The sequence below is a fragment of the Pseudomonas sp. ADAK2 TE3594 genome (genome assembly GCF_053628675.1).
The window spans coordinates 944,977-1,060,319 of the sequence record NZ_JBRJGV010000001.1; the positions used below are offsets into that span (position 1 = coordinate 944,977).

A 115,343-nucleotide genomic window follows, 5' to 3' on the forward strand; every position below is an offset into this window, starting at 1 on the left:
GCCCAGGATGGCAGCAGCAGCCACAACCTGTTCGGCATCAAGGCCAGCAGTAACTGGAAGGGCGATTCGGCGCGTGCGATCACCAGCGAATTCAGAAATGGCGAGATGGTCAAGGAGACGGCCGAGTTCCGTTCCTATGCCTCTTACAAAGACAGCTTCCATGACCTTGTGACGCTGCTGCAAAGCAATAATCGCTATCAAGATGTGCTGAAGTCGGCCGATAACCCAGAACAGTTTGTACGAGAGTTGCAAAAAGCCGGGTATGCAACCGACCCGGATTACGCAAGCAAGATCTCGCAGATAGCCAAGCAGATGACGAGTTACCAAAACTACGCTGCGGCGGGCGCTTCCACCACGCCTCTATAGGCACAAGGCATAAGGTCTGAACCATGAGTTTGCTCAATATCGGGATGTCGGGTCTGGCCGCTGGCCAATCCTCGTTGATGACTACCGGCAATAACATTGCCAACGCCGACACCGCCGGTTACTCACGCCAGCAAACCGTGCAGGGCACCAAGGCCTCGAATCAGTTCGGCAAAGTCTTTATCGGTACCGGCACGACCCTCGCCGATGTACGTCGGGTGTACAACAGCTACATTGATGCGCAGCTGCAGACCACTACGTCGCTCAATAGCGACTCGGCTGCCTACGCCGGGCAGATCAGCCCGATCGATAAGTTGCTCTCGGACAGCGGCACAGGGCTCAATGGTGCCCTGACCAAGTTCTTCGCCTCTGTACAGAACGTCAACGCCAAGCCGGGCGACGATGCTTCCCGTCAACTGCTGCTCAGCGATGCGCAGGCCCTGAGCAACCGGTTCAACTCGGTCTCCAGCCAGTTGACGCAGCAGAACGCGAACATCAACGGCAACCTGGCTGACATGGCCGATCAGATCAACAAGCTGGCGACCACCGTAGCCCAGTTGAACCAGAAGATCTCCGAAGTTTCCAACGCCGGTGGCCAGCCCAACGACCTGCTCGATGCGCGCAATGAGACCGTACGCCAGTTGTCCACCCTCACCGGTGCGCAAGTGATGGAACGTGACAATAGCCTCGACATTTACCTGGGCAGCGGTCAGCCGCTGGTGATGGGCAACACTGCCAGCAAGCTGGAAGTGGTGACGAGCAAAACCGACCCGTCGCGTTCGGCCATTCAGCTCAATCGCGGTTCGAGCACCATCGACATCACCTCGGTGATGACCGGTGGCGAGATGGGCGGCTTGCTGCGTTATCGCAGCACCGTGCTGGACCCGGCCATGAACGAGCTGGGTCGTGTGGCGCTGGTCGTCGCCGATCAGATGAACTCCATCCAGGCCCAAGGCATCGACAAGAACGGTGACTTCGGTTCGAACCTGTTCAACAGCATCAACAGTGCCGCGCAAATGGCCCAGCGCAGTATCGCCACGGTTGGCAACAGCGCAGGCTCGGGCAACTTCGATGTGACTATCGAGGACAGCGGCAAGCTGACCATCAACGATTACAAGGTCACCTTCACCAGCGCCACTAACTACACCGTGCAGCGTCTGCCTGAAGGCACCGCCATGGGCGCGTTCAGCACGCTGACCACGCCGCCGCCAGTGATCGACGGTTTCTCCATGACGCTCACTGGCGGCACCGCAGCCGCTGGCGACACCTTCAAGATCACCCCGACCCGCAACGCGGCGACCAACATCAAGACCGAGATGACCGACTCCAAGCGTCTGGCCATCGCGGCACCGTTGGGCGCGGCCATCGCGCCCGGTGTCAGCGGTACGTTGACCATTCCGGCCAGCGGTCAACCGACCCTGACCACACAGTTCGATATCTATGACTCGGCTACCACTCTGGCCATTCAGAACGGCCTGAAGACTTCGACTCCGGTCAAAATCGTGTTCGGCACGGCCGGTGGTACGACCCAGACATACCAAATGCTCGATGCCCAAGGTAACGCGCTCAGCAGCGGCACTATCGTGCCGGGCCAGAACAATACGCTGAGCCTGACCATTCCTCTGGTCGACGCCGGCGGCGCCGCGATCAATGATCCGGGGCCGCCAGTCGTACAGCGTACTGTATCGTTTGACATGACCATCGCGGGCTCGCCGGGTACCTCGACGGCGATCAACGTGACGCTCAGTCAGCCGGGTACTCTGGACAACCGCAATGGCACCAAACTGGCTGGCTTGCAAACCCAGCAGACCGTGGATACCGGTTCGGCCAGTAAAGGCATTTCCCTGACCGACGCCTACGGCAAACTGGTTGAGGGCGTAGGCGCCAAGGCCGCCCAGGGCAAGCTCGACAGTGCTGCCACCGAAGCGATCCTGGCCAACGCCAAGAGCGCTCGCGATTCGCTGTCGGGTGTCGACCTCGATGAGGAAACCGGCAACCTGGTCAAGTATCAGCAGTACTACACCGCTTCTTCGCAGATCATCAAGGCTGCGCAGGAAATCTTCAACACACTGATCAGCAGTCTTTAAGGAGTCGTAGCCCATGCGCATTTCTACAGCCCAGTTTTACGAGTCCTCTGCCGCCAACTATCAGAAGAACTTCTCCAACGTGGTCAAAAGCAGCGAAGAGGCCAGCAGCCTCGTTCGCGTCAACACCGCTGCCGATGATCCGGTCGGTGCTTCGCGCTTGCTGCAATTGGGTCAACAGGCTTCGATGCTCGATCAATACGAAGCCAACGCCACCACCATCAAGGCGACGCTGGGCGCCACCGAAGCGGTGATGACCAGCATCAATAACGTGCTGCAGCGCGCCAGGGAACTGGCCGTCGGTGCCGGCAACGCCAGTTACACCGATGCCGACCGCCAGGCCAACGCATCGGAGCTGGGGCAGATCGAAGAACAGTTGCAGAGCCTGATGAACACCAAGGACGAGAACGGCAAGTACATCTTCGCCGGCTCCAAGGGCGACACCGTGCCGTTCACCCGCAACGACGATGGCACCTACAGCTACAACGGTGACCAGGTGACGCTTGACCTGGCGATCGGCGACAACATGTCGATGGCCACCAACAGCACCGGTTGGGAGGTGTTCCAGCAAGCGATCAACACCAGCCGCAGCGAGGTCACCCGGACTGCGCCGGTCGTGGATGATGGCCGTGTCGTCCTGTCCAATGGTCAGGTGTCGTCGAGCCTGACCTACAACAGCAAATTCCGTTCGGGTGAGCCGTACACCGTTGACTTCATCAGCGGCACCCAGTTGAAAATCACCGATTCGGGTGGCAGCGACGTGACCGCCGAAGCCAGTCAGGGCGGTGCGTTCAATCCGGCCACCGCCGCTGGCCAGACCGTGTCGTTCCGCGGTGTTGATCTGACCCTGAACATCAATCTGGCAGCCGGTGACACCGCCGCTGCCGTGCTGCCGGGCCATAGCTTTACCCTGGCGGCCAAGCCTGACACCTTTACGGCGACTCGCAGCCCGGGCAACCCGACACCGACTCAGGTGACTGGCAGCAGCATCACCAACCCGGTGGCTTACCACGCCAGTTTCCCGACCGGTTCGGCGGTGATGAAGTTCACCAGCGCCACCGCTTTCGACTTGTATGCGGCACCGTTGACGGCCAACAGCAAAATAGTCTCTTCCGGCACTGTAGCGGCCGGCGTTGCGACCGCCTCGGGCGTGAGTTTCAACCTGTCCGGTGCACCGGCGGCAGGCGACCAGTTCAGCGTGGCGGTCAACACTCACGAAACCCAGAACATTCTGGACACCGTGAGCCAACTGAAAACGGCGCTGAACACGCCAACCAATGGCAATCCAATCCTGACCCAGAAGCTGCAAGCCTCCCTTGCTTCGGGCATCGGCAACCTGGCGAGCGGCAACGATCAGTTGTCCAGTGCGCTGAGTTCGGTGGGCGGTCGCGGTTCTGCCCTGGATACCCAGAGCGATACCAATCAGAGCCTGGTCCTGGCCAACACCCAGACCCAGTCGGCGATCCGCGATTCCGATCCGGCCGAAGTGATGACTCGCCTGACCTTGCAACAAACCATGTTGCAAGCGTCGCAACTGGCCTTCAGCAAGATTGCTCAACTGGGCTTGTTCAACAAGATCTAAGCCTGTGTCTGTCGAGCTGCCAACCGTCTTTTCCTAAGCGGTTACGACGCCTCTGCCTGAAAGGGCAGAGGCTCGCCGCTCGAGAGTTTCGTCGTGAATCAACACCCTCTAGTCAGTATCGTCATCCCCGCCTTCAACCCGCGCTTCTTCAGCCAGGCGCTGGAAAGTTCGCTCGCTCAAACCTATGAGAACGTCGAAATCGTCATTTGTGATGATTCGTCGTCCGACGAGATTCGCGACATCGTCGAGTCGTTTGCTGACCCAGTGCACACCGTTCGTTACCTGCGTAACCCCAAGCGTCTCGGCCTGCAAAAGAACCTGCTGCGCTGCGTCGAAGCAGCTCAAGGCGAGTTCATCAAAGTGCTTTGCGATGACGACCGTCTGTTCGCGCCGAGTATTGCCCTGCAAGCCCAGGTGCTGATCGATCATCCCGAGGCTACTCTCGTTTGCGCCCTGCGGATGATGAGCGATGCCAACAACTTCATCTTGCCTCCACGGATCGATAACTGCCGTTTTTCGCCCATCGATTCGTTGCTCAAGGGCGATGACATGTTGGCGATTTTCGAGAGCACGCCGAAGAATTTCATCGGCAACTTCAGCTCGACGCTGATGCGCCGTGCCGATGTGCTCGAGCTGTTGCCTGCGCTGATTCAGGAAGATTGCGGCTTTGTCGCGATGCTTGATTTCGCTTTGTTCGTTTGCCTGTTGCGTCGCGGTAACCTGGCGGCGTTGAACACCGTGCTGAGTACCGAGCGTCAGTACCCGGAGCGCCTGAGCAAAACCCTGGAAATGACTCGGGCCGCCGTGCAGGAATGGGAATGGCTGGCGCAAATGCTGACAGCACGCGGTGGCGAGTCGGCACCGGCCTCGGGCTGGGTGCGCAGCGTTGATTTGAGCAAGGCCTCTGAAGAACCGCGCCAGTGGGAAGAGTTGTGCGTTGTGCGCGTGCTGGGTAACCGCAACACCGTGGTCAATGGTCGAGTGGGCGGCAATAGCGACAGCTATGCCGATTTCTACCGCGAGTGGCTGGCGGTTCGCACATTCAACCCGGCGGAAGCGCGCCATATGCCGGAACGTATCAGCCGCTGGGCTGTGCGTCCGAACCTGGTGCCGATCATCATCGACACCGAATCTGACAGCGCCGGTCTAAAAGCCACACTGGCCAGCATCGGCACTCAACTGTACGCACCGCAAGCGGTGATCGTGCTGTCCAACGCCGATTGCGATGCCGACGATAAAGTGCTGCAGTTGCCGCTTGAGTCGAACTGGTCGCAACAACTCAATGCCGTGGTGCCGCAACTGGAAGGCGCGCATTGGTTCTATCTGCTGCGGGCGGGTGACACGTTGCGCGAGTCGGCGCTGCTGGTGCTGGCCGAGCGCATCGCCGGCACGCCGGGCATGCTGTGTGCCTATAGCGATGAAGGCGCGCTGGTCGAGGGTGAGTCCCTCGACCCGGTGTTCAAACCTGACTTCAACCTCGACCTCATGCGTTCCTACCCCTACGTCGGGCGAACACTGGCGTTCGAGCGGCAGCGCTTTTTGGCAGTGGGCGGTTTCGATCCGGCTCACGGCGAACTGGCTCCGCACGATTTGCTCTGGCGTCTGGTGGAGGAGGCCGGGTTGCACACCATCGAGCACATTGCCGAGATTCAGGTGGAGTCGACTCAGACCTTTCCCGACTGGATGTCGTTGCCTGAGGTGATCGAGGGCAGTGAGGCGTTGGTCAGTGCTCACCTGACACGCATCGGTCTGGAACACCGAATTCGCCATGAAGAGTTGTCGCTGCTCAATCGTATCGATTACCTGCACGGCCACCGACCTTTGGTCTCGATCATCATTGCGGCAGGCACGTCGCTGGCCGCGTTGCAGCGCTGCACCGAAAGTCTGATCGAAAATACCACCTACACCGAATACGAAATCCTGATTGTCGATGAAGGTCGCGGCGATTCGGCGATGGCCGACTGGCTGAGTGCGATGGCCCAGTTGGGCGCGGCGATGCTGCGGGTGCTGCGTTATGACGAGCGTTCCGGTGAAGCGGCCATCGTCAACTTCGCAGCCAGTCACGCCCGTGGCGAATATCTGTTGACGCTCAGCCCGCGCAGCGTGATTTGCGCGGGCGACTGGCTCGCCGAACTGCTCAATCACGCCCAGCGCCCGGAAGTCGGCGTGGTGGGTGCGCGGCTGCTGGGCTCCAATGGCGCGATCGTCTCCGCCGGTCTGATTCTGGGGCTGGCCGGGCCTGCCACTTCGCCGTTTCTCGGCGAGCATGCCAGTGCCCGGGGTTACATGCAGCGTCTGCAAGTAGCGCAGAACTGGAGTGCTGTCAGCAGTGATTGCCTGATGGTACGCAAAGAGGTATTCGACAGCCTGGGTCAATTGGATGAGGCTCAGTTCAACCTGGGCCTTGGTGGTGTTGATCTGTGCCTCAAGGCGGATAAAAACGGCTACCTGATTGTCTGGACGCCTTTTGCAACCGTGATGATGGGTGATGACGCGTCGCCCGCAACGTCGCAGGCCGATGTGCAGGCGCAGGTGCTTGAACACGAAACCTTCTACAAAAAGTGGCTGCCGAAAATCTCCCGTGATCCGGCCTACAATCCGGCGCTGACGCTCGGCGTGGCGAGCTTCAGTCTGGAGCCTTCGCTGCGTAATAACTGGAATCCGTTCTGCCATCGCGACCTGCCGCTGATTCTCGGGTTGCCGGTCAACGAGTCGGCGATTGGGCATTACCGTGTGACTGCACCTCTGGCAGAGCTTGAGGCGGCGGGACGAGTCATTGCACGCGTGGCCTACGAGTCGCCGTCGACCGTGGAAATCGAGCGTCTGTCGCCCGACACCATTATCTTGCAAGGTCGCTATAGCGACGGCTCGGCGGCAGACATTCTGCGCATGAAGAAGTACTCCAGTGCCCTGCGGATTTTCGAGCTGGACGACTACATTGTCAGCACGCCAAAAAAGAACAGCCACGCCCGCAACAAGCCAGTCAACACCGAACAGATGTTGCGTGATGGCATCGCCCTGTGCGATCGCGTGGTGGTGACGACGCAGGCGCTGGCCGATGTGTTGTCGAGCATGCACAGTGAAATTCGCGTGGTGCCCAACATGCTGCCGCCCGCTCCATGGGCGACCTTGACCAGTCAGCGCCGCACCTCGAAAAAACCACGGGTTGGCTGGGGTGGCGGTACCAGTCATACCGGCGATCTGGAGATCATTGCCGAGGTGGTCCGTGAGCTGGCCAATGAGGTGGAGTGGGTATTCTTCGGTATGTGTCCGGACGCCTTGCGTCCTTACATCCATGAATTCCATGGCACCATCGATTTGCAGAGTTATCCGTACAAACTGGCTAGCCTGAACCTCGATCTGGCGCTGGCGCCGTTGGAGTTCCACATCTTCAACGACTGCAAAAGCAACTTGCGGTTACTGGAATATGGCGCGTGCGGTTATCCGGTGATTTGCACTGATACCCGTGCTTATGACGGTTTCTTGCCGTGCACCAAAGTTTTGAGCAACAGCACTGAGGAGTGGTTGCAGGCGATCCGCATGCACCTGGCTGATCCGGATGCCAGCTATCGCATGGGGGATGAATTGCGGGAAGCGGTGCATCGGGATTTCATGTTGCGTGGGGATAATCTTCAGCATTGGTTGTGGGGGTGGTTGCCGGACTGATTTTTTTTAGTCTGTGTACATATCCGTTTCTGCGGTCACGGCTTCTATTGGTTTCGCTTTACAGCGAGTCACTTTCGAAAAGCGCGAAAGTAACCAAAGCGCTTTTGCCCCTGTCGTTCGGTGCCTCGCCCAGGCTCGGCATGCCCTCGCTCCGGTCCTGCTCCGTGGGCCCGCCGCCATCGGCCATCCATGGCCGGGGGCGGCTAACCCGGCATCCATGCCGGGTTGCCCACTGCGCAGAACCTCCACTCGGCCTCTCGAGGGGGCGGTGCATCAAGATCAAAAGCTGCAGGCGAGCTAACGCTCGACCTATTGAGTGGTGAGGGGCGGGTGTACACCGCCCTATTTGTAGGAGCGAGGCTTGCCCGCGAAGGCGGCCTGACAGCCGACCAATCTCTTGCAGATGCACATCATCCCCTGTGGGAGCGGGCTTGCTCGCGAAGCTGTTGATCTTGCCGTTGCTTTGGCTTTGGCTTTTGATCTTGATCTGCCGCCCCTTTCCCAGAGGCCGAACGCAGGCATTGCGTAGGGGGCACCGCGGCAAGGATGCCGCGGTAGCCGCCCCCGGCCATGGATGGCCGATGGCGGCGGGCCCCCGGAGCAATGCCGGAGTGAGGGTATGCCGAGCCCAAGCGAGGCACCGAATGGCGGGGCAAAAGCGCTTTGGTTACTTTCGCGCTTTTCGAAAGTGACTCGCTGTAAAAGCGAAACCGCCAGCCGACGCTACCGCAGAAACGGATATGTAAACAATCAAAGACCCCAGTCGACTATCAGGCCGCCTTCGCGGGCAAGCCTCGCTCCTACAAAGGCGGGCGATAACCGCCAGCGGCCGTGACCGCAGAAACGGATATGTAAACGATCAAAGAGCCCGGTCGGCTATGGCCGCCTTCGCAGGCAAGCCAGCTCCCACAGGGATGATGTACATCTGCAAGAGACTGGTCGACTATCAGACCGCCTTCGCGGGCAAGCCTCGCTCCTACAAGGGCGGGCGATAACCGCCAGCCGCCGTTACCCAAAAAACGGATATGTACATAAATCCAAAGTCCACCTCCCGCCCCTAAAAACCACAACCCCCCCATCAGTCGCCCACCCCAGACAATTGGCTCACTTCCTGCAAGTCCCCCATATATCGCCATAAAACCTTCACCCCAAAGGCGTGAAGGCCCCAGTGGCTGCGGGTAAATGATGTGCATCTGACGGTTCGCCGACCCTTGCGGGGGTGGCCAAACCGCACGAAGAGCAAGAGGACAGCGATGAAGGCAGTAATTCTGGCAGGTGGTCTCGGTACGCGGATCAGCGAAGAGTCGCACCTCAAGCCCAAGCCAATGATCGAAATCGGCGGCAAGCCAATTCTTTGGCACATCATGAAACAGTACTCGGCCCACGGGATTCATGACTTCGTGATCTGCCTTGGCTACAAGGGCTACGCAATCAAGGATTTCTTCGCCAACTACTTCCTGCACACCTCCGACGTCACCTTCGACATGTGCAACAACCGCATGGACGTTCACCAGAACTACAGCGAACCATGGCGCGTGACCCTGATCGACACCGGTGAAGACACCATGACCGGTGGCCGTCTGCGCCGTGCCGCGCGTTATCTGGAAGGTGAACAGGCGTTTTGCTTCACCTACGGCGACGGCGTCTCGGACCTCAATATTGGCGCTCTCGTGGACTTCCACCTGGCCCACGGCAAGCTGGCTACTGTGACCGCCGTGCAGCCGCCAGGCCGTTATGGCGCTCTGGAGCGCGACGGTGACAGCGTTAAAGGATTCATTGAGAAGCCACGCGGTGACGGCGGCTGGATCAATGGTGGTTTCTTTGTGCTGTCGCCAAAAGTGCTGCCGTACATTGGCGACGATCAAACTTCCTGGGAAGCCGAGCCGCTGGCCGCGCTGGCCAGCGAACAGCAGTTGCAAGCTTTCCAACACGATGGTTTCTGGCATCCGATGGACACCCTGCGCGACAAAAACCACCTTGAGCAGTTGTGGCTGAGCGGGGAGGCCCCATGGAAACAATGGGATTGAGCCAGGAGTTCTGGCGCGGCAAGCGCGTTCTGCTGACCGGCCACACCGGTTTCAAGGGCAGTTGGCTGACGTTGTGGCTGCAAAGCCTGGGTGCCGAGGTCAGCGGTTTTTCGCTTGACCCATCGACCGAGCCGAGTCTGTTCGAACTGGCGCGGGTGGCCGAAGGCATCAACGATCAGCGCGGCGACTTGCGTGATCTGGGCGCCTTGCTGGAACTGATCGCCGAGGTGCAGCCGGAAATCGTCCTGCACCTGGCGGCCCAACCGCTGGTGCGCGAAGGCTATCGCGACCCGCTGGGGACTTACTCCAGCAACGTCATGGGCACCCTCAATCTGCTCGAAGCGATCCGCCAGGTCGGCGGCGTGCGCGCCTGCGTGCTGGTGACCACCGATAAGGTTTATGCGAACAAGGAATGGCTGTGGCCATATCGCGAGGACGAAGCCCTCGGCGGCCATGATCCTTACAGCAGCAGCAAGGCGTGCTGTGAATTGTTGGCGCAATCTTATGCAGCATCGTTTTTCCCGGCTGACAAGTACGCCGAGCACGGTCTGGCGTTGGCCACCGCGCGTGCAGGCAACGTGTTGGGCGGTGGAGATTTTGCACCGGAACGTTTGATTCCTGACGTGCTCAAGGCCTGGTCCGCAGACGAGCCCGTGACCCTGCGCTACCCGCAAGCCGTGCGCCCGTGGCAGCACGCTCTTGAGCCTTTGGCGGGGTATCTGCAACTGGCCGCCGGCCTTTACGAGCAAGGCCCGGAGTTTGCCGGCGCGTGGAACTTCGGCCCGGGCGAAGCGGACATGTGCAGTGTCGGCGAAGTGGTCGAGCTGCTCGCCAGCCGCTGGCCACAAGCGCGCGGCTTGCGCATCGAATCGAGTGATTTGCATGAGGCCGGTCTGTTGCGTCTGGACAGCAGCCGCGCCCGTCAACTGTTGGCCTGGCAACCGCGCTGGTCGTTGCAGCAATGCCTGACCCAAACCCTCGATTGGCACCTGGCGTGGCAGAACGGCGATGACATGCGCGCTATCACCCTGGGCCAGTTGAACCTGTACCGAGGCGCGCTGTGAGCGAATTTCTGTTGAAAGCCTTGCCGCTGGCCGGTTTGTTCAGCGTGCAGCACAAACGCGTCGAAGATGATCGCGGGCACTTCTCGCGGCTGTTTTGCGAAGGCAGCCTGAGCGCCTTCGGCCAGCCGTTTCATATTCGCCAGATCAACCATTCCTGCACCCGCGAACGCGGCAGTGTGCGCGGTTTGCATTACCAGAACGCCAATGCGCCGGAAGCCAAGTTGATCACCTGCCTGCGTGGTGAAGTCTGGGACGTAGCGGTGGATTTGCGGCCCGGCTCCGAGACATTCCTGCACTGGCACGCCGAACACCTGCGGGCCGGCGATGGTCGCAGCCTGCTGATCCCGGCCGGGTTCGCCCACGGCTTCCAGACCCTTACCGATGATGCTGAATTGCTCTACCTGCACAGCGCCAATTACACGCCTGCGCACGAGGGCGGTTTGAGCGTCAACGATCCACGGTTGGCCATCGCCTGGCCGTTGCCTGTCAATAATCTGTCGGCGCGGGATTCCAGCCATCCCTTGCTCGATGAACATTTCGCTGGAGTGCGTGTATGAATTGCCGTGGTTGCGGTACTCCTCTGGCTTTGCCGCTGATCGACCTGGGCACCTCGCCGCCGTCCAACGCTTACGTGCGCGCCGATCAACTTGAGCAAGCCGAACAATGGGTGCCATTGAAAGTTGCGGTGTGTCAACAGTGCTGGCTGGTGCAAACCGAGGATTACACCAGTGCCGACAGCCTGTTCGATGCCGAGTATGCGTATTTCAGTTCGTTCTCCAGCACTTGGCTGGCCCACGCCGAGCGCTATGTGGCGCAGATGGTCGAGCGCTTTGGCCTGACCGCTGAAAGCCGCGTGGTGGAAGTCGCCGCCAATGACGGTTACCTCTTGCAGTACGTGGCCGGGCGCGGCATCCCTTGCCTGGGCGTCGAACCGACCCGCAGCACCGCGCAAGCGGCGCGGGAAAAAGGCCTGGAGATTAGCGAACTGTTCTTCGGCCGTGATACCGCTGCGCAGCTGAACAGCGAAGGCTGGGCCGCCGACCTGATGGCCGCCAACAACGTGTTGGCCCACGTGCCGGACATCAATGATTTCCTCGGTGGTTTCGCCACTTTGCTCAAGCCGACCGGTGTGGCGACGTTCGAGTTTCCGCAACTGCTGACGCTGATGGCGGGGCAGCAGTTCGATACGCTGTATCACGAGCATTATTCCTACCTGTCCCTGACCGCCGTGCAGGCCTTGTGCGAGCGCAATGGGCTGGAGGTGTTCGATGTCAGTCAGCTGTCGACCCATGGCGGTTCGCTGCGGGTGTTCGTCCAGCGTATCGATGGCGAACGACGCGAAGTGCAGTCAGCGGTTCAGCAGCAGTTGCAGGCCGAACTTGCAGCGGGGGTGAAAACGCCCGAGTACTACGCGACCCTGGCGCCCGCCGCCGAACGCATCAAGCACCAACTGCTGCGCTTTCTGTTGCAGGCCAAGGCCGACGGCAAGCGTGTGGTCGGTTATGGCGCCGCGGCCAAGGGCAACACCTTGCTCAACTACGCCGGGGTCAAGCCGGACTTGTTGGCCTGGGTTGCCGATGCCAATCCGCACAAACAGGGCAAGTACCTGCCGGGCAGCCGCATTCCAATTGTTTCGCCGGCGCAGATCGATCTGGAGAAACCCGATTACATCCTGGTGCTGCCATGGAATCTGTTGCACGAAGTCAGTCAGCAACTGGCCCAGGTGCGTCAGTGGGACGGCCGCTTCGTGATCGCCGTGCCTGAGTTGACCGTCCTGTGAAAGTGCTCGTGACCGGTGCCACCGGGTTCGTCGGCCGACACTTGGTCGAAGCCTTGCTCGCCCGTGGCTGTGAAGTCCGGGCCGTGGCGCGTAACGCCGAGGCCGCTGCGAGTTTGCCGTGGATCAATGCCGTGGAGTTCATCGCGGCGGATATTCACGCCGACGATCTGAACATTCCGGCGTTGACCGATGGCATCGACGCCCTGGCGCATCTGGCGTGGCCGGGGTTGCCGAACTATCAGGCGCTGTTCCATTTCGAGCATAACTTGATGGCCGATTACCGGTTCATCAAGGGCGCGGTCGAGGCGGGCGTGTCGCAAGTGCTGATCACTGGCACCTGTTTCGAATACGGCCTGCAGAGTGGGCCGCTCAGCGAGCAGACCGAGACGCGGCCGAGTAATCCTTACGGGTTGGCGAAGAACACGCTGCGGCTGTTCCTCGAAAATCTGCAGCGGCTTCAACCGTTCACCCTGCAATGGGCGCGACTGTTTTACTTGCACGGCGAGGGGCAAAACCCGAACAGTCTGCTCGCAGCGCTGGACCGGGCAATTGATGCCGGTGACGAGTGCTTCAACATGTCCGCCGGCGAACAGCTGCGCGATTACCTGGCGATTGAAACGGCGGCCGGTTACCTCGCTGCGATCCTGCAACAGCGTGAGTTCGACGGCGTGATCAATTGCTGCAGCGGCCAGCCGATATCGGTCAGAGCGCTGGTCGAACAACGGCTGCGTGAACGCGGCGCGTCGATCGATTTGAACCTGGGTCATTACCCATACGCGATCCACGAGCCGATGGCGTTCTGGGGCGTGGCGGACCGCTTGCAACAGCTACTGGGAGCAGAGCATGAAGCATGAGTTGTATCGGGTCGCCGACCTGCCGGTGTTGCAGAACCGTACCTTTGCCGACGCGCAATCGGCGAAAGCTTCTGCCTGCGCCGACATGGTGCTGGTGCAGGACGAGCAGAGCGGGTTGATCTTCAACCAGGCCTTCGATGCCAACAAGCTCAGCTACGACGCCGATTATCAGAACGAGCAGGCTCATTCCGGCCAGTTCCAGAAGCACCTGAGCGATGTCGAAGGGATTATTGCCCGTCACTTCAAGGGGCAGGAACTGATCGAGGTCGGCTGTGGCAAAGGCTACTTTCTTGAACTCCTGAAAGGCCTGGGCTACGCCATCACCGGTATCGACCCGGCCTACGAAGGCGACAGCGCCGATGTGATCAAGGCGCCGTTCACTCGCGGTCTGGGTCTGTCGGCGGACGCTATCGTGCTGCGTCACGTGCTGGAGCATATCCAGGACCCGGTGAATTTTCTCGCCGAGATGGCCGATGCCAATCAGGGCGGGCAGATCTACATCGAAGTGCCGTGCTTCGACTGGATCCTGGAGCATCGTGCCTGGTTCGACCTGTTCTACGAGCACGTCAATTATTTCCGCCTCGATGACCTGCGCCGGATGTTCGGCAAGGTGCATGAGGCCGGTCACCTGTTCGGTGGCCAATACCTGTACATCGTCGCCGACCTTGCGACATTGCGTCTGACGCCGGAGCAACCGGTGCCGCGCCTCGAGCTGCCTGAAGGTTTCACCAGCAGCCTTGAGCACGCGGTGCAGATTATTCAGGCCGCACCCGAGCAAGGTTCGGCGATCTGGGGCGCGTCGTCCAAAGGCGTGATTTATTCGCTGTTCCTGCAACGAGCGGGTGTGGCGGTGGATCGCGTGGTGGATATCAACCCGGCCAAACAGGGCCGATATCTGCCCCTGAGCGGCGCGCGGGTGTCCTCGCCGCAAGAGGCCATGGACGCGCTGCCCGAAGGCGCCAACCTGTTTGTGATGAACTCCAATTACCTCGAAGAAATCAAGCGGATGACCGGTGGACGCTACGTCTACCACGCCGTCGACAGCGCTTCGTTCCAGTGACTATTGAGATTCCAGAAATGACCGACAACACTATCAATAAAGCCTTCGAAGCCGAATGCCAAGCAGAAATCGCAGCCCAGGGCGACGACCAGAAACTCACCGGCCTGGCCCAGGATTTTTTCAACCAGTCGGCCAAGCACAAGTACAGCTACCACTTCTCGTGGATGGGCCGTCCGATCATCCAGTTGCCACAAGACATGATGGCGATGCAGGAAATCATCTGGCAGGTCAAACCCGACCTGGTGATCGAATGCGGCATCGCCCACGGCGGTTCGATCATCTACTACGCCTCGTTGCTGGAGCTGCAAGGCCACGGTGAAGTGCTGGGCATCGACCTCGACATTCGCCCGCACAACCGCGAAGCCATCGAAAGCCACCCGATGAGCAAGCGCATCAAAATGATTGAAGGTTCGAGCATCGACGCGGCCATCGCCGAGCAAGTGCGTGCTGCGGCCGAAGGCAAGAAAGTCATTCTGGTACTCGACTCCAACCATACCCACGACCACGTGCTGGAAGAGCTGCGCCTGTACGCGCCACTGGTTTCGGTTGGCAGCTACTGCGTGGTCATGGACACCGTGGTTGAAGACATGCCAGCCGACTTCTTCCCTGATCGTCCATGGGGCCCGGGCGACAACCCGAAGACCGCCGTGTGGAAATACCTGGAAGAAAACGCTGACTTCGAAATCGACCGTCAGTTGCAGAACAAGCTGCTGATCACCGTGGCGCCGGACGGTTATCTGCGTCGCGTTCGTTAATTACTATTGAATGTAGGTTCTCGGCGTCTGGCCGGTTGTGGGGATAGAAATATGCGCGTTCAAAACACTGCTCGAAACGATGTGGCACCGCTGAATGAACGGTTGACGGTGGTGGTGATCTCCCACAACCGCAATGCCTATCTGCGGCGTACCTTGCAGTATTACAGCAGCTATCCCTGCACGATTCTGGTTCTGGATTCTTCGCTGAAGAGCGACGAGGACATTACCCGTGATTACCCGATGGTCGATTACCGGCACCTGCCGCAATTCACCTACACCGGGTTGCAGGAAAAACTCGCCTATGGCGTGAATCAGGTGACCACGCCGTACATGGTGCTGGCGGCCGATGACGATTTCCTGCTGCACGATGCGGTCACCGAGTCGCTGGAGTTTCTGGAAGACAACGCCGACTACGGCATGTGCCACGGCTACGGAATCATGTACCTGGCCCGCGCCACGGAAGTGAATTACTTCCGTCGCGATCGCAAGGGGCCGGAAGATTACTGCTCGGATCAGGCCGAGGATCGCCTGATGCAATTCATGGGGCACTTCCTGCCGCCGTTCTACGCGGTCAGCCGCACAGCGTTGCTGCAAGACTGGCACAACGCGCTGCTGCCGGGCACCAGCTTCGAGTGGCAGGAAATCGGGCATGCCTATTACATGCTTGCACGCGCCAAGGCGCGGATCTTGCCGATCCCGTTCGCCGTGCGGGAAATCCCCTACGGTGCCTCGGAGCACAACACCAACGTCCTGACGGTGTTGACGCTCAAGGACGCGAAAACCGTTGCCGACCGCGAGCACTTTGCCGAGTTTCTGGCCTCGTTGCCCACCGGTATGAGCCACAAGACGCTGGCCGAGGGCAAGCAGGTTGCACTGGACAGTTTCGCCACCATGGCCGACTGCCTGAATAACATGCGTTCGCTGAAGGGGACGCTGATTTTCACCTCGGCCTGGCTGGAGGCCGGCAAAGAGCCGGTGCGTACGTTTAATACCGAGCAGTTTGTCGAAATGCCGTTCTACAACCAGCCGGTGTTCGATCTGCTGACCGAATTCGAATTCCTTCTGCACACCATGCCCGCCGGTAAATTGCAGTTGCAGGAACTGGAAGGCATTTTGCTCAAGCAGCATGAACTGATGCGCGTTCATCCCAACGACAACGAGCGCACCCTGCGTAGCCGATTGTGGGAAGCCCTGAGCCTCTATGCGTTCAACCGCACCGTCATTGCACGTCTGACCGCGTCGTTGAAAGGCACCGAAGACGAGGAAGAAGGCCTCAAGCTGCAAGCCTGGGCCGAACGCCTGGCGTCGGTGCCGGCACAGGACGAACAGTCACTGTTCCAGAACATGCCGTCCGGGCGCCTGCTGAACTGGTTGGACGCGCGCAGCCCTGATGCGAAACAACTCAAGTCGATTGCGGCGCACTTGGCCAAACACAACGGCGGTCCGCAATTCGGCATCATGTTGCTGGACCTGGACGCCGACATGGTCAAGTTGCAGAGCACCTTTGACAGCCTGGTCAGTGGCCATTGCAAGGCGTTCAAACTGGTGGTGTTCACCACCGGCGATTTGCCGGCAACCACTTCGCCGCGTGACACCGTGCATTTTGTCAAAGTGACCGCGACCAATTACGTCGAACGCATCAACCAGAGTGTCGCCCAGTCTACCGCCGACTGGCTGGTGCTGGCCGAGGCCGGTGATCAGTTCACCGCCAGCGGCCTGCTGCGCGCCAGCCTCGAGTTGATGGGCGCTGAAGGTGTGCGCGCCGTGGCCATGGACGAAATCCAGCGTCAGGAAAACGGTTCCCTGAACGATGTGTTCCGTCCGGGCGTCAATCTCGACCTGCTGCAAACCGTACCGTCGCTGATGGCCCGGCACTGGTTGATTCAGCGTGATGTTCTGGCTGACGCCGGTGGCTACTCGACTGAATACGCATCTGCACTGGAATTCGACTTGCTGCTGCGCCTGATCGAAGACGGCGGGCTGGGTGGCCTGGCGCATCTGGCCGAGCCGCTGCTGATCTGCAACGCTCCATCCGCCGAGGAAAATCCTCACGAACGCCAGACCTTGACCCGTCACCTCCGGGAGCGCGGTTATCGCGGTCAGGTCAGCTCCGAGCTGCCGCAAACCTGGCAGATCGACTACCAGCACGCCGAGCGGCCGAAGGTGTCGATCATCCTGCACAGCCAGGACAATTTAGAGTCGCTGCAAAGCGCCTTGGTCAGCGTGTTGCAACGCACCCGTTATCAGCAGCACGAAATTCTGATTGCCGATAACCACAGCCAATCCGAAGAACTGGCGACCTGGTTGGCCAGCCTGGAAGGCAAGGGCGATCGCCTGCGCGTCTTGCGCTCCGGCAAGCGCCTGAGCACCTCGGCGCTGCATAACTTTGCCGTGCGCGAAGCCAAGGGGGCCTATGTGGTGCTGATGTCGGCCGACGCCGTCGTGGTCAACTCCAACTGGCTCGATAGTTTGCTCAATCAGGCCCAGCGTCCGGAAGTCGGGATTGTTGGCGCCAAGCTGATGGACATTCGTGGCGTCACCACGCAGGCCGGCCTGGTGCTGGGCTTGAACGGCGTGATGGGCTCGGTGTTTATCGATGAGCGCAAAGATGCCAAAGGCTACATGCACGGTCACCAGGTCGAGCAGAACTACTCGGCGGTGTCCGGGGCTTGCATGATGGTGCGCAAGGACCTTTATGAAGCGGTCGGCGGTCTGGACGAAGAGCACTTCGACGAAGCTTTCGGCGATATCGATCTGTGCCTGAAAGCCGCCGATGCCGGCTACCTGATTGTCTGGTGCCCTCAGGCGCAGCTGCTGCACCCGGGCCTGTTGCCTGACGCGCCGCAGACCGCCGCGGCCCTGCAAGACAAGTGGCAAGCGCGCTTCGCACACGATTCGGCCTACAACCAGAACCTGGCCTTGACCGGCAAGGGCTTTACTCTCAGCGAACCGACCAGCGTGAACTGGGCGCAGTTGCTCGCATAAGCCTGGCTGACAGGTAAAAGGACTCAAGGCATGTTCAACGGTAAATCGATTTTCATCTCCGGCGGCACCGGTTCGTTCGGGCGCAATTTCATCCGCCGGCTGCTGGAGCAATACCAGCCCAAGCGCGTGGTGGTGTTTTCCCGCGATGAGCTCAAGCAGTACGAGATGCAGCAGACGTTCAACGCGCCGTGCATGCGTTACTTCATCGGTGATGTGCGTGATGCCGACCGTTTGCGTCAGGCCATGCGCGGTATCGATTACGTGGTGCATGCCGCGGCCCTGAAACAAGTGCCGGCGGCGGAATACAACCCCACTGAATGCATTCGAACCAACGTCAACGGTGCGGAAAACATCATCGCCGCTGCCATCGACAACGGCGTGAAAAAAGTCGTCGCGCTGTCTACCGACAAGGCCGCCAGCCCGATCAACCTGTACGGCGCGACCAAGCTGCTGTCGGACAAACTGTTCGTGGCCGCCAACAACATTGCCGGTGAACAGCAGACCCGCTTTGCCGTGGTGCGCTACGGCAACGTCGCTGGCTCGCGGGGTTCGGTGGTGCCGTTCTTCAGCAAACTGATTGCCGAGGGCGCCAAAGAGCTGCCGATCACCGATGAGCGCATGACGCGTTTCTGGATCACCCTCGATCACGGTGTGAAGTTTGTGCTCGACAGCTTCGCCCGCATGCACGGCGGTGAAGTGTTTGTGCCGAAGATCCCGTCGATTCGCATCGTTGATCTGGCGCAGGGGATGGCTGGACATTTGCCGCACAAAAACGTCGGCATTCGTCCGGGTGAAAAACTCCATGAACTGATGGTGCCGCTGGACGACGCGCGCATGACCCTGGAGTTCGATGATCACTACACCATTCAGCCGTCGATTCGCTTCACCAGCGTCGACGTGGATTTTGCCGTCGACAAACTGGGCGAGCAGGGCCGGCCGGTGAGCGAAGATTTCGAGTACCGCTCCGACACCAACCCGCACTTCCTGTCGGTCGGCCAGATCGCTGACCTGCACGCGGAGCTGTCGGCATGATTCCCTACGGTCGGCAAAGCCTCGATCAGGAAGACATCGATGCGGTGGTTGCCGTGTTGCAGTCTGACTGGCTGACGCAAGGGCCGACCATCGAGCGTTTCGAACAGGCCATGGCCGAACGTTGCCAGGCCGATTTTGCGGTGGCGGTGTGCAATGCCACGGCGGCGCTGCACATTGCCTGTCTGGCGGCGGGACTCGGGCCAGGCGATCGGTTGTGGACCACGCCGAACACTTTTCTGGCCTCGGCCAACTGCGGTCGCTACTGCGGCGCCGAGGTCGATTTTGTCGACATTGATCCGCTGACCTGGAACCTCGACGCCTGCACTTTGGCGTCGAAGCTTGAGATCGCCGAGCGCGATGGCAAGCTGCCGAAAGTGTTGGTGGCGGTGGCGTTCTCCGGGCAGAGCTGCGATATGCGCATGATCGCCGAACTGGCCGAGCGCTATGGTTTTACGGTGATCGAGGACGCTTCCCACGCGGTTGGGGCGTCTTATGCCGGGCGTCCGGTAGGGTGTGGCGATTTCGCGGCGATGACGGTGTTCAGTTTCCACCCGGTGAAGATCATCACCAGCGCCGAAGGCGGCATGGTCCTGACCAACCGCCCGGAACTGGCCGAGCGCTTGCAGCGCCTGCGCAGCCACGGCATGACCCGTGACCCCGCGCAGATGACCGAGCCCAGCCACGGCCCCTGGTACTACCAGCAAGTGGAACTGGGCTTCAATTACCGCATCACCGACCTGCAAGCGGCCCTCGGTCTGTCGCAGCTGAACAAGCTCGATGGCTTCATCGAGCGTCGTCGCGAGTTGGCGGTGCGTTATGAGCGGTTGCTGGCGTACTTGCCGCTGACCTTGCCCAGTGCGCAGCCCGAGGCCGAATCGGCTTGGCATTTGTACGTGGTGCGCTTGCAGACCGACCGAATCAACCTCAGCCATCGACAGGTGTTCGAAGGCTTGCGAGCGGCCGGGGTGGGTGTGAACCTGCACTATATTCCGCTGCACTTGCAGCCGTACTATCGCGACCTGGGTTTTGCCGAGGGGGATTTCCCCCAGGCCGAACGTTATTACGCCGAGGCCATCAGCCTGCCGCTGTTTCCTCTGCTGAGCGATGAACAACAGGATTATGTGGTCGAGCAATTGCGACGACTGATTCTTGATGAGTAGTGACTTGAGGAGTAGTGACTCTTGAGCTGTGTTGCGATCATTCCGGCCCGCGGTGGCAGCAAGCGAATCCCGCGCAAGAACCTCAAGCCGTTCGACGGCGTGCCGATGATCGTCCGTTCGATTCGCACGGCGCTGGCGTCGAACCTGTTCGACCAGGTGATCGTCAGCACCGACGATGAAGAGATCGCCGAGGTCGCGCGGACCAATGGGGCTCAAGTGCCGTTCATGCGGCCTGCGGCGCTTGCCGACGATTTCACTGGGACCGCAGCAGTGATCGTGCATGCCTTGAAGCAATTGCCGCCGTTCGACTATGCCTGCTGCGTCTACGCGACGGCGCCGTTGTTGCAGGCGCGTTATCTGTATCAGGGGCATGAGTTGCTGGTGCAGCATCCGGACAAGTCTTTCGCGTTTTCAGTCGCCGGTTTTGGCTTCCCGGTACAACGGGCCCTGACCCTCGACGAGCAGGGCGCCTTGACCTCGCTCTACCCGGAATTTCGCGAGACCCGTTCCCAGGACTTGCCCGAAGCTTTTCAAGATGCCGGCCAGTTCTACTGGGGACGCAGCGAGGCCTGGTTGCGTGGCGATGTGCTGTTCTCGCCGGCGAGCCTGCCGGTGATCCTGCCGCGGCATCTGGTGCAGGACATCGACACGCTTGAGGACTGGAAACGCGCCGAATACCTCTACGCCGCCTTGAAGGCCGGGGGAGAGCTCCAATGAGGGTGCTGATCCGCGCTGACGCGTCGCCGACCATAGGCAGTGGTCATATTGCCCGCTGCCTGACCCTGGCCAGGGTTTTGCGCAAGCAGGGCACGCATGTTGCCTTCGCGTGTCGTCAGTTGCCGGGGCATCGGCTGGACAGTCTGCAGGCTGAGGATTTCGAGACTTTCGCGCTGCCGGAGCGCTATCCCGATGAAGACCCACTGCAGGCCATCGAGTCGATGCTGCCGTGGCAGGCGGACATTGCAGCGCTGGGGCAAGCATTGGAAAGTCATCCAGCCTTCGACTGGATCATCGTTGATCACTATGGCCTCGATCACCATTGGCAGACCGCCGCGCGCCGTTGGGCTCCACGAATCGCTGCGGTGGACGACTTGGCCACTCGGCAATACAGCGTCGATCTGCTGCTCAATCAAAATCTGTCGGGCATACCAGAGGCTTATGTCTCGCTGCTGACGCCCGATTGCCAGACCCTGCTCGGCCCACGATTTGCCCTGCTGCGCGATGAGTTCTGTTGCCCGGCGATCGAGATCAAACCTCGGGCCAGGCGAGTGCTGGTGAACTTCGGCGGTTTCGATGCGGCCATGCAGACCCACCACGCGATGTTGGCGCTGGCGGATTTCCATGAGCTGGAAGTCGATTTCGTGGCGGGTGCCGACAACCCGGCCTGGGAGCAGATGCAGAGTCTGGTGGACTATCGCCCGAACTGGCGCCTGCACAGTTTTGTCAGCGATTTCTACCAGCTGATGACCGAGGCCGACCTGTTTATCGGTGCCGGTGGCGGTACCAGTTGGGAGCGGGCGGCCATGGGGCTGCCGACGATCTGCATTGCGGTCTCGAATAATCAGCAGGCCAACGGCGAGGTGATGGCGACCTCGGGTGCTCATGTGTTCCTGGGCAACCGCGAGCAGGTCAGCGTCGAGCAGTTGCGCCAGGCCATCGGTTTTGTCGTGGGTAATCAGGGGATTCGTCAAAGTCTGGCCGAACGTTCGCGGCAGTTGGTCGATGGCCGTGGGGCGCAGCGGGTGGCGGCAGCGCTGGCGGGGGCGGTGTTGCAGGTTCGTCGGGCCACTCAGGACGATGCGCAATTGTTGTTCGAGGGGCGCAATGCCGAGGCGGTACGGCGCTGGTCGCTGGACACGCACGTCATCGACTGGCAGCGGCATCAGGCCTGGCTGGCCGCGAGCCTGAGCAATCCGCGGCGGCTGCTGTTGATCGCCGAGGCGGATGATGGCCCGGTCGGTGTGCTGCGTTATGACCTCGACGATGCTCGTGCCGAAGTCTCGATTTATCTGTTCGAAGGCCGATTCGGCCTGGGCTGGGGCAGGGCGCTGCTGGCGCGGGGTGAAGCCTTCGTCACCGCTCATTGGCCTGTGCTGGAAGTCATCTCCGCTCAGGTGCTGCCGGCCAATTCAGCGTCGCTGAAGGTTTTCCGCGAGGCAGGTTTCACTCAGAGTGCTTGCGCGTTCACGCGCGTATTGAAGGATCCAAAACAATGACCAGTTTCAAGATCGGCAACCGCTCGATCGGTGCCGATGCGCCGCCGTTCATCATTGCCGAGATGAGCGGCAACCATAATCAGTCGCTGGACGTCGCGCTGCAAATCGTCGAAGCCGCGGCCAAGGCCGGCGCGCACGCCTTGAAGCTGCAAACCTATACCGCCGAGACCATGACCCTGGATCTGTCCGAAGGCGAGTTCTTCATCAAGGACCCCAACAGTCTGTGGGCCGGTTCTTCGCTGTACACGCTGTACGAGAAGGCCCACACGCCGTGGGAATGGCACGCGCCGATTTTCGCCCGGGCCAAAGAGCTGGGCATGCTGGCGTTCTCCACACCGTTCGATGACACCGCGGTGGACTTCCTCGAAAGCCTGGACGTGCCGGCCTACAAAATCGCCAGTTTCGAGAACACCGATCTGCCGTTGATCCGGCGGGTCGCTGCCACCGGCAAGCCGCTGATCATCTCCACCGGCATGGCCAGCATCGCGGAGCTCGATGAAACCGTGCGCGCCGCCCGTGAGGCCGGTTGCAAGGATCTGGTGTTGCTCAAGTGCACTAGCACGTACCCGGCGACACCGGCAAACAGCAACGTGCGCACCATCCCTCATCTGCGGGAGTTGTTTGGCTGTGAAGTCGGTTTGTCCGATCATTCGATGGGGGTCGGCGTGTCAGTCGCTGCAGTAGCACTGGGGGCAACGGTGGTGGAAAAACATTTCACCCTCGACCGTGCTGCCGGTGGGGTGGACGCCAGTTTTTCCCTGGAACCTGCTGAACTCGCCAGCCTGGTGATCGAAACCGAGCGTGCCTGGCAGGCCATGGGCCAGGTGCATTACGGCGTGACCGAGGCCGAACGCAAGTCTCTGATATACCGCCGTTCGCTGTACGTCACTCAGGACATGACCGCCGGTGAGCCTTTCACCGGCGCCAATCTGCGGGCCATCCGGCCTGGCCTGGGGCTCGCCCCCAAACACGCTGAAACCCTTCTGGGCCGCCGCGCCCGACAGGCCATCAAGCGCGGAACGCCACTGGACTGGTCGCTGGTCGAATAACCCTTTGTGGGGCTGATTCGGCAAAATAGCGTGACCTGCGAGTCATAACGCGCATCTTCACTGTATTGTATAAAAAGGGGGGATGGCGCCTGGTCTGTTTTTTAGCCCAGTGATGGCCTTTTATTCTTCCCGCTGTCACCCCTTTGAGGGCGACGTTATTCGTTGTTTGTCGGCGCCCCTCGATTCCTTGCGAGCGGTGGTATTGGGCTGTTTATTATTGGGAAGCCGTAATGATTGGCATAAAGAGCATTGCGAGCTACGTTCCTGTAGCCGGCGTGGACAATTACGCACAAGGTGCAAAATTCGAAAAGGATGAAGAATTCATCCTGGGCAAGATCGGTTCGGCCTTCCTGCCGCGCAAAGATGCCGGTCAGGAAACCTCGGACCTGTGTGTCGAAGCAGTCAACGCGCTGTTCGCCAACAATCCCGAATTGAAGCGTGAAGCCATCGACGTGTTGATCGTCGTTACCCAGAATGGCGACGAAGAAGGCCTGCCACACACCGCCGCCATCGTTCAGGACAAACTGGGCCTGCCGACGACCGTGGCTGCGTTCGATATTTCCCTGGGCTGCTCCGGTTACGTCTACGGCATCTACGCCATCAAGGGTTTCATGGAAGCCGCGGGCCTGAAGAATGGCTTGCTGGTGACCGCCGATCCGTACTCCAAGATCGTCGATCCGGAAGACCGCAACACCACCATGCTCTTCGGCGATGCCGCCACTGCCACCTGGATGGGCGAAGACGCACCCTGGCAGCTGGGCAAGGCCAAGTTCGGCACTGACGGTTCCGGCGCGCCGCACCTGAAGGTTTCCGACGGGGTGTTCTTCATGAACGGCCGTCAGGTCTTCAACTTCGCGCTGCTCAAAGTGCCGGCGCATTTGCATGAGTTGCTCGCTGACTCGGGGCTGACGGCTGACGATATCGATGCCTTCTGCATTCACCAGGGCAGTGCGGCAATTGTCGACGCCGTGGCGCGGCGTTTCGAGGGTGAGCCTGAGAAGTTCATCAAGGACATGGTCGAAACCGGTAATACCGTGTCGTCGAGCATTCCGTTGCTGCTGGAAAAACATGTGCTGGACTCGAAGTGGAAGCGCGTTGCGCTGAGTGGTTTCGGTGTTGGATTGTCGTGGGGTTCGGCGATCATCTATCGCCCTTGAATCCCGGCTCTTTTAGTCAAAGAAAGCCAGGCAAAAAAAAGCGTTCAAGGTGTAACCTTGAACGCTATTTTTTTGCCCGAATGAAAAGCGAGGCTCCATGAGCGAGTTCTTTGAGCGCAACGCCGAGGTCATACAGCGCCGTTGGCCGCTGCTGTCTGCGCGCTTGCTGGTTGAGGGTGCGAGCCTGTTGCAGGCCGATCTGGTCGAAGGCCTGGGCTCGACGTTGAGCATCAACGGCATCCAGCTGACCAGTCGCCATGACCGCACCCGCGAGGCCTGGCTTCAGGCCGACAGCCTGCCCATCGACAGTCCGGTGGTGCATGTCTACGGCACCGGGCTTGGCGATCTGCAGATAGAGCTTCTGCAGCGCGCCGGGCTCGAGCGTTTATACGTACACATCCTCAACGGCGCGGTGTTTGCGCTGGTGCTCCAACTGCTCGATCAACAGCAGTGGCTCGGCGATCCGCGCGTCGAGCTGTTGTATGCCGGCGATCTGGCGGAAATCCAGCTGCCGTTCTTCGCGTTGCCGTCCGAGCTGGTGCTGGCCGATGACTTCAATGCGAAGATCCGCGATCGCTTGATCAGCGAAACTCACCTGACCTTCAATAATCGCGAATTCGACCCCCGGTCGCCCGAGATTATCGAGTGCCTGCAGGCCAGTCTTTCTCTGGTGCAGACCGATCATGACGTGGCCGAGTTGTTCGGCTCTCGCCCCGGTCAGGAGGTGTTTGTCATCGCCACCGGTCCAAGCCTGGAACAGCATTTCGACACCTTGCGCGCGATTCGCAATCAAGCTGAGCGGCCGTTGTTCATCTGCGTCGATACGGCCTATCGCCCATTGCTCGCGCACGGCATCCGCCCCGACGTGGTGGTCAGCATCGACCAGAGGATCTCGGCCCGGCACCTGCCGCCTGAAGACACGACCGATATCACGCTGGTGTACATGCCGATGCTCGATCCTCTGGTGCTCGAGGCTTGGCAGGGGCTGCGATATGCCGCTTACTCCGCCAGCCCGATCTACCAGCAGTTGCGTGCGCAATTACCCAAGGGCGAGCTGTATGTAGGCGGCAGCGTGATTCATCCGGCGGCAGACCTGGCGGTAAAGATGGGGGCGGCGCAGATCACGCTGTTCGGTGCCGACTTTGCCTTCCCCAGCAACAAGACTCACGCGGGCTGGAACGATGGCGATCTGGGGCCGCAACTGGGGGCCGCCAAACACTGGGTGCTCGATGGTCATGGCCAACGGATCAAGACCCAGCTCAACTTCCGCAGCTATCTGTGTGAGCTGGAGCGTTATATCGCCGGCCATCCTCAGGTGCGCTTCTATAACAGCAGTCGGGCAGGGGCGATGATTGCCGGCACGGTTTTTCATCCGGAGTTTGCGTCATGAGCGGGTTTGAGTCCTTTGTCGTCGACGCGCAGCAATGCGCCGTACTGTTCCGTCTGGGGCGTGATGTAGAAGCCGGGCTGGCAATGATCGAGCTGATCAGTGCGATGCACCTGAGGCTGGATTCGACGCCGCGGGAATCTCAACAGCAGTGGGCATTTCTGCTCGGCGAAATGTTCGCATGTCAGGAGGCGCAGAACTGGCTCGCGCTGGCGGATTATCTGGAATATGAGCTGGTCGAGATGCTGACCGACAACCTGTCCCTTTAAACAGTTTCCCTTCTGCCGGTGCGGGCGAGTCCTCGCCAACCTGTCACCGGCACTTCTCTGACGTCATTTTTTTTGCTGCTGGAGTGTCGCAAGCCGTTGTTTTACGGGGGGTGGCAACGTGATGGCAAATATTTTTGAAAATCCCCTAAAGCAAGTTGCATTGCCGACGATAACTATTACGAAGGTTCTCTAGGCCATACCCGGCGGTTGCCAGGGCCGGAAGCCGCAGTACCCAACCAACGAGGAATTCGTCATGGCTTTAACAGTAAACACCAACGTCACATCGTTGAGCGTTCAGAAGAACCTGAACCGCTCTTCCGATGCACTGTCGACTTCGATGACTCGCCTGTCTTCCGGCCTGAAAATCAACAGCGCTAAAGACGACGCCGCCGGCCTGCAGATCACTACCCGTATGACCTCGCAAATCCGCGGTCAGACCATGGCGATCAAAAACGCCAACGACGGTATCTCGATCGCTCAGACCGCTGAAGGCGCGATGCAGGAAACGACCAACATTCTGCAGCGTATGCGTGAACTGGCCGTACAAGCTCGAAACGACTCGAACGGTACTCAAGACCGTGTCGCTCTGAACAAAGAATTCGCGGCAATGTCGGACGAGATTACTCGTATCGCCAACTCCACCAACCTGAACGGCAAGAACCTGCTGGACGGCACCGCTGGCACCATGACCTTCCAGGTCGGTTCCAACACCGGTTCGGCTAACCAGATCACTCTGACCCTGGCTTCCGGCTTCGGCGCAGCGACCCTGTCCGTTGACTCGGCTACCACCCAGATCACTGGTAACAGCTCGGCTACCGCTCAAGCTTCGTTCTCCGCTGCCCTGACCCGTATCGACGCCGCTCTGCAGACCATCAACACCGCCCGTGCTGACCTCGGTGCTGCACAAAACCGTCTGACCAGCACCATCTCCAACCTGCAGAACATCAACGAAAACGCTGAAGCTGCTCGTGGTCGCGTACAAGACACCGACTTCGCTGCTGAAACTGCTCAGCTGACCAAGCAACAAACTCTGCAACAGGCTTCCACCGCAATTCTGGCTCAGGCCAACCAACTGCCATCCGCTGTACTGAAACTGCTTCAGTAATAGCTGATTGAGTTATGGCGAGGGAGTGCGCACGCCGTGCTCTCTCGCTTTTTACTTTTTGAGAGGTGATGGACATGGATATGAGCGCCAAGCTGAACTTGTCTTATCCTGCGGCCAGGCAGGCGACGACTGTTGTCGACAAGCCTGCGGAGAAGCCTCGAGCGGTAGTTGCTCCAGTAGCTGCCGTCAAGGAAGAAGGTAAGAGCGAACAGACCGAGCAGGACAAACTGAAAATGGCCGTTCAAGAAATTGAAAAGTTCGTTCAGTCGGTCAAGCGTAATCTGGAATTCTCGATCGACGAGCCTTCGGGCAAAGTGGTCGTCAAGGTCATTGCCAGCGAATCCGGTGAGGTGATCCGTCAGATCCCCAACGAAGAAGTCCTTAAGCTGGCCAATAGTTTGAATGATGCAAGCAGCCTGTTGTTCAGCGCTAAAGCCTGACAGCTGGCACGAATTTTGTTGCTATGTTCTTTTGGGCGTTGTAGTGGTCAAAAGGCCGGCGACACACTGAAGGGAGTTTCACATGGCAAGTCCAATTCTACCGGGCACGGGTTTAGGCTCCGGCCTTGATACCGGTGCTATCGTCAAGGCCTTGGTGAACGCTGACAAAGCAGCCAAGCAAGGTCAGATCGACCGTGGAACCACCACTAACACGGCGAGTATTTCCGGGATCGGTACCTTGAAGTCGCTGTTGGCCACGTTCCAGAAAGCACTCACCGACCTGGGCAGCACGACAACCCCTCAGTTCACGGGTTTTTCTGCTACCTCCTCCGATGTAAAAGTGCTGACGGCTACCTCCAGCAATACGGCTGTGTCCGGAACCTATTCCGTCAACGTGACCAAGCTGGCTACCTCGTCGAAAGTGGCTTCTGAAGCGTTTGCCGGCGGTGCGACCAGTGCTATCCCTTCGGGCACGCTGACCATCACCCAGAACGGCACCAGCTACCCTGTCACTGTAGGTGCGGGCGCCACGTTGCAATCGGTGCGTGACTCGATCAACACTCAGTACCAGGCCAGTGGCCTGAGCGCCAACATCGTGACCGACAGTTTCGGTTCGCGTCTGGTGCTGGGTTCCACCACCACCGGTGCCGGTTCCGACATCTCCGCCAGCGGTATTGCCGGTCTGGTAATCGACGGGTCGACCCCGATGGCCGCCGTGCCGACCGCCACCTCTTCAGGTGCTATCGGTGGCCTGGCCCAGGATGCCGTGTTCACAGTCGATGGCCTGGCAATGACCAGCAAGTCAAACACCCTCGACCAAACGATCTCCGGGCTGACCTTGAAGCTGGTTACCACCGGCACGTCCACCGTCACCGTAGCGTCCAACAACGATGGTCTGAAAGCATCGATCCAGAAGTTTGTCGACGCTTACAATGCTGTCGCAAACGCTGTGACCTCCCTGACCAAGCCTTCCCTGGACGACGATGGCAAACCGACTGTCGCTGCCGCGCTGACCGGTGATCCGTTGCCACGTTCGCTTCTGGCTGCCATTCGTGGTCCATTGTCCCAGACGGGTGCCGGTGACAAGCTGACTGTACTGTCGCAGCTGGGGATTACTACGGATCAGAAAACCGGTGCACTGAACTTCGACTCCACCAAGTTCACCGCGGCGATGAATGACAAGAAGCTCGGCGGTGAGGTTCAGACCCTTTTTACCGGTACCAATGGTCTGATCGAACGCATGAACAATGTGATCAAGCCGTACACCGATACGGGCGGTATTCTTGATACTCGCAGCACCAACCTGAATAAGACCAAGACCAGGCTGGCCGCCGACCAGGAAGCCCTGGATCGTCGGGTCGAGACCCTGACCGCTGTACTGACTAAAAAGTACAACGACATGGACACCCTCGTCGGCAAATTGAAAGCGACGGCCAGCAACATCACTTCGATGTTTGAAGCCATGGCTGCGCAGCAAAAGAACTCGTAATACTCGTACCGCCAAAAGCCCGGCAGCGTTTTCAAGCGCTCCGGGCTTTTTGCTTTTGAATCTAAAGTTTTTTGACGCGTCGTCGATACACTGGTTAGACGGACCACAGAATTTTGATGAGGTACAACATGAATCCAATGTTAGCCCTTCGCCAATACCAGAAGATTGGCGCTCAGGCGCAAACTTCCGAAGCCACCCCGCATCGTCTGGTGCAGATGCTGATGGAAGGTGGCCTGGACCGTATCGCCCAGGCCAAAGGCGCGATGGAACGCAAAGACATTCCGAACAAAGGTGTTCTGATCGGCAAGGCCATCGGCATTATTGGTGGTTTGCGTGAAGGTCTGGACCTTGAGAACGCTGTCGAAAGCGTCGGTGAACTGGACAACCTGTACACCTACATGATGAAGCGTCTGGCCGAGGCCAACATCAAGACCGATCCGGCAATTCTCGACGAGGTCTCTGATTTGCTTCGAACAGTCAAAGACGGTTGGGATGCCATCGCCGCGCCGGGTCCGCAGTTTTAAGGAGATCACCATGAGTCTTGTATTGCAGCGAATCGAACAAACCCGTGAGGCTCTGGTCGATGCATTGGCCGAGCGCAACTGGGAAGCCATCGGTGAATTGGACCTGGCTTGCCGTTCCTGCATGGAAGACGTCTTGAGTGAAGCTTCGGTGGACGAAGTCGCGTTGCGCGATAACCTTGAGGAGTTGCTGAGAGTGTACAAGCAGCTTCTGGAGGCGGCGACGGGGGAGAGGCAAGCGATAGTCGACGAGATGTCGCAGATCCACCAAGCACAGAGCGCCGCAAAGGTTTACCATCTGTTTGGTTAGTTAACCCTCAGTTAATCCAAACATAGTGCGCCATAAATTTGACTGTGCACGGTTTTTTGACTTAACTAGTGGCTGGTTCCAGATTTCAGGCGTCTACAGGCATAACGTGTCTGCAAGCGTCTAGCTTGCCCCTCATTTTGGGCATTGAGTTGACTAGGGAAGTTGCTATTGCATGTGGCGTGAAACCAAAATTCTGCTGATTGATGACGATAGCGTCCGCCGCCGCGATTTGGCGGTGATTTTAAATTTTCTCGGCGAAGAAAATTTACCCTGTGGCAGCCATGACTGGCAGCAGGCGGTCGGCTCTCTGTCATCAAGTCGTGAAGTAATCTGTGTCCTCATCGGGACGGTAAATGCTCCTGGTGCACTTTTGGGCCTGTTAAAGACACTCTCAACCTGGGATGAGTTCCTTCCAGTTTTGTTAATGGGCGATAATTCTTCCATTGACTTGCCGGAAGACCAGCGTCGTCGAGTGCTTTCGACTCTCGAAATGCCACCCAGCTACAGCAAATTGCTCGATTCGCTGCACCGTGCCCAGGTCTATCGCGAGATGTATGACCAGGCCCGTGAGCGCGGTCGTCACCGTGAGCCCAATCTTTTCCGCAGCCTCGTCGGCACCAGTCGGGCGATTCAGCACGTCCGTCAGATGATGCAGCAAGTCGCCGACACCGATGCCAGCGTGTTGATCCTTGGCGAGTCCGGGACCGGCAAGGAAGTGGTCGCGCGTAATCTGCACTACCATTCCAAGCGTCGTGACGCGCCGTTCGTTCCGGTCAACTGCGGGGCGATCCCGGCCGAGTTGCTGGAAAGCGAATTGTTCGGCCACGAGAAGGGCGCCTTCACCGGGGCGATTACCAGTCGTGCCGGGCGTTTCGAGCTGGCCAATGGCGGTACCTTGTTCCTCGACGAAATCGGCGACATGCCGCTGCCGATGCAAGTCAAGCTGCTGCGCGTCTTGCAGGAGCGCACCTTCGAACGCGTGGGTAGCAACAAGACCCAAAGCGTCGACGTGCGGATCATTGCAGCGACCCACAAGAATCTCGAAAGCATGATCGAGATCGGCACTTTCCGCGAAGACCTCTACTATCGCTTGAACGTGTTCCCGATCGAGATGGCGCCATTGCGCGAGCGCGTCGAAGACATTCCGCTGCTGATGAACGAATTGATCTCGCGCATGGAGCACGAGAAGCGCGGATCGATCCGTTTCAATTCGGCGGCGATCATGTCGCTGTGCCGTCATGGCTGGCCGGGCAACGTTCGCGAGCTCGCCAACCTGGTGGAGCGTATGGCGATCATGCACCCGTACGGGGTGATCGGCGTGGTCGAGTTGCCGAAGAAATTCCGCTACGTCGATGACGAAGACGAGCAACTGGTCGACAGCCTGCGCAGCGATCTTGAAGAGCGGGTGGCCATCAATGGTCATACCCCGGACTTCACCGCCAATGCCCTGCTGCCGCCGGAAGGCCTGGACCTGAAAGACTACCTCGGCGGTCTGGAACAAGGGCTGATTCAGCAGGCGCTGGATGATGCCAATGGCATCGTGGCGCGGGCGGCAGAACGGCTGCGGATTCGTCGTACCACGCTGGTGGAGAAGATGCGCAAGTACGGCATGAGCCGTCGTGACGGTGATGAACAGGCGGATGATTGACGCCTGTTTTTCAACTCCTTCATTTATAGGCGGTTTTTTTTAGGCACGGGTATTGCTACATCCCTCGCAACGTTCCGTTTAACTGACGGTCAACCACGCGAGAGAGCACGATGCCCCCAGCCGCCCAGATGTCTCCTGTCCCAGATGCTTCGGGGCAACCGTCGTCCGTAGAGCAGGCAAGCCGGCTTGGCCTTGAGCAGGCGTTTGCGCTGTTCAGCCAGATGTCGAGCCAATTAACCGATTCCTACAGCATGCTCGAAGCCCGGGTCACCGAGCTCAAGGGCGAGCTGGCGGTGGTCAGTGCTCAGCGCATGCAGGAGCTGGCGGAAAAAGAACGCCTGGCCAACCGTCTGCAAAATCTCCTCGATCTGTTGCCTGGCGGCGTCATCGTCATCGACGCCCAAGGTATCGTGCGCGAAGCTAATCCCGCCGCGAGTGAGCTGCTCGGTCTGCCTCTCGAAGGCGAGTTGTGGCGTCATGTGATTGCCCGATGCTTTGCACCGCGCGAGGATGACGGTCACGAAATCTCTCTCAAGGACGGTCGGCGTCTGTCGATCGCCACGCGCTCGCTGGATGCCGAGCCCGGTCAGTTGGTGTTGCTCAACGACCTGACTGAAACCCGTCATCTGCAAGATCAACTGGCTCGTCATGAGCGCCTGTCTTCTCTCGGTCGTATGGTCGCGTCGTTGGCTCATCAGATCCGCACGCCGTTGTCCGCTGCGTTGCTCTATGCCAGTCATTTGACTGAGCAGGAGTTGCCGGTCGCCACGCAGCAGCGTTTTGCCGGTCGCCTGAAAGAGCGCCTGCATGAACTGGAACACCAGGTTCGCGACATGCTGGTGTTCGCTCGCGGCGAGTTGCCGTTGACCGATCGCGTGACCCCCAAGATGCTGATGCAGTCGCTGCAAGCGGCAGCGCTGACCCACGTTCAGGACCTGCCGATTCGCTGGCAGTGCGACAGTCGTGCCGGTGAGTTGTTGTGCAATCGCGACACGCTGGTCGGGGCGATCCTCAATCTGATCGAGAACGCCATTCAGGCGAGTGCCGGCGATGTCCGTTTGAAGGTTCACCTGTATACCCGCGGCAACAACCTGCGCTTGTGTGTCAGCGACAGCGGCAGTGGCATCGACACGAAGGTACTGGCGCGTTTGGGTGAGCCGTTTTTCACCACTAAAACCACCGGCACCGGCCTGGGCCTGACCGTGGTCAAGGCAGTCGCCCGTGCTCATCAGGGAGAATTGCAGTTGCGCTCACGGCCGGGGCGCGGCACTTGCGCGCAGGTGATCTTGCCGCTTTTTTCTGGTGAGCAACCCAGCGCTCAGGGAGCGAAGTGAAGGACATGGCCATCAAGGTTTTACTGGTCGAGGATGACCGCGCGCTACGGGAAGCATTGGCCGATACGCTATTGCTTGCCGGGCACGATTACACGGCGGTCGGTTCGGCGGAAGAGGCGTTGGAGGCTGTCGGTGCCGAGGCGTTTAACCTGGTGCTCAGTGACGTCAACATGCCGGGCATGGATGGTCATCAGCTGCTGGGATTGCTGCGGGCTCGTCAGCCCCAGCTGCCGGTGCTGCTGATGACCGCTCACGGTGCTGTCGAGCGAGCGGTCGACGCTATGCGTCAGGGCGCAGCCGATTATCTGGTCAAACCGTTTGAGCCCAAAGCCTTGCTCGATCTGGTGGCGCGTCACGCACTGGGCAATCTTGGCGCGGCCGAGAGCGAGGGGCCTGTGGCGTTCGAGCCGGCCAGTGCGCAGCTGCTGGAATTGGCTGCACGGGTGGCGCGCAGTGATTCCACGGTGTTGATCTCCGGTGAGTCCGGGGCCGGCAAGGAAGTGCTGGCACGTTACATCCATCAGCACTCTCACCGCGCCAGTCAGCCGTTCATTGCGATCAACTGCGCAGCGATCCCGGACAACATGCTCGAAGCCACCTTGTTCGGTCACGAAAAGGGCTCGTTCACCGGTGCCATCGCGGCGCAGGCCGGCAAGTTCGAGCAGGCCGATGGCGGGACGATCCTGCTCGATGAAATCTCCGAAATGCCCCTGGGCCTGCAGGCCAAGTTACTACGCGTATTGCAAGAGCGTGAAGTCGAGCGAGTCGGCGCACGCAAGCCGATCACGCTAGACATCCGAGTGGTCGCTACCACCAACCGAGACTTGGCCGCTGAAGTGGCGGCGGGGCGTTTTCGTGAAGACCTTTACTATCGTTTGTCAGTGTTCCCGCTGGCCTGGCGTCCGCTGCGCGAGCGCACCGCCGATATCCTGCCGCTGGCCGAGCGACTGCTGGCCAAACACGTCAATAAAATGAAGCACGCCGCGGCGAAGCTCTCGCCCGAGGCGCAGGCGTGCCTGATTGGTTATCCGTGGCCGGGCAACGTGCGTGAGCTGGATAACGCGATCCAGCGTGCCTTGATTCTGCAGCAGGGTGGCTTGATCCAGCCGCAGGATTTCTGCCTGGCCGGGTCTGTGGCGTGTGCGCCGTTGCCGACATTGGCGCCGACGCCCGTGCGCGCAATTGAAGTCGACGCTGAATCGGCGGGCGCCCTCGGCGATGACCTGCGGCGCCGTGAATTCCAGATGATTATTGACACCTTGCGCTCAGAACGCGGTCGTCGCAAAGAAGCCGCCGAGCGACTGGGCATCAGCCCGCGCACCTTGCGCTACAAGCTGGCGCAGATGCGCGACGCTGGTATGGATGTGGAAGCGTACTTGTTCGCTACCTGACATTGCTTTGTAGCAGCTGCCGAGCCCGCGAGGCTGCGTTCGGCAGCTGCTACGGATCGTGTTGGGGCTTGGAAGATTGGATTGAGAGCCAAGGATGAGCTTTTGTTTAGCGCGGCCACGGAGCTGGCACCCTTGTTGCTAATACCTCACTGCCCGCCGAGTGAGTGTCAAAAAATTGCGGGTAGCCAAAGACGTAGCTTCGTCAAAGAGAGAAACCATGAGCCAAGGTATTGAATTCAATCGGTTGATGCTGGACATGCGCTCCATGCAAATGGATGCGATGTCTGCGCCGAAATCGACTGCCGCAGTCCCTGAAGTGGGTGGCAGCAGCTTTTCCGACATGCTCGGTCAGGCCGTCAATAAAGTGAACGACACCCAGCAGGCGTCCAGTCAGTTGGCCAGTGCCTTCGAGATCGGCAAGAGCGGCGTCGACCTGACGGACGTGATGATTTCTTCGCAGAAGGCCAGCGTGTCTTTTCAGGCGTTGACCCAAGTGCGCAACAAGTTGGTTCAGGCATACCAAGACATCATGCAGATGCCGGTTTAAGGACGAATTGAGTCATGGCAGAAGCAGTCGCCGATAATGTTCCGGCCAAGGTCACTCCGATAGACGGTAAACCGCCGCTGTTCGGGTTGTCCTTCCTGGAAAACCTCTCCGAGATGACCATGTTGCGTCAGGTGGGCCTGTTGGTCGGCCTGGCTGCGAGCGTGGCGATTGGTTTTGCCGTGGTGTTGTGGTCCCAGCAGCCGGACTACCGGCCTCTGTACGGCAGCCTTGCCGGTATGGACGCCAAGCAGGTCATGGAAACCCTGGCCGCGGCCGATATCCCCTATACCGTTGAACCGAACTCCGGTGCCTTGCTGGTCAAGGCCGATGACCTGTCCCGTGCGCGGCTCAAGCTCGCGGCCGCTGGTGTCACTCCCAGCGACGGCAACATCGGTTTCGAGATCCTCGACAAGGAGCAGGGGCTGGGTACCAGTCAGTTCATGGAAGCGACCCGTTATCGTCGCGGCCTCGAAGGCGAACTGGCCCGGACCATTTCCAGCCTGAACAACGTCAAGGGTGCCCGCGTGCACCTGGCGATTCCGAAAAGCTCGGTGTTCGTGCGTGATGAACGCAAGCCAAGTGCTTCTGTTCTTGTTGAACTCTATTCCGGTCGTTCGCTGGAGCCGGGCCAAGTCATCGCCATCATCAATCTGGTGGCGACCAGTGTTCCCGAGCTGAGCAAGTCGCAGATCACCGTGGTCGACCAGAAGGGCAACCTGCTGTCGGATCAGGCGGAAAACTCCGAACTGACCATGGCCGGCAAGCAATTCGATTACAGCCGTCGCATGGAAAGCATGCTGACCCAGCGTGTGCACAACATCCTGCAACCGGTGCTGGGTAACGACCGTTATAAAGCCGAAGTCTCGGCCGACGTGGATTTCAATGCGGTCGAATCGACTGCCGAGCAGTTCAACCCGGATCAACCGGCGTTGCGCAGCGAGCAGTCGGTCAACGAACAACGTACCGCCAGCAATGGCCCGCAAGGTGTGCCGGGTGCCTTGAGCAACCAGCCGCCATCGCCGGCCTCCGCACCGCAAACCACGGGTGGCAGCACCGCAGCGGCCGGCATGGTTCAGCCAGGTCAGCCGTTGATCGATGCCAACGGTCAGCAAATCATGGACCCGGCTACCGGCCAGCCGATGTTGGCGCCGTACCCGGCGGACAAGCGTCAACAATCCACCAAGAACTTCGAGCTCGACCGTTCGATCAGCCACACCAAGCAGCAGCAGGGCCGATTGAATCGCCTGTCGGTGTCGGTGGTGGTCGACGATCAGGTCAAGGTCAACGCGGCCAACGGCGAAACGACACGGGCGCCGTGGAGCGCCGATGAATTGGCGCGCTTCACTCGCCTGGTGCAGGACGCCGTCGGTTTCGACGCCAGCCGCGGCGACAGTGTCAGCGTGATCAACATGCCGTTCTCCGCCGAGCGTGGCGAAGTGATCACCGAGATTCCGTTCTATTCCCAGCCGTGGTTCTGGGACATCGTCAAGCAAGTGCTGGGTGTGTTGTTCATCCTGGTGCTGGTATTCGGTGTGCTGCGTCCGGTGCTCAACAACATCACCGGCGGCGGCAAAGACAAGCAACTGGCCGGCATTGGCAGCGACATGGAACTGGGTGGCATGGGCGCGCTGGACGGCGAACTGGCCAACGACCGTGTCAGCCTCGGTGGCCCGACCAGCATCCTGCTGCCGAGCCCGAGCGAAGGCTATGACGCACAGTTGAACGCAATCAAGAGTCTGGTGGCAGAAGATCCGGGTCGCGTGGCCCAGGTCGTGAAAGAGTGGATTAACGCAGATGAGTGATAACCGAGCCGTTGCCGCCAAACTGACCAAGGTCGACAAAGCCGCGATTCTGCTGCTGTCCCTCGGTTCCACCGATGCTGCGCAAGTGCTGCGCCACATGGGGCCCAAAGAGGTCCAGCGTGTGGGTGTGGCGATGGCCCAGATGGGTAACGTGCATCGCGAGCAGGTCGAACAGGTGATGAGCGAGTTCGTCGACATCGTCGGCGACCAGACCAGCCTGGGCGTCGGCTCCGATGACTACGTGCGCAAAATGCTTACCCAGGCCCTGGGCGAAGACAAGGCTAACGGCCTGATCGACCGGATCCTGCTGGGCGGCAACACCAGTGGCCTCGACAGCCTGAAGTGGATGGAGCCGCGCGCCGTTGCCGACGTGATCCGTTACGAGCACCCGCAGATCCAGGCAATCGTGGTGGCGTACCTCGATCCGGATCAGGCCGGTGAAGTGCTGGGCAACTTCGACCACAAGGTCCGGTTGGACATAATCCTGCGAGTGTCTTCGTTGAACACCGTGCAGCCAGCGGCCCTGAAAGAACTCAACCAGATTCTCGAGAAGCAGTTCTCCGGCAACTCGAATGCTTCGCGCACCACCCTGGGTGGCATCAAGCGTGCGGCCGACATCATGAACTTCCTCGACAGCTCGATCGAAGGTCAACTGATGGACTCGATCCGCGAAGTCGACGAAGACCTGTCCGGTCAGATCGAAGACCTCATGTTCGTGTTCAACAACCTGTCCGATGTCGACGACCGCGGGATTCAGGCGTTGCTGCGCGAAGTGTCCTCCGACGTGCTGGTGCTGGCGCTCAAGGGTTCGGACGAAGGCGTCAAGGAAAAGATCTTCAAGAACATGTCCAAACGGGCGGCCGAACTGTTGCGCGACGACCTCGAGGCCAAAGGCCCGGTGCGCGTCAGCGACGTGGAAACGGCGCAGAAAGAAATCCTCACCATTGCCCGCCGTATGGCCGAAGCCGGAGAAATCGTTCTCGGCGGGAAGGGCGGCGAAGAGATGATCTAAGGTCACTATGTCGTCCAAACATGATGAGTCCAATACCGACCTGATCCGTGCCAAGGACGTCGGTGGTTTCGACATCTGGTCGTTGCCCAGCTTCGACCCGTTTGTGCCGGAACCCGAGCCGGAGCCGGAACCCGAACCGCCGGAAATGGAAGAAGTGCCGCTGGAAGAAGTCCAGCCACTGACCCTCGAAGAGCTCGAAAGCATTCGCCAGGAGGCCTACAACGAAGGCTTCGCCGTTGGCGAGAAAGAAGGTTTTCACAGCACCACGCTCAAGGTCCGTCAGGAAGCCGAAGTGGCCCTGACGGCCAAGATCGCTGGCCTGGAACAGCTGATGGCCAACCTGTTCGAGCCCATTGCCGAGCAGGACACCCAGATCGAAAAATCCTTGGTCGACCTTGTGCAGCACATCACCAGGCAAGTGATTCAGCGCGAACTGGCCATCGACTCGACGCAGATCGAACACGTCATGCGCGAAGCGCTCAAGCTCTTGCCGCTGGGCGTGGGCAATGTGCGGCTGTACATCAACCCGCAGGATTTCGAACAGGTCAAAGCCCTGCGCGAGCGCCATGAAGAAACCTGGCGTATCGTCGAGGACGAGTCCTTGTTGCCGGGCGGTTGTCGGGTCGAAACCGAACACAGTCGGATCGACGCCACCATCGAAACCCGTGTTACCCAAGTCATGGCCAAGCTGTTCGATCAATTGCACGATCAGGCGCTGCACCCGGCCGCGCCGGATCTGAGCCTGGAACTGCTGGTTGACGAAAAGCCTTCGGTTACCCCGGTCGAGCCAGAACCGGACGCTGCCGATGCGCCTTGATCGCACCAGCTTCGCCAAGCGCCTGGGCGGTTACGCCGAGGCCACGATGCTTGCCGGTGCGCCGATCCTTGAAGGTCGCCTGCTGCGCATGGTCGGCCTGACCCTCGAAGCCGAAGGCTTGCGCGCCGCCATGGGCAGTCGCTGCATGGTCATCAACGATGACAGCTATCACCCGGTGCAGGTCGAAGCCGAAGTCATGGGCTTCTCTGGCAGCAAGGTTTTTCTGATGCCCGTCGGCAGCGTCGCCGGCATCGCGCCAGGCGCGCGCGTGGTTCCCTTGGCCGATACCGGTCGTCTGCCCATGGGCATGAGCATGCTCGGGCGGGTGCTCGATGGCGCCGGGCGTGCGCTGGATGGCAAGGGCGGGATGAAGGCTGAAGACTGGGTGCCAATGGACGGCCCGACCATCAACCCGCTCAAGCGCGAGCCGATCAGCGAGCCGCTGGATGTGGGTATCCGCTGCATCAACGGTTTGTTGACGGTCGGTCGCGGTCAGCGGCTCGGGCTGTTCGCCGGTACTGGCGTGGGCAAGAGTGTGCTGCTGGGCATGATGACCCGCTTCACCGAGGCCGACATCATTGTCGTCGGGCTGATCGGTGAGCGGGGTCGTGAAGTTAAAGAGTTCATCGAGCACATCCTCGGTGAAGAAGGGCTCAAGCGTTCGGTGGTGGTGGCTTCGCCGGCGGACGACGCACCGCTGATGCGTCTGCGCGCGGCCATGTACTGCACGCGGATCGCTGAGTACTTTCGCGACAAGGGCAAGAATGTCCTGTTGCTCATGGATTCCCTGACCCGTTTCGCCCAGGCCCAGCGGGAAATCGCCCTGGCCATCGGCGAGCCGCCGGCGACCAAGGGCTATCCGCCCTCGGTATTCGCCAAGTTGCCGAAACTGGTGGAGCGGGCCGGTAATGCCGAAAAGGGCGGTGGTTCGATCACTGCGTTTTACACCGTATTGTCCGAAGGCGACGATCAGCAAGATCCGATCGCCGACGCGGCGCGGGGCGTGCTCGACGGACACATCGTGTTGTCCCGGCGTCTGGCTGAGGAAGGGCATTACCCGGCCATCGATATCGAAGCCTCCATCAGCCGAGTCATGCCATCGGTGGTCGGCATCAAGCACATGAACCACGCGCAGATGTTCAAGCAATACTGGTCGCGCTATCAGCAGAGCCGCGACTTGATCAGTGTCGGCGCCTATGTGTCCGGCGGTGACCGGGAAACCGACGCCGCGATCAATCTGCAACCGGCCATGACGATGTACCTGCGCCAGGGCTTGAACGACAACATCAACATGGGCGCCAGCGAGAACCATCTCGCTTCGATCTTTGCGCCAGCGCCGGGCGGTTAACCAGTCATGGCCTCGAGCCGCGCAGCACGCCTGGCGCCTGTGGTGGAAATGGCTGAAAAGGCCGAAAAAACCGCTGTCCTGCGCCTGGGGCATTTCCAGGGCCAGGTTCGCCTGGCGGAAAGCAAGCTCGCCGACCTGGAAAATTTCCGTCTCGAATACCAGGAACAATGGATCGTGCGCGGCAGCAGCGGCGTCTCGGGCCAGTGGTTGCTGGGCTATCAGGGCTTTCTCGCGCAACTGGGCACGGCCATCGACCAGCAGCGCCAGAGCCTGAACTGGCATCAAAACAACCTGAACAAGTCTCGGGAAGCCTGGCAGCAAGCATTTGCCCGGGTCGAAGGCTTGCGCAAACTGGTTCAGCGCTACATGGATGAGGCACGGCAGCTGGAAGACAAGCGCGAGCAAAAGCTGCTGGATGAGCTGTCCCAGCGCTTGCCGCGTCACGACCCGTATTGAAGACCGCGTTATCGTTCTTCGCGGGCAAGCCTCGCTCCTACAGGGGCGGTGTCGAACGACAACGGTGTGTTCGACCATTTTCCGTAGGAGCGAGGCTTGCCCGCGAAGGCGATTTCACAAACCGAACAATGCTTCAGCCTTGCTCCAGCCCTCATCAGATGCTAAACCTTGTACACGTACGTTCGTTCGCCAATGACAAGGAAGCCGTGAAATGTCAGTCGTTACAGAAGTATCTCCGGATGGGAAAAAGCTGACGATTTCGATCGAGGGACGATTCGATTTCGGTCGGCATCAGGAATTTCGCGAATCCTACGAAAAACTCAACAATAAACCCGATTCGATTGTGGTGGACCTGAAGAAGGCCACTTATCTCGACAGCTCGGCGCTGGGCATGTTGCTCTTGTTGCGTGATCATGCCGGTGGCGACAACTCCGATATTCGCGTCGTCAACAGCAGTACCGACGTTAAGAAAATCCTCGCCATCTCCAATTTCGACAAGCTGTTCGACATCAGTTGACCGTCATGCAGCCGCTCGAACCGCTGACGATCCTGATCGCCGAAGACAGCGCGGCCGATCGTATGCTGCTGTCGACGATCGTCCGGCGCCAGGGCCATGAAGTCCTGACGGCGGCCAACGGCGCCGAGGCGGTCGAAGTGTTCCGCTCGCAGCGACCACACCTGGTGCTGATGGACGCCATGATGCCGGTGATGGACGGTTTCGAGGCTGCGCAGCAGATCAAGGCGCTGGCCGGCGAAACGCTGGTGCCGATCATCTTTTTGACGTCGCTGACCGAAAGTGAGGCCTTGGCCCGTTGTCTGGAGGCCGGGGGCGACGATTTTCTGGCAAAGCCATACAACCAGGTGATCCTTGCCGCCAAGGTCAAGGCCATGGACCGCTTGCGACGTTTGCAGGCCACGGTGCTGGAGCAGCGCGACCTGATCGCCAGGCACCACGATTACCTGCTCAACGAACAACGCGTAGCCAAAGCCGTGTTCGATAAGGTCGCCCACTCCGGTTGCCTGAGCGCACCGAACATCCGTTACCTGCAATCGCCCTATGCTCTGTTCAACGGCGATCTGTTGCTGGCCGCGTTCACCCCGGCCGGCGACATGCATGTGTTGCTCGGCGATTTCACTGGCCATGGTTTGCCGGCCGCTGTAGGTGCCATGCCCCTGGCTGAAGTCTTCTACGGCATGACCGCAAAGGGTTACGGCCTGTCTGAAACCCTGCGCGAGATGAACGCCAAGCTCAAACGCATTCTGCCGGTGGACATGTTCTGTTGTGCGACCCTGCTGTGCCTGAGCTTTCAGCGAGGATCGGTGGAGGTCTGGAACGGTGGGATGCCGGACGGTTACTTGCATAGCACCGCCAGCGGCGAACGTATCACTCTGACGGCCCGGCACTTGCCGCTGGGGGTGCTGAGCCCGCAAACCTTCGATGACCGCACCGAGGTGTTCCCGATGGCCGTCGGGGATCGGGTCTTTCTGTTATCCGACGGGGTGATCGATACCTGCGATGCCAATGAACAATTGTTTGGCGTAGAGCGATTGGAGCAGGTGTTTACAGCCAATCGTCAGCCTGATGCGCTGTTCGAAGAAATCGAACAGGCCCTGCGGGATTTTCGCGGCGAGGCACGGGATGACGTGAGCATGGTCGAGGTCAGTCTGCTGGAGGCTGCGCAACTGAGTCCGCCAGTGCCGGTGTACTCCGACAGCGGCCAATCCAGCCCGCTGGACTGGTCGGTGAGTTTCGAGTTCCGCGCCGCCACCCTCAAGCGCTTCAACCCGCTGCCATACCTGTTGCAATTGCTGCTTGAGGTGCATGGCCTGCGGGCTCAGAGTGGCGCGCTCTACAGTGTGATGGCAGAGCTTTATTCCAACGCCCTGGAGCATGGCGTGCTGGGACTGGATTCGAGTCTGAAACGCGATGCTTCGGGTTTTGCGCGCTATTATCAGCAGCGCAATACACGCCTGGACGAATTGCGGGACGGTTATGTGCGGGTGCATTTGCAGGTGGCACCAAAAGGCGAGGGCGGTTGCCTGACGGTCCGGGTCGAAGACAGTGGCAAGGGTTTCGATGTGGCGCGGGTAATGGCGCGTCCGGTCGATGATGTCCGTCTGTCAGGACGTGGGGTCAATTTGATCCGCCAGTTGAGCGATCATGCGACCTGGTCCGATAATGGTCGAAGTGCTCGCGTGGAGTTTTTCTGGGAGGCTCTGGCATAATGCCGGGCATTCTTGATCAAGGAGTGAACAAGTGGACGACACACATCTGGACCGTGACGTGCTGAGCGCGTTGCAGGAAGTTATGGAGGACGGGTATCCAGAATTGCTCGATACCTTTCTCGCCGATTCCGAAGAGCGTTTACGCGTCCTGCGAAAGGCCGAGGATGCTGCGCAGCTTATGAATGCTGCCCATAGTTTCAAAGGTAGCAGCAGCAACATGGGCGCCAGTTATCTGGCCAAGCTGTGCGGTGAGCTGGAGCAGCGTGCCAAAGAAAAGAGTCTCGTCGGCATTGAACGACTCATTGATGACATTGACGGCGAATTCGCTATTGTCCGACCGCTCTACGAAGCGGAGCGCCAGCGTTCCCTGGCTGAACCAGCATCCGTCCGGCGTTTTTAGCAGCTAGCGAACAAAGCTGGCTCGCCCCTTGCATTCAACTTGCTCAACTGTACCTACGATCCCAGTGCAGCGGAGACCGTTTTATGCCCGTTACCCCCAATATTCTTCTTCAGGCCGCCGCTACGGCCAAGACTCAAGCCGCATCCGCCAATACGCCGGCGGTGACGGCTGAGCCCGGGGACAAGGCGTCCAGCTTCGCTGAGGTCTACGCCAATCAAGCCCAGAGCAAGCCTGTTGTGGTCGCTGATAAATCGGCCAAACCGGCGACTGATAATGCGCCGCAAGACACCGGCAAACCAGACGTCAACAGCGATAAGGCTGCCGCCCCGGAACCTGCGGTTGCCGATAGCGGCAATTCCTTGCCCGCCGATAAACCGGCGCCGACAGACGACACGACTGCCAGCGATGACGAGCCGGAGACGACCGATACGCCGGTAGCCGATGCTCCGCCGGTTGATCCTGGCCTTGATCCGGCCCTCGATCCTGCCTTGATGCAGGCCGTTCAACCGTTGGTAGCCCTGCCGGTAGCGCAAGCACCTGCACCTGCACCGGTTGTGATGAACGTTGCGCCGCAGGTTGAAGCGCCGGTTGCCGCTGCTATCGTTGCTGCACCCGCCCAAGCCGCTGCCTCCGCCACCGTCGACAGCGATTTCGATCCTGAAGCCGATCCACTCGATGCGCTGCCAGCGGTGCGTCTGGCCATGGAGCAAGGTGGTCACGTTTCCGCTTCTAGCCAGGCCCAGCCAAAAGCGTCCCCGGCCCAGGCTCAGGCTGACGGCGAACCGACCTCGGCGCAAAACTTTGCCGTGGGCATGGCGAGCATGCTCGATGTCCAAGCCGATCAGGACAGCACCAGCCAGGGTGGCGAGAAGGCCTTCAGTGGGCTGATTGATGACGGCCTCAAGGATCTCAAATCCGCCAGCAGTGATACCCGAGTCGATGATTTCGCCAACCGCCTGGCGGCACTGACCCAGGCGGCAACGCCCAAGACTGCCAATGCATTGCCGGTGAACCAGCCGATCGCCATGCATCAGAGCGGTTGGACTGAAGAGGTGGTCAATCGGGTCATGTACCTGTCCAGCGCCAACCTCAAAGCCGCCGACATTCAGCTGCAACCGGCTGAGCTGGGACGCCTCGATATTCGGGTGAACATGGTGCCGGATCAGCAGACCCAGGTGACCTTCATGAGCGCCCACCCAAGTGTTCGCGAAGCGCTCGACGGGCAAATGCATCGCCTGCGTGACATGTTCGCGCAGCAGGGCATGGGCCAGGTCGACGTCAACGTTTCCGATCAGTCCCGTGGCTGGCAGGGTCAGGGTCAGGAACAGGCTCAACAGGGGCAGGGTGGACGTACCAGCGCCAATGGCGGTCGTCTCGACTCCGCCGATGAAGAGCTCCCTGTGACTGTCGCTGAAGTAGGCGCCAACACCACCAGCGTGATTGGCACCAGCGCCGTCGACTACTACGCCTGATCAAACGCAACACCCCTTGTGGGAGCGGGCTTGCCCGCGATGGCGATCTAACATTCGACTTATATGTTGAATGTGACGACCTCATCGCGGGCAAGCCCGCTCCCACATTTATTTTGTGGTGTCCCTTAACTCCGCGCCTCAACTCCCTCCCGACACTTCTGGCATAACACTTGCTCTTGCCTTGCCGTGCGACTGTGAAAACCCGAATAGTGACGGATTATTGGCATGGCTAAGAGCGACGCAGCACCAGTGAAAGACCCCGCAACCAAAGGCAAAATAAAGCTGATCATTGTGATCGTCGTGGCCCTGCTGCTGGCGATCGGCTTGTCCGTGGGGGCGACCTGGTACTTCATGCACAGCGCCCAGAGCAAGCCTGCCGCTGCGGCTGAAACCGCTGTGGTCGGCAAGCAGCCGGCGATCTTCGAGCCCATGGCGCCGGCCTTCGTGGCCAACTACACGCAGAACGGCCGCCAGCGCTACATGCAGGTGAGCATCACCCTGCAGGGTCGCAATCAGGCTGATCTGGATGCGCTCAAAGTCCATATGCCGGTGATCCGCAATAACCTGGTGATGCTGTTCTCCGGTCAGGATTTCGCCACGCTGGCGACCCCGGTCGGCCAGGAGATGTTGCGTCAGAAGGCCACGGCCAGCGTCCAGGAAGTGGCGCAGAAAGAGCTTGGCAAAGTGGTGATCGAACAGTTGCTTTTCACTAATTTCGTACTGCAGTAGGAACACGACATGGCCGTGCAGGACCTGCTGTCCCAGGATGAGATCGATGCGCTGTTGCATGGCGTCGACGATGGTCTGGTACAGACCGATAACGCTGCCGAACCCGGCACCGTCAAAAGCTACGACCTGACCAGCCAGGATCGCATCGTCCGCGGACGCATGCCGACCCTGGAAATGATCAACGAGCGTTTCGCCCGCTACACCCGCATCAGCATGTTCAACATGCTGCGCCGCTCGGCGGACGTTGCCGTCGGTGGTGTGCAGGTGATGAAGTTCGGCGAATACGTGCACTCGCTGTACGTGCCGACCAGTCTCAACCTGGTCAAGATCAAGCCGCTGCGCGGCACTGCGCTGTTCATCCTTGACGCCAAACTGGTGTTCAAACTGGTGGACAACTTCTTCGGCGGCGATGGCCGTCACGCGAAGATCGAAGGGCGTGAATTCACTCCCACCGAGCTGCGAGTGGTGCGCATGGTGCTGGAACAGGCCTTCGTCGATTTGAAGGAAGCCTGGCAGGCGATCATGGAAGTGAACTTCGAGTACATCAACTCGGAAGTGAACCCGGCCATGGCCAACATCGTCGGCCCGAGCGAAGCGGTTGTGGTGTCGACGTTCCACATCGAACTCGATGGTGGTGGCGGCGACCTGCACGTGACCATGCCGTACTCGATGATCGAGCCGGTGCGCGAAATGCTCGACGCCGGCTTCCAGTCGGACCTCGACGATCAGGACGAGCGCTGGATCAACGCCTTGCGCCAGGACGTGCTGGACGTCGATGTACCGATCGGTGCCACCGTTGCCCGCCGCCAGCTGCGCCTGCGCGACATCCTGCACATGCAGCCGGGGGATGTGATCCCGGTCGAGATGCCGGAAGAAATGATCATGCGCGCCAATGGCGTGCCGGCCTTCAAGGTCAAGATGGGCTCGCACAAAGGCAACCTCGCGTTGCAGGTGATCGAGCCGATCGAGCGCCGTTGACCGGCGCTCCAACCCCCTTTTAATTGACTGCTCTTGATTGAGCAGGTGCCCGCCGAGGACAAATGATGAACGACGATATGAACGCCCAGGACGACCAGGCACTGGCTGATGAATGGGCTGCGGCCCTGGAAGAAACCGGTGATGCCGGGCAGGACGATATCGATGCCTTGTTGGCCGCCGATGCCACCGGTTTGTCGCCCAACCGTCTGCCAATGGAAGAGTTCGGCAGCGTGCCGAAGAGCAACGATCCGGTGACGCTGGACGGTCCGAACCTGGACGTGATCCTTGATATTCCGGTGTCGATTTCCATGGAAGTCGGCAGCACCGATATCAACATCCGCAACCTGCTGCAACTCAACCAGGGTTCGGTAATCGAGCTCGATCGTCTGGCCGGTGAGCCACTGGATGTGCTGGTCAACGGCACGCTCATCGCCCACGGTGAAGTGGTGGTGGTCAACGAAAAGTTCGGCATTCGCCTGACTGACGTGATCAGCCCAAGCGAACGCATCAAGAAGCTGCGCTGAGTGAAAAGGGTTCTGGGGTTTGTGCTGGCGTTGCCGTTCAGTGTTCTGGCTGCCGAGCCGGTAGCGACCGCTACTGCGGCTGCCGTGCCGGCGGTCAGCAGCGGTGTGGCCGGGCAATTGACGCAATTGGTGTTCGGCTTGCTGCTGGTGCTGGGGTTGATCTTCTTCCTCGCCTGGTTGCTGCGCCGGGTCCAGCAGGCCGGGCCGGCCGGCAAGGGGCAGGTGATCGAGCTGATCGGTTCCCGCGCGCTAGGTCCTCGTGACCGTTTGATGCTGGTGCAGGTCGGCAACGAACAGATCCTGCTCGGCCTGAGCCCTGGCACCATCACCGCGTTGCATGTACTCAAGGAGCCGGTGCAAGTGCCGGACAATGCCGAGAAAGCCACGCCGGAATTTGCCAAACATCTGCTGAAGATGCTTGGCAAGGATCAGAAGGATAAGAAGTAATGGCTGCGTTACGCATCATCTTGACGCTGGCCCTGATGCTGGCCGCGCCGCTGGCGTTCGCCGCCGATCCATTGTCGATCCCGGCGATCACCCTGGGCACTAACGCCGAAGGTGCTCAGGAATACTCGGTCAGCCTGCAAATCCTGCTGATCATGACCGCGCTGAGTTTCATCCCGGCGTTCGTCATGCTGATGACCAGTTTCACCCGGATCATCATCGTGTTCTCGATCCTGCGTCAGGCCCTGGGCTTGCAGCAGACACCGTCGAACCAGATCCTCACCGGCATGGCGCTGTTCCTCACCATGTTCATCATGGCGCCGGTGTTCGATCGCGTGAATCAGGATGCCTTGCAGCCGTATCTGGCGGAGAAGCTCACCGCTCAGGATGCCGTGACCAAGGCGCAGGTGCCGATCAAGGATTTCATGCTGGCCCAGACTCGCAGCAGCGATCTGGAGCTGTTCATGCGCTTGTCCAAGCGCACCGACATTGCTTCGCCTGATCAGGCGCCGCTGACGATTCTGGTTCCGGCGTTTGTCACCTCGGAGCTTAAAACTGCGTTCCAGATCGGCTTCATGATCTTCATTCCGTTCCTGATCATCGACCTGGTCGTGGCCAGTGTGCTGATGGCGATGGGTATGATGATGCTCTCGCCACTGATTATTTCCCTGCCGTTCAAGATCATGCTGTTCGTGCTGGTGGATGGCTGGGCGTTGATCATTGGCACGTTGGCCAGCAGCTTCGGCGGCGTTTCACCATGACGCCGGAAGTTGCCGTAGACATCTTTCGCGAAGCGCTGTGGCTGACCACCATGATGGTTGCCGTGCTGGTGATCCCGAGCTTGTTGGTGGGGCTGTTGGTGGCGATGTTCCAGGCGGCCACCCAGATCAACGAACAGACCCTGAGCTTCCTGCCGCGCCTGCTGGTGATGCTGGTGACGCTGATCGTTGGCGGCCCGTGGATGGTGCAGAGCTTTATGGAATACATCCTGCAGCTGTACGGCAGTATTCCTCAGGTCATCGGCTAAACCATGTCGCTGCTGCAGCTGACCGATACCCAGATCAGTACCTGGGTAGCAACGTTCATGTTGCCGCTGTTTCGCATCGGTTCGTTGCTGATGGTCATGCCGATTTTCGGTACGAGCCTGGTGCCTCAGCGCGTGCGTCTGTACTTCGCCCTGGCGATAACCGTCGTGATCGCTCCCGGCCTGCCGCCGATGCCGCCGGTCAACGCACTCGACCTGAGTGCACTGCTGCTGATTGCCGAACAAATCATTATCGGCGCGGTGTTGGGTTTCTCCTTGCAGCTGTTCTTCCAGGCTTTCGTGGTCGCCGGGCAAATTGTCGCGATCCAGATGGGCATGGGCTTCGCCTCGATGGTCGACCCTACAAACGGAGTATCGGTGGCGGTGATCGGGCAGTTTTTCACCATGCTGGTGACGCTGCTGTTCCTGTCGATGAACGGCCATCTGGTGGTGTTCGAAGTCCTCACCGAGAGCTTCACCACGCTGCCGGTCGGTGGCGGGTTGATGGTCCATCATTTTTGGGAGCTGGCCGGGAAGCTGGGTTGGGTGCTTGGCGCGGCGCTGTTGCTGGTGCTGCCGGCGATCACCGCGTTGCTGGTGGTCAACATTGCGTTTGGCGTGATGACCCGGGCGGCGCCGCAGTTGAACATTTTCTCGATTGGCTTCCCGCTGACCCTGGTGCTCGGGCTGTTCATCGTCTGGGTCGGTCTGGCGGACATTCTCAATCAGTACCAACCGCTGGCCTCCGAGGCTTTGCAGTTGTTGCGCGAACTGGCACGGGCGCGCTGAGTCATGGCTGAGAGCGAAAGCGGTCAGGACAAAACAGAAGACCCCACGGAGAAACGTAAAAAGGACTCCCGTGAGAAGGGCGAGATTGCGCGCTCCAAGGAGCTCAATACCTTGGCGGTCATGCTCGCTGGCGCCGGTGCGTTGCTGATTTTCGGTGGTGCATTGGCGCAGGACATGATGGAGCTGATGCGGATGAACTTCACGCTGTCGCGGGAAGTGATTCTGGATCAGCGCAACATGGGCACCTTCTTGCTGCACTCGGGACAGATTGCCCTGTTGGCGATTCAACCGGTGATGATCACTTTGCTGTTGGCTGCGTTGATCGGCCCGATCTCCCTCGGTGGCTGGTTGTTCGCCGCCGGCTCGATGGCGCCGAAGTTCAGTCGCATGAACCCCGGCGCGGGCCTGAAGCGGATGTTCTCGGCCAAGGCTTTGGTTGAGCTGCTCAAGGCCCTGGCGAAGTTTTTCATTGTCTTGTTCGTGGCGTTGGCGGTCCTGTCGTCGGACATCGATGACCTGATGCGCATCGCTCACGAACCGTTGGACATGGCGATCATTCACAGCTTGCAAGTGGTTGGTTGGAGTACCTTGTGGATGGCTTGCGGGCTGATCATCATCGCCGTGGTCGACGTGCCGGTGCAGCTCTGGGAAAGCCACAAGAAGCTGCAGATGACCAAGCAGGAAGTGCGCGATGAGCACAAGGATCAGGAAGGGCGGCCGGAGGTCAAGCAGCGTATTCGCCAGTTGCAACGCGAGATGTCGCAGCGGCGGATGATGGCCGCGATCCCCGAGGCTGACGTGGTCATCACCAACCCGACTCACTACGCCGTGGCCCTCAAGTACGATCCAGACAAAGGCAATGCACCGGTGCTATTGGCCAAGGGTAGCGACTTCCTCGCCCTGAAGATCCGCGAAATCGCCGTGGCCAACAATGTGCTGCTGCTCGAATCGCCGGCGCTGGCGCGTTCGATCTATTACTCCACGGAGCTGGAGCAGGAAATTCCCGGCGGGCTCTATCTGGCGGTTGCCCAGGTACTGGCCTACGTCTACCAGATCCGCCAGTACCGCGCCGGCAAGGGCAAGCGCCCGGATCCGCTCCAGGACGATCTGCCGATTCCACCGGACTTGCGCCGCGATTCTTGATGGATCAAGGATCGCAGCCTTCGGCGGCGCCCACAGGCGCGTAGGAGCTGCCGAAGGCTGCGATCTTTTGATCTGCTGGCAACCTTCCGCCTATCCGAAAAAACCTCTACCTGTTAGTTCTGACAGTAGACAGTCTCCCTCTCAAGCGATGTCATGAGTCCGGGAATTCTCCCGCTCAATGTCCGTGTTATAGCCGCTCTCAGTGAGAGGTGCGAGCAGCACGGGCGTTCATGCAAGGCTCAGAGGGAATCGTTATGGAAGAGCGTGAATATAAAAAGCTCCACGGTATGGAGTTGGAGTTTGTCTCGGGCATCGTTCAGGAAAATCTGCGTGAACGGGCGATCGGTTACTCGGTCACGTTTAAGGCATCCCTGGATTTTCTGGACTTTAAACATATGGCGAATTCATACATCACGGGTTATCTGGATAGCCCGATCAATGCTATTCGGCCTGAGTTGGATGGCTTTGCCTACCATTATATTTACAACTACTTTTTCGATGCGGCGGGCAAAATTGACAATAATGCAGCATTGGTCAAAGTCTTCAGCTCCCCCGATTACTACATGGATCAGTGGTCAAGCGGTGGGTTGGAGCGGCGCTATGGCAAGCCCGAATTCAACATTATCGACGGGCATTTGCAGATTACCGCTCGGATGGATTTTCGCTGGGAAGGCGATAACCGTCAGATCGTTATCGGTGATCTGCCGATCATCCGCTTTCAGTGGGCGCTCAATCTTCTTGAATGGCATTTGATTTCCCCAGAAGTAGCGGCGCCTTCTACAAAGGTAGTATTCGGGTATGCACAAGAGGATTTTGTTGAGGTGGAAGGCCTTCAGATGTTGCGAGGAACGCTTTATCTGGTCGGCAAAAAACTTGAGTTTGGCGAAATTCGCAAAGAGCAAATTCTGATCGCAGGTTGATTTTCCTCAGTCCCATTGCGTGTGAAGCAGCTGCCGAGCCGGCGAGGCTGCGTTCGACTGCGCAGCAGTCGTAAACCTTTGCGAGGACTGCGTCCTCGAACGCAGCCTCGCGGGCTCGGCAGCTGCTACCGGGCTCAACAAATCTCTCTATTCCCCTCCTTGGCAAAAGTTGGAAGGCTTCTTGCAATAGCCGCCCTGCGCCTGCTTCAGGCGTCAAAAGTTTGCTTTAAAGGAACGGGGAAAACCGGTGGATCGCTCTCAGTTAATCAACACTGCACGCACAAACGTTGCCGACCTCAGTCGGGGCAATCTGGGTGTGCCGCTGTTGCTGCTGGTCATGCTGGCCATGATGATGCTGCCGGTACCGCCGTTCCTGCTGGACGTGTTCTTCACGTTCAACATTGCCTTGTCCATTGTCGTGTTGCTGGTCTGCGTGTACGCCTTGCGGCCGCTGGATTTTGCGGTGTTCCCGACCATTCTGCTGGTGGCGACGTTGTTGCGATTGGCGCTGAACGTGGCCTCGACGCGGGTGGTGATGCTCCACGGTCAGGATGGCCATGCCGCCGCCGGTAAGGTGATCCAGGCCTTCGGTGAAGTGGTGATCGGCGGTAACTACGTGGTTGGTATCGTGGTCTTCGCGATTTTGATGATCATCAACTTCGTCGTAGTGACCAAGGGTGCCGGGCGGATTTCCGAGGTCAGCGCGCGTTTTACCCTTGATGCGATGCCCGGCAAACAGATGGCCATCGATGCCGACTTGAACGCCGGCCTGATCGATCAGAACCAGGCGAAACTGCGCCGGATGGAAGTGGCCCAGGAGGCCGAGTTCTACGGTTCCATGGACGGTGCCAGCAAGTTCGTGCGCGGTGACGCCATCGCCGGCCTGCTGATTCTGTTCATCAACCTGATCGGCGGCATGGCAGTCGGTATCTTCCAGCACGGCATGACCTTTGGCGATGCTGGTCGGGTGTACGCCTTGTTGACCATCGGTGACGGTTTGGTGGCGCAATTGCCATCACTGCTGTTGTCGACCGCTGCTGCGATCATGGTGACCCGAGCTTCCGGCTCGGAAGACATGGGCAAGCAGATCAATCGTCAGATGTTCGCCTCGCCGAAAGCCCTGGCCGTGGCCGCTGGCTTGATGGCGGTGATGGGCCTGGTGCCGGGCATGCCGCATTTTTCCTTTTTGAGCATGGCAGCCCTGGCGGCCGGCGGCGCTTACCTGTTCTGGAAGAAGCAGAACACGGTCAAGGTTCAGGCCCTGCAAGAGGTCAAGCGTCAGCAGGAACTGCTGCCATCGCCGGCCCGCGCCCAGGAAACCAAGGAGCTTGGCTGGGATGACGTGACGCCGATCGACATGATCGGCCTGGAAGTCGGCTATCGCCTGATTCCGCTGGTGGACCGTAACCAGGGTGGTCAGTTGCTGGCACGGATCAAGGGTGTGCGTAAAAAGCTCTCCCAGGACCTGGGCTTCTTGATGCCGACTGTGCATATCCGTGACAACCTCGACCTGGCGCCAAGCGCCTACCGCCTGACCCTGATGGGCGTGATCCTGGCGGAGGCCGAGATTTACCCGGACCGCGAACTGGCCATCAACCCGGGGCAGGTCTACGGCACGCTCAACGGCATTACCGCCAAAGATCCGGCTTTTGGTCTGGAGGCGGTCTGGATCGAAATCAGCCAGCGTGCCCAGGCGCAATCCCTCGGCTACACCGTGGTCGACGCCAGTACCGTAGTGGCAACGCATTTGAACCAGATTTTGTACAAGCACTCCAGCGAGCTGATTGGCCACGAAGAAGTCCAGCAACTCATGCAATTGCTGGCCAAAAGCTCACCCAAACTGGCTGAAGAGCTGGTGCCGGGAGTGGTTTCGCTGTCGCAGCTGCTCAAAGTCTTGCAGGCATTGCTGGCCGAACAGGTGCCGGTACGGGACATTCGCAGCATCGCCGAAGCCATCGCGAACAACGCCGCCAAGAGTCAAGATACTGCCGCTTTGGTGGCTGCGGTGCGCGTCGGCGTATCCCGCGCAATCGTGCAAAGCATTGTAGGCACTGAGTCGGAGCTGCCTGTGATCACCTTGGAGCCAAGGTTGGAACAAATATTGCTCAATAGTCTTCAGAAGGCAGGACAAGGCTCGGAAGAGGGCGTTCTGCTGGAGCCAAGCATGGCAGAGAAGCTGCAACGCTCGTTGATCGAAGCGGCGCAGCGTCAGGAAATGCAAGGTCAACCGGTGATTCTGCTGGTGGCCGGTCCGGTTCGCGCGATGCTCTCGCGATTCGGCCGACTGGCAGTCCCGGGTTTGCATGTGTTGGCTTATCAGGAAATCCCTGACAACAAGCAAGTGACCATTGTTGCGACAGTAGGGCCCAACGGCTGAGGTAGTGGTTTATGCAAGTTAAGCGTTTTTTCGCCGCCGATATGCGTCAGGCCATGAAACTGGTTCGTGATGAGCTGGGCGCTGATGCCGCCATCATTGGCAATCGCCGGATCGCCGGTGGTGTCGAGCTGACGGCTGCCCTGGATTACAAATTGTCGGCGCTGGCCCCGCGTGTTCCGAACATGGAACTCGAGGACGAGCTGCGCAAGACCCAGTCGCGGATCGTCACCGCCCAGGCCGAACTGAGCCTGCGTGGCGATGGCGAGAGCGATAAGAGCACCAATCGTCAGTTGTTCGCCGGCCTGCCGTTGACCGCCGCCGAGCCGCTGATCGAGCCGACGCTGGCCGAGCCTCGGCGCCCGGCACCTGCGCCTGCCGCGGCGACCGGCGTCGACCCGCGTGCGTTCGACTCGATGCGTTTCGAGCTCAACAGCCTGCGTGAACTGATGGAAGTGCAACTTGGCTCGCTGGCCTGGAATCAGCTGCAAGGCAGTCGTCCGGCCCAGGCCAACCTCTGGCGTCGCTTGCAACGCATCGGCCTGTCCGGCCCGTTGTCGCGCGATCTGCTGGCGCTGATTACCGACATCGAAGAACCCCGTCAGGCCTGGCGCATGTTGCTCGCGCATCTGGCGCGGATGATCACCACCCCGGAAGTCGAGCCACTGGAAGAGGGCGGCGTGATTGCCATGGTCGGCCCGGCTGGCATGGGCAAGACCACCACGCTGGCCAAGCTGGCGGCTCGTTACGTGCTCAAGTACGGCGCGCAGAACATCGCGCTGGTGAGCATGGACAGCTATCGCATCGGCGCTCAGGAGCAGCTCAAGACCCTCGGCCGGATCCTCAACGTGTCGGTCACCCACGTCGATCCGGGCCAATCCTTGGTGCAGGCACTGGAGCCTTTGCTGCGCAAACGCGTGGTGCTGATCGATACCGCCGGCTTGCAGGCCAGCGATCCGGCACTGCGTATGCAGCTCGAAAGCCTGGCCGGACGCGGCATCAAATCAAAAAATTATCTGGTCTTGGCAACCACCAGCCAGAAACAGGTTCTAACTGCCGCTTATCACAGTTACAAACGTTGCGGCCTTGCCGGCTGCATCCTGACTAAACTGGATGAAACGGCAAGCTTGGGCGAGGTGTTGAGCCTGGCCATTAGTCATGAATTGCCGGTGGCTTACCTGACCGATGGCCCGCGGATTCCGGATGATTTGCATCTGCCGCGTCGTCATCAGTTGGTCAGCCGTGCCGTTAGCGTGCAAATGCAGGAAGAACCCAGCGAAGAAGCCATGGCTGATATGTTCGCTGACCTTTACCACAGTCCGACCAAGCGGGTTGGCTGAGGTATTTAATGAACGGTTTTTGTACCTACATCGATGGTCTGCCATGCATTGTTCAGTTGGTGAACGCGCAGCCAGTAATGTGGCCTCCGTCTAAGTAAGACAAGGTAAAGAAAATAACATGGGCAGCATGCATCCCGTACAGGTGATCGCGGTGACCGGCGGCAAAGGTGGCGTCGGGAAGACTAACGTGTCAGTGAACTTGTCCCTGGCTCTAGCTGAGCTCGGCCGGCGCGTCATGCTGCTGGATGCCGATCTGGGGCTGGCGAACGTTGACGTCCTGCTGGGGCTGACACCCAAACGTACCCTGGCCGACGTGATCGAAGGCCGCTGTGAGCTGCGCGATGTGCTGTTGCAAGGGCCCGGCGGTATTCGCATCGTCCCGGCCGCATCCGGCACCCAGAGCATGGTTCATCTGAGCCCGGCCCAGCATGCCGGCCTGATCCAGGCCTTCAGCGATATCGGCGACAACCTCGACGTATTGGTGATCGACACCGCTGCGGGCATTGGTGACTCGGTGGTCAGTTTCGTCCGCGCAGCGCAAGAAGTCTTGCTGGTGGTGTGCGACGAGCCGACCTCGATCACCGACGCCTACGCGCTGATCAAACTGCTGAACCGCGACTACGGCATGAACCGTTTCCGTGTCTTGGCCAACATGGCGCAGAGCCCGCAGGAAGGCCGCAACCTGTTCGCCAAGTTGACCAAGGTCACGGATCGTTTCCTCGACGTCGCCTTGCAATATGTCGGTGCGGTGCCTTACGACGAAAGCGTGCGCAAGGCCGTGCAGAAGCAGCGTGCCGTCTACGAAGCCTTTCCGCGTTCCAAGTGCGCCCTGGCGTTCAAGGCCATTGCGCAGAAGGTCGATACCTGGCCACTGCCGGCCAACCCACGCGGGCACCTGGAGTTTTTCGTCGAGCGCCTCGTGCAACAAGCGGCAGGACCCGTCCTATGACAGCCAGTGGCTACAACCTCTACAAGAAGTCGGCACGTGACGCGCAGTACGAGCTGATCGAGCGTTACGCGCCACTGGTCAAACGCATTGCCTACCACTTGCTGGCGCGTTTGCCGGCCAGTGTCCAGGTCGAAGACCTGATCCAGGCCGGGATGATCGGCCTGCTTGAAGTATCAACCAAATATGACGCCAGCAAAGGCGCGAGTTTCGAGACGTACGCGGGCATACGAATCCGCGGCGCGATGCTCGATGAAGTGCGCAAGGGGGACTGGGCACCACGTTCGGTTCACCGCAATACCCGCATGGTCAGCGACGCGATTCGCTCGATTGAAGCTAAAACCGGCCGTGACGCTAAAGATCATGAGGTTGCGGCCGAACTCCAATTGAGTCTCGACGATTATTACGGGATTTTGAACGACACCCTCGGCAGCCGGTTATTCAGTTTCGACGATCTGTTACAGGACGGCGAACACGAAGGGCTGCATGAGGATGGCGCCAGTGCTCATCTCGAGCCGTCACGCGATCTGGAAGATGAACGCTTCCAGGCGGCGCTGGCGGACGCGATTGCCAATTTGCCGGAGCGTGAGCGACTGGTGTTGGCGCTGTACTACGACGAAGAGTTGAATCTCAAGGAAATCGGTGAGGTCCTGGGGGTCAGCGAATCGCGGGTCAGCCAGTTACACAGCCAGTGCGCGGCCCGTTTGCGGGGGCGTTTGGGGGAGTGGCGAGCGCGCTGAAGGCAGTGTGGGGACACTGCGAATGGAGCTGGTGTGGTGTTGAACTGCGCCGGTCTCGATCTGTTGTGCTCCAGACAGTCATTGAGTGCTTTGCCGGATTGATTGAAATGGCGCGTCCAGGTGCTGGGCGCGTTTAAGACTGCTTGGAGGTCGAATTGGACAAGAACATGAAAATCCTCATCGTTGATGACTTCTCAACGATGCGGCGGATCATAAAAAACCTGTTGCGTGACCTTGGGTTCACCAACACGGTCGAGGCTGACGATGGCACCACTGCCATTCCGGTTCTCAACAGTGGGAGCATCGACTTTCTGGTAACGGACTGGAACATGCCTGGCATGACCGGTATCGATCTGCTGCGTCACGTGCGCGCCGATGAAAAGCTCAAGCACCTGCCGGTGCTGATGGTGACCGCTGAAGCCAAGCGCGAGCAAATCATCGAAGCGGCCCAGGCCGGTGTAAATGGCTATGTGGTCAAACCCTTCACGGCCCAGGCGTTGAAAGAAAAAATCGAGAAGATTTTCGAACGCATCGGTTGATGGACTGCGCCACGGGGGAGCTATGGAGCATAAAGAATCTTCAATGGGCGATTTTGAATCGACCCTGAAAAAACACGCGGTCGAACTGGTCGAGAGCCTTGAAAAAGGCAGGTTTGGCGATGCGGTGCAATTGATCCATGAGCTCAATCAGACCCGTGACCGCGGCCTGTATCAGGAGGTAGGCAAGCTCACCCGCGAGCTGCATAGCGCGATCGTCAATTTCCAGATTGACCCGCACATGCCGCAAGCCGAGGAAGTGTCTCAGATCACGGATGCCACCGAGCGCTTGGGGTATGTGGTCAAGCTGACCGAGGCCGCGGCGAACCGCACCATGGACCTGGTGGAAAACGCCACGCCGCTGATCAACAGCCTGAGCGACGAAGCTCAGGCGCTGAGCACGGATTGGGGACGGTTCATGCGTCGCGAAGTCGGGGCTGAAGAGTTCCGCGAACTGGCCCGGCGCGTCGACGGTTTCCTGACACGCAGCAGCGAAGATAACCGCGTCGTGTCGAGCAACCTCAACGACATTCTCCTGGCCCAGGATTACCAGGACCTCACCGGTCAGGTGATCAAGCGCGTGACCCAGTTGGTCACCGAAGTTGAAAGCAATCTGCTCAAGCTCGTGCTCATGGCCAGTCAGGTCGACCGCTTTGCGGGTATCGAACATGACCGTGATGCGATGCTGGCTGAAAAAGATCCGCAAAAACATCTCTCTCAGGGTGAAGGTCCGCAGATTCATGCCGATAAAAGAGAAGACGTTGTGTCCGGTCAGGACGATGTGGACGATTTGTTATCCAGCCTAGGATTTTAGAGTTTTAGCATTTTAGGTTTTTTAGGTTTTTAGACCTCAGGAGCACCCCCTTAATGAGCTTCGGCGCCGATGAAGAGATCCTTCAGGATTTCCTGGTTGAGGCCGGCGAGATTCTAGAGCAACTGTCCGAACAGCTGGTCGAGCTTGAAAGCCGACCGGATGATGCGGATTTGCTCAATGCAATTTTTCGCGGTTTTCACACTGTAAAAGGGGGCGCCGGCTTCCTCCAGCTCAACGAACTGGTGGAGTGCTGTCACATCGCCGAGAACGTGTTCGACATCCTGCGCAAGGGTGAACGACGCGTCGACTCGGAGCTGATGGACGTGGTTCTCGAAGCACTGGACGCGGTGAACAGCATGTTCAGCGAAGTCCGCGAACGCAGCCCGATCACGGCTGCCACTCCAGAATTGCTTGCAGCGTTGGCCCGTCTGGCCGAGCCGCAAACCGCCGATGAGTCGGCACCGGTCGCCGAGGTGGTGGAAGAACCTGCCGCTGAAGAATCGGGCGACATCACGGATAACGAATTTGAACAACTGCTGGACTCGCTGAACGCCGTCAAGGCTCAAGCCGAGGCTCCAGCGGCTGCGCCAGTGCCGACCAGCGATGCCTCGGCCAGCGATGAAATCACCGATGCCGAGTTCGAGTCGTTGCTCGATCAACTGCACGGCAAAGGCCAGTTCGCCGTCGATGCAGTAGTCGCGGCGCCCGCCGCACCGGCTGCCCCGAAAGCGGCAGGCGACAGCTCCGATATTACCGACGACGAGTTCGAAGCACTGCTCGACCAGTTGCACGGTAAAGGCAACTTTGCCGTCGATGCATTGGAGTCGGCGATTGCCGCCGTACCAGCTCCGGCTGCGCCAACCGCTAAAGCGGCCGGCGGCGATCTGATCTCGGATCATGAGTTCGAATCGCTGCTCGACGAATTGCATGGCAAAGGCAAGTTCACCGAGGTCGGCACCGGCGCAGTGGTTTCTGCTCCTGTCGCCAAGGCGCCAGCACCAGCTGCGAAACCTGTGGCCAAAGCCCCCGAGCCAAAAGCCGAAGCGCCGAAACCGGCCGCCGCTGCTGCACCGGCCCCGGCCCGTGCCCCGTCTGCGCCACCACCAGAAAAACCGGCCAGCGAAGCCGAGACCACCGTGCGGGTCGATACCGCGCGTCTCGACGAAATCATGAACATGGTCGGCGAGTTGGTACTGGTGCGTAACCGCCTGGTCCGTCTGGGCCTCAACAGCGGCGACGAAGCGATGTCCAAGGCCGTGTCGAACCTCGACGTGGTCACGGCCGACCTGCAGACCGCGGTCATGAAGACCCGTATGCAGCCGATCAAGAAAGTCTTCGGGCGCTTCCCGCGTCTGGTTCGCGACCTGGCTCGCCAGCTCAAGAAAGAGATCAACCTGGAGCTGGTCGGCGAAGAAACCGACCTCGACAAGAACCTTGTCGAGGCCCTGGCCGACCCGCTGGTCCACTTGGTGCGCAACTCGGTCGACCACGGGATTGAAGAACCGGCTGAGCGCGAAGCGATGGGCAAGCCTCGCAGCGGCAAGGTGATCCTGTCCGCGGAACAGGAAGGTGATCACATCCTGCTGTCCATCTCCGATGATGGCAAAGGTATGGACGCCGATGTTCTGCGCGGTATTGCCGTGAAGAAAGGCCTGATGGACAAGGATGCGGCGGACCGTCTCAGCGAGTCGGATTGCTTCAACCTGATCTTCGCTCCGGGCTTCTCGACCAAGACCGAGATTTCCGACGTCTCCGGGCGCGGCGTGGGCATGGACGTGGTGAAAACCAAGATTGCCCAGCTCAACGGCACCATCAATATCTACTCGACCAAGGGCAAGGGCTCGAAGATCGTCATCAAGGTCCCGTTGACCCTGGCGATCATGCCGACGCTGATGGTCATGCTCGGCAACCAGGCGTTCGCGTTCCCGCTGGTGAACGTCAACGAGATCTTCCACCTCGACCTGTCGCGGACCAACGTGGTGGACGGCCAGGAAGTGGTGATCGTGCGGGACAAGGCGCTGCCTCTGTTCTACCTCAAGCGCTGGCTGGTCAGCTCCGCTGCTCACGAAGAGCAGCGCGAAGGCCATGTGGTGATTCTTTCGGTGGGCACTCAGCGGATCGGCTTCGTCGTCGATCAACTGGTGGGCCAGGAAGAAGTGGTCATCAAGCCATTGGGCAAAATGCTCCAGGGAACCCCGGGCATGTCCGGCGCCACCATCACCGGTGACGGCCGCATTGCGCTGATTCTCGATGTTCCGAGCATGCTCAAGCGTTACGCCGCACGGCGTATTTGATTCTGGGGGAGCGGGGCGACTGAGCCTCGCCCCGTCTAACGGAGTGTTTATGGCAGTCAAAGTCCTGGTGGTGGACGATTCGGGGTTTTTCCGCCGCCGCGTCTCGGAAATTCTTTCAGCGGATTCGAATATCCAGGTCGTCGGTACGGCGACCAACGGCAAAGAGGCGATCGATCAGGCACTGGCTCTCAAGCCAGACGTGATCACCATGGACTACGAGATGCCGATGATGGATGGCATCACCGCAGTGCGGCACATCATGCAGCGCTGCCCAACCCCGGTGTTGATGTTCTCCTCGCTGACTCACGAAGGCGCGCGGGTCACCCTCGATGCGCTGGACGCCGGCGCGGTGGATTTCCTGCCGAAGAATTTCGAAGACATCTCCCGTAACCCGGAGAAGGTCAAGCAACTGCTGTGCGAGAAGATTCTCAGCATCTCGCGCAGTAACCGTCGCGCCAGCACTTACAGCGCCCCGGCCCCAGTGGCTGCGCCAGCCCCGACGCCTGCGCCTTCGAGCGTCAGCAACTACGGCAGCAGCGCGCCTGCGCGTCCGGCACCTGCACCGATTCCGGCTCGCACCCATGCAGCGACTCCATCGTCGCCTGCGCCGAAACGCAAAGCCTACAAACTGGTCGCCATCGGTACCTCCACCGGTGGCCCGGTTGCCCTGCAACGGGTGCTGACGCAGTTGCCGGCCAGCTTCCCGGCACCGATCGTGTTGATCCAGCACATGCCAGCAGCCTTCACCAAGGCTTTCGCCGAGCGTCTGGACAAACTGTGCCGCATCAGTGTCAAGGAAGCCGAGGATGGCGACATCCTGCGTCCGGGCCTGGCGCTGCTGGCTCCGGGTGGCAAGCAAATGATGATCGACGGCCGTGGCGCGGTGAAAATCCTGCCGGGCGACGAGCGTCTGAACTACAAACCGTGTGTGGACATCACCTTCGGCTCCGCGGCCAAATCCTACGGCGACAAAGTTCTGGCGGTGGTATTGACCGGCATGGGCGCCGACGGTCGCGAAGGCGCGCGTCTGCTCAAGCAGGGCGGCAGTGCGATCTGGGCCCAGGATGAAGCCAGCTGCGTGATCTACGGCATGCCGATGGCCATCGTCAAAGCCGACCTGGCAGATGCGATCTACGGTCTGGAAGATATTGGCAAACACCTGGTCGAGGCGTGTATCTGATGGATGTTTTAAGCCTGATCGGGATCATCATGGCGTTCGTCGCCATTATTGGCGGTAACTACCTTGAGGGCGGTCACCTCGGCGCGCTGGCCAACGGCCCGGCGGCGTTGATCGTACTCGGTGGGACCATCGGTGCTTCGCTGCTGCAATCGCCGATAAGCGCCTTCAAGCGCGCCATGCAGATTCTTACCTGGATCCTGTTTCCTCCCAGGGTGGACCTGGCCGGCGGCATCGATCGCGTAGTGAATTGGAGCCTGACCGCCCGCAAGGAAGGTTTGCTCGGTCTGGAAGGGGTGGCCGACGCCGAACCCGACAGCTACTCACGCAAAGGTCTGCAACTGCTGGTGGACGGCGCCGAACCGGAAGCGATTCGCAGCATTCTGGAAGTGGATTTCTACACCCAGGAAAGCCGCGACATCGAAGCCGCCAAAGTCTTTGAAAGCATGGGTGGCTACGCGCCGACCATCGGCATCATCGGTGCGGTGATGGGCCTGATCCATGTCATGGGCAACCTGGCCGATCCGTCGCAACTGGGCAGCGGCATTGCCGTCGCCTTTGTCGCCACCATCTATGGCGTGGCCAGTGCCAACCTGATCTTGCTGCCGATTGCCGCCAAGCTCAAATCCATCGCGTTGCGACAGTCGCGTTATCGCGAGATGTTGCTGGAAGGGATCCTGTCGATCGCCGAAGGTGAAAACCCTCGCTCTATTGAGTTGAAGCTTCAGGGCTTCATGGATTAAGGGAATAACCTCATGGCTCGTCGTCGGCAACCTGAAGAACACGTAAACCATGAACGCTGGCTCGTTTCCTACGCCGACTTCATTACCTTGCTGTTCGCTTTCTTCGTGGTGATGTACTCGATCTCTTCGATCAACGAAGGCAAGTACAAGATCATTTCCGAGGCGTTGATCGGGGTGTTTACCGACTCCGATCGCGCCCTCAAGCCGATTCCTATTGGCGAAGAGCGACCGAAGACCGTGACCCCGGCCAAGCCGCTGGTCAAGGACAGCGAACAGATTGACGCCGGCATCGCCCAGGCTGCCAACGATCCGCTCAAAAGCATTGCCGATGACATCAGCGCGGCGTTCGGCGACTTGATCAGCTCCAACCAGATGACCGTGCGCGGCAATGAGTTATGGGTTGAGATCGAACTCAATTCCAGCCTGTTGTTCGGCAGTGGTGACGCCATGCCCAGCGACATCGCCTTCAACATCATCGACAAGGTCGCCGCGATCCTCAGGCCGTTCGACAACCCGATCCACGTCGAAGGCTTTACCGACGATCAACCGATTCGCACCGCGCAATACCCGACCAACTGGGAACTCTCCTCGGCCCGTTCGGCAAGCATCGTGCGCATGCTGGCGATGCAGGGCGTGAACCCGGGGCGCCTGGCGTCGGTGGGTTACGGTGAGTTCCAGCCGGTGGCCAACAACGCCACCGCCGAAGGCCGGGCGCGTAACCGTCGGGTGGTGCTGGTGGTGTCACGAAATCTCGATGTACGGCGCAGCCTCACCGGTACCGGAACGGCTCATGCACAACCGGATGCCGCGTTGAAGCGGGCTGGCACACAAACTGCACCTACCCCGGTCAAGTCGCCGGGACGAGAGAGTGCCGTCAATTCTCCGTCACCCGCATTAACACGTTGAGCTAATTCTCGGTCGACCTTTTCGACCGGGAGGAACAATCCGAATGAGAGTCTGGGCAGTCGCCAATCAAAAGGGTGGTGTCGGTAAAACCACTTCCTCCATCGCTTTAGCCGGTTTGCTGGCTGAGGCGGGCAAGCGCGTGGTTGTGGTCGATCTCGACCCCCATGGCTCCATGACCAGCTACTTCGGTTACGACCCCGACAGCCTGGAACACAGCAGCTACGACCTGTTTCTGCACAAGGGCAGCGTGCCGCAAGGCTTGCCCGGTCAATTGCTGATGCCCACCAGTGACGAACGCATTTCGCTGTTGCCATCGAGCACCGCGCTGGCAACCCTTGAGCGCCAGTCGCCTGGCCAGAGTGGTTTGGGCCTGGTGATCGCCAAGAGCCTGGCGCAGTTGTGGCAGGATTTCGATTACGCGGTGATCGACAGCCCGCCGTTGCTCGGCGTGCTGATGGTCAATGCCTTGGCGGCCAGCCAGCAGTTGGTGATCCCGGTGCAGACCGAACACTTGGCGGTCAAAGGCCTGGAACGCATGGTCAACACCCTGGCGATGATCAACCGTTCGCGCAAACAGGCGCTGCCGTTCAGCATCGTGCCGACCTTGTTCGACCGCCGCACCCAGGCTTCCCTCGGCACCCTTCGCGTGCTGCGCGACAAGTACCCGGAAGAAATCTGGCAAGGCTACATTCCGATCGACACTCGCTTGCGTGACGCGAGCCGGGCAGGGCTGACGCCTTCGCAATTCGACGGCAAGAGCCGTGGCGTTCTCGCTTACCGCGCACTGCTCAAGCACCTGCTGGCGCAGCAACTCGTTCCGGCGGTGGCCTGATGAACACAGTTCCTGTAGGAGCGAGGCTTGCCCGCGAAGAACGATTACGCGATTTAACTGTAGATACCGTGGTGCTGCCTTCGCGGGCAAGCCTCGCTCCTACAAGGGCGTGCGCATGAATCGGCCGGTGAAGATCACCTCGCGTCCGCAACTGGCCCTTCAGTCTTATCTGGACGCCTTGCTGCAAGACGCGACCGAAGACTTGCCGCCAGAAGTCGAGGCGCTGCCCGAGGTTGTCGAGGTTGAAGCCGCGCTGGATGAGTTCCAGGCTGCCGTGCTTGAAGAACAGGCCCGTGATGCGCAGGAACCGGCAGTGGCCGCTGCACCCATCGTTGCGCCAATGGTGATGAAAGCACCGGTGGCCGTGATCGAAGCACCGGCACCGATTCTGGCGCCCGTGTCGACGATTGCCCCGCTGCTGCAAGCGTTGGTGCCGCCGGTGGTTGAAGTTCATCTGCCGCCAAGCAACACGCCGCCACCGGTGGAAACCGACGGTCGTCCGGCATGGGCTGCCGAGCCGTTCGAATGCCTGTTGTTCGACGTCGCCGGGTTGACCCTGGCGGTGCCGCTGGTGTGCCTGGGCTCTATTTATTCCCTGGCCGGTCATGAACTGACACCGTTGTTCGGCCAGCCGGAATGGTTCCTCGGAATCCTGCCAAGCCAGGCCGGCAACCTGAAAGTTTTGGATACCGCGCGCTGGGTCATGCCGGACCGCTACCGCGATGATTTCCGCCAAGGCCTGCAATACGTTATTTCGGTTCAGGGCTACGAGTGGGGGCTGGCGGTGCATCAGGTCAGCCGCTCGTTGCGTCTGGACCCGAACGAAATCAAATGGCGCACCCACCGGGGCCAACGCCCATGGCTGGCGGGCACGGTGATTGAACACATGTGTGCCTTGCTCGACGTTTCCGCCCTGGCCGAGTTGATCGCCAGCGGCGGGGCAAAGCACATGAGCGGCAGCAAGCCGCTACACAAACCGACATAGCTGCCGACATAACAAGTATGCGATGGCATTGTTGAATGCCGCCAACAGAACACACACCGCCAGAAGCGGTTTTTCGAGGGGTCAGGGTATGAGTAATCAAGCGACGAATGCAAAAGGTTCTGAAGATCCGATCCTGCAATGGGTAACCTTCAAACTGGACAATGAAACCTACGGCATCAACGTGATGCGCGTTCAGGAAGTCCTGCGCTACACCGAAATCGCCCCGGTCCCGGGTGCTCCGAGCTACGTGCTGGGCATCATCAACCTGCGCGGTAACGTGGTTACCGTGATCGACACCCGTCAGCGCTTCGGCCTGATGAATGCCGAGATCAGCGACAACACCCGCATCGTCATTATCGAAGCCGACAAGCAAGTGGTCGGCATCATGGTCGACAGCGTGGCTGAAGTGGTTTACCTGCGTCAGTCGGAAATCGAGACCGCGCCAAACGTCGGTAACGAAGAGTCCGCCAAGTTCATTCAAGGCGTGTGCAACAAGAACAACGAACTGCTGATCCTGGTCGAACTGGACAAGATGATGAGCGAAGAAGAATGGTCGGAACTGGAGAGTATCTGATTGATTCTTGAGGTGGCTGTCATTGTCCTGTTCCTCTTCTGGGCAGGCACGCTGGCGATGTTCCTGGCGTACATTCGCGCTCAGCGGCAGATCGCCGCGCAACAGGCCGAGGGCGATGCGCTGCGCGATCAGCGCATCAAGGACCTGGCCAAACGTGTCGACGACTACCAGAACGGCAACGTGCGCATGGGTGAAGACCTGCACGAACTGCGCGCCGTCGTCGGGCCGTTGCCGGACAAACTGGCTCAGCTGGAGCAGCGTGATCCGTCGAGTCTTTCATTCGCTCAGGCAGCACGCCTGGTAGGGATGGGGGCCAGCGTCGATGAACTGACTCAGTCTTGCGGGTTGACCCAGGCTGAGGCGGAGTTGATGAGCAAGTTGCACAAGAACTGATAACAACGATTCAGTTGAGATCGCTATCGCGAGCAGGCTCGCTCCCACAAGGGATTGGGGTGGACACAGAATGTGTGAACGCCGCCACTCCCCCTGTGGGAGCGAGCCTGCTCGCGATGGCGTCTTCGAAACCTCAGTAATCATCCCCGGGCTCGGTGACGTCCTTCTCGACTATCACCGCATGCGGATCATGCCCTGCCGGAAACTTGCCCTTCAAATTCCACGCAAACGCAATGATCTCGGCAATCGTGCGATATAACTCCTCGGGAATACTCTCCCCCAATTCCATCCGCGCCAGCAGTTTCACCAGCTCGGCGTTTTCGTAGATCGGCACTTCGTAATCGCGGGCAATCTGCAGAATGGCTTCGGCCAGTTCTTCGTCACCTTTAGCCGTGAGGGTGGGGGCGTGGCTGCCGTCGTACTTGAGGGCGATGGCCTGGCGCGGTGCGGTGGATTGGTTCATGCGGTTTCGTCGACCCAGCGTTGTTCGAGGCGGGTTTGGGGGCCCTGTGGCGGTGTGCCGAGGTGGCAATCCAGATCGCCGACGTTCAGGCCGCAGGACAGCAGGCGTTCGCGCAGCCCGGCCAGATTATTTTCGATCAGGCTCGCGGTGTACGGCCGCTCGGCCCACAGCTGGCTGGAGAGGCTGCCTTTGATCAGTTGGGCCTGAATCTGCAACGGCCCTAATGGCTCCATGTCGAACGCCAGATCGACTCGCCACAATTGTTGCTTGGGTTCGCGTTCGTCGCGGCGTTCGTGCGGTTGTTCTTTTTCGGGTGCTTCTTCGCGCTGGAATTTGACCTGCAACGGCACGATGTCCTGCAGGTTGCGCATGGGGATTTCCAGCTGCCAGGTGTTGAGCAGGCGCCCATCGTCGGTGAGGCCGGTCTGTTCCAGGCTCGACAGTTGATGGCTTTGCAGGCGTGAAACGGCCGCCGCGGCCAAACGCAGCAAGTGCTCCAGATCGTTTTCACCGTCCTGACTTTGCAGCAGACGTTCCGGGAGCGGGAAACTGGTCGGCAACGGTTTGGCGCTGACTTGCCCAAGCATTCCCAAGGCGCTGCGCACGAAACTCGGCAGCGCTTGCGCCAGTGTATTGGCGGCAATGATCGCAGTGAGATTGGTGTTGGCCGGCAGGCCCGGCGTCAGTTGTGCGATCAACTTGAGCAGGTCGCCCTTCATGTCTGGCGTCAGCGTCGGGTTTTGACCGACGAGGAGTTTTGCTTCGAGGAACAGGCCGCTGTTGGCCAGCGCCTGGGCCAGGCCTTTTGGCGTACTCAGTTGCTGAATGTCTGGCAGGCCGGCGAGCAGTTTGTCCACTGCGACGCGCAGGTCGCTGGAGGTCTGATCCGACGGCGGCAGGTTTTGCAGGACTTTGATCAAACCGTCCAGAGAACCCTGGCGACTTTGCTGGCTGACCAATTGTTGCGTCACCGCCAACTGTTCCTGGCGGCTGCTCAACGGGACGAATTTCAGGGTCTGGGTGTCTTGCACCAAGGCGCTCAGCAAGGTGCCGATGCGCAGTGGCGTCGGGCTGTCGATGCTCAACGTATTGCCGCTCAGCGCGGTGTTGAGCAGGCTTACCATCGAGCGATATACCGTCGGCTGGCCCGGCACCTGTGGCATCACCTGAGCGGTCAGTACTTTACCTTGCAGCAACGTCCCGACCGGCAGTTGCGCCGTGTCGATGCGGGTGAGGGTAGCGACGCTGGAGGCGATGGCCTGTTGCACCGTGATGGCCAGGTTGCTCGCTGACGGTTGGGTGATCACCAGGCTGGTGCCTTGGGGCAGCGGCTGGGTGCTGGTGGCCTGAACGGTGGTCTGGCGGCCGCTGTCGAGGGTGACCTTGAGCAACAGTTGAAAAGTCTGATCCGTCTGCTTGAGCGAGAGCACTTCAGCCTTGGCGGTTTGCCCAACGGAGATCAGGCCCTCCATCGGCGTCAGCAGCTTGAGTAGATCACCACTCACCACCAGCGGCCGCGAAGTCGCGGGCGTGGTCGGCGGCAGCGGGAGGATGTTCATTTCGCCTGTCATACGCGGTCACAACCTGAGGAAAATGCACTCTTTAGAGTAGGGCATGGCATGTATAATGCCGCCCGTCTTTCGGGGAGTGGCGAAAACATTGCATTTGTTTGACGCAGCTCTCTAGAACAAGCCGCCAATGCATCTATGCTGCATCTCTTTAGCGGCCGCTCCGCTGCCGACTTGAACCGCAAAAGGCCCGTGATCTCTTGACCAGTCCTGTCCTGCAAACCGTTGCCCTTGCCTGTGAGCGAGACCTTCGGCTGCTCTTCGAAAATCTCGAATTGAGACTGGCCAGTGGCGAAATGTTGCAAATCAGTGGCCCCAACGGCAGTGGCAAGACCAGTCTTTTACGTCTGCTTTGCGGTCTGATGCAGCCGACTGCCGGTCAAGTGTTGCTCAATGGCCAGCCGCTGAACGATCAGCGTCTTGAACTGGCGCGCAATCTGCTATGGATCGGCCACGCGGCCGGGATCAAGGACCTGCTGACACCAGAAGAGAACCTGAGCTGGCTCTGTGCCCTGCATCAACCGGCGTCGCATGATGCTATTTGGCAGGCGCTGGGTGCTGTCGGGCTGCGCGGTTTCGAGGATGTTCCCTGTCACACGCTCTCCGCCGGGCAACAACGCCGCGTCGCGTTGGCGCGCTTGTATCTGGACGGGCCGCCGCTGTGGATCCTCGATGAACCGTTCACCGCGCTCGACAAACAAGGCGTGGCGCAACTCGAAGAACACCTGGCTGCGCACTGCGAGCGGGGTGGCATGGTGGTTCTCACCACTCACCACACGCTGACCCGGATGCCGGCCGGCTATCGCGACATTGATCTGGGGAATTGGGCCGTATGAGTGTTTTCGGCCTGTTGGTCGCCCGCGAGGCACGTTTGCTGTTCCGCCGTCCTGCCGAATTGGCGAATCCGCTGGTGTTCTTCGCCATCGTTGTCTCTTTGTTCCCGTTGGCGGTCGGTCCTGAGACTCAATTGTTGCAAACCTTGTCCCCGGGGCTGGTCTGGGTGGCAGCACTTTTATCGGTTTTGCTCTCGCTGGACGGGCTTTTCCGCAGTGATTTCGAAGACGGATCGCTTGAACAGTGGGTCCTTTCGTCGCACCCCCTGCCTCTTCTGGTTTTGGCCAAGGTACTGGCACACTGGGCCTTTTCCGGCCTGGCACTGGTTTTGCTCGCACCCCTGCTGGCGTTGATGCTCGGTTTGCCAACCGCCTGTCTGCCGGTGTTGCTGCTTTCTTTATTGCTGGGTACACCGGTGCTGAGCCTGCTCGGTGCGGTGGGCGCAGCGCTGACGGTAGGATTGAAGCGCGGCGGCCTGTTGCTGGCGCTGCTGATTCTGCCGCTGTACATCCCGGTGTTGATTCTCGGCAGTGGCGCCTTGCAGGCGGCATTGCAGGGCATGCCGGCGACCGGTTATCTCTTGTGGCTTGGTAGCCTGACCGCCCTGGCGATAACCCTGACACCTTTTGCAATAGCTGCTGGCCTGAAGATCAGCGTCGGCGAATAATGAGGTCTGGTTATTTTTTAACCAGTAAAGACCCTTTGGCTCTTCACAGCGAAGAGCACCGTGATGGAAACAGCAATGAACTGGACCTGGTTTCATAAGCTCGGCTCGCCAAAATGGTTTTACGGCATCAGCGGCAAACTGCTGCCGTGGCTGAGTGTCGCGGCGTTGCTGCTGATCAGCGTCGGCGTGGTCTGGGGCCTGGCCTTCGCGCCGCCGGACTACCAGCAAGGCAACAGCTTTCGCATCATTTACATCCACGTTCCCGCCGCCATGCTGGCGCAGTCCATCTACGTGATGCTGGCCGTGTGCGGCATCGTCGGGCTGGTCTGGAAAATGAAACTGGCCGACGTCGCCCTGCAATGTGCCGCGCCGATCGGTGCCTGGATGACCGCCGTGGCGCTGGTCACCGGTGCGATCTGGGGCAAACCGACCTGGGGTTCGTGGTGGGTCTGGGATGCGCGACTTACGTCCATGCTTATTCTGCTGTTTCTGTACTTCGGTCTTATTGCGCTGGGCAACGCCATCAGCAATCGTGACAGCGCCGCCAAGGCCTGCGCGGTATTGGCGATTGTCGGCGTGATCAACATCCCGATCATCAAATACTCGGTGGAGTGGTGGAACACCCTGCACCAGGGCGCGACCTTCACCCTCACCGAAAAACCGGCGATGCCCGCCGAAATGTGGCTGCCACTGCTGCTGACGGCGCTGGGTTTCTACTGTTTCTTCGGCGCGGTGCTGTTGCTGCGCATGCGCCTTGAAGTGCTCAAGCGCGAAGCCCGGGCGAGCTGGGTGAAAGCCGAAGTGCAGAACAGCCTGGAGGTCGCTCGATGAGTTTCGCTTCATTCGGCGACTTTCTCGCCATGGGCCATCACGGCCTGTATGTCTGGTCAGCCTATGGCATTAGCCTGGCGGTGCTGGCCCTCAACGTGGCGGCGCCGATCCTGGCCCGCAAGCGGTATCTGCAACAAGAGGCGCGTCGTCTGCGCCGGGAGAACGGCAAGTGAATCCCCTGCGTAAAAAGCGTCTCATCATCATTTTCGCGATCCTGGTCGGTGTCGGCGCTGCCGTTGGCCTGGCCTTGAGCGCCTTGAAGCAGAACATCAATCTGTTTTACACCCCGACCCAGATCGCCAACGGCGAAGCGCCGCAAGACACGCGCATCCGCGCGGGCGGCATGGTCGAGAAAGGTTCGTTGCAACGTTCCGGGGATTCCCTGGACGTGAAATTCATCGTCACCGACTTCAACAAGTCCGTGACCATCAGCTATCGCGGCATCCTGCCGGATCTGTTCCGTGAAGGGCAGGGCATCGTCGCCCTGGGCAAGCTCAACGCTGACGGCGTGGTGGTGGCCGACGAAGTACTGGCCAAGCACGATGAAAAGTACATGCCGCCGGAAGTGACCAAGGCGCTGAAAGACAGTGGTCAATCCGCCCCAACACCCGCGAAGGAGGGTTGATCCATGACTTCCGGCATCTTTATCCCCGAACTCGGCCACCTGGCCATGATCCTGGCGTTGTGTTTCGCGCTGGTTCAAGCCGTGGTGCCGTTGCTCGGTGCCTGGCGCGGCGACCGCCTATGGATGAGCCTGGCCCAGCCGGCCGCGTGGGGCCAGTTCGCGTTTCTGTTGTTCGCGTTCGGTTGCCTGACGTATGCCTTCATGGCCGACGACTTCTCCGTCGCTTATGTGGCCAGCAACTCCAACAGCGCGCTGCCGTGGTACTACAAATTCAGCGCCGTCTGGGGCGCTCACGAAGGTTCGTTGCTGCTGTGGGCATTGATTCTCGGCGGCTGGACCTTCGCGGTGTCGGTGTTCTCCCGCCAGTTGCCGCAAGTGATGCTGGCCCGGGTGTTGGCGGTTATGGGCATGATCAGCACCGGTTTCCTGCTGTTCCTGATCCTGACGTCCAACCCTTTCGCCCGAATCCTGCCGCAGATGCCGACGGATGGCCGCGACCTCAATCCACTGCTGCAAGACATCGGCCTGATCGTTCATCCGCCGATGCTGTACATGGGCTATGTCGGCTTCTCCGTGGCGTTTGCCTTCGCCATCGCCGCGCTGCTGGGCGGTCGTCTTGATGCGGCGTGGGCGCGCTGGTCCCGTCCGTGGACCATCGTGGCCTGGGCCTTTCTCGGTATCGGTATTACGTTGGGCTCCTGGTGGGCCTACTACGAACTTGGCTGGGGCGGCTGGTGGTTCTGGGACCCGGTGGAAAACGCATCCTTCATGCCTTGGCTGGTGGGCACGGCGCTGATTCACTCGTTGGCGGTCACGGAAAAACGTGGCGTGTTCAAGAGCTGGACGGTGTTGCTGGCGATCGCCGCGTTCTCGTTGAGTTTGCTCGGGACCTTCCTTGTGCGCTCCGGCGTACTGACCTCGGTTCATGCCTTTGCGTCCGATCCTGAACGCGGTGTGTTCATTCTGATCTTCCTGCTGTTTGTGGTCGGTGGTTCGCTGACGCTGTTCGCCCTGCGCGCGCCGGTGGTCAAGAGCCACGTAGGCTTCAACCTCTGGTCTCGGGAAACCCTGCTGCTGGGCAATAACCTGGTGCTGGTGGTGGCCGCTTCGATGATCCTGCTCGGCACCTTGTATCCGCTGATTCTCGACGCAATGACCGGCGCCAAACTGTCGGTCGGCCCGCCGTACTTCAATGCGCTGTTCATTCCATTGATGGCGATACTGATGGTGGTGATGGCGGTCGGCATGCTGGTGCGCTGGAAAGACACGCCGGTCAAATGGCTGATGAGCATGTTGACCCCGGTGTTGCTCGGTAGCGCTGCGCTGGCCGTCGTGGCGGGCGTCGCTTACGGCGATTTCAACTGGGCGGTGCTGGCGACCTTCATGCTCGCCGCCTGGGTGTTGCTGGCTGGTGTGCGGGATATTTTCGACAAGACGCGTCACAAAGGCCTGATCAAAGGCCTGCCAACCCTGACCCGCAGCTATTGGGGCATGCAGATCGCGCATTTGGGCATTGCCGTGTGCGCGCTGGGTGTCGTGTTGTCGAGCCAGAACAGTGCCGAGCGTGATCTGCGCCTGGCGCCGGGTGAATCCATGAGCCTGGCCGGTTATCAGTTTGTGTTCGAAGGCGCCAAGCATTTCGAAGGGCCGAACTTCACGTCCGACAAGGGCACCGTGCGGGTGATCCGCGACGGCAAGGAAGTCAGTGTGCTGCACCCGGAAAAACGCCTGTACACCGTGCAGAATTCGGTGATGACCGAAGCAGGGATCGACGCCGGTTTCACCCGTGACCTTTACGTCGCATTGGGCGAGCCGCTGGGCGAGGGCGCCTGGGCGGTTCGTGTGCACGTCAAACCGTTCGTACGCTGGATCTGGTTCGGCGGTCTGCTTACAGGTTTCGGTGGTTTGCTGGCGGCGCTGGATCGTCGTTATCGGGTCAAGGTGAAAAGCCGCGTGCGTGAAGCGCTTGGCATGACGGGAGCCACTGCATGAGACGTTGGTTGATGCTGTTGCCACTGGCGATTTTTCTGGTGGTTGCTGTTTTTCTGTATCGGGGTCTGTACCTGGACCCGGCCGAGCTGCCTTCGGCGATGATCAACAAACCGTTCCCGGAGTTTTCGCTGCCCTCGGTGCAGGGCGACAAAACCCTGACCAAAGCGGACATTCTGGGTAAACCGGCACTGGTCAACGTCTGGGGCACCTGGTGCATTTCCTGCCGGGTCGAGCACCCGGTGCTGAACAAACTGGCCGGGCAAGGCGTGGTGATCTACGGCATCAATTACAAGGACATCAACACCGATGCCTTGAAATGGCTGGCCGAATTCCACAACCCGTATCAACTGGACATCCGTGACGATGCCGGCACCCTGGGCCTGAACCTCGGCGTATACGGCGCCCCGGAAACCTTCTTCATCGACGCCAAGGGCATCATCCGCGACAAATTCGTCGGCGTGATCGACGAGCAAGTCTGGCGCGAAAAACTGGCGGCCAAGTATCAGGCGCTGGTCGATGAGGCCAAGCCATGAAGCGCTGGATTGCCGCCGCTGTTCTTGGCTTGAGCATGGCCGGTGTGGCCCACGCGGCCATCGACACCTACGAGTTCGCCAAAGAAGGCGACCGTGAGCGTTTTCGCGAGCTGACCAAAGAGCTGCGTTGCCCCAAGTGCCAGAATCAGGACATCGCCGATTCCAACGCACCGATCGCCGCCGACCTGCGCAAAGAGATTTTTCGCATGCTCGGCGAGGGCAAGGACAATCAACAGATCATCGATTTCATGGTCGACCGTTACGGTGATTTTGTCCGCTACAAACCTGCCCTCAACGCCAAAACCGCACTGCTCTGGTTCGGCCCCGCCGGCCTGTTGCTGGGCGGTTTTGTGATCATCGCCGTGATCGTCCGCCGTCGTCGCGTGCAACGCACTGATAGCCCGGACACGCTTTCTGCCGAGGAGCGCGAGCGCCTCGACCACCTGTTGGATAAAACCAAGAATGATTGATTTCTGGCTCGCTGCAGGCCTGCTGCTCCTGGTTGCCCTGAGTTTTCTGCTGATCCCCGTTCTGCGTGGTCGTCGCGCCCAGCTTGAAGAGGATCGCACGGCACTGAACGTCGCGCTTTATCAGGAGCGCGTGGCTGAGTTGCAGACTCAGCAGGAAGAGGGCGTGCTCAACGCCGAACAAATGGACACCGGCCGCGCCGAAGCCGCCCGTGAACTGCTCGCCGACACCGAAGGCGTCGAGGCGCCGCGCGTGTCGCGTCTGGGCAAGCCGTTGCCATTGCTGGCGGCAATTCTGGTGCCGGTGCTGGGCCTTGGGCTGTACCTGCATTTCGGCGCCAGCGACAAAGTCGAGCTGACCCGCGAATTCGCCCAGGCGCCGCAGTCGATGGAAGAGATGACTCGTCGCCTTGAGCGTGCGGTCGCCGCTCAACCGGATTCGGCCGAAGGCCTGTACTTCCTCGGCCGCACCTACATGGCTCAGGACCGTCCGGGCGATGCGGCGAAGATCTTCGAACGCACCGTGAACCTGGCCGGTCGTCAGCCGGAACTGCTCGGGCAGTGGGCCCAGGCCCAATACTTCGCCGACGGCAAGAAGTGGTCGGACAAGGTCCAGGCCCTGACCGACGAAGCGCTGAAAGCTGATCCGAAAGAAGTCACCAGCCTCGGTCTGCTGGGCATCGCGGCCTTTGAAAGTGAGCGTTACCAGGACGCCATCGACTATTGGAATCGCCTGCTGGCGCAACTGCCGCCGGATGATAAATCCCGCGTCGCGCTGCAAGGCGGCATTACTCGGGCTGCCGAGAAACTTGAAGCCAGTGGTGGCAAGGTTGCCCAAGCACCTGCGGCCAAAGCTGCAGCACTGCTCAAAGTGCAAGTCGAACTTTCGCCAGAGCTGAAAGCCAAGGTCCAGCCGGGTGACAGCGTGTTCATCTTCGCCCGCGCCATCTCCGGCCCGCCCGCGCCGCTGGCCGCCAAGCGTCTGACCGTCGCCGACTTGCCGACAACCGTCGAACTGGGTGATGCCGACGCCATGATGCCGCAGTTGAAACTGTCGAACTTCCCTGAAGTCCAACTGGTTGCGCGCATCTCCCGCGCCGGCCAACCGACTGCCGGCGAATGGATCGGTCGCAGCCAACCCTTGGCCACCAGCACCACCGCGCAACAAAAACTGATCATCGACAGCCCGGATAAATAACAGGAAGCGCCACCATGACCGCCATCGCTCGTATCACTCTCCTCAGTATGGTTTTGGGGTTAAGCGCCTGTGCGGTCCAGCAGCCCGAGCCCACACGGCTGCCGTCAATCCCGCCTTCGCAGCCGAGCACCAAACCGGCTCCAACGACACCGAGCAAACCGAGTACCCCGGTCAAACCGTCCAAGCCGCTGCCACGCACCTCCGCCAGCTTCGCCCCACCACCTGGGGGCAATAGCCATTGGGACGCGAAACTCGGTGTTTACGTTCTCGATGATCAAACCAACACCTTCTACCGCCAGCGCACCTACTACCGCTGGAACAACGGCTGGAGTCGCTCGATCAGCCCGAATGGGCCATGGGAAGAGACAGACATCCATGGCGTGCCGGGTGGGTTGGGCAGGCAATTCGGGCAGTGAATGGAAACGGCGATCTGAGGATCGCCGTTTTGCTTTTTGGGGTTTGAAAAGATCTTGATTGTGTAGCTCAGGGAGCTGGGTACAAAACACAAGAGAGTGAGCATCCTCGACGTAGGTCCGATCAAAATCACACCCTGTAAAACAACCGAGCGTCGCGATCCGGGTTTTTGTGCTTGAGTAAAAGTAACTCTAGGGTTATTTTTTGTTGGGCCGGAGCAAGGAGGCTGGTGGTGCAGAGCAGGTTATTGATCAAGGAACTGATAGAAGCGGGCTGGACACTGGACCGGGTCACCGGCAGTCATCACATCTTCACTCACCGTTACAACCCTTACACGATACCCGTCCCTCATCCGAAGAAGGATTTGCCGATCGGGACGGTCAAAAGCATCAGGAGGCGAGCCGGGCTTTATTGCCCGGGAGCCAGTTTGGCAGGAGATCCATAATGCAATACCCAATCTGTATCGAGTGGGGCGACGAGAACACCGCCATCGGTATTCAGATCCCCGATATTCCTGGTGCCGTTACGGCCGGGGATACGTTTGAAGATGCTTACAACGCGGCGGTCGAAATTGCCCACATCATGCTGCAGGAGATCATGGCAGACGGGGAGTCAATTCCGATGCCGACCTCAGCGGCTGCGCACCGCGAGAATCCGGAATTTGCCGACATGGGTTGGGGAATGCTGGAACTCGACATCTCGCCGTATCTGGGCAAGACCGAGAAGGTCAACGTGACGCTGCCTGGCTACGTGATCCAGCGTATTGACCGCTATGTACGAGAGCACAATGTCAAAAGCCGCTCCTCCTTTCTCGCGGATGCGGCGATGGAGAAACTGGTTCGGCATTGAGGTTTATCAGTCGAATCGCCTTCGCGGGCAAGCCTCGCTCCTACAGGTCTTACACTAACCCTGTAGGAGCGAGGCTTGCCCGCGAAGCTTTTAGGTATTTAAGCCGTCGCCAGTGCAGGTCTCTGCGAAACACTCAAAAACCGCAACAACGCCAACAGCGGAAACGCACTACCCACAATCACGATCCACAACCAGCCGCCATGCTCATACACCGCGCTGGCTACCGAAGAACCAAACGCGCCACCAATGAAAATGCTGGTCATGTACAGCGCATTCAAACGGCCGCGGCTTTTAGCGTCGAGGGTGTAGACCGCGCGCTGACCGAGAACCATGTTCATCTGCACGCAGAAATCCAGTACCACCCCCGTCACCGCCAGGCCGATAACGCTGTAGGCCGGGTGGATGAAGGCGGGCAGGAAGCTCAAGCTGGCGAATAGCAGGGCCAGCAGCGAGGCGATGCGTGTATGGCCGGCGTCGGCCAATCGACCGGCGATGGGGGCGGCAATAGCGCCGATGGCGCCGACCAGGGCGAAGATCGCGATCTGGGTTTGCGACAAGCCATGATTGCGCGACAGCTCCAGCGGCACTGCAGTCCAGAACAGGCTGAATGTGGCGAACATGCAGGCTTGGTAAAACGCGCGCTGACGCAATACCGGCTGCTGACGCAACAGCGTCCAGAGTGAACCCAACAACTGGCCATAAGAAGCGCTGTGATCAGGCTGGCGCTTGGGAATGGTCAGGGCCAGCACAATGCTGATTGCTGCCATCAACACCGCTGCGATGATGAACATCGCACGCCAGCCGAAGTGGTCGGCTACTACGCTGGACACTGGTCGAGCCAGCAGAATCCCCAGCAGCAAACCACCCATGATGCCGCCGACCACGCGACCACGCGATTCTTCCGGCGCCAGGTGGGCGGCCAGTGGAATCAGGATTTGCACCGATACCGAGCTGAACCCCACCAGCAACGAGATCAGCAGAAACACGTTCGGCTGATCGGTGAACGCCGCGCCCAGCAGACTGGCAATCGCCACCACGGTGGTGATGATCATCAAGCGGCGGTTTTCCAGCAGATCACCCAACGGCACCAGGAAGAACAGACCCAGCGCATAACCAATCTGCGTCAGCGAAACGATCAGGCTGGCCATGGTGTCGGTCAGGCCGATGTCCGGCGCGATCAGGCCGATGATTGGCTGGGCGTAGTAGATGTTGGCCACGATGGCGCCGCAGCAGAAGGCGAAGAGCAGCACCATGCCTCGGGTCATTGTGGCGGCACCGTGGGGTACCTGAGTCGCTGGGTTCATAATGTGGCTCGTTGAACAAGAAGGAATGCGGGGGAGGCTAATCGGCTGGCTAGAGCGGCGGAAGAGGGAATAGGGTGATAGTAATCATGCCTCTGAAGAATGATTGAGAGAGGCCGTTCATTTGCACCTTTGAATTGTCGCGTCCGATGATACATTCACTAACATCTTCTTCGATAGCGTGCTTATGTTCTCTCTTAACGCTTCATAAAACGGAAGGCACTTTCATGAATGCGATGTTCCGTCACCTGATCCGCGGCGCTTCAGCAGTCACCTTGATCACTGTGTTCACGATAACCTTGGCTCAGACCCAAGACGCGCCGGGTATGCGTATCGGTGTACGCGGCGAGATTACCGGTATCAGCGCCGATACCATGAAAGTCCACGTCAACAGCGGCGAAAACGTGGTGATCAACCTGACTCAGGACACCAAAGTCCGCGCCGTCACCGTGGTCAATATCGAAGACATCAAACCCGGCAGCTACATCGGCTCGGCTGCCGTGCCCCAGGAAGATGGCACTCTCAAGGCCCTGGAAGTCCACGTGTTCCCACCAGAGCTGGCCGGCAGCGGCGACGGCCATCGGCCCTTTGATTTGGTCAAGGGCAGCAGCATGACCAACGGCAGCGTGGGCGATCTGGTGGTCAGCAACGGCCGGGTGCTGACCGTCAACTACAAGGGCGGCCAGCAGAAGATTCTGGTGCCGGAGGATGTACCGATCGTCAATCTGGTACCGGGGGATCGGAGTTTGTTGAAGGTGGGCGTGAAGATCGTGACGTTCGTCACCCAAAGCGCCGACGGGACACTGACCGCTCAATCCATCGCGGCCGGCAAGGACGGTATAACCCCGCCGATGTAACTGCATGCCACAAACCCTGTGGGAGCGGGCTTGCTCGCGAAGACGGCGGCACAGTCATCATTGATGTCTTCTGACACACCGCTTTCGCGAGCAAGCCCGCTCCCACATTAGATTTTCAGTGGACACGAAATTTGGGTACGACGTTGATCGTTGGGCTCAGCGACTACTGACCGCTGTAAATCTGATCAAAAACCCCACCATCATTGAAGTGGGTCTTCTGCACAGTGCGCCAGTCACCAAAGGTCTTCTCTACCGACAGGAAATCAACCTTCGGGAAGCGATCGGTGTACTTGGCCAATACCGCGGGATCACGCGGGCGCAGGTAGTTTGCCGCAGCAATTTCCTGACCTTCCGGCGACCACAGGTACTTCAAATATTCCTCAGCAGCGGCGCGGGTGCCTTTCTTCTCGACGACTTTATCAACCACCGATACCGGCGGCTCTGCCTCAGCAGAAACACTTGGATAGATCACTTCAAACTGATCACGGCCAAACTCACGCGCAATCATTTCCGCTTCGTTTTCGAAGGTCACCAGCACGTCGCCGATCTGGTTGGTCATGAAGGTAGTCGTGGCCGCACGGCCGCCGGTATCCAGCACCGGTGCCTGTTTGAACAGCTTGCCAACGAAGTCCTTGGCCTTGCCCTCATCACCGCCGTTTTTCAGTACATAACCCCAGGCCGAAAGATAGGTGTAGCGGCCGTTGCCCGAGGTTTTCGGGTTGGGGACGATCACTTGCACGCCGTCCTTGAGCAGGTCCGGCCAGTCTTTCAGGGCTTTCGGGTTGCCTTTGCGCACGATAAACACCGTGGCCGACGTGAACGGCGCGCTGTTGTTCGGCAGGCGCGTAACCCAGTTGTCCGGGACCAGCTTGCCGTTGTCCGCCAGGGCGTTGATGTCGGTGGCCATGTTCATGGTGATGACGTCCGCCGGCAGGCCATCGATCACCGAACGCGCCTGTTTGCTGGAACCGCCGAAGGACATCTGCAGCGTGATGTTTTCATTGTGTTCGGCTTGCCAGTGTTTCTGGAAGGCAGCGTTGTAGTCCTTGTAGAAATCTCGCATCACATCGTAGGAAACGTTAAGCAGGGTCGGTGCAGCCTGAGCCACGCTGCCCAAGGCCAGGCCAGCGGCCAGAAATGAGGCGCCAAAGAGTTTTTTCACTGCGCATTCCTTGTTTTATCAAATATGTTCTATGGAAAGTGTTGGCAATTTGCCAGCGACTATAGCCGGGCTCCCATAGTCCTTTAAAGATTAAAAAGCACTTTACTTATTCCAGTTTCTTGAACAGCGCATTGCCGCAACGGGAGCAGAATGCTGCGCTGTGTTCATGGCTGTTTTTCTTGCAGGTCGGGCAATCGTGTTGCAGTTGTTCACCGCGCATGGCATTGGCCAGTTCCGCGGTAAAAATCCCCGTCGGTACGGCGATGATCGAGTAACCGGTGATCATCACCAGCGACGAAATCACCTGACCCAACGGCGTTTTTGGCACGATATCGCCAAAGCCCACGGTAGTTAGCGTGACGATGGCCCAATAGATGCCTTTGGGGATGCTGGTGAAGCCGTGTTCCGGGCCTTCGATCACGTACATCAGCGTGCCGAACACCGTCACCAGGGTGCTGACGCTGAGCAGAAACACCACGATCTTCTGCTTGCTGCCGCGCAACGCCGTCATCAAATAGTTGGCTTGCTTCAGATACGGGCTGAGTTTGAGCACGCGGAAAATCCGCAGCATCCGAATGATCCGGATAATCAGCAGGTACTGCGCATCGCTGTAGTACAGCGCGAGGATGCCGGGCACGATCGCCAGCAAATCCACCAGCCCATAGAAGCTGAACGCGTAGCGCAGCGGCTTGGGCGAGCAGTACAGGCGCAGGCCGTATTCGACGACGAAAATAACGGTGAAGCCCCATTCGATGTACGCCAGCATGTCGGCATAGTTCTGGTGAACGCTGTCGATACTGTCCAGAATCACGATCACCAGGCTGGCGAGGATGATCAACAGCAGAATGCTGTCGAAGCGTCGACCGGCCGTGGTGTCGGCCTGGAAAATCATGACGTAAAGCTCTTCACGCCAGTTTTTGCTGCTGTCCATGGAAAACGCCTGAACCGAGAATCAGCGAAGCCTAGGGTGATTCTCCCCGGTAGCGCAAGGCGCGCTGTCTATGACGGCCTGACGCAGCACCCGAATGCCTGCGCGAATCAGCCAGCAGGCGAGGATGAAAGGGGCGGTCAACGTGGCCAGGCCGAGTGCGGCGAAACCCGGTGTGAGCAATACCGCCAGCAGGATTCCCAATAATGGCAGCCAAGGCTGGCGACGATTTTGGCTGAAGGCGAGGGCGGCGAGCACCGCGTTGTAACCGCTCAAACCCCGCAGTGCGGTTGATGTTTCGTGATGCAGAAGGGCGAATCCGAGGCCGGCAACGGAGCCGAGCAGAGCCCACAGGAAGGCACGACGGTCAGCGATCAGCAAACCGACTGCAATCAGAGCACCGGCCAGCGGATGACCGAGAAACAGCACCTGACCGAGCCCTTTCAATGATGCGGCGAGCAAGTTGAGTGTGGTCATTTCGATCAGCGGCGCGGGCTGCTGGGGTGAGGCAAACGACAGTAACAACCAGCTCATCCCGACGAAGGGTGCGGTGTAGGCGGGCAGGCAATGAAGATCGCGCGAATGCTTGAGCCATTGCTGAGTGAGCATTGCGCTCAGGCCCCCAGCGGCAATGATCAGCGGTGGCAGCAGCACTGACCATGGGAAATAAAGGCTCAGTAGCAGACCGAGCAGAATACCGTTGTAACTGAACAGCCCTGCCTGACGATCAACCTTGGCATACCCGCGACGTTGCGCGGTGAGCAACCCCGCGACACCTCCCAGCAGCGCACCGCCGAGCAAGGCCGGCGCGCTGAACAGAATCGCCAACAGACACAGCAGACCGCACAGCGGATGGCACTGTAGGAATACCTGGCTGAAGCCGTTGAGCAGGGCGGTGGCCCAATCTGGGCAGTGGGTGTTGAAGTGGTTGGCAGGCATGATGGGGTCTGTGTGTCAGAGGAACCGTGTAATCGTTCTTCGCGGGCAGGCCTCGCTCCTACAGATTTTGCATAGGTCGTGAGAACGACACCGGACCTGTAGGAGCGAGGCTTGCCCGCGAAGAGACTGGTACAGGCGCTAAATCATGTGGCGAGGGGGCTTGCCCCCGTTGGGCTGCGGAGCGGACTCAAATCGGCGAATGCGGTTTTCTATCGAAACCGTCATACCGAATCTACGACTGCTACGCAGCCGAACGGAGGCAAGCCTCCTCGCCACAAAAGCTGTTTTTAAATCAACGTCTCAATGCGCAGTGAGTTGGTCGACCCCGGCTGCCCGAACGGCACACCCGCAGTAATCAGCAACGTATCGCCGCGTTGAGCCATGCCCTGTGCCTGGGCAATCTCCAGGGCCGTCGAGCACACTTCATCCACCTGGCGCAGCCGATCGTTGACCACCGAGTGCACGCCCCACGCCACCGTCAACCGCCGCGCGGTCTGCAGGTTTGGCGTCAGGTTGAGGATCGGCACCGTTGGCCGTTCCCGCGCCGCACGCAGACTCGAGGTGCCGGACTCGCTGTAATTCACCAACACCGCCACCGGTAGCACGTTGCTGATGCGGCGGATGGCGCAACTGATCGCGTCCGACACCGTGGCCTCGGCTTTCGGCCGGCTCACGTCCAGTTGGGCCTGATAGTCCGGGCCGTTTTCCACCTGACGGATGATCTTGCTCATCATCTGCACGGCTTCCAGTGGGTATTCACCGGACGCGGTTTCCGCCGACAGCATTACCGCGTCCGCGCCTTCGGCCACCGCGTTGGCGACGTCAGTGACTTCGGCGCGGGTCGGTGCGGGAGAGAAACGCATCGACTCCAGCATCTGCGTCGCCACCACCACCGGTTTGCCGAGTTCACGGCAGGTGCTGATGATGTTTTTCTGAATTTGCGGCACGCTTTCGGCCGGCACTTCCACGCCCAGGTCACCGCGAGCGACCATGATCGCATCGCTCAATTCGGCGATTTCCCGCAGTTGGGTCACGGCCGATGGCTTCTCGATTTTCGCCATCAAAAACGCCTTGTCACCGATCAGTGCGCGAGCTTCGCGGATGTCTTCCGGGCGTTGCACGAATGACAGCGCAACCCAATCCACTCCTAGCTCCAGACCGAAACTCAAGTCGCGACGATCCTTGGCGGTCAGGGGACTCAGGTCGAGCACCGCTTGCGGCACGTTGACGCCTTTGCGGTCCGACAGCTCGCCGCCATTGAGCACCGTGGTGTCGATCGCGTCGGCGTACTTGGTCACCACTCGCAGGCGCAGCTTGCCGTCGTCCAGCAGCAGGTCCATGCCTGGCTCCAGCGCGGCGATGATTTCCGGATGAGGCAGGTTGACCCGGCGCTCGTCCCCCGGCGTCGCATCCAGATCCAGGCGCAAGGCCTGACCGCGATGCAGCTGCACTTTGCCTTGGGCGAATTTTCCGACTCGCAATTTCGGGCCTTGCAGGTCCATCAGAATCCCCAGCGGGTAATTCAGCTGACGCTCGACTTCACGAATCCACTGATAGCGCTGGGCGTGGTCGGCGTGATCGCCGTGGCTGAAGTTCAGGCGAAAGATATTGACCCCGGCCTGCACCAGCTCACGGATGTCGTCGATTCCGGCGGTGGCCGGGCCAAGGGTGGCGAGGATTTTGACCTTCTTATCAGGCGTCATGTTTAGTGCTCTCGAGAATCAGGATGGCGCGGAAGTCGTTGACGTTGGTGCGGGTCGGCTCGGTGACGATCAGTGCATCCAGCGCGGCGAAATAGCCGTAGCCATTGTTGTTGTCCAGTTCATCGCTGGCGCTCAGGCCGAGGGCCGCGGCACGGGCATAACTGCCCGGAGTCATGATGGCGCCGGCGTTGTCTTCGGAGCCGTCGATGCCGTCGGTGTCACCGGCCAGCGCGTAGACGCCGGGCAGGCCTTTGAGGCTGTCGGTCAGGCTCAGCAGGAATTCGGCGTTGCGCCCGCCACGGCCATTGCCGCGCACGGTGACGGTGGTTTCGCCGCCGGACAGAATCACACACGGCGCCGCCAACGGCTGGCCGTGCTGGACGATCTGCCGGGCAATACCGGCATGGACTTTCGCCACGTCTCGGGATTCACCTTCCAGGTCGCCGAGAATCAACGGACTGAAACCGGCCTGACGGGCTTTCACCGCTGCCGCTTCGAGCGATTGCTGTGGGCGTGCGATCAACTGGAAATGACTGCGGGCCAGGCTCGGATCGCCGGGTTTGACCGTTTCCGATTCCGGGCTTTGCAGCCAGGTGCGCACCGAGGCCGGGACTTCAATGCCATAGCGCTTGAGGATCGCCAGCGCTTCGGCCGAGGTGCTCGGGTCGGCCACAGTTGGGCCGGACGCGATGACCGTGGCGAGATCGCCCGGTACATCGGAAATCGCGTAGGTATAAACCGTGGCCGGCCAGCAGGCTTTGCCCAGACGACCGCCCTTGATCGCCGAGAGGTGCTTGCGCACGCAATTCATCTCGCCGATGGTCGCGCCGGATTTGAGCAGGGCTTTGTTGATCGACTGTTTGTCGGCGAGGGTGATGCCGGCGGCGGGCAAGGCGAGGAGGGCAGAGCCACCGCCCGAGAGCAGGAAGATCACGCGGTCGTCTTCAGTCAAGTTGCTGACCAGTTCCAATACCCGCTTTGCCACGGCCAAACCCGCCGCATCCGGCACCGGGTGCGCGGCTTCGACCACTTCGATTTTTTCGCAAGGGGCGCCGTGGCCGTAACGGGTCACCACTAAACCTGCCACTTCACCCTGCCAGCAGCGCTCGACCACCTGGGCCATGGCGGCTGCAGCTTTACCGGCGCCGATGACGATCACCCGACCGCTGCGATCTTTGGGCAAATGAGCTTCGAGGACTTGCTGCGGATGGGCCGCGTCGATGGCTGTGGCAAACAGCTCGCGCAGCAATTGTTGCGGATCGACCGACATGGCGGGCTCCCGGAATTCTTGTTATTGGGGAAAGCTGCTTGCCCCTGTAGGAGCGAGGCTTGCCCGCGAACCGGCCACCTCGGTGTTTCTGCTGCACCGAGGCGATCCCTTCGCGGGCAAGCCTCGCTCCTACAGGGGCGGGTGATGGTGTTATTTATCGCGAATCGAGAAATTCGCCATGTGTTCCAGGCCTTTGATCAGCGCCGAGTGGTCCCAGTTGCTGCCACCGATGGCTGCGCAGGTGCTGAACACTTGCTGGGTATTGGCGGTGTTCGGCAGGTTGATGTTCAGCTCCTTGGCACCTTGCAGGGCCAGATTGAGGTCCTTCTGGTGCAGACTGATGCGGAAGCCCGGGTCGAAGGTGCCCTTGATCATGCGTTCGCCGTGAACTTCGAGAATCTTCGACGACGCGAAGCCACCCATCAGCGCTTCACGCACCTTGGCTGGATCGGCACCGTTTTTCGAGGCGAACAGCAAGGCTTCGGCGACGGCCTGGATGTTCAGCGCGACGATGATCTGGTTCGCCACTTTCGCGGTTTGACCGTCGCCGTTGCCACCGACCAGAGTGATGTTCTTGCCCATGGCCTGGAACAGCGGCAGGGCGCGTTCGAAGGCATCGGCATCGCCGCCGACCATGATGCTCAGGGTCGCAGCCTTGGCGCCGACTTCGCCGCCGGAAACCGGGGCGTCGAGGTACTGCGCGCCTTTCTCGTTGATTTTAGCTGCGAAGGCTTTAGTGGCAGTCGGCGAGATCGAGCTCATGTCGATCACGACTTTGCCCTTGCTCACGCCTGCCGCAACGCCATCGGCGCGGAACAGCACGTCATCGACCTGCGGAGTATCCGGGACCATGACGATGATGAACTCGGCTTCCTGGGCCACTTCTTTCGGGTTCGCCAGCGCGACGGCGCCAGCGGCGATCAGGTCGGCAGGGGCTGGGTCGTGGTGTGCCGACAGGAACAGGCTGTGACCGGCTTTCTGCAGGTTCAACGCCATTGGGTGGCCCATGATGCCGGTGCCGATAAATCCGATTTTAGCCATGAGAAAATCCTCTTGTTTTTATTGCTCTGTTCGCAAAATTCGTGGGATGGCAGCGAGGACGCCTTCGCGGGCAAGCCTCGCTCCTACAGACAACCCTGGCCCCCCGTAGGAGCGAGGCTTGCCCGCGAAGAACGATGACGCGGTGTCAGATCAAATCGCGTTATGGGTTTTCAACCAGCCCAGGCCCGCCTCAGTGGTGGTCAGCGGCTTGTATTCACAGCCAACCCAACCCTGATAACCGATGCGGTCCAGGTGTTCGAACAGGAAGCGGTAGTTGATTTCACCGGTGCCCGGTTCGTTGCGCCCTGGGTTGTCGGCCAACTGGATGTGGTTGATCTCGCCCAGGTGCGCGGCCATGGTCCGGGCCAGGTCGCCCTCCATGATTTGCATGTGATAGATGTCGTATTGCAGGAACAGGTTGGCGCTGCCGACCTGTTCGCGAATCGACAGGGCTTGCGCCGTGTTGTTCAGGTAGAAGCCTGGGATGTCACGGGTGTTGATCGCTTCCATCACCAGTTTGATGCCCACCGCTTGCAGCTTGTCGGCCGCGTATTTGAGGTTGGCGACAAAGGTCTTTTCCACGGTGGCATCGTCGATGCCTTGTGGACGAATACCGGCCAGGCAGTTGATCTGGGTATTGCCGAGCACTTTGGCGTAAGCGATGGCCAGATCGACACCGGCGCGGAATTCTTCGACCCGATCCGGCAAGCACGCAATACCGCGCTCGCCCTTGGCCCAGTCACCGGCCGGCAGGTTGAACAGCACCTGGGTCAAGCCATTGGCATCGAGCTTGGCCTTGATTTCGGCGGAGCTGAAATCGTAGGGAAACAGGTATTCGACACCACTGAAGCCGGCCTTGGCGGCAGCATCGAAACGGGCAAGAAAATCCTGCTCGGTGAACAGCATGGACAGGTTGGCTGCGAAACGCGGCATGGTGGTCTCCCGTTTAAAGTTATCGTTCCCACGCTCTGCGTGGGAATGCCTCAATGGACGCTCTGCGTCCGCTGTTGGGACGCGGAGCGTCCCGGGCTGCATTCCCACGCAGAGCGTGGGAACGATCATCAATCGAGCAGCGAAATCGCCGTTGGCGCATCGTTGCCGACCAGTGCCAGGTCTTCGAATTCGTTGACGGCGTTGATCTCGGTGCCCATGGAGATATTGGTCACGCGCTCCAGAATGATTTCGACGATCACCGGCACCTTGAACTCTTCGATCAGTTCCTGAGCCTTGCGCAGGGCAGGCTGGATCTGATCCGGTTCAAATACCCGCAGCGCCTTGCAACCCAGGCCTTCGGCGACAGCGACGTGGTCGACACCGTAACCGTTGAGTTCCGGAGCATTGAGGTTGTCGAAGGACAACTGCACGCAGTAGTCCATGTCGAAACCGCGCTGGGCCTGACGGATCAGCCCCAGGTACGAGTTGTTCACGACAACGTGGATGTACGGCAGCTTGAACTGCGCGCCCACCGCCAGTTCTTCGATCATGAACTGGAAGTCGTAGTCGCCCGAGAGCGCCACCACCTTGCGAGTCGGATCAGCCTTGACCACGCCGAGTGCGGCCGGAATGGTCCAGCCCAACGGACCGGCTTGACCGCAGTTGATCCAGTGACGCGGTTTGTAGACGTGCAGGAACTGCGCGCCGGCAATTTGCGACAGACCGATGGTGCTGACGTAGCAGGTGTCTTTGCCGAACACCTGGTTCATCTCTTCGTACACCCGTTGCGGCTTGACCGGCACGTTGTCGAAGTGAGTCTTGCGCTGCAGGCTGGCTTTGCGCTGCTGGCAGTCTTGCAGCCAGGCGCTGCGGTTTTTCAGCTTGCCGGCGGCTTGCCATTCGCGAGCGACTTCGATGAACACGGTCAACGCGGCAGCGGCGTCGGACACGATGCCCAGGTCCGGGGTGAACACGCGGCCGATCTGGGTCGGTTCGATGTCGACGTGAATGAACTTGCGGCCTTCGGTGTAAACGTCGACCGAACCGGTGTGACGGTTGGCCCAACGGTTACCGACGCCCAGTACCACGTCCGACTTCAGCATCGTGGCGTTGCCGTAGCGGTGCGAGGTTTGCAGACCGACCATGCCGACCATCAGCGGGTGATCGTCCGGGATGGTGCCCCAGCCCATCAGGGTCGGGATCACTGGAATGCCGGTCAGCTCGGCGAACTCCACCAGCAACTCGCTGGCGTCGGCATTGATGATGCCGCCACCGGCCACCAACAGTGGGCGCTCAGCCTGATCGAGCATGGCCAGGGCCTTCTCGATCTGTACGCGATTAGCGGTCGGCTTGGCCAGCGGCAGCGGCTCGTAGGCGTCGATGTCGAATTCGATTTCGGCCATCTGCACGTCGAACGGCAGGTCGATCAGCACTGGGCCTGGGCGGCCGGAGCGCATTTCATAGAAGGCTTTCTGGAACGCGTAAGGCACCTGGCCCGGCTCCATAACGGTGGTCGACCACTTGGTGACCGGCTTGACTATGCTGGTGATATCGACGGCCTGGAAGTCTTCCTTGTGCATCCGGGCCCGCGGTGCCTGGCCGGTGATGCACAGGATCGGGATCGAGTCGGCCGAGGCGCTGTAGAGCCCGGTGACCATGTCGGTGCCGGCCGGGCCGGACGTGCCGATGCACACGCCGATGTTGCCGGCCTTGGTGCGGGTGTAGCCCTCGGCCATGTGCGAGGCGCCTTCAACGTGGCGAGCGAGGACGTGATCGATGCCACCGACCTTCTGCAAGGCGGAGTACAGCGGGTTGATCGCGGCGCCCGGGATGCCAAAAGCGGTATCAACCCCTTCACGGCGCATCACCAGAACGGCGGCTTCGATTGCTCTCATTTTGCTCATGGTTTTGTGCCTCTTACGTTTTGTAATTGTATACAAGTGGCTTTGCGCAGAGTGTATTCACGGCGGACGGCGCAGGTCAATCCATTTTCTCAAGCAGCTGTTTCATTCGTCGGAAGCCCAAAGAACTGTGGCTTTTCGTCGCATGTGGCGTTTTTCGAGAATTATTGTATACAAAAAAATAATTCATTGTGTTCTATTTGTTGCATCGGATTGCGCAACAGAAAGCAATCCAACGGCTTTCCCAATAACAAAATGAGGACGGCACCATGAGCGCTTTAACCTTGAACGTCGCAGTCAACCTGGCCAACCAGGCCATCTCCGCAGGCCGTGCAATCTCTGCCGCGCCCTTGACCATTGCCGTGCTGGACGCCGGCGGGCACTTGATAACGCTGCAACGCGAAGACGGCGCCAGCCTGCTGCGCCCGCAGATCGCCATCGGTAAAGCCTGGGGCGCCATCGCCCTGGGCAAGGGCTCACGCCTGCTGGCCCAGGACGCCCAACAACGCCCGGCCTTCTTCGCCGCGCTGAATAGCCTGGGGCAGGGCAGCGTCGTCCCGGTACCGGGCGGCGTGTTGATTCGGGATCAGGATGGGAGTGTGTTGGGGGCGGTAGGGATCAGCGGTGATTTGTCTGATGTGGATGAGCAGTGCGCGATCAGGGCGATCGAAACGCAGGGGTTGAGGGCGGATGCGGGGGTGGTTGGTTGATCTTCAGCGTCTGATCGAATGTCATCGCGGGCAAGCCCGTTCCCACAGGTTCCTGCTGGTGAACACAAAATCTGTGAACACCCTTGATCCTTGTAGGTGAACACAGAATCTGTGAACACCCTCGATCCTTGTGGGAGCGGGCTTGCCCGCGATGGCGGCCTCATGGACACATCCAGATAACGGACTGTCGCGGTCTATGGGCCGCTGAGGTCTAGTCTTCTGATGAATCCATCAAAAAGGGGCAACGGATTGCCTGATCTTCCTGCTTCACATCGCCTACGAACGGGGCGCTATGCCGAACCCAATCGAATCTACTTACTGACTACCAATACACTTGATCGCGAGCCGGTATTTGCGGATTTCGCATTGGGCAGGTTGGTTGTTCATCAATTTCGCCAAGCACAGAACACAGGGTTAGTGAATTCACTGGCATGGGTGGTCATGCCTGATCACTTCCATTGGCTTGTCGAATTGGAGAAATGTTCGCTCAGTAATCTGATGCGTCAAACCAAGTCACTGATTACGCGGGAGGTGAATCTTTCCAGTAACAGGAACGGACCACTTTGGCTGCAGGGCTATCACGACCGGGCATTGAGGCGAGAAGAAGACTTGGTGAAGATGGCAGGGTATGTAGTGGCCAATCCATTGCGGGCAGGTCTTGTGGAGCGGCTTGGCGACTATCCGTTGTGGGATGCCATCTGGCTTTAAGACTTCAGATCGAGTCGCCTTCATCGCGGGCAAGCCCGCTCCCACAAGGATTGAGGGTGTTCACATATTTTGTGTACACCACCGAACCTGTGGGAGCGGGCTTGCCCGCGATTGGGGTTCACTCAGTCTATCAGTCCAGCTCACACCCTTTGAGCACCAACCGGATAATCGTCTGCGCCGCCGCCTCATAGTCGGCCTCATCCAGCTTGGCTTTACCGGTAACCGCGGAGATCTGCCAGTCAAAGTCGGCGTAGGTCTGGGTCGCGGCCCAGATGCTGAACATCAGGTGGTTGGGGTCGATCGGGGCGATCTGGCCGCGGTCGATCCAGGTCTGGATGCAGTCGATGTTGTGCCTGGCCTGGCCGTTGAGCTGCTCGACCAGGTCAGGGCTCAGGTGCGGGGCGCCGTGCATGATTTCGCTGGCGAACACCTTGGAGGCGAAGGGCAGGTCACGGGATATGCGGATTTTCGAGCGAATGTAACCGCTCAGCACTTCGCCGGGCACGCCATCGGCGTTGAACGGCGTCGAGGCCTGCAGGATCGGCACGATGATACTTTCCAGGACCTCGCGGTAGAGGTTTTCCTTGGATTTGAAGTAGTAGTAGACGTTGGGCTTGGGCAGCCCGGCCTTGGCCGCGATGTCACTGGTTTTGGTCGCAGCGAAGCCCTTGTCGGCAAATTCTTCACTGGCGGCACGCAGGATCAGTTCTTTGTTGCGCTCGCGGATGGTGCTCATAAACCAAGGAGTTCCTTGCCTGTTCTGGCGGTTGCGCATGGTAGCACCGGCCTCGCGCGGCGCTCAAGAATGCCCCGTGTAGCCTCGGGTCGCGCTATGCTGCGCACCATTCATTCGAGAAGGAAACCTGATTCATGGCAGGAAGCAGTTTGCTGGTGCTGATCGACGACATCGCCACCGTACTGGACGATGTGGCGTTGATGACCAAAATGGCCGCGAAGAAGACCGCCGGTGTGCTTGGCGACGATCTGGCGCTCAACGCCCAGCAGGTTTCCGGCGTGCGTGCCGAGCGGGAAATCCCGGTGGTGTGGGCGGTGGCCAAGGGCTCGTTCCTCAACAAGCTGATCCTGGTGCCGTCGGCGTTGGCCATCAGCGCGTTCATTCCGTGGCTGGTCACGCCGTTGTTGATGGTCGGTGGCGCTTACCTGTGCTTTGAAGGTTTCGAGAAACTCGCCCACAAATTCCTGCACAGCAAAGCTGAAGATCAGGCCGAACACGCAGAACTGGTCGAGGCCGTGGCCAACCCGGCGGTCGATCTGGTGGCGTTCGAGAAGGACAAGATCAAAGGGGCGATCCGTACCGACTTCATCCTTTCGGCGGAAATCATCGCCATCACCTTGGGCACCGTGGCTGCCGCTTCGCTGACCCAGCAAGTGATCGTGCTCTCGGGCATCGCCATCGTCATGACCATCGGCGTCTACGGCCTGGTGGCCGGCATCGTCAAACTCGATGACCTCGGTCTGTGGCTGACCCAGAAGCCCGGGCAAATGGCCAAAAGCATCGGCGGCGGGATTCTGCGTGCAGCGCCGTACATGATGAAAAGCCTGTCGGTGATCGGCACCGCGGCGATGTTTTTGGTCGGCGGCGGGATTCTGACCCACGGCGTGCCGGTGATTCATCACTGGATCGAGAGTGTCAGCGCGAGTGCTGGTGGGGCCGGGTTTATCGTGCCGACGTTGCTGAATGCTGTGGCCGGGATTATTGCCGGTGCGGCGGTTTTGGTGGGCGTAATGGCTGTCGGCAAGCTTTGGAAAACGATGAAAGCCTGAACCTGTGGGAGCGAGCCTGCTCGCGATAGCGGTCTAGCAGTCAACATTGATGGTGAATGTGATGGCCTCATCGCGAGCAGGCTCGCTCCCACAGTTGATTGGTGGTGTTTGAGACGCCGCGCATAAAAAGGCCATTCGACGCAAATCGAATGGCCTTTTTTATTGTCGACAGAATTACTCGGCGACCTGCAGCTTGCGCGACTCGGTGTACACGTAACGCACTTTTTCATACTCGAACGGCGTGTTCAGCTGGCCGTAACGGAAGCTGTTCTGATAGCGCTTGTCGATGATGCGAAGAGCCCAGACTTCCGGATGGTTGGAGCTGACTTCGGCCACATTCAGGAAGTTGATCGCCGATTCGCCGGTGTAATCCACCACCAGGCCTGCAGTGTCACGCAGGTTTGAGGGGCCGAGGATCGGCAGCACGAAGTAGGCGCCGCCCGGTACGCCGTAGAAGCCCAGTGTCTGACCAAAGTCTTCGCTCTGGCGCGGCAGTCCCATGGCGGTGGCCGGGTCCCACAGGCCGGCGACACCGATGGTGGTGTTGAGCAGCAGGCGCGCGGTGGTTTCCATCGAACGCTGCCCCTTGAATTGCAGCAGACTGTTTACCAGGTTCGGTATATCGCCGACGTTGTTGAAGAAGTTACTGACGCCGGTGCGCAGGAAGCTTGGGGTGATATAGCGATAGCCGTTGACCACGGGCAGGAACACCCATTGGTCGAAACGGTAGTTGAAGTGGTAGACGCGGCGGTTCCATTCTTCCAGCGGGTCGTAGACGTTCAGCGCGTTGAGCGTCGAACGTTCGAACTCGCGCTGATCCAGCCCCGGGTTGAATTTGAGTTTGCTCAGCGGTTCCTTGAAGCCGTCACTATCGACCACCACAGGTGCATTGGCCTTGCTGTTGTCGGCATTGGCGACGCCTGCACAGAGTAACGCTGCGATCAGGAGGGGGTATTTAGCCACGGAAAAACTCCAGCATGGCGTCGCTGTTGACGCGATAGTTGAGGTTGCCGCAATGGCCGCCCAATGGATAAACAGTCAAACGGTCGCCGAAGGTCCTGCGCAGAAACCCCAGGTCGCCAGGGCCGAGAATCACGTCGTCGGCGTTGTGCATGACGGCGATTTTCGGGCTGTCGTGCAGGTAGTCCTTGAGCGCATACAGGCTGACCTGATCGATCAGTTGCAGCAGGCTGCCGCCGTCGGTGCGGGCGCGCCACATCGGAATGACCTGTTCGGTCAGGTAGCAGTCGAAGTCGCATTGCAGTGCGCGTTTGAGGAACGGCGTGAGGGTGGTGCCTTCGGTGATCGGGTATTTCGGTGGCGTGATCAGACCGCGGCGGTTGATCAGGTCCGAGGTGAAGGCGATGTCCGCTGCCGAGAAACGGAACGAAGTGCCAATCAGCATGGCCATCTGTTCGTTGCTCAAGTGCTGCTTGGACTGCTGGAAGTCGTAGAGCAGGGCATCGTTGAGGTCGATGTAGCCTTTCTGCTGGAAGTAGCGGGTCAGTTTGTCCAGTACCAGTTCATAGAAGGTGGTGCTGTTGGTGATGCCCTTTACCTCTGTTTGTACCAGCTTGTCCAGGTTGGTGACCGAGGTGTAAAGGTTGACCGGTGGGTTGAGCAGCAAGACTTTCTTGAAATTGAAGCTGCGACGGGTTTCATCCAGGTGCGCGACGAAGGCTGCATCCAGTGCGCCAAGGCTGTAACCGGTCAGGAAATAATCGGTGACTGGCAGCTTTGGGTTCTGTGCCCGAACGGCCTGCATCACTCGGTACATGTCTTCGGCATCTTCCTTGGTCACGCCCGGTGTGGCGAAACGCGAAGCGGCGGTCATGAAGTCGAAGCTGGTCGGCGACGACAGCTGCACCACGTGATAGCCGGCCTTGTAGTAGAGCTTTTTCAGGTACTCGTTGAGGGTGCTGTCATAGCGTGCACCCGTGCCGGAGATCAGGAAGATCAACGGTGCTGCTTGATCTTGCGTGGCGATGCGGTAGGTGAGTTTCTTTACCGGCCAGAAGTTGTCCGGCAGGCTGAACTCACGCTCAGGGCGCAACGTGACGCTGCGATCCTCCTGATTGATATCGTCGTCCAGCGGCAATTCCGGGCGTAACTCCGGCGGTGTCGTGGCGATGGTCGCCTCGAACGGGTTGGTCAGGGGGTAGCCGTAACTGGCGGCATCAATGTCGGCCGCCAGTGCGGACGCACTTAAAATCAAGCCGCCAAGCAGGGCGGCGAAGCGCAAGGAACGGAGCATGACTAGATCCCTTAGAGGAAGGTGCCGAATGAAGTTCGCAGGCTATGACCATCGGATTTGCGCCAAAGTGCCATGATCGACAGCAAACAGGCCTGATTTCGGAGCAACGGTAGCGGGACGATACACTTTGCAGCTATTTCATGAACAGTTATCTGTTGATGTCACTTGCTTACCGCGGGCGGGGGATTAAGCTGGCCGCCGATTTCGTTTATTGGAGTGATTCATGTCCCGCCGTCTGCCCGTGATTCTGCTGATCGTTCTTCTGCCAATGTGGCTGGCCGCCAGTTATGGCGCGCGTTATGGCTTCATGGAGGATGCTCAATGGGTTGGCATTTGCGTTGATGAGGCCAGTCGCTGGGAATGCCAGATTCGGTCGAACCTGGGCTTTATGATTCACTTCAAGGTGTTGGGCTGGTCGGCAATGGCCGCCGCCGTGATCGGTTTTGTGCTGCCGGGGCGGGCGGGGTGGTGGCTGGCGGTGCTGGCGCTGGTGTTCGGGTTTCCGGCGCTGGCGTTGTACAACACCACGCTGGCGGTGTTTGCGGTGGTGATTGCTGCTTTGCGTCTGGTCCGGGCTTCTCGTAGCGCCTGATAGTCAGTCTTCGCGGGCAAGCCTCGCTCCTACAGTTTAGAGTCGTTCGCAATTATCACGGTCGACATAAATCTGTAGGAGCGAGGCTTGCCCGCGAAGAGGCCCGCAAGCACGCCGAAGATCAGCCCTTGCGAACCCGCAAGCTGCGCCACAACGCCGCCACCATCAACACACTCACCAGCGCCCAACCCCAGGCCTGCTGGTTCTGCAAACCTTCTTGATACAACTGCGGCGCAATGCCGGCACCGATGATGAAGGTCAGCAGGGCGATTTCCCGACGTGGCACACTGACCGGACGGCACAGGTACACCAGCGCCGGCAGGATGAACGCGACGCTCGGGAAGCTGCGATAACGTGGGTCGAACACCAGCTCCAGCATCATCACCGCTGCGGTAAAACCTGCTGCTGCCAGCCACCAGCCGGCGCGACGTTCCAGTGCATTGAAGGCGCGTTCACGCCAGCCGGTACGAGCGCTCAAGGTCAGCGCGGCATGCGCCAGCACCAACAGGTTCAACCCCGTCAGCAAGGCGACCCACAGCCATTCACTGGTAAACCGGGTGGTGACACGGGCCAGATCGCCCCAGGCGCCAATCGAACAGGCCGCCAACGCGCCGAGCAGTGGCAGAACCAACGCCGCGCGGGTGCTGCGAACGCGACCGCCGAGGATCAGCGTGCCGATGAAGATCAAGCCACCCAGTGCCAGCCATTGCGACCAGTACGGCACGTTCGAGACCGGCCCGGCCAGCACGCCCTTGTCCTGACGATCGGCGTCGAACAGTCCCCAGTAACCCCCGACCGCACCTTCGCTGGCGCGTTTCCAGGGTTGGTCGAACGCCTCGATCAGGTTGTAATGCCAGCCTTGCTGTTCGGCCATGATCACAAAGCTGCGAATGAACTTGGCTTCATTGACCCGGCTCGGCAGGGCGGTTTCGCGCTGACGGCCTTCGCTCGGCCAGCCGGTTTCGCCAATCATCACGTCCTTGGGCGCAAATTTGTTGCCGAACACCTGACGTACTTCGGCCACATGCTGCAGTGCAGCGTCGATGTTCGACGGATCATCTTCCCAGTACGGCAGCAAATGGATGGTCAGGAAGTCCACCGCGGGGGCGATTTCCGGGTGCTTGAGCCAGAATTCCCAGACGTCGGCGTAGGTCACCGGTTGTTTGACCTGACTTTTGACCTTGTTAATCAGCGTTGCCAACTGTGCGCCGGTGACTTCCTTGCGCAGCAGGGTTTCGTTACCTACGATCACCGAGGTCACTACATCGGCGTTGGCATTGGCCGAGGCGATCAGCAGATCGACTTCCTTGGCGGTGTCCACCGGGTTGCTGTTGACCCAGGCGCCGATCATCAGCTTCAAGCCGTGCTTGCGTGCCAGATCGGGCAGCGCCTCGAGGCCAGTCATGGAATAGGTGCGGATGCATTCGAAGCGGGTCGCCAGCAGCGCGAGGTCGGCGTCCATGCGCTCGGGGCGCAGTTTGAACGGAACATCGAACGGCGATTGGTCTTTGTCGAACGGGGTGTAGGAGGCGCATTGCAGCTTGTGCGTCGCGCTGGCCACGTCCGGCAGGATCACCGGTTTGCCGAGTCCATACCAGAAGCCACCGAGGGCAAAAAGCCCCAGCAGGCAGGCAAATAAATAAGCAAAAAAAGGAAAGCGGGATGTCGCGGGCATGGTCAGGCCGTCTGGGAACAAAGCCGCGCATGTTACCTGCATTTGTCCCGCGCTTGGTGGCCTGCATAATTTTGTCATGCAAAGTTTGGGCGGGGTTGGCGCGCATGCTTTCACAGGGCACGATTAATGGCGTTCTGATGTCGTTTCTCGATGTCTTGAGGTCGCTGACAGAGCAGGTCGTCGTTGGCGTCAGGTTGATTATCGTGGCGTCAGTACTCCGCTGATGTTTGAACGAGTTTGCGGTGAGGCGTGATGGGGGCGCTGTGCACCATAACAATACGTTGAGCGGCTCGGCATCCGTCGAGCGCAGCACTTTCGGGGAAGTAACGATGAAGATGCGACGACTCTTGGGCGCAGGTGCCGCTTTGGTGCTGGCGATCAGTTCTACGATGGCCAGCGCTGAAGGCAAGGCAGTGACGATCGGTTATGTAGACGGCTGGTCGGACAGCGTCGCCACGACCAACGTGGCCGCGGAAGTGATCAGGCAGAAACTCGGTTATGACGTAAAGCTGCAAGCGGTTGCCACCGGGATCATGTGGCAAGGTGTGGCCACTGGCAAACTCGACGCCATGCTGTCGGCGTGGCTGCCCGTGACTCACGGTGAATACTGGACGAAGAACAAGGATCAGGTCGTCGATTACGGCCCGAACTTCAAGGATGCGAAAATCGGCCTGATCGTGCCGGAGTACGTCAAGGCCAAGTCTATTGCCGATCTGAAAACCGACGACAGCTTCAAAAATCGTATCGTCGGTATCGATGCCGGTTCAGGCGTGATGCTCAAGTCCGAGCAGGCGATCAAGGACTATGGCCTGGACGGCTACACCCTCAAGGCCAGTTCTGGCGCCGGGATGATTGCCGAGCTGACTCGTGCCGAGAAGAAAAACGAATCCATTGCCGTCACCGGTTGGGTGCCGCACTGGATGTTCGCCAAGTGGAAACTGCGCTTCCTGGAAGACCCGAAAGGCGTTTACGGCGCAGCTGAAACCGTGAACAGCATCGGCAGCAAAGAACTGGCAACCAAAGCGCCTGAAGTTGCGAAGTTCCTGAAGAACTTCCAGTGGGCGTCGAAAGACGAAATCGGCCAAGTCATGTTGGCGATTCAGGACGGTGCCAAGCCTGAAGCAGCAGCGAAAGACTGGGTGGCCAAACACCCGGATCGCGTTGCCGACTGGACCAAATGATTTGACCTGAAGCGTCTGGTCAGCACCTCTAAAGGCCCCTTGGCTTAAATGCCAAGGGGCTTTTTGCTTTTTCATGTGTTTAACGCCTGCTGGAAAATGGCGACTCTGTCATGTCGTTCTAATACTAAGGTCGTCTGGAACCTGTCCGGCAGCCGCATAGAGTGGATACCGTTCCAACTAAATCTGTGCTGCGAGGATAAAAACAATGAACGACAGCATTTACCTCTCGATTCAAAACAGCTCGCGCTTCAAGGAGCTGGTCAGCAAGAGAGAACGATTCGCCTGGATTCTTTCAGCGATCATGCTTGGGCTGTACTCCGGATTCATCCTTTTGATTGCTTACGGGCCGCATATCCTGGGCGCGAAAATCAGCCCCGAGTCTTCGATTACCTGGGGCATTCCGATCGGTGTCGGGCTGATTGTTTCGGCCTTTATCCTGACGGGCATCTACGTGCGACGCGCCAATGGCGAATTCGACGACCTGAACAATGCGATTCTCAAGGAGGCTCAGCAATGATCCGGCGTCTAATGGCTCTATTGAGCATCGCAACCTTTGCACCTGGCGCCTGGGCGGCTGAAGCGCTCACGGGTGCGGTACAGAAACAACCACTCAACATTTCCGCGATCTTGATGTTCGTGGCGTTCGTGGGAGCAACCCTGTGCATCACTTATTGGGCGTCCAAGCGTAACAACTCGGCGGCCGACTATTATGCGGCGGGCGGCAAGATCACCGGTTTCCAGAACGGTCTGGCGATTGCCGGTGACTACATGTCCGCGGCGTCCTTCCTGGGTATTTCCGCCCTGGTGTTCACCTCCGGCTACGACGGCCTGATCTACTCGATCGGCTTCCTGGTGGGCTGGCCGATCATTCTGTTCCTGATCGCCGAGCGCCTGCGTAACCTGGGCAAGTACACCTTTGCCGACGTGGCGTCCTATCGCCTCGGGCAAACCCAGATCCGCTCGCTGTCGGCCTGCGGTTCGCTGGTGGTGGTGGCGTTCTACCTGATCGCGCAAATGGTCGGTGCTGGCAAGCTGATTCAACTGTTGTTCGGTCTCGACTATCACGTTGCGGTGATTCTGGTCGGTATCCTGATGTGCATGTACGTGCTGTTCGGCGGCATGCTGGCGACCACTTGGGTGCAGATCATCAAGGCGGTGCTGTTGCTGTCCGGTGCCTCGTTCATGGCGCTGATGGTGATGAAGCACGTCAACTTCGACTTCAACGCGCTGTTCTCCGAGGCGATCAAGGTTCACCCTAAAGGTGAAGCGATCATGAGCCCGGGCGGCCTGGTGAAAGATCCGGTCTCGGCGTTCTCCCTCGGCCTGGCGCTGATGTTCGGTACCGCTGGCCTGCCGCACATCCTGATGCGCTTCTTCACCGTGAGCGACGCTAAAGAAGCGCGTAAAAGCGTGCTGTATGCAACTGGCTTCATTGGCTACTTCTACATCCTGACCTTCATCATCGGCTTCGGCGCGATCCTGCTGGTCAGCACCAATCCGGCCTTCAAAGATGCGGCTGGCGCGCTGATGGGTGGCAACAACATGGCGGCGGTGCATTTGGCCAACGCGGTGGGTGGCAGTGTGTTCCTGGGCTTCATTTCGGCGGTGGCGTTCGCAACCATCCTGGCGGTGGTAGCCGGTCTGACCCTGGCCGGTGCTTCGGCGGTGTCCCATGACCTGTATGCCAGTGTGATCAAGAAGGGCAAGGCCAACGAGAAGGACGAGATCCGTGTCTCGAAAATCACCACCATTGCTTTGGCGGTGCTGGCGATCGGCCTGGGTATTCTGTTCGAGAAGCAGAACATTGCGTTCATGGTGGGCCTGGCGTTCTCCATCGCAGCGAGCTGTAACTTCCCGGTGCTGCTGCTTTCCATGTATTGGAAGAAACTGACGACTCGCGGTGCGATGATCGGCGGCTGGCTGGGTCTGGTCAGTGCTGTTGGCTTGATGGTGCTGGGGCCAACCATCTGGGTGCAGATCCTGGGTCACGAGAAGGCGATCTTCCCGTATGAATACCCGGCGCTGTTCTCCATGGCCATTGCGTTTGTCGGGATCTGGTTCTTCTCGATCACCGATAAGTCGGCCGAGGGTGTGAACGAGCGGGCGCTGTTCTTCCCGCAGTTTGTTCGTTCGCAGACTGGGTTGGGGGCGAGTGGGGCAGTTTCGCACTAAGGCTTTGAGTTTCTATATATAAGCTGAGCTACACAAAATGCCCTGGTCGAGAGATTGGGGCATTTTTTATTGGGCGGTTATCGGACTCTGTTCGGCTTGCTTGCGAAGGCGGCCTGATAGTCGACTGGGTTTTTTGATCGGTACATATCCGTTTCTGTGGTAGCGCCGGCTGGCGGTTATCGCCCGCCCTTGTAGGAGCGAGGCTTGCCCGCGAAGGCGGCCTGATTGCCGACCGGGCTCTTTGATTGTGTACATATCCGTTTCTGCGGTCACGGCCGCTGGCGGTTTCGCTCTTACAGCGAGTCACTTTCGAAAAGCGCGAAAGTAACCAAAGCGCTCTTGCCCCGCCATTCGGTGCCTCGCCTAGGCTCGGCATACCCTCACTCCGGCATTGCTCCGGGGGCGGCTACCGCGGCATCCTTGCCGCGGTGCCCCCTACGCAATACCTGCGTTCGGCCTCTGGGAAAGGCGCAGCAGATCAAGATCAAAAGCCGAAGCAACGGCAACGGCAAGATCAACAGCTTCGCGAGCAGGCCCGCTCCCACAGTTGGACTGGGTACATCCGGGAGAGATTGGTCGGCTGTCAGGCCGCCATCGCAGGTAAGCCAGCTCCCACAAAAAATCAGAGCACATCCGCTCTGCTTTTCACCACTCAACAGGCCGAGCGTTAGCTCGCCTGCAGCTTTTGATCTTGATGCACCGCCCCCTCGTGAGGCCGAGTGGAGGTTCTGCGCAGTGGGCAACCCGGCATGGATGCCGGGTTAGCCGCGCACGGCCATGGATGGCCGATCGCGGCGGGCCCACGGAGCAGGACCGGAGCGAGGGCATGCCGAGCCTAAGCGAGGCACCGAACGACAGGGGCAGAAGCGCTTTGGTTACTTTCGCGCTTTTCGAAAGTGACCCGCTGTAAGAGCGGAACCGCCAGCCGGCGCAACCGAAGAAACGGATATGTACACAACCATAGAGCCCGGTCGGCCCTCAGGCCGCCGCGTCACTCAACGTCAGGCACAAACAAAAACGGCCCCTATCTAAATAGAGGCCGTTTCCGGTACAGCTCAAGACGTTATCGCAAGACAGGTCTTACTCGCGGTCTTCCAGCTTGGTGATATCACGCGACTCGTAGCCGGTGTACAACTGGCGCGGGCGGCCGATCTTGTACGGGCTGGAGAGCATTTCTTTCCAGTGGGAGATCCAGCCGACGGTCCGCGCAAGAGCGAAGATCACGGTGAACATGCTGGTCGGAATGCCGATCGCCTTGAGGATGATCCCCGAGTAGAAGTCGACGTTCGGGTACAGCGAGCGTTCGATGAAGTACGGATCGGTCAGGGCGATCTCTTCCAGGCGCATGGCCAGTTCGAGTTGCGGATCGTTGGTGATGCCCAGCTCTTTCAGCACTTCGTCGCAGGTTTGCTTCATGACGGTGGCGCGTGGGTCGCGGTTTTTGTAAACCCGGTGACCGAAGCCCATCAATTTGAACGGATCGTTCTTGTCCTTGGCCTTGGCGATGTACTTGTCGATGTTCGAAACATCGCCAATCTCGTCAAGCATGGTCAGAACGGCTTCGTTCGCACCGCCGTGGGCAGGGCCCCACAGTGCAGCGATACCGGCGGCGATACAGGCGAACGGGTTGGCACCCGACGAACCGGCCAGACGTACGGTAGAAGTCGATGCGTTTTGCTCGTGGTCGGCATGGAGGATGAAGATCCGGTCCATGGCCTTGGCGAGTACCGGGCTGATCGGTTTGATCTCGCACGGGGTGTTGAACATCATGTGCAGGAAGTTTTCCGCGTACGACAGGTCGTTGCGCGGGTACATCATGGGTTGGCCCATGGAGTACTTGTAAACCATTGCGGCCAGGGTCGGCATCTTGGCAACCAGGCGGATCGCGGAGATTTCGCGATGCTGCGGGTTATTGATGTCGAGGGAGTCGTGGTAGAAGGCCGAGAGGGCGCCCACTACGCCGCACATGACGGCCATCGGGTGAGCGTCGCGACGGAAGCCGTTGAAGAAGGTCTTCAACTGCTCGTGAACCATGGTGTGGTTCTTCACGGTGCCTACGAACTGGGCCTTCTGCTCTGCGGTCGGCAATTCGCCGTTGAGCAGCAGGTAGCAGGTTTCCAGGTAGTCCGACTTTTCAGCCAGCTGTTCGATCGGGTAGCCGCGGTGCAGCAGAATGCCGTTGTCGCCGTCGATATAGGTGATCTTCGACTCGCAGGAGGCAGTCGACATGAAACCAGGGTCAAAGGTGAAACGGCCCGTGGCCGTCAGGCCCCGAACGTCGATAACATCGGGACCAACGGTGCCGGTTAAAATGGGCAGCTCGACGGGGGCTGCGCCCTCGATGATCAACTGCGCTTTTTTGTCAGCCATGTGGCCTCCTATTTATGCTTGAAATCATCAGACAGACCCCCCACGCAGGGCCCGCACCACTATAGTGAGATAAATTCGAATGTCAATTTGCCTAAAGTCTTGCTCCAGAAGGCTTTAACCGGACTTTTTCCTCGAAATTGACTGCCATTTACGCCTTTTATCTCACTTGCGCAATCAGCTATTAGGGGAAGGTGAACGCGTTGTCATTAGTAGCCTAACTGTCTATACTCGGCCACCGACCGCCAGGGGCTTTTGGGCCTGCTTTATTGGGGGTCGCATCCCTGGGTGGTGGTTACCTGACCAGTGCACTCCCCAACAACTTTGCCCTGATTGTTAGGGGCTCTTCAGTGTGAAAAAAAAGCCGTGAAAAGCCAACGACCTGTAAACCTAGACCTAAGGACCATCAAACTCCCCATCACCGGCGTTACGTCGTTTCTTCACCGTGTTTCCGGCATCATCCTCTTCCTGGGCCTTGGCTTCATGCTGTATGCATTGGGCAAGTCTCTGGGTTCCGAGGAAGGTTTTGCCGAGGTGAAGGCATGCTTGACCAGTCCGCTGGCCAAGTTCGTAGCATGGGGCCTCCTGTCCGCTCTTCTGTATCACCTGGTAGCCGGTGTGCGCCACTTGATCATGGACATGGGCATCGGCGAGACGCTTGAAGGCGGCCGCCTGGGCTCGAAAATTATCATCGCCGTTTCCGTGGTGTTGATCGTTCTGGCAGGAGTTTGGATATGGTAACCAGCGTTACGAACCTTTCGCGTTCGGGCCTCTATGACTGGATGGCGCAACGTGTGTCTGCGGTTGTTCTCGCGGCTTATTTCATCTTCCTGATCGGATACCTCGCGGCGAATCCAGGCATTGGCTACGACCAATGGCATGCCCTGTTCGCCCACAACGGGATGCGTATCTTCAGTCTGCTGGCCCTTGTGGCCCTGGGCGCTCACGCCTGGGTCGGCATGTGGACCATCGCGACCGACTACCTGACGCCGATGGCGCTGGGCAAGTCCGCGACTGCAGTACGTTTCCTTTTCCAGGCAGTATGCGGCGTTGCGATGTTCGCTTACTTCGTCTGGGGTGTGCAGATTCTCTGGGGTATCTGATTCATGGCTAACATTCCAACGATTTCTTTCGACGCCATCATCATTGGTGGTGGCGGTGCCGGCATGCGCGCTGCGCTGCAACTGGCACAGGGCGGTCACAAGACTGCCGTGATCACCAAGGTTTTCCCGACCCGTTCGCACACCGTGTCGGCCCAGGGCGGCATCACTTGCGCCATTGCGTCTGCCGATCCGAACGATGACTGGCGCTGGCACATGTACGATACCGTCAAGGGTTCCGACTATATCGGTGACCAGGACGCTATCGAATACATGTGTCAGGAAGGTCCTGCCGCCGTATACGAGCTGGACCACATGGGTATGCCGTTCTCGCGTACCGAACAAGGTCGTATCTATCAGCGTCCGTTCGGTGGTCAGTCCAAGGACTACGGTAAAGGTGGCCAGGCCGCCCGTACCTGCGCCGCTTCCGACCGTACCGGTCACGCGCTGCTGCACACCCTTTATCAGGGCAACCTGAAAGCTGGCACCACGTTCCTGAACGAGTACTACGCTGTTGATCTGGTGAAAAACCAGGAAGGCGCATTCGTCGGCGTGATTGCCATCTGCATCGAAACCGGTGAAACCACCTACATCCGTGCCAAGGCCACCGTATTGGCCACCGGCGGTGCAGGTCGTATCTACGCTTCGACCACCAACGCCCTGATCAACACCGGTGACGGCGTTGGCATGGCGCTGCGTGCCGGCGTACCGGTACAAGACATCGAAATGTGGCAGTTCCACCCGACCGGCATCGCCGGCGCCGGTGTACTGGTCACTGAAGGTTGCCGTGGTGAGGGTGGTTACCTGATCAACAAGCACGGCGAGCGTTTCATGGAGCGTTATGCTCCGAACGCCAAAGACCTTGCCGGTCGCGACGTTGTTGCCCGTTCGATGGTTAAAGAAATCATCGCCGGCAACGGTTGCGGTCCGAATGGCGACCACGTAATGCTCAAACTCGACCACCTGGGCGAGGAAGTGCTGCACAGCCGTCTGCCAGGCATCTGCGAACTGTCCAAGACTTTCGCACACGTTGACCCTGTTGTTGCTCCGGTTCCGGTTGTTCCGACCTGCCACTATATGATGGGCGGCGTTCCGACCAACATCCACGGTCAGGCAATCACCCAGAACGACGAAGGCGTCGACGAAATCATCCCTGGCCTGTTCGCAGTGGGTGAAGTGGCGTGCGTATCGGTTCACGGCGCCAACCGTCTGGGCGGCAACTCGCTGCTCGACCTGGTGGTATTCGGCCGCGCTGCCGGCCTGCACCTGGAAAAAGCGCTGACCGACGGTATCGAATACGATGACGCCACCGACGCCGACATCAACGCGGCCCTGGCACGTCTGTCCGCTCTGAACGAGCGTACCGAAGGTGAAGACGTCGCAACCCTGCGTCGCGAACTGCAAAACTGCATGCAGAACTACTTCGGTGTGTTCCGTACCGGCGAATACATGCAGAAGGGTATTGCTCAGCTGGCTGATCTGCGTGGCCGTATCGCCAACGTCAAGATCAACGACAAGAGCCAGGCGTTCAACACTGCGCGTATCGAAGCGCTGGAACTGCAGAACCTGCTGGAAGTGGCCGAAGCCACTGCCATCGCTGCAGAAGTGCGTAAAGAGTCCCGCGGTGCTCACGCCCGTGAAGACTTCGAAGACCGTGACGACGAAAACTGGCTGTGCCACACCCTGTACTTCCCGGGTGACAAGCGCGTTGCCAAGCGTGCTGTGAACTTCTCGCCGAAGACTGTTCCGACTTTTGAACCTAAGATTCGGACTTATTAAGGGTGGCCGCCATGTTGCAAGTCAGTGTTTATCGTTACAACCCTGATCAGGACGCTGCGCCGTTCATGCAGGAATTCCAGGTTGATACCGGTGGTAAAGACCTGATGGTGCTGGACGTGCTGGCCCTGATCAAAGAGCAGGACGAAGGTTTCTCCTATCGTCGCTCTTGCCGTGAAGGTGTTTGCGGTTCCGACGGCATGAACATCAACGGCAAGAACGGTCTGGCGTGCATCACGCCGCTGTCTGCCGTCGTAAAACGTAACAAGTTGATCGTTCGTCCGCTGCCAGGTTTGCCGGTTATCCGTGACCTGGTCGTCGATATGAGCATCTTCTACAAGCAATACGAAAAGGTTAAGCCATACCTGCAGAACGACACGCCGGCTCCGGCCATCGAGCGTCTGCAGTCCCCTGAAGAGCGTGAAAAGCTCGACGGTCTGTACGAGTGCATCCTGTGCGCTTGCTGCTCGACTTCGTGCCCGTCCTTCTGGTGGAACCCGGACAAGTTCCTGGGTCCGGCTGCTCTGCTGCAAGCCTATCGCTTCCTGGCAGACAGCCGCGACAACAAGACATCCGAGCGTCTGGCTTCGCTGGATGACCCGTTCAGCGTATTCCGCTGCCGGGGCATCATGAACTGCGTCAACGTTTGTCCGAAAGGCCTGAACCCGACTAAGGCCATCGGTCACATTCGTAACATGCTGCTGCAAAGCGGCGTGTGATTCAGCTGCTGTACCCGTAGGACCGCTGTACCCGTAGATGCTACGGCGCAGGCTTCAACCGGCGCCGTAGTTTTAACCTGGGCAGCAGCTTATAAGGCTGCGGCTCTTATTTTGAAGAAATGAGACAAGCAGGGGCATCCGGGCTGGTACCCGGACTATCAGCGTGATCCTAAGTGGCTTGTTTTAGTCGCTGCATTCGGACTTCTGCAAGTTTTCTCGGTGTCGACGCCGGTGGTGTTCCCCTAACCGAGGGTGACCAAGCATGCAAGAAAGCGTGATGCAGCGCATGTGGAACAGCGCCTACCTATCCGGTAGTAACGCTGCCTATGTGGAAGAGCTCTACGAGCTCTACCTGCACGACCCTAACGCTGTGCCAGAAGAGTGGCGCACCTACTTCCAGAAGTTGCCTGCTGATGGCAACACTGCCACCGATGTTTCGCACTCCACAATTCGCGATCATTTCGTCTTGCTGGCAAAGAACCAGCGCCGCGCCCAACCGGTTTCCGCCGGTAGCGTGAGCAGTGAGCACGAGAAGAAGCAAGTTGAAGTGCTGCGATTGATCCAGGCCTACCGTATGCGTGGCCACCAGGCAGCCCAGCTTGACCCGCTGGGGCTGTGGCAGCGTCCTGCACCTGCAGACCTGTCAATCAATCATTACGGCTTGACCAATGCCGATCTTGATACGACCTTCCGTGCCGGCGACCTGTTCATCGGCAAAGAGGAGGCGAGCCTACGCGAAATTCACGAAGCGTTGCAGCAGACATATTGCCGCACCATCGGCGCTGAATTTACGCATATCACCGATTCCGAACAGCGCCAGTGGTTCCAGCAGCGTCTGGAAAGCGTGCGCGGCCGTCCGACGTATTCCGTCGACATCAAGAGCCACCTGCTTGAGCGCGTCACCGCCGGCGAAGGCCTGGAAAAATACCTCGGGACCAAATACCCGGGTACCAAGCGTTTCGGCCTGGAAGGCGGCGAGAGCCTGATTCCGATGCTCGACGAGCTGATCCAGCGTTCCGGCTCCTACGGCACCAAGGAAATCGTGATCGGCATGGCCCACCGTGGTCGTCTGAACGTGCTGGTCAACACCTTCGGCAAGAACCCGCGCGAGCTGTTCGACGAGTTCGAAGGCAAGAAAAAGGTCGAGCTGGGTTCCGGTGACGTTAAGTATCACCAGGGCTTCTCGTCCAACGTGATGACCACCGGCGGTGAAGTTCACCTGGCCATGGCGTTCAACCCTTCTCACCTGGAAATCGTTTCCCCGGTGGTCGAGGGTTCGGTTCGCGCCCGTCAGGATCGTCGTAACGACCCTACCGGTGAGAAGGTTCTGCCGATCTCCATCCACGGTGACGCGGCATTCGCCGGTCAAGGTGTGGTCATGGAAACCTTCCAGATGTCGCAGACCCGCGGTTTCAAGACCGGCGGTACCGTGCACATCGTGATCAACAACCAGGTCGGTTTCACCATCAGCAACCCGCTGGACTCGCGCTCCACCGAGTACGCGACCGACGTTGCGAAGATGATCCAGGCGCCGATCCTCCATGTGAATGGTGATGATCCGGAAGCCGTGTTGTTCGTGACCCAGCTGGCCATCGACTACCGCATGCAGTTCAAGCGTGACGTGGTGATCGACCTGGTCTGCTACCGTCGTCGCGGTCACAACGAGGCCGACGAGCCTAGCGGCACCCAGCCAATCATGTATCAGCAGATCACCAAACAGCGCACCACCCGTGAGCTGTATGCCGATCGTCTGACCCAGGGCGGTGTGCTGGACGCAGAGCGTGTTCAGGCGAAAGTCGACGAATACCGCAATGCGCTGGACAACGGTCTGCATGTGGTAAAAAGCCTGGTCAAAGAGCCGAACAAAGAGTTGTTCGTGGACTGGCGTCCGTATCTGGGCCACGCCTGGACCGCGCGTCACGACACTCGCTTCGATCTGAAAACCTTGCAGGAACTGTCCGCCAAGCTGCTGGAAATTCCGGAAGGCTTCGTGGTTCAGCGCCAGGTCTCGAAAATCTACGAAGACCGTCAGAAAATGCAAGCCGGCGGCCTGCCGATCAACTGGGGTTACGCCGAAACCATGGCGTACGCGACCCTGGCGTTCGAAGGTCACCCGATTCGCATGACGGGTCAGGACATCGGTCGCGGTACGTTCTCGCACCGTCACGCTGTCTTGCACAACCAGAAAGACGCGGGTACCTACATCCCGCTGCAAAACCTGTACAAGGGCCAGCCACGTTTCGACCTGTACGATTCGTTCCTGTCCGAAGAAGCCGTGCTGGCGTTCGAATACGGTTACTCGACCACTACGCCTGAGGCGCTGGTGATCTGGGAAGCCCAGTTCGGCGACTTCGCCAACGGTGCCCAAGTGGTTATCGACCAGTTCATAACCAGTGGCGAGCACAAGTGGGGCCGTCTCTGCGGTCTGACCATGCTGCTGCCGCACGGTTATGAAGGTCAGGGTCCGGAGCACTCTTCGGCTCGTCTGGAGCGTTACCTGCAGCTGTGCGCCGAGCACAACATTCAGGTAGCCGTGCCGACTACGCCGGCTCAGATCTACCACTTGCTGCGTCGTCAGGTGATTCGCCCGCTACGCAAGCCGTTGATCGTCCTGACTCCAAAGTCGCTGCTGCGCCACAAACTGGCCATCTCGACCCTGGAAGATCTGGCCGAAGGTTCGTTCCAGACCGTTATCCCGGAAATCGATGCCCTGGACCCGAAAAAGGTCGAGCGCGTTGTTCTGTGTAGCGGCAAGGTCTACTACGACCTGCTGGAAAAACGCCGTGCCGAAGGTCGTGATGACATCGCCATCGTGCGTATCGAGCAGCTGTACCCATTCCCTGAGGACGACTTGAACGAAGTCCTGGCTCCGTACACCAACCTCAAACATATCGTTTGGTGTCAGGAAGAGCCGATGAACCAGGGTGCCTGGTACTGCAGCCAACACCACATGCGCCGCATCGTTGGCAATCACGACAAGTCTCTCGTACTCGAGTACGCGGGCCGTGATGCTTCTGCTGCACCTGCTTGTGGTTATGCATCGATGCACGCTGAGCAGCAGGAACAACTGCTGCAAGACGCCTTTACTGTTTAACGCCTTCGCGCACCTGAAACCGAATTTAAGGACCCACAGATAATGGCTATCGAAATCAAAGCCCCCACTTTCCCGGAATCGGTTGCCGATGGCACCGTTGCCACCTGGCACAAAAAACCGGGCGACGCCGTCAAGCGCGACGAACTGATCGTCGACATCGAAACTGACAAAGTCGTACTGGAAGTGTTGGCCACCGCTGATGGCGTGCTGGGCGCTATCGTCAAGAACGAAGGCGACACCGTTCTGTCCGACGAAGTTCTGGGCTCCATCGGTGAGGGCAGTGCTGCTGCCGCTCCAGCCGCCGCTGCACCTGCTGCCGCTGCCGCTGCTCCTGCCGAAGCGGGCGAAGATGATCCTGTTGCTGCACCGGCTGCTCGCAAGCTGGCTGAAGAAAACGGCATCAACATCGCTTCCGTTGCCGGCACTGGCAAAGGCGGTCGTGTGACCAAGGAAGACGTGGTTGCTGCTGTAGCTGCCAAGAAAGCCGCTCCGGCTGCCGCGCCTGCCAAGGCTGCTGCTCCTGCCGCTGCTGCTCCAGTGTTCGCTGCCGGCGATCGCATCGAGAAGCGCGTACCGATGACCCGCGTGCGGGCCACCGTTGCCAAGCGTCTGGTTGAAGCTCAATCGAACATGGCGATGCTGACCACTTTCAACGAAGTCGACATGACCGAAGTCATGGCCCTGCGTTCGAAGTACAAGGACCTGTTCGAGAAGTCCCACAACGGCGTGCGCCTGGGCTTCATGTCGTTCTTCGTGAAAGCGGCCACCGAAGCGCTGAAACGCTTCCCGGCTGTCAACGCGTCGATCGACGGTGCTGACATCGTTTACCACGGCTACGCTGACGTCGGTGTTGCTGTTTCCAGCGACCGCGGCCTGGTTGTACCGGTTCTGCGTAACGCCGAACTGATGAGCCTGGCTGAAATCGAAGGCGGCATCGCCACCTTCGGCAAGAAGGCTCGTGACGGCAAGCTGTCGATGGACGAAATGACCGGTGGTACGTTCACCATCACCAACGGTGGTACTTTCGGTTCGATGATGTCGACCCCGATCGTCAACCCGCCACAAGCGGCCATCCTGGGCATGCACAACATTCTGCAGCGTCCTATGGCGATCAACGGTCAAGTTGTTATCCGTCCGATGATGTACCTGGCTCTGTCCTACGATCACCGTTTGATCGACGGCAAAGAAGCTGTGACCTTCCTGGTTACCATCAAGAACCTGCTGGAAGACCCGGCTCGTTTGCTGCTGGATATCTGATTTCGTTGCATGGGCCGCTCAGCGATGGGCGGCCCTTCTGTAATGACCAGCTTCGTCCCACGACGGTCCCCAAAAGGGGCCGTCCGGTTTGATTCGAGAAGGAATGACACATGACTCAGAAATTCGACGTGGTAGTGATTGGCGCGGGCCCTGGCGGCTACGTGGCTGCCATTAAAGCAGCGCAACTGGGCCTCTCCACTGCCTGCATCGAGAAATACACCGACAAGGAAGGCAAACTGGCCCTCGGCGGTACTTGCCTGAACGTCGGCTGCATTCCATCCAAGGCGCTGCTGGACAGCTCCTGGAAGTTCCACGAAGCCCAAGACGGCTTCGCGATCCACGGTATCAACCACGCTGGCGTGACCATGGACGTGCCAGCAATGGTCGGCCGTAAAGCCAACATCGTCAAAGGCCTGACCTCGGGTGTTGCGACCCTGTTCAAAGCCAACGGTGTGACCTCGATCCAGGGCCACGGCAAACTGCTGGCCGGCAAGAAAGTCGAAGTCACCAAGCCTGACGGTTCGGTAGAAATCATTGAAGCCGAGAACGTGATTCTGGCTCCAGGTTCGCGTCCGATCGACATTCCACCGGCTCCGGTCGACCAGAATGTGATCGTCGATTCGACTGGCGCGCTGGAATTCCAATCGGTTCCAAAACGTCTGGGCGTGATTGGCGCTGGCGTGATCGGTCTGGAACTGGGTTCGGTCTGGTCCCGCCTGGGCGCAGAAGTTACCGTTCTCGAAGCGCTGGACACCTTCCTGATGGCCGCTGACGCTGCCGTTTCCAAGGAAGCGCTGAAAACCCTGACCAAACAAGGTCTGGACATCAAGCTGGGCGCTCGCGTTACCGGTTCCAAAGTGAACGGCAACGAAGTCGTTGTGAACTACACCGATGCCAACGGCGAACAGAACATCACTTTCGACAAGCTGATCGTAGCCGTTGGTCGCCGTCCGGTGACCACTGATCTGCTGGCTGCCGATTGCGGCGTGACCCTGGACGAGCGCGGTTTCGTGCACGTTGACGATCACTGCGCCACCACCGTACCGGGCGTTTACGCCATCGGTGACGTGGTTCGCGGCATGATGCTGGCACACAAGGCCTCGGAAGAAGGCATCATGGTCGTCGAGCGCATCAAGGGCCACAAAGCCCAGATGAACTATGACTTGATCCCGTCAGTTATTTATACTCACCCGGAAATCGCATGGGTCGGCAAAACCGAGCAGACCTTGAAGGCTGAAGGCGTTGAAGTTAACGTTGGCACCTTCCCGTTCGCAGCCAGTGGCCGTGCCATGGCAGCCAACGACACCGGCGGTTTCGTGAAAGTCATTGCCGATGCCAAGACTGACCGCGTATTGGGCGTCCACGTGATTGGCCCGAGCGCTGCAGAACTGGTTCAGCAGGGCGCGATCGGTATGGAATTCGGCACCAGCGCTGAAGACCTGGGCATGATGGTTTTCTCCCATCCGACCCTGTCTGAAGCCTTGCACGAAGCAGCTTTGGCTGTGAATGGCGGCGCCATCCACATCGCCAACCGCAAGAAGCGTTAAGACAATAAGAAACCACGGCGGTACGGCCCGTCGTGAGCCTTGCATGCAAGACTCACCGCGGAATGTCCGCTGGACGCAGTCTTGCGTAGCTCAGCTACGCAAGCAGCAGTCACAGGTGGTGCGGCACTTGAACAAGTGCAGCACCGAATGCGCAGTACCTAACGAAGACGGTAATAAGCATGAATCTTCACGAGTATCAGGGTAAGCAGCTGTTCGCTGAGTACGGCCTGCCAGTTTCCACCGGCTACGCAGTAGACACCCCGGAAGCAGCAGCAGAAGCTTGCGACAAAATCGGCGGCACCGAGTGGGTTGTCAAAGCCCAGGTCCACGCTGGTGGTCGCGGTAAAGCGGGCGGCGTAAAGCTGGTTCGCAGCAAAGAAGACGCCAAGGCATTCGCTCAACAGTGGTTGGGCAAGCGTCTGGTGACTTACCAGACTGATGCCAATGGTCAGCCAGTCACCAAGATCCTGGTTGAATCGTGCACTGATATCGCTAAAGAGCTGTACCTGGGCGCTGTCGTTGACCGTTCGAGCCGTCGCATCGTGTTCATGGCTTCCACCGAAGGTGGCGTGGACATCGAGAAAATCGCTCACGACACCCCTGAGAAAATCCTCAAGGCCACTATCGATCCACTGGTTGGCGCTCAGCCATTCCAGGGTCGCGAGCTGGCATTCCAGCTGGGTCTGGAAGGCAAGCAAGTTGCTCAGTTCGCCAAGATCTTCGTAGGTCTGGCCAAGCTGTTCAAGGATCACGACCTGGCTCTGCTGGAAGTGAACCCGCTGGTGATCAAGGCTGACGGCGATCTGCATTGCCTCGACGCCAAGATCAACATCGACGCCAACGCCATGTACCGTCAGCCTAAGCTGAAGACTTTCCACGATCCGTCGCAAGACGATCCGCGCGAAGCGCACGCTGCCAAGTTCGAACTGAACTACGTAGCACTGGAAGGCAACATCGGTTGCATGGTCAACGGTGCTGGCCTGGCCATGGGTACCATGGACATCGTCAACCTGCATGGCGGCAAACCAGCCAACTTCCTCGACGTGGGCGGCGGTGCTACCAAAGAACGCGTTACCGAAGCGTTCAAGATCATCCTGTCCGACACTAACGTCGCTGCAGTATTGGTCAACATCTTCGGCGGCATCGTTCGTTGCGACATGATTGCCGAAGGCATCATCGGCGCTGTGAAAGAAGTCGGCGTGAAAATCCCGGTTGTTGTTCGCCTTGAAGGCAACAACGCTGAGCTGGGCGCTAAAGTACTGGCAGAAAGCGGTTTGAACATCATCGCTGCTACCAGCCTGACCGACGCTGCTCAACAAGTCGTTAAAGCTGCGGAGGGCAAATAATGAGCGTCCTGATCAATAAAGACACCAAAGTTATCTGCCAGGGTATTACCGGTTCGCAAGGTAGTTTCCACACCCAGCAAGCCATCGAATACGGCACCAAGATGGTGGGTGGCGTAACTCCTGGCAAAGGCGGCACCGAGCACCTGGGTCTGCCAGTGTTCAACACCGTGAAAGACGCTGTAGCTGCCACTGGCGCCACCGCCAGCGTGATCTACGTTCCAGCTCCTTTCTGCAAGGACTCCATCCTGGAAGCAGCATTCGGCGGCATCAAGCTGATCGTTTGCATCACTGAAGGCATTCCTACCCTGGACATGCTGGATGCCAAGGTCAAGTGCGACGAGCTGGGCGTAGTCCTGATCGGTCCTAACTGCCCAGGCGTGATCACTCCAGGCGAATGCAAGATCGGCATCATGCCAGGTCACATTCACTTGCCAGGCAAGGTCGGTATCGTTTCCCGTTCCGGCACCCTGACCTACGAAGCTGTGAAGCAGACTACTGACGCTGGTTTCGGTCAGTCGACTTGCGTCGGCATCGGTGGTGACCCGATCCCAGGTTCGAACTTCATCGACATCCTGAAGCTGTTCCAGGAAGACCCGAAGACCGAAGCGATCGTGATGATCGGTGAGATCGGCGGTTCGGCTGAAGAAGAAGCGGCTGCCTACATCAAGGCAAACGTGACCAAGCCGGTTGTTTCCTACATCGCTGGTGTGACTGCCCCTGCAGGCAAGCGCATGGGCCATGCTGGCGCAATCATCTCTGGCGGCAAAGGCACTGCAGACGAGAAGTTTGCTGCCCTGGAAGACGCAGGCGTTAAAACCGTGCGTTCGCTGGCAGACATCGGCAAGGCTTTGTCCGAGCTGACCGGTTGGGCGATCAAGTAAGCCTCGCGCTTAACTGACGCTTCACCAAACAAAGGCCACCTTCGGGTGGCCTTTGTCGTTTCCGGGATTTGCGTCGATCATGCGGACGTCATCGCGGGCAAGCCCGCTCCCACAGATTTACGTCGTTCACAATACGGCGAACGACTCGATACCTGTAGGAGCGAGGCTTGCCCGCGAAGGCTTACTTGCAGACGCTCACCATTTACATGCAAAAACGCGACATTGAAGTGTCGTGTATCAGATAGTTCGCCCCGTAACAGTGCGTTTGTCGTGCAAATTCGTTAGGCTAGCAGCCATTTTTGCGTCCGCGGCCCACAAGGCAGCGACGCGCTAAACGGGTTAGTCCTATACGGGCCGACAGCATTTCCCTCACCCATAAGGGAAATCCCTCTCTAAATTCCGATTCAGTAGTGTGGTATTTCCTTAATGAAAGTGTTGAAAGGCCAGGACATCCTGGCACTGGGTTTTATGACGTTTGCCCTGTTCGTCGGGGCTGGCAACATCATCTTCCCGCCTATCGTCGGTTTGCAGTCCGGGCCTAATGTCTGGATGGCGGCGCTGGGTTTTCTGATCACCGCGGTCGGTCTGCCGGTGATCACCGTTGTCGCCCTGGCCAAGGTTGGTGGCGCAATGGATGCCTTGAGCAGCCCGATCGGTAAAGTCGCCGGTGGCCTGCTGGCAGCCGCGTGCTACCTCGCGGTCGGCCCGTTGTTCGCGACGCCGCGCACCGCGACCGTGTCGTTCGAAGTGGGCCTGGCGCCGCTGACTGGCGAGAGCCCGCTGGCGTTGTTTCTTTATAGCTCGGTGTACTTCCTGCTGGTGTTCTTCATCTCGCTCTATCCGGGCCGTCTGCTGGACACCGTAGGGCGTTTCCTCGCACCGCTGAAGATTATCGCCCTGGCCGCTCTCGGCATCGCAGCGTTCGCGTTGCCGGCCGGTGATATCGGCATGGCCACGCCTGAATATGTGGCGGCACCGTTCTCCCAGGGCTTCATCAATGGTTACCTGACCATGGATACCCTGGGGGCATTGGTATTTGGCATTGTCATTGTCAACGCCATTCGTTCCCGGGGCGTGGAGTCGCCGGCGTTGATCACCCGTTACGCGATCATCGCCGGGCTGATTGCCGGCGTGGGTCTGGCGCTGGTTTACGTCAGCCTGTTCCGTCTCGGTTCGGGCAGCCATGAAGTGGCCGCTGGTGCTACCAACGGCGCGGCGGTATTGCACGCGTACGTTCAGCACACGTTTGGTTCGTTGGGCAGCGGTTTCCTCGCGGTGCTGATCTCCCTGGCCTGCCTGGTAACAGCGGTCGGTCTGACGTGTGCCTGTGCCGAATACTTCAGCCGTGTACTGCCACTGTCCTACAAGACACTGGTGATCATCCTGGCTGCGTTCTCCCTGTTGGTGTCCAACCTGGGCCTCACCAAGCTGATTGCGTTCTCGATCCCGGTGCTGACCGCCATCTACCCGCCATGCATCGCCCTGGTCGCCCTGAGCTTCTGCAAGGACTTCTGGCATGAGCAAGGCCGCATCGTCGGTCCGGTGATGCTGGTGTCGTTCATCTTCGGCCTGATCGACGCCCTCAAGGGTGCCGGTCTGGCCGACTGGATGCCGACTCAACTGGCTCACCTGCCGCTGAGCGAGCAGGGGCTGGCGTGGCTGGTGCCGTCGGTCATGACCCTGCTGGTTG

General features: G+C 59.4%; 107 protein-coding genes (2 of these 107 only partly in view). 91 read left to right on the forward strand and 16 right to left on the reverse strand.

From position 1 onward, the window contains the following. The 61 genes from flgJ to AB7M22_RS04515 all read left to right on the forward strand — a co-directional run. On the forward strand, nucleotides 1-366 hold the 3' end of the coding sequence (flgJ, locus tag AB7M22_RS04215) for a flagellar assembly peptidoglycan hydrolase FlgJ (RefSeq protein ID WP_454185339.1). Its footprint begins 933 nt before the window's first position; 366 of the gene's 1,299 nt are visible here — the last part of the coding sequence; its start codon lies beyond the left edge, outside the window; the stop codon is at nucleotides 364-366. 23 nt (nucleotides 367-389) lie between these two features. After that, a complete protein-coding gene (gene flgK, locus AB7M22_RS04220; protein WP_454185340.1) occupies nucleotides 390-2,450 on the forward strand; it encodes a flagellar hook-associated protein FlgK in 2,061 nt (686 codons plus the stop codon). Between the two features lie 13 nt (nucleotides 2,451-2,463). Beyond that, a complete protein-coding gene (locus AB7M22_RS04225) occupies nucleotides 2,464-4,029 on the forward strand; it encodes a flagellar hook-associated protein 3 (RefSeq protein WP_454185341.1) in 1,566 nt (521 codons plus the stop codon). 93 nt (nucleotides 4,030-4,122) lie between these two features. Next, nucleotides 4,123-7,695 carry a glycosyltransferase gene (locus tag AB7M22_RS04230; protein WP_454185342.1) on the forward strand — a complete coding sequence of 1,191 codons (3,573 nt, stop codon included), beginning with the start codon at nucleotides 4,123-4,125 and terminating at the stop codon, nucleotides 7,693-7,695. A 1,253-nt stretch (nucleotides 7,696-8,948) separates the two neighbouring features. Beyond that, nucleotides 8,949-9,722 (forward strand): glucose-1-phosphate cytidylyltransferase, encoded by a 774-nt coding sequence (rfbF, locus tag AB7M22_RS04235; RefSeq protein ID WP_454185343.1) that lies wholly within the window; start codon nucleotides 8,949-8,951, stop codon nucleotides 9,720-9,722. Beyond that, nucleotides 9,704-10,786 (forward strand): CDP-glucose 4,6-dehydratase, encoded by a 1,083-nt coding sequence (gene rfbG, locus AB7M22_RS04240; RefSeq protein WP_454185344.1) that lies wholly within the window; start codon nucleotides 9,704-9,706, stop codon nucleotides 10,784-10,786. The genes rfbF and rfbG overlap by 19 nt, the downstream gene beginning before the upstream one ends. Beyond that, the gene (locus AB7M22_RS04245; RefSeq protein WP_454185345.1) at nucleotides 10,783-11,343 is read left to right on the forward strand and encodes a dTDP-4-dehydrorhamnose 3,5-epimerase family protein; all 561 of its coding nucleotides are present in this window, start codon (nucleotides 10,783-10,785) and stop codon (nucleotides 11,341-11,343) included. Before rfbG ends, AB7M22_RS04245 begins: the two co-directional genes overlap by 4 nt. Further along, entirely contained in the window at nucleotides 11,340-12,566 is a 1,227-nt protein-coding gene (locus tag AB7M22_RS04250) for a methyltransferase domain-containing protein (RefSeq protein WP_454185346.1), read from the forward strand. The genes AB7M22_RS04245 and AB7M22_RS04250 overlap by 4 nt, the downstream gene beginning before the upstream one ends. Further along, entirely contained in the window at nucleotides 12,563-13,420 is an 858-nt protein-coding gene (locus AB7M22_RS04255) for an NAD-dependent epimerase/dehydratase family protein (protein ID WP_454185347.1), read from the forward strand. Before AB7M22_RS04250 ends, AB7M22_RS04255 begins: the two co-directional genes overlap by 4 nt. After that, nucleotides 13,410-14,480 carry a class I SAM-dependent methyltransferase gene (locus AB7M22_RS04260; protein WP_454185348.1) on the forward strand — a complete coding sequence of 357 codons (1,071 nt, stop codon included), beginning with the start codon at nucleotides 13,410-13,412 and terminating at the stop codon, nucleotides 14,478-14,480. The genes AB7M22_RS04255 and AB7M22_RS04260 overlap by 11 nt, the downstream gene beginning before the upstream one ends. 17 nt (nucleotides 14,481-14,497) lie before the next feature. Beyond that, nucleotides 14,498-15,235, forward strand: coding sequence for a cephalosporin hydroxylase family protein (locus AB7M22_RS04265; RefSeq protein ID WP_007894174.1), 738 nt, complete (start codon nucleotides 14,498-14,500; stop codon nucleotides 15,233-15,235). Nucleotides 15,236-15,286: 51 nt separating this feature from the next. Then, a complete protein-coding gene (locus tag AB7M22_RS04270; protein ID WP_454185349.1) occupies nucleotides 15,287-18,220 on the forward strand; it encodes a TIGR00180 family glycosyltransferase in 2,934 nt (977 codons plus the stop codon). Between the two features lie 30 nt (nucleotides 18,221-18,250). Beyond that, entirely contained in the window at nucleotides 18,251-19,252 is a 1,002-nt protein-coding gene (pseB, locus tag AB7M22_RS04275; RefSeq protein ID WP_007894176.1) for a UDP-N-acetylglucosamine 4,6-dehydratase (inverting), read from the forward strand. Next, nucleotides 19,249-20,412: a UDP-4-amino-4,6-dideoxy-N-acetyl-beta-L-altrosamine transaminase gene (pseC, locus tag AB7M22_RS04280; RefSeq protein WP_454185350.1), complete on the forward strand. Its 1,164-nt coding sequence runs from the start codon at nucleotides 19,249-19,251 to the stop codon at nucleotides 20,410-20,412. Before pseB ends, pseC begins: the two co-directional genes overlap by 4 nt. Nucleotides 20,413-20,433: 21 nt before the next feature. Then, the gene (gene pseF / locus AB7M22_RS04285; RefSeq protein WP_454185351.1) at nucleotides 20,434-21,129 is read left to right on the forward strand and encodes a pseudaminic acid cytidylyltransferase; all 696 of its coding nucleotides are present in this window, start codon (nucleotides 20,434-20,436) and stop codon (nucleotides 21,127-21,129) included. Next, nucleotides 21,126-22,628: a UDP-2,4-diacetamido-2,4,6-trideoxy-beta-L-altropyranose hydrolase gene (gene pseG / locus AB7M22_RS04290; protein ID WP_454185352.1), complete on the forward strand. Its 1,503-nt coding sequence runs from the start codon at nucleotides 21,126-21,128 to the stop codon at nucleotides 22,626-22,628. The genes pseF and pseG overlap by 4 nt, the downstream gene beginning before the upstream one ends. Then, nucleotides 22,625-23,677 (forward strand): pseudaminic acid synthase, encoded by a 1,053-nt coding sequence (gene pseI / locus AB7M22_RS04295; protein ID WP_454185353.1) that lies wholly within the window; start codon nucleotides 22,625-22,627, stop codon nucleotides 23,675-23,677. Before pseG ends, pseI begins: the two co-directional genes overlap by 4 nt. Nucleotides 23,678-23,907: 230 nt before the next feature. Continuing rightward, nucleotides 23,908-24,834, forward strand: a complete 927-nt coding sequence (locus AB7M22_RS04300) for a ketoacyl-ACP synthase III (protein ID WP_007894181.1) — start codon at nucleotides 23,908-23,910, stop codon at nucleotides 24,832-24,834. A 97-nt stretch (nucleotides 24,835-24,931) separates the two neighbouring features. Then, complete coding sequence (locus tag AB7M22_RS04305) at nucleotides 24,932-26,224, forward strand: motility associated factor glycosyltransferase family protein (RefSeq protein ID WP_454185354.1); 1,293 nt, start codon at nucleotides 24,932-24,934, stop codon at nucleotides 26,222-26,224. After that, entirely contained in the window at nucleotides 26,221-26,490 is a 270-nt protein-coding gene (locus AB7M22_RS04310) for a hypothetical protein (protein ID WP_454185355.1), read from the forward strand. The genes AB7M22_RS04305 and AB7M22_RS04310 overlap by 4 nt, the downstream gene beginning before the upstream one ends. A gap of 253 nt (nucleotides 26,491-26,743) precedes the next feature. After that, entirely contained in the window at nucleotides 26,744-27,595 is an 852-nt protein-coding gene (locus tag AB7M22_RS04315) for a flagellin domain-containing protein (protein ID WP_007894184.1), read from the forward strand. 74 nt (nucleotides 27,596-27,669) lie between these two features. Further along, complete coding sequence (locus AB7M22_RS04320; protein WP_123720688.1) at nucleotides 27,670-28,035, forward strand: flagellar protein FlaG; 366 nt, start codon at nucleotides 27,670-27,672, stop codon at nucleotides 28,033-28,035. Between the two features lie 82 nt (nucleotides 28,036-28,117). Next, nucleotides 28,118-29,524, forward strand: a complete 1,407-nt coding sequence (gene fliD, locus AB7M22_RS04325; RefSeq protein ID WP_454185356.1) for a flagellar filament capping protein FliD — start codon at nucleotides 28,118-28,120, stop codon at nucleotides 29,522-29,524. 128 nt (nucleotides 29,525-29,652) lie between these two features. Next, a complete protein-coding gene (fliS, locus tag AB7M22_RS04330; RefSeq protein ID WP_454185357.1) occupies nucleotides 29,653-30,048 on the forward strand; it encodes a flagellar export chaperone FliS in 396 nt (131 codons plus the stop codon). 10 nt (nucleotides 30,049-30,058) lie between these two features. Next, a complete protein-coding gene (locus AB7M22_RS04335) occupies nucleotides 30,059-30,355 on the forward strand; it encodes a hypothetical protein (protein WP_038979575.1) in 297 nt (98 codons plus the stop codon). Between the two features lie 172 nt (nucleotides 30,356-30,527). Next, nucleotides 30,528-32,003 (forward strand): sigma-54 dependent transcriptional regulator, encoded by a 1,476-nt coding sequence (locus tag AB7M22_RS04340; RefSeq protein ID WP_007894189.1) that lies wholly within the window; start codon nucleotides 30,528-30,530, stop codon nucleotides 32,001-32,003. Nucleotides 32,004-32,131: 128 nt separating this feature from the next. Then, nucleotides 32,132-33,337 carry a sensor histidine kinase gene (locus tag AB7M22_RS04345; RefSeq protein WP_454185358.1) on the forward strand — a complete coding sequence of 402 codons (1,206 nt, stop codon included), beginning with the start codon at nucleotides 32,132-32,134 and terminating at the stop codon, nucleotides 33,335-33,337. Between the two features lie 5 nt (nucleotides 33,338-33,342). Then, nucleotides 33,343-34,728: a sigma-54-dependent transcriptional regulator gene (locus AB7M22_RS04350; RefSeq protein WP_454185359.1), complete on the forward strand. Its 1,386-nt coding sequence runs from the start codon at nucleotides 33,343-33,345 to the stop codon at nucleotides 34,726-34,728. 217 nt (nucleotides 34,729-34,945) lie between these two features. Then, complete coding sequence (gene fliE, locus AB7M22_RS04355) at nucleotides 34,946-35,275, forward strand: flagellar hook-basal body complex protein FliE (RefSeq protein ID WP_008006646.1); 330 nt, start codon at nucleotides 34,946-34,948, stop codon at nucleotides 35,273-35,275. Nucleotides 35,276-35,289: 14 nt separating this feature from the next. Further along, entirely contained in the window at nucleotides 35,290-37,077 is a 1,788-nt protein-coding gene (fliF, locus tag AB7M22_RS04360) for a flagellar basal-body MS-ring/collar protein FliF (RefSeq protein ID WP_454185360.1), read from the forward strand. Next, entirely contained in the window at nucleotides 37,070-38,089 is a 1,020-nt protein-coding gene (gene fliG / locus AB7M22_RS04365) for a flagellar motor switch protein FliG (protein WP_007894195.1), read from the forward strand. The genes fliF and fliG overlap by 8 nt, the downstream gene beginning before the upstream one ends. Before the next feature lie 7 nt (nucleotides 38,090-38,096). Beyond that, a complete protein-coding gene (gene fliH / locus AB7M22_RS04370; RefSeq protein WP_454185361.1) occupies nucleotides 38,097-38,906 on the forward strand; it encodes a flagellar assembly protein FliH in 810 nt (269 codons plus the stop codon). Continuing rightward, on the forward strand, nucleotides 38,896-40,254 hold the full coding sequence (fliI, locus tag AB7M22_RS04375) for a flagellar protein export ATPase FliI (RefSeq protein WP_454185362.1): 1,359 nt from the start codon (nucleotides 38,896-38,898) through the stop codon (nucleotides 40,252-40,254). Before fliH ends, fliI begins: the two co-directional genes overlap by 11 nt. 6 nt (nucleotides 40,255-40,260) lie before the next feature. After that, nucleotides 40,261-40,710, forward strand: coding sequence for a flagellar export protein FliJ (gene fliJ, locus AB7M22_RS04380; protein ID WP_007894198.1), 450 nt, complete (start codon nucleotides 40,261-40,263; stop codon nucleotides 40,708-40,710). Between the two features lie 211 nt (nucleotides 40,711-40,921). Next, nucleotides 40,922-41,227, forward strand: coding sequence for an STAS domain-containing protein (locus AB7M22_RS04385; protein WP_454185363.1), 306 nt, complete (start codon nucleotides 40,922-40,924; stop codon nucleotides 41,225-41,227). Between the two features lie 5 nt (nucleotides 41,228-41,232). Then, nucleotides 41,233-42,936 (forward strand): ATP-binding SpoIIE family protein phosphatase, encoded by a 1,704-nt coding sequence (locus tag AB7M22_RS04390; RefSeq protein WP_454185364.1) that lies wholly within the window; start codon nucleotides 41,233-41,235, stop codon nucleotides 42,934-42,936. A gap of 31 nt (nucleotides 42,937-42,967) precedes the next feature. Continuing rightward, the gene (locus AB7M22_RS04395; RefSeq protein WP_007894201.1) at nucleotides 42,968-43,336 is read left to right on the forward strand and encodes an Hpt domain-containing protein; all 369 of its coding nucleotides are present in this window, start codon (nucleotides 42,968-42,970) and stop codon (nucleotides 43,334-43,336) included. Between the two features lie 83 nt (nucleotides 43,337-43,419). Then, nucleotides 43,420-44,808: a flagellar hook-length control protein FliK gene (locus AB7M22_RS04400; RefSeq protein ID WP_454185365.1), complete on the forward strand. Its 1,389-nt coding sequence runs from the start codon at nucleotides 43,420-43,422 to the stop codon at nucleotides 44,806-44,808. A gap of 225 nt (nucleotides 44,809-45,033) precedes the next feature. After that, nucleotides 45,034-45,537 carry a flagellar basal body-associated protein FliL gene (fliL, locus tag AB7M22_RS04405; protein WP_007894203.1) on the forward strand — a complete coding sequence of 168 codons (504 nt, stop codon included), beginning with the start codon at nucleotides 45,034-45,036 and terminating at the stop codon, nucleotides 45,535-45,537. Nucleotides 45,538-45,546: 9 nt separating this feature from the next. After that, nucleotides 45,547-46,515, forward strand: coding sequence for a flagellar motor switch protein FliM (fliM, locus tag AB7M22_RS04410; protein WP_007894204.1), 969 nt, complete (start codon nucleotides 45,547-45,549; stop codon nucleotides 46,513-46,515). Nucleotides 46,516-46,580: 65 nt separating this feature from the next. Next, nucleotides 46,581-47,039 (forward strand): flagellar motor switch protein FliN, encoded by a 459-nt coding sequence (gene fliN / locus AB7M22_RS04415; RefSeq protein ID WP_454185366.1) that lies wholly within the window; start codon nucleotides 46,581-46,583, stop codon nucleotides 47,037-47,039. After that, the gene (gene fliO, locus AB7M22_RS04420; protein ID WP_454185367.1) at nucleotides 47,040-47,486 is read left to right on the forward strand and encodes a flagellar biosynthetic protein FliO; all 447 of its coding nucleotides are present in this window, start codon (nucleotides 47,040-47,042) and stop codon (nucleotides 47,484-47,486) included. Continuing rightward, nucleotides 47,486-48,244 carry a flagellar type III secretion system pore protein FliP gene (gene fliP, locus AB7M22_RS04425; protein WP_007894207.1) on the forward strand — a complete coding sequence of 253 codons (759 nt, stop codon included), beginning with the start codon at nucleotides 47,486-47,488 and terminating at the stop codon, nucleotides 48,242-48,244. The genes fliO and fliP overlap by 1 nt, the downstream gene beginning before the upstream one ends. After that, on the forward strand, nucleotides 48,241-48,510 hold the full coding sequence (gene fliQ / locus AB7M22_RS04430) for a flagellar biosynthesis protein FliQ (RefSeq protein WP_454185368.1): 270 nt from the start codon (nucleotides 48,241-48,243) through the stop codon (nucleotides 48,508-48,510). The genes fliP and fliQ overlap by 4 nt, the downstream gene beginning before the upstream one ends. Nucleotides 48,511-48,513: 3 nt before the next feature. Beyond that, nucleotides 48,514-49,296: a flagellar biosynthetic protein FliR gene (fliR, locus tag AB7M22_RS04435; RefSeq protein WP_454185369.1), complete on the forward strand. Its 783-nt coding sequence runs from the start codon at nucleotides 48,514-48,516 to the stop codon at nucleotides 49,294-49,296. A 3-nt stretch (nucleotides 49,297-49,299) separates the two neighbouring features. Continuing rightward, nucleotides 49,300-50,439 carry a flagellar biosynthesis protein FlhB gene (flhB, locus tag AB7M22_RS04440; RefSeq protein WP_454185370.1) on the forward strand — a complete coding sequence of 380 codons (1,140 nt, stop codon included), beginning with the start codon at nucleotides 49,300-49,302 and terminating at the stop codon, nucleotides 50,437-50,439. Between the two features lie 254 nt (nucleotides 50,440-50,693). Continuing rightward, nucleotides 50,694-51,359, forward strand: coding sequence for a hypothetical protein (locus AB7M22_RS04445; protein ID WP_454185371.1), 666 nt, complete (start codon nucleotides 50,694-50,696; stop codon nucleotides 51,357-51,359). Nucleotides 51,360-51,606: 247 nt separating this feature from the next. Then, entirely contained in the window at nucleotides 51,607-53,736 is a 2,130-nt protein-coding gene (gene flhA / locus AB7M22_RS04450; RefSeq protein WP_008006718.1) for a flagellar biosynthesis protein FlhA, read from the forward strand. Nucleotides 53,737-53,747: 11 nt separating this feature from the next. After that, nucleotides 53,748-55,073, forward strand: coding sequence for a flagellar biosynthesis protein FlhF (gene flhF, locus AB7M22_RS04455; protein WP_454185372.1), 1,326 nt, complete (start codon nucleotides 53,748-53,750; stop codon nucleotides 55,071-55,073). A 118-nt stretch (nucleotides 55,074-55,191) separates the two neighbouring features. Continuing rightward, a complete protein-coding gene (fleN, locus tag AB7M22_RS04460; RefSeq protein ID WP_454185373.1) occupies nucleotides 55,192-56,022 on the forward strand; it encodes a flagellar synthesis regulator FleN in 831 nt (276 codons plus the stop codon). Further along, nucleotides 56,019-56,759 (forward strand): RNA polymerase sigma factor FliA, encoded by a 741-nt coding sequence (gene fliA, locus AB7M22_RS04465; protein ID WP_007894214.1) that lies wholly within the window; start codon nucleotides 56,019-56,021, stop codon nucleotides 56,757-56,759. The genes fleN and fliA overlap by 4 nt, the downstream gene beginning before the upstream one ends. 167 nt (nucleotides 56,760-56,926) lie before the next feature. Then, on the forward strand, nucleotides 56,927-57,298 hold the full coding sequence (locus AB7M22_RS04470; RefSeq protein WP_003183998.1) for a chemotaxis response regulator CheY: 372 nt from the start codon (nucleotides 56,927-56,929) through the stop codon (nucleotides 57,296-57,298). A 22-nt stretch (nucleotides 57,299-57,320) separates the two neighbouring features. After that, entirely contained in the window at nucleotides 57,321-58,109 is a 789-nt protein-coding gene (locus tag AB7M22_RS04475; protein WP_454185374.1) for a protein phosphatase CheZ, read from the forward strand. A 53-nt stretch (nucleotides 58,110-58,162) separates the two neighbouring features. Continuing rightward, complete coding sequence (locus AB7M22_RS04480) at nucleotides 58,163-60,403, forward strand: chemotaxis protein CheA (RefSeq protein ID WP_454185375.1); 2,241 nt, start codon at nucleotides 58,163-58,165, stop codon at nucleotides 60,401-60,403. A 49-nt stretch (nucleotides 60,404-60,452) separates the two neighbouring features. Continuing rightward, nucleotides 60,453-61,583, forward strand: a complete 1,131-nt coding sequence (locus AB7M22_RS04485) for a protein-glutamate methylesterase/protein-glutamine glutaminase (RefSeq protein WP_454185376.1) — start codon at nucleotides 60,453-60,455, stop codon at nucleotides 61,581-61,583. Beyond that, entirely contained in the window at nucleotides 61,583-62,323 is a 741-nt protein-coding gene (locus AB7M22_RS04490) for a flagellar motor protein (protein ID WP_007894218.1), read from the forward strand. Before AB7M22_RS04485 ends, AB7M22_RS04490 begins: the two co-directional genes overlap by 1 nt. 12 nt (nucleotides 62,324-62,335) lie before the next feature. Next, nucleotides 62,336-63,229 carry a flagellar motor protein MotD gene (gene motD / locus AB7M22_RS04495; protein ID WP_237882962.1) on the forward strand — a complete coding sequence of 298 codons (894 nt, stop codon included), beginning with the start codon at nucleotides 62,336-62,338 and terminating at the stop codon, nucleotides 63,227-63,229. Nucleotides 63,230-63,272: 43 nt separating this feature from the next. After that, nucleotides 63,273-64,061 (forward strand): ParA family protein, encoded by a 789-nt coding sequence (locus AB7M22_RS04500; RefSeq protein WP_008014930.1) that lies wholly within the window; start codon nucleotides 63,273-63,275, stop codon nucleotides 64,059-64,061. Nucleotides 64,062-64,176: 115 nt separating this feature from the next. After that, nucleotides 64,177-65,046 carry a CheW domain-containing protein gene (locus AB7M22_RS04505; protein WP_454185377.1) on the forward strand — a complete coding sequence of 290 codons (870 nt, stop codon included), beginning with the start codon at nucleotides 64,177-64,179 and terminating at the stop codon, nucleotides 65,044-65,046. A gap of 88 nt (nucleotides 65,047-65,134) precedes the next feature. Beyond that, entirely contained in the window at nucleotides 65,135-65,620 is a 486-nt protein-coding gene (locus tag AB7M22_RS04510; RefSeq protein WP_007894224.1) for a chemotaxis protein CheW, read from the forward strand. Continuing rightward, nucleotides 65,621-66,013: a DUF2802 domain-containing protein gene (locus AB7M22_RS04515; RefSeq protein ID WP_038979621.1), complete on the forward strand. Its 393-nt coding sequence runs from the start codon at nucleotides 65,621-65,623 to the stop codon at nucleotides 66,011-66,013. A gap of 133 nt (nucleotides 66,014-66,146) precedes the next feature. Here the strand turns inward: AB7M22_RS04515 and AB7M22_RS04520 are convergent, their stop codons facing one another. Both AB7M22_RS04520 and fliK read right to left on the reverse strand, forming a co-directional pair. Beyond that, nucleotides 66,147-66,476: an EscU/YscU/HrcU family type III secretion system export apparatus switch protein gene (locus AB7M22_RS04520; RefSeq protein ID WP_454185378.1), complete on the reverse strand. Its 330-nt coding sequence runs from the start codon at nucleotides 66,474-66,476 to the stop codon at nucleotides 66,147-66,149. After that, on the reverse strand, nucleotides 66,473-68,047 hold the full coding sequence (gene fliK, locus AB7M22_RS04525; RefSeq protein ID WP_454185379.1) for a flagellar hook-length control protein FliK: 1,575 nt from the start codon (nucleotides 68,045-68,047) through the stop codon (nucleotides 66,473-66,475). The genes AB7M22_RS04520 and fliK overlap by 4 nt, the downstream gene beginning before the upstream one ends. 197 nt (nucleotides 68,048-68,244) lie before the next feature. Between fliK and ccmA the strand changes: the two genes are divergently transcribed. The 12 genes from ccmA to AB7M22_RS04585 all read left to right on the forward strand — a co-directional run bounded on the left by ccmA (nucleotide 68,245) and on the right by AB7M22_RS04585 (nucleotide 76,454). Further along, on the forward strand, nucleotides 68,245-68,880 hold the full coding sequence (gene ccmA, locus AB7M22_RS04530) for a cytochrome c biogenesis heme-transporting ATPase CcmA (protein ID WP_454185380.1): 636 nt from the start codon (nucleotides 68,245-68,247) through the stop codon (nucleotides 68,878-68,880). Next, nucleotides 68,877-69,545 (forward strand): heme exporter protein CcmB, encoded by a 669-nt coding sequence (gene ccmB, locus AB7M22_RS04535; RefSeq protein ID WP_008014942.1) that lies wholly within the window; start codon nucleotides 68,877-68,879, stop codon nucleotides 69,543-69,545. Before ccmA ends, ccmB begins: the two co-directional genes overlap by 4 nt. A gap of 75 nt (nucleotides 69,546-69,620) precedes the next feature. Continuing rightward, nucleotides 69,621-70,376, forward strand: a complete 756-nt coding sequence (locus tag AB7M22_RS04540; RefSeq protein WP_008014944.1) for a heme ABC transporter permease — start codon at nucleotides 69,621-69,623, stop codon at nucleotides 70,374-70,376. Next, entirely contained in the window at nucleotides 70,373-70,549 is a 177-nt protein-coding gene (ccmD, locus tag AB7M22_RS04545; protein WP_007894243.1) for a heme exporter protein CcmD, read from the forward strand. Before AB7M22_RS04540 ends, ccmD begins: the two co-directional genes overlap by 4 nt. Then, nucleotides 70,546-71,001 carry a cytochrome c maturation protein CcmE gene (gene ccmE, locus AB7M22_RS04550; protein WP_038979631.1) on the forward strand — a complete coding sequence of 152 codons (456 nt, stop codon included), beginning with the start codon at nucleotides 70,546-70,548 and terminating at the stop codon, nucleotides 70,999-71,001. Before ccmD ends, ccmE begins: the two co-directional genes overlap by 4 nt. Nucleotides 71,002-71,004: 3 nt before the next feature. Beyond that, on the forward strand, nucleotides 71,005-72,993 hold the full coding sequence (locus AB7M22_RS04555; RefSeq protein WP_454185381.1) for a heme lyase CcmF/NrfE family subunit: 1,989 nt from the start codon (nucleotides 71,005-71,007) through the stop codon (nucleotides 72,991-72,993). Continuing rightward, on the forward strand, nucleotides 72,990-73,526 hold the full coding sequence (locus AB7M22_RS04560) for a DsbE family thiol:disulfide interchange protein (protein ID WP_454185382.1): 537 nt from the start codon (nucleotides 72,990-72,992) through the stop codon (nucleotides 73,524-73,526). Before AB7M22_RS04555 ends, AB7M22_RS04560 begins: the two co-directional genes overlap by 4 nt. Then, nucleotides 73,523-73,996 carry a cytochrome c-type biogenesis protein gene (locus AB7M22_RS04565; RefSeq protein ID WP_007894247.1) on the forward strand — a complete coding sequence of 158 codons (474 nt, stop codon included), beginning with the start codon at nucleotides 73,523-73,525 and terminating at the stop codon, nucleotides 73,994-73,996. The genes AB7M22_RS04560 and AB7M22_RS04565 overlap by 4 nt, the downstream gene beginning before the upstream one ends. After that, nucleotides 73,989-75,191 carry a c-type cytochrome biogenesis protein CcmI gene (gene ccmI / locus AB7M22_RS04570; protein ID WP_454185383.1) on the forward strand — a complete coding sequence of 401 codons (1,203 nt, stop codon included), beginning with the start codon at nucleotides 73,989-73,991 and terminating at the stop codon, nucleotides 75,189-75,191. The genes AB7M22_RS04565 and ccmI overlap by 8 nt, the downstream gene beginning before the upstream one ends. Before the next feature lie 14 nt (nucleotides 75,192-75,205). Continuing rightward, nucleotides 75,206-75,607 (forward strand): hypothetical protein, encoded by a 402-nt coding sequence (locus tag AB7M22_RS04575; RefSeq protein WP_454185384.1) that lies wholly within the window; start codon nucleotides 75,206-75,208, stop codon nucleotides 75,605-75,607. A 230-nt stretch (nucleotides 75,608-75,837) separates the two neighbouring features. After that, complete coding sequence (locus AB7M22_RS04580; protein WP_032836301.1) at nucleotides 75,838-76,050, forward strand: type II toxin-antitoxin system HicA family toxin; 213 nt, start codon at nucleotides 75,838-75,840, stop codon at nucleotides 76,048-76,050. Then, the gene (locus AB7M22_RS04585) at nucleotides 76,050-76,454 is read left to right on the forward strand and encodes a type II toxin-antitoxin system HicB family antitoxin (protein WP_008014960.1); all 405 of its coding nucleotides are present in this window, start codon (nucleotides 76,050-76,052) and stop codon (nucleotides 76,452-76,454) included. The genes AB7M22_RS04580 and AB7M22_RS04585 overlap by 1 nt, the downstream gene beginning before the upstream one ends. Nucleotides 76,455-76,552: 98 nt before the next feature. Here AB7M22_RS04585 and AB7M22_RS04590 read toward each other — a convergent pair whose 3' ends face one another. After that, the gene (locus AB7M22_RS04590; protein ID WP_454185385.1) at nucleotides 76,553-77,758 is read right to left on the reverse strand and encodes an MFS transporter; all 1,206 of its coding nucleotides are present in this window, start codon (nucleotides 77,756-77,758) and stop codon (nucleotides 76,553-76,555) included. A 224-nt stretch (nucleotides 77,759-77,982) separates the two neighbouring features. Between AB7M22_RS04590 and AB7M22_RS04595 the strand changes: the two genes are divergently transcribed. Next, nucleotides 77,983-78,612, forward strand: coding sequence for a hypothetical protein (locus AB7M22_RS04595; protein ID WP_454185386.1), 630 nt, complete (start codon nucleotides 77,983-77,985; stop codon nucleotides 78,610-78,612). Between the two features lie 163 nt (nucleotides 78,613-78,775). Here AB7M22_RS04595 and AB7M22_RS04600 read toward each other — a convergent pair whose 3' ends face one another. The 8 genes from AB7M22_RS04600 to gcl all read right to left on the reverse strand — a co-directional run bounded on the left by AB7M22_RS04600 (nucleotide 78,776) and on the right by gcl (nucleotide 88,492). Next, nucleotides 78,776-79,774, reverse strand: coding sequence for a sulfate ABC transporter substrate-binding protein (locus AB7M22_RS04600; RefSeq protein WP_454185387.1), 999 nt, complete (start codon nucleotides 79,772-79,774; stop codon nucleotides 78,776-78,778). A gap of 106 nt (nucleotides 79,775-79,880) precedes the next feature. Further along, nucleotides 79,881-80,705 carry an ion transporter gene (locus tag AB7M22_RS04605; protein WP_454185388.1) on the reverse strand — a complete coding sequence of 275 codons (825 nt, stop codon included), beginning with the start codon at nucleotides 80,703-80,705 and terminating at the stop codon, nucleotides 79,881-79,883. A 21-nt stretch (nucleotides 80,706-80,726) separates the two neighbouring features. Next, on the reverse strand, nucleotides 80,727-81,641 hold the full coding sequence (locus AB7M22_RS04610; RefSeq protein ID WP_454185389.1) for an urea transporter: 915 nt from the start codon (nucleotides 81,639-81,641) through the stop codon (nucleotides 80,727-80,729). Between the two features lie 287 nt (nucleotides 81,642-81,928). After that, nucleotides 81,929-83,344 carry a pyruvate kinase gene (pyk, locus tag AB7M22_RS04615; RefSeq protein ID WP_454185390.1) on the reverse strand — a complete coding sequence of 472 codons (1,416 nt, stop codon included), beginning with the start codon at nucleotides 83,342-83,344 and terminating at the stop codon, nucleotides 81,929-81,931. Further along, the gene (locus AB7M22_RS04620) at nucleotides 83,334-84,614 is read right to left on the reverse strand and encodes a glycerate kinase type-2 family protein (protein ID WP_454185391.1); all 1,281 of its coding nucleotides are present in this window, start codon (nucleotides 84,612-84,614) and stop codon (nucleotides 83,334-83,336) included. The genes pyk and AB7M22_RS04620 overlap by 11 nt, the downstream gene beginning before the upstream one ends. Before the next feature lie 150 nt (nucleotides 84,615-84,764). Further along, nucleotides 84,765-85,655 carry a 2-hydroxy-3-oxopropionate reductase gene (locus tag AB7M22_RS04625; RefSeq protein WP_008014976.1) on the reverse strand — a complete coding sequence of 297 codons (891 nt, stop codon included), beginning with the start codon at nucleotides 85,653-85,655 and terminating at the stop codon, nucleotides 84,765-84,767. 150 nt (nucleotides 85,656-85,805) lie between these two features. Next, nucleotides 85,806-86,588, reverse strand: a complete 783-nt coding sequence (hyi, locus tag AB7M22_RS04630; RefSeq protein ID WP_454185392.1) for a hydroxypyruvate isomerase — start codon at nucleotides 86,586-86,588, stop codon at nucleotides 85,806-85,808. Between the two features lie 128 nt (nucleotides 86,589-86,716). Continuing rightward, on the reverse strand, nucleotides 86,717-88,492 hold the full coding sequence (gene gcl, locus AB7M22_RS04635; protein WP_008014981.1) for a glyoxylate carboligase: 1,776 nt from the start codon (nucleotides 88,490-88,492) through the stop codon (nucleotides 86,717-86,719). Between the two features lie 266 nt (nucleotides 88,493-88,758). On the opposite strand from gcl, the gene AB7M22_RS04640 reads away from it, so the two are divergent. Then, complete coding sequence (locus AB7M22_RS04640) at nucleotides 88,759-89,199, forward strand: GlcG/HbpS family heme-binding protein (RefSeq protein WP_123720730.1); 441 nt, start codon at nucleotides 88,759-88,761, stop codon at nucleotides 89,197-89,199. A gap of 249 nt (nucleotides 89,200-89,448) precedes the next feature. Then, a complete protein-coding gene (locus AB7M22_RS04645; protein ID WP_454188759.1) occupies nucleotides 89,449-89,907 on the forward strand; it encodes an REP-associated tyrosine transposase in 459 nt (152 codons plus the stop codon). A gap of 130 nt (nucleotides 89,908-90,037) precedes the next feature. Here the strand turns inward: AB7M22_RS04645 and AB7M22_RS04650 are convergent, their stop codons facing one another. Then, complete coding sequence (locus AB7M22_RS04650) at nucleotides 90,038-90,643, reverse strand: TetR/AcrR family transcriptional regulator (protein ID WP_454185393.1); 606 nt, start codon at nucleotides 90,641-90,643, stop codon at nucleotides 90,038-90,040. A 134-nt stretch (nucleotides 90,644-90,777) separates the two neighbouring features. Between AB7M22_RS04650 and AB7M22_RS04655 the strand changes: the two genes are divergently transcribed. Then, on the forward strand, nucleotides 90,778-91,692 hold the full coding sequence (locus tag AB7M22_RS04655; protein WP_454185394.1) for a DUF808 domain-containing protein: 915 nt from the start codon (nucleotides 90,778-90,780) through the stop codon (nucleotides 91,690-91,692). Nucleotides 91,693-91,866: 174 nt separating this feature from the next. Here AB7M22_RS04655 and AB7M22_RS04660 read toward each other — a convergent pair whose 3' ends face one another. Beyond that, on the reverse strand, nucleotides 91,867-92,655 hold the full coding sequence (locus AB7M22_RS04660; protein ID WP_008014990.1) for an MlaA family lipoprotein: 789 nt from the start codon (nucleotides 92,653-92,655) through the stop codon (nucleotides 91,867-91,869). Beyond that, nucleotides 92,648-93,946 (reverse strand): serine/threonine protein kinase, encoded by a 1,299-nt coding sequence (locus AB7M22_RS04665; protein ID WP_454185395.1) that lies wholly within the window; start codon nucleotides 93,944-93,946, stop codon nucleotides 92,648-92,650. Before AB7M22_RS04665 ends, AB7M22_RS04660 begins: the two co-directional genes overlap by 8 nt. A 223-nt stretch (nucleotides 93,947-94,169) precedes the next feature. Here AB7M22_RS04665 and AB7M22_RS04670 point away from each other — a divergent pair, with 223 nt between their 5' ends. Continuing rightward, nucleotides 94,170-94,538: a hypothetical protein gene (locus AB7M22_RS04670; protein WP_454185396.1), complete on the forward strand. Its 369-nt coding sequence runs from the start codon at nucleotides 94,170-94,172 to the stop codon at nucleotides 94,536-94,538. A 121-nt stretch (nucleotides 94,539-94,659) separates the two neighbouring features. Here the strand turns inward: AB7M22_RS04670 and AB7M22_RS04675 are convergent, their stop codons facing one another. Then, nucleotides 94,660-96,255 carry a glycoside hydrolase family 17 protein gene (locus AB7M22_RS04675; protein WP_454185397.1) on the reverse strand — a complete coding sequence of 532 codons (1,596 nt, stop codon included), beginning with the start codon at nucleotides 96,253-96,255 and terminating at the stop codon, nucleotides 94,660-94,662. A gap of 287 nt (nucleotides 96,256-96,542) precedes the next feature. Here AB7M22_RS04675 and AB7M22_RS04680 point away from each other — a divergent pair, with 287 nt between their 5' ends. The 3 genes from AB7M22_RS04680 to AB7M22_RS04690 all read left to right on the forward strand — a co-directional run bounded on the left by AB7M22_RS04680 (nucleotide 96,543) and on the right by AB7M22_RS04690 (nucleotide 99,566). Continuing rightward, the gene (locus AB7M22_RS04680; RefSeq protein ID WP_008014997.1) at nucleotides 96,543-97,394 is read left to right on the forward strand and encodes a glycine betaine ABC transporter substrate-binding protein; all 852 of its coding nucleotides are present in this window, start codon (nucleotides 96,543-96,545) and stop codon (nucleotides 97,392-97,394) included. Between the two features lie 205 nt (nucleotides 97,395-97,599). Next, nucleotides 97,600-97,911 (forward strand): DUF485 domain-containing protein, encoded by a 312-nt coding sequence (locus AB7M22_RS04685; protein WP_007894282.1) that lies wholly within the window; start codon nucleotides 97,600-97,602, stop codon nucleotides 97,909-97,911. Then, nucleotides 97,908-99,566 carry a cation acetate symporter gene (locus tag AB7M22_RS04690; protein WP_454185398.1) on the forward strand — a complete coding sequence of 553 codons (1,659 nt, stop codon included), beginning with the start codon at nucleotides 97,908-97,910 and terminating at the stop codon, nucleotides 99,564-99,566. The genes AB7M22_RS04685 and AB7M22_RS04690 overlap by 4 nt, the downstream gene beginning before the upstream one ends. A gap of 1,080 nt (nucleotides 99,567-100,646) precedes the next feature. On the opposite strand, the gene gltA is transcribed toward AB7M22_RS04690, so the two are convergent. Next, nucleotides 100,647-101,936 (reverse strand): citrate synthase, encoded by a 1,290-nt coding sequence (gene gltA, locus AB7M22_RS04695; protein ID WP_007898998.1) that lies wholly within the window; start codon nucleotides 101,934-101,936, stop codon nucleotides 100,647-100,649. A gap of 363 nt (nucleotides 101,937-102,299) precedes the next feature. Between gltA and sdhC the strand changes: the two genes are divergently transcribed. The 10 genes from sdhC to brnQ form a co-directional block, all read left to right on the forward strand. Further along, nucleotides 102,300-102,674 (forward strand): succinate dehydrogenase, cytochrome b556 subunit, encoded by a 375-nt coding sequence (sdhC, locus tag AB7M22_RS04700; protein ID WP_015096190.1) that lies wholly within the window; start codon nucleotides 102,300-102,302, stop codon nucleotides 102,672-102,674. Next, the gene (gene sdhD, locus AB7M22_RS04705) at nucleotides 102,668-103,036 is read left to right on the forward strand and encodes a succinate dehydrogenase, hydrophobic membrane anchor protein (RefSeq protein ID WP_007898993.1); all 369 of its coding nucleotides are present in this window, start codon (nucleotides 102,668-102,670) and stop codon (nucleotides 103,034-103,036) included. Before sdhC ends, sdhD begins: the two co-directional genes overlap by 7 nt. A 3-nt stretch (nucleotides 103,037-103,039) precedes the next feature. Next, nucleotides 103,040-104,812, forward strand: coding sequence for a succinate dehydrogenase flavoprotein subunit (gene sdhA, locus AB7M22_RS04710; RefSeq protein WP_008013848.1), 1,773 nt, complete (start codon nucleotides 103,040-103,042; stop codon nucleotides 104,810-104,812). 11 nt (nucleotides 104,813-104,823) lie between these two features. After that, entirely contained in the window at nucleotides 104,824-105,528 is a 705-nt protein-coding gene (locus AB7M22_RS04715) for a succinate dehydrogenase iron-sulfur subunit (protein WP_007898989.1), read from the forward strand. 262 nt (nucleotides 105,529-105,790) lie between these two features. Then, nucleotides 105,791-108,622 carry a 2-oxoglutarate dehydrogenase E1 component gene (locus tag AB7M22_RS04720; protein WP_454185399.1) on the forward strand — a complete coding sequence of 944 codons (2,832 nt, stop codon included), beginning with the start codon at nucleotides 105,791-105,793 and terminating at the stop codon, nucleotides 108,620-108,622. Between the two features lie 42 nt (nucleotides 108,623-108,664). Next, the gene (gene odhB / locus AB7M22_RS04725) at nucleotides 108,665-109,879 is read left to right on the forward strand and encodes a 2-oxoglutarate dehydrogenase complex dihydrolipoyllysine-residue succinyltransferase (RefSeq protein ID WP_008013853.1); all 1,215 of its coding nucleotides are present in this window, start codon (nucleotides 108,665-108,667) and stop codon (nucleotides 109,877-109,879) included. 110 nt (nucleotides 109,880-109,989) lie between these two features. Beyond that, complete coding sequence (gene lpdA, locus AB7M22_RS04730; protein WP_008013855.1) at nucleotides 109,990-111,426, forward strand: dihydrolipoyl dehydrogenase; 1,437 nt, start codon at nucleotides 109,990-109,992, stop codon at nucleotides 111,424-111,426. Between the two features lie 179 nt (nucleotides 111,427-111,605). Beyond that, nucleotides 111,606-112,772, forward strand: coding sequence for an ADP-forming succinate--CoA ligase subunit beta (gene sucC, locus AB7M22_RS04735; protein ID WP_007898980.1), 1,167 nt, complete (start codon nucleotides 111,606-111,608; stop codon nucleotides 112,770-112,772). After that, a complete protein-coding gene (gene sucD / locus AB7M22_RS04740; protein WP_007898976.1) occupies nucleotides 112,772-113,653 on the forward strand; it encodes a succinate--CoA ligase subunit alpha in 882 nt (293 codons plus the stop codon). Before sucC ends, sucD begins: the two co-directional genes overlap by 1 nt. Before the next feature lie 426 nt (nucleotides 113,654-114,079). Continuing rightward, nucleotides 114,080-115,343, forward strand: partial view of a branched-chain amino acid transport system II carrier protein gene (brnQ, locus tag AB7M22_RS04745; RefSeq protein WP_454185400.1) — the 5' portion only. 50 nt of this gene lie beyond the right edge of the window; the window shows 1,264 of its 1,314 coding nt (coding positions 1-1,264); its start codon is at nucleotides 114,080-114,082; its stop codon lies off the right edge, out of view.

Coding starts and splice junctions, on each gene's coding strand:
- AB7M22_RS04335 (WP_038979575.1), top strand. CDS start 30,059: ATGAGTCTTGTATTGCAGCGAATCGAACAAACCCGTGAGGCTCTGGTC.
- AB7M22_RS04625 (WP_008014976.1), bottom strand. CDS start 85,655: ATGGCTAAAATCGGATTTATCGGCACCGGCATCATGGGCCACCCAATG.
- AB7M22_RS04575 (WP_454185384.1), top strand. CDS start 75,206: ATGACCGCCATCGCTCGTATCACTCTCCTCAGTATGGTTTTGGGGTTA.
- AB7M22_RS04555 (WP_454185381.1), top strand. CDS start 71,005: ATGACTTCCGGCATCTTTATCCCCGAACTCGGCCACCTGGCCATGATC.
- AB7M22_RS04620 (WP_454185391.1), bottom strand. CDS start 84,614: ATGTCGGTCGATCCGCAACAATTGCTGCGCGAGCTGTTTGCCACAGCC.
- AB7M22_RS04505 (WP_454185377.1), top strand. CDS start 64,177: ATGAATCGGCCGGTGAAGATCACCTCGCGTCCGCAACTGGCCCTTCAG.
- AB7M22_RS04270 (WP_454185349.1), top strand. CDS start 15,287: ATGCGCGTTCAAAACACTGCTCGAAACGATGTGGCACCGCTGAATGAA.
- pseB (WP_007894176.1), top strand. CDS start 18,251: ATGTTCAACGGTAAATCGATTTTCATCTCCGGCGGCACCGGTTCGTTC.
- AB7M22_RS04350 (WP_454185359.1), top strand. CDS start 33,343: ATGGCCATCAAGGTTTTACTGGTCGAGGATGACCGCGCGCTACGGGAA.
- gltA (WP_007898998.1), bottom strand. CDS start 101,936: ATGGCTGACAAAAAAGCGCAGTTGATCATCGAGGGCGCAGCCCCCGTC.
- AB7M22_RS04250 (WP_454185346.1), top strand. CDS start 11,340: ATGAATTGCCGTGGTTGCGGTACTCCTCTGGCTTTGCCGCTGATCGAC.
- AB7M22_RS04305 (WP_454185354.1), top strand. CDS start 24,932: ATGAGCGAGTTCTTTGAGCGCAACGCCGAGGTCATACAGCGCCGTTGG.
- AB7M22_RS04685 (WP_007894282.1), top strand. CDS start 97,600: ATGAACGACAGCATTTACCTCTCGATTCAAAACAGCTCGCGCTTCAAG.
- fliS (WP_454185357.1), top strand. CDS start 29,653: ATGAATCCAATGTTAGCCCTTCGCCAATACCAGAAGATTGGCGCTCAG.
- AB7M22_RS04595 (WP_454185386.1), top strand. CDS start 77,983: ATGAATGCGATGTTCCGTCACCTGATCCGCGGCGCTTCAGCAGTCACC.
- fliA (WP_007894214.1), top strand. CDS start 56,019: ATGACAGCCAGTGGCTACAACCTCTACAAGAAGTCGGCACGTGACGCG.
- AB7M22_RS04475 (WP_454185374.1), top strand. CDS start 57,321: ATGGAGCATAAAGAATCTTCAATGGGCGATTTTGAATCGACCCTGAAA.
- AB7M22_RS04320 (WP_123720688.1), top strand. CDS start 27,670: ATGGATATGAGCGCCAAGCTGAACTTGTCTTATCCTGCGGCCAGGCAG.
- AB7M22_RS04340 (WP_007894189.1), top strand. CDS start 30,528: ATGTGGCGTGAAACCAAAATTCTGCTGATTGATGACGATAGCGTCCGC.
- fliP (WP_007894207.1), top strand. CDS start 47,486: ATGGCTGCGTTACGCATCATCTTGACGCTGGCCCTGATGCTGGCCGCG.
- AB7M22_RS04445 (WP_454185371.1), top strand. CDS start 50,694: ATGGAAGAGCGTGAATATAAAAAGCTCCACGGTATGGAGTTGGAGTTT.
- odhB (WP_008013853.1), top strand. CDS start 108,665: ATGGCTATCGAAATCAAAGCCCCCACTTTCCCGGAATCGGTTGCCGAT.
- sucC (WP_007898980.1), top strand. CDS start 111,606: ATGAATCTTCACGAGTATCAGGGTAAGCAGCTGTTCGCTGAGTACGGC.
- AB7M22_RS04400 (WP_454185365.1), top strand. CDS start 43,420: ATGCCCGTTACCCCCAATATTCTTCTTCAGGCCGCCGCTACGGCCAAG.
- AB7M22_RS04510 (WP_007894224.1), top strand. CDS start 65,135: ATGAGTAATCAAGCGACGAATGCAAAAGGTTCTGAAGATCCGATCCTG.
- AB7M22_RS04225 (WP_454185341.1), top strand. CDS start 2,464: ATGCGCATTTCTACAGCCCAGTTTTACGAGTCCTCTGCCGCCAACTAT.
- pyk (WP_454185390.1), bottom strand. CDS start 83,344: ATGACGCCTGATAAGAAGGTCAAAATCCTCGCCACCCTTGGCCCGGCC.
- AB7M22_RS04260 (WP_454185348.1), top strand. CDS start 13,410: ATGAAGCATGAGTTGTATCGGGTCGCCGACCTGCCGGTGTTGCAGAAC.
- motD (WP_237882962.1), top strand. CDS start 62,336: ATGGCTCGTCGTCGGCAACCTGAAGAACACGTAAACCATGAACGCTGG.
- sdhA (WP_008013848.1), top strand. CDS start 103,040: ATGGCTAACATTCCAACGATTTCTTTCGACGCCATCATCATTGGTGGT.
- AB7M22_RS04300 (WP_007894181.1), top strand. CDS start 23,908: ATGATTGGCATAAAGAGCATTGCGAGCTACGTTCCTGTAGCCGGCGTG.
- flhF (WP_454185372.1), top strand. CDS start 53,748: ATGCAAGTTAAGCGTTTTTTCGCCGCCGATATGCGTCAGGCCATGAAA.
- AB7M22_RS04680 (WP_008014997.1), top strand. CDS start 96,543: ATGAAGATGCGACGACTCTTGGGCGCAGGTGCCGCTTTGGTGCTGGCG.
- fliD (WP_454185356.1), top strand. CDS start 28,118: ATGGCAAGTCCAATTCTACCGGGCACGGGTTTAGGCTCCGGCCTTGAT.
- rfbF (WP_454185343.1), top strand. CDS start 8,949: ATGAAGGCAGTAATTCTGGCAGGTGGTCTCGGTACGCGGATCAGCGAA.
- AB7M22_RS04650 (WP_454185393.1), bottom strand. CDS start 90,643: ATGAGCACCATCCGCGAGCGCAACAAAGAACTGATCCTGCGTGCCGCC.
- fleN (WP_454185373.1), top strand. CDS start 55,192: ATGGGCAGCATGCATCCCGTACAGGTGATCGCGGTGACCGGCGGCAAA.
- fliH (WP_454185361.1), top strand. CDS start 38,097: ATGTCGTCCAAACATGATGAGTCCAATACCGACCTGATCCGTGCCAAG.
- AB7M22_RS04665 (WP_454185395.1), bottom strand. CDS start 93,946: ATGCTCCGTTCCTTGCGCTTCGCCGCCCTGCTTGGCGGCTTGATTTTA.
- fliN (WP_454185366.1), top strand. CDS start 46,581: ATGAACGACGATATGAACGCCCAGGACGACCAGGCACTGGCTGATGAA.
- sdhD (WP_007898993.1), top strand. CDS start 102,668: ATGGTAACCAGCGTTACGAACCTTTCGCGTTCGGGCCTCTATGACTGG.
- AB7M22_RS04675 (WP_454185397.1), bottom strand. CDS start 96,255: ATGCAGGTAACATGCGCGGCTTTGTTCCCAGACGGCCTGACCATGCCC.
- AB7M22_RS04640 (WP_123720730.1), top strand. CDS start 88,759: ATGAGCGCTTTAACCTTGAACGTCGCAGTCAACCTGGCCAACCAGGCC.
- AB7M22_RS04565 (WP_007894247.1), top strand. CDS start 73,523: ATGAAGCGCTGGATTGCCGCCGCTGTTCTTGGCTTGAGCATGGCCGGT.
- pseI (WP_454185353.1), top strand. CDS start 22,625: ATGACCAGTTTCAAGATCGGCAACCGCTCGATCGGTGCCGATGCGCCG.
- AB7M22_RS04715 (WP_007898989.1), top strand. CDS start 104,824: ATGTTGCAAGTCAGTGTTTATCGTTACAACCCTGATCAGGACGCTGCG.
- AB7M22_RS04670 (WP_454185396.1), top strand. CDS start 94,170: ATGTCCCGCCGTCTGCCCGTGATTCTGCTGATCGTTCTTCTGCCAATG.
- AB7M22_RS04345 (WP_454185358.1), top strand. CDS start 32,132: ATGTCTCCTGTCCCAGATGCTTCGGGGCAACCGTCGTCCGTAGAGCAG.
- fliJ (WP_007894198.1), top strand. CDS start 40,261: ATGGCCTCGAGCCGCGCAGCACGCCTGGCGCCTGTGGTGGAAATGGCT.
- AB7M22_RS04480 (WP_454185375.1), top strand. CDS start 58,163: ATGAGCTTCGGCGCCGATGAAGAGATCCTTCAGGATTTCCTGGTTGAG.
- AB7M22_RS04490 (WP_007894218.1), top strand. CDS start 61,583: ATGGATGTTTTAAGCCTGATCGGGATCATCATGGCGTTCGTCGCCATT.
- AB7M22_RS04390 (WP_454185364.1), top strand. CDS start 41,233: ATGCAGCCGCTCGAACCGCTGACGATCCTGATCGCCGAAGACAGCGCG.
- AB7M22_RS04605 (WP_454185388.1), bottom strand. CDS start 80,705: ATGGACAGCAGCAAAAACTGGCGTGAAGAGCTTTACGTCATGATTTTC.
- AB7M22_RS04385 (WP_454185363.1), top strand. CDS start 40,922: ATGTCAGTCGTTACAGAAGTATCTCCGGATGGGAAAAAGCTGACGATT.
- AB7M22_RS04500 (WP_008014930.1), top strand. CDS start 63,273: ATGAGAGTCTGGGCAGTCGCCAATCAAAAGGGTGGTGTCGGTAAAACC.
- gcl (WP_008014981.1), bottom strand. CDS start 88,492: ATGAGCAAAATGAGAGCAATCGAAGCCGCCGTTCTGGTGATGCGCCGT.
- AB7M22_RS04520 (WP_454185378.1), bottom strand. CDS start 66,476: ATGAACCAATCCACCGCACCGCGCCAGGCCATCGCCCTCAAGTACGAC.
- fliL (WP_007894203.1), top strand. CDS start 45,034: ATGGCTAAGAGCGACGCAGCACCAGTGAAAGACCCCGCAACCAAAGGC.
- AB7M22_RS04485 (WP_454185376.1), top strand. CDS start 60,453: ATGGCAGTCAAAGTCCTGGTGGTGGACGATTCGGGGTTTTTCCGCCGC.
- AB7M22_RS04720 (WP_454185399.1), top strand. CDS start 105,791: ATGCAAGAAAGCGTGATGCAGCGCATGTGGAACAGCGCCTACCTATCC.
- lpdA (WP_008013855.1), top strand. CDS start 109,990: ATGACTCAGAAATTCGACGTGGTAGTGATTGGCGCGGGCCCTGGCGGC.
- AB7M22_RS04310 (WP_454185355.1), top strand. CDS start 26,221: ATGAGCGGGTTTGAGTCCTTTGTCGTCGACGCGCAGCAATGCGCCGTA.
- fliM (WP_007894204.1), top strand. CDS start 45,547: ATGGCCGTGCAGGACCTGCTGTCCCAGGATGAGATCGATGCGCTGTTG.
- hyi (WP_454185392.1), bottom strand. CDS start 86,588: ATGCCGCGTTTCGCAGCCAACCTGTCCATGCTGTTCACCGAGCAGGAT.
- AB7M22_RS04540 (WP_008014944.1), top strand. CDS start 69,621: ATGAACTGGACCTGGTTTCATAAGCTCGGCTCGCCAAAATGGTTTTAC.
- AB7M22_RS04690 (WP_454185398.1), top strand. CDS start 97,908: ATGATCCGGCGTCTAATGGCTCTATTGAGCATCGCAACCTTTGCACCT.
- fliG (WP_007894195.1), top strand. CDS start 37,070: ATGAGTGATAACCGAGCCGTTGCCGCCAAACTGACCAAGGTCGACAAA.
- AB7M22_RS04585 (WP_008014960.1), top strand. CDS start 76,050: ATGCAATACCCAATCTGTATCGAGTGGGGCGACGAGAACACCGCCATC.
- sucD (WP_007898976.1), top strand. CDS start 112,772: ATGAGCGTCCTGATCAATAAAGACACCAAAGTTATCTGCCAGGGTATT.
- AB7M22_RS04315 (WP_007894184.1), top strand. CDS start 26,744: ATGGCTTTAACAGTAAACACCAACGTCACATCGTTGAGCGTTCAGAAG.
- fliF (WP_454185360.1), top strand. CDS start 35,290: ATGGCAGAAGCAGTCGCCGATAATGTTCCGGCCAAGGTCACTCCGATA.
- fliI (WP_454185362.1), top strand. CDS start 38,896: ATGCGCCTTGATCGCACCAGCTTCGCCAAGCGCCTGGGCGGTTACGCC.
- flgK (WP_454185340.1), top strand. CDS start 390: ATGAGTTTGCTCAATATCGGGATGTCGGGTCTGGCCGCTGGCCAATCC.
- pseC (WP_454185350.1), top strand. CDS start 19,249: ATGATTCCCTACGGTCGGCAAAGCCTCGATCAGGAAGACATCGATGCG.
- ccmD (WP_007894243.1), top strand. CDS start 70,373: ATGAGTTTCGCTTCATTCGGCGACTTTCTCGCCATGGGCCATCACGGC.
- fliQ (WP_454185368.1), top strand. CDS start 48,241: ATGACGCCGGAAGTTGCCGTAGACATCTTTCGCGAAGCGCTGTGGCTG.
- rfbG (WP_454185344.1), top strand. CDS start 9,704: ATGGAAACAATGGGATTGAGCCAGGAGTTCTGGCGCGGCAAGCGCGTT.
- ccmI (WP_454185383.1), top strand. CDS start 73,989: ATGATTGATTTCTGGCTCGCTGCAGGCCTGCTGCTCCTGGTTGCCCTG.
- AB7M22_RS04655 (WP_454185394.1), top strand. CDS start 90,778: ATGGCAGGAAGCAGTTTGCTGGTGCTGATCGACGACATCGCCACCGTA.
- pseG (WP_454185352.1), top strand. CDS start 21,126: ATGAGGGTGCTGATCCGCGCTGACGCGTCGCCGACCATAGGCAGTGGT.
- flhB (WP_454185370.1), top strand. CDS start 49,300: ATGGCTGAGAGCGAAAGCGGTCAGGACAAAACAGAAGACCCCACGGAG.
- AB7M22_RS04560 (WP_454185382.1), top strand. CDS start 72,990: ATGAGACGTTGGTTGATGCTGTTGCCACTGGCGATTTTTCTGGTGGTT.
- AB7M22_RS04470 (WP_003183998.1), top strand. CDS start 56,927: ATGAAAATCCTCATCGTTGATGACTTCTCAACGATGCGGCGGATCATA.
- fliR (WP_454185369.1), top strand. CDS start 48,514: ATGTCGCTGCTGCAGCTGACCGATACCCAGATCAGTACCTGGGTAGCA.
- fliK (WP_454185379.1), bottom strand. CDS start 68,047: ATGACAGGCGAAATGAACATCCTCCCGCTGCCGCCGACCACGCCCGCG.
- AB7M22_RS04610 (WP_454185389.1), bottom strand. CDS start 81,641: ATGCCTGCCAACCACTTCAACACCCACTGCCCAGATTGGGCCACCGCC.
- AB7M22_RS04265 (WP_007894174.1), top strand. CDS start 14,498: ATGACCGACAACACTATCAATAAAGCCTTCGAAGCCGAATGCCAAGCA.
- AB7M22_RS04590 (WP_454185385.1), bottom strand. CDS start 77,758: ATGAACCCAGCGACTCAGGTACCCCACGGTGCCGCCACAATGACCCGA.
- fliE (WP_008006646.1), top strand. CDS start 34,946: ATGAGCCAAGGTATTGAATTCAATCGGTTGATGCTGGACATGCGCTCC.
- ccmB (WP_008014942.1), top strand. CDS start 68,877: ATGAGTGTTTTCGGCCTGTTGGTCGCCCGCGAGGCACGTTTGCTGTTC.